The following is a 115,343-nucleotide window of genomic DNA, read 5'->3' as shown; positions in this document are numbered from 1 at the left end:
TGAGATGGATGAGAGATGATGCAATGATGACCAGTGCATTCATCAATGTCGGTCTGGTTCCGGACAGCGGACATATCTTTCATCTCACAAAATTGGCCGGACAGCAGAAAGCTCTGGAAATTTCTTTGTACTCACCCAGGCTGAGTGCCCGCGAATCAATGGATCTGGGACTTGTCGATGACGTTTTTGAAAAGGACATTTTTGATACAGAATGCTGTGCGAGAATAGACGATCTGCTCGGAAAGCCGTCCATTGCAATCGGACTGATCAAACAGCTGACAAAAAGGGTGGCGGATTCGGCGCTTTCGGAATTCATGGATATTGAAAGTGAATACCAGAGATTAAGCGGTCTGACCGAAGATCATCGTGAGGGCATGATGGCGTTCAAGGAAAAAAGAAAAGCGGAATTCAAAGGAAAATAGGAGGATACTTAAATGACGGAAGTGAAAGTGCAAAACGGCATCAGGAGAGAATTCTATGAACTTTTCATCAATGGTGAAAAGGTGGAGAGCAGTGACGGCGGCACGAAGGATATCATCAATCCGGCAACGGGCGAAGTCATCGCCAAAGTCGCCATGGCGACAGAGGAGGATGCAGAACGTGCCGTGACGGCGGCGAAGGATGTCTTTGAGAACAGCAAATGGAAAATCTACCCGACGTCCAAGCGGGCAAAGATCCTGAACAGGATTGCTTCAATCATGCGGGAAAGGTTCGAAGAACTTGTTGAGCTCGAAGTCCTGAACTCGGGTAAATCAATCAATGCGGCCATCGGACAGATCAGCCAGGCTGTTGAGGATTTCGAATATTATGCGGGTGCTGTCTATAATCACGGCGGCCAAACGAATGATGTGCCCGGCCAGTTCCATAACTATACCGAAAAAGAACCGGTCGGTGTATGTGCACAGATTGTACCGTGGAACTATCCGCTGATGATGGCTGCATGGAAAGTCGCACCTGCACTCGCTGCAGGATGCACCATTGTTTTAAAACCCGCATCATTGACACCGCTGACTGCACTGGTGCTGGGGGAAATCTGTCAGGAGGCAGGTGTCCCGGATGGTGTGATCAATATACTGCCGGGGAACGGCAGCAGGATCGGTGACTATCTCGTCGAACATCCCGAGGTTGATAAAGTCGCCTTCACCGGATCGACGGATACAGGCAAAGACATCATGTATAAAGCAAGCCGGACACTGAAGCGGCTGACACTGGAGCTCGGCGGCAAATCCCCGGCGCTCATTTTTGGTGATGCAGAGCTGGAAAATGCAGTGGCTTCATCCGTTTATGGCATCTATAACAATACGGGTCAATCCTGTGATGCGAGAAGCCGGATATATGTGGAAGACAGCATTTATGATACATTCGTCGAGCAATTCGTTGAAAAGACGAAGCAGATGAAAATGGGCGATCCCATGAGTAAAGAAACGCACATGGGCAGCCTGATTGATGGGAGTCAGCTGGAATCGGTTGAAGCATATATAGAAACCGCGAGACAGGAAGGGGCGACCATCGCATATGGCGGCAACCGTCTGATCATTGAAGGTTATGAAGGCGGGTTTTGGCTCCAACCAACAATCATCACTGACGTTACAGAAGACATGACAGTGGTCCGTGAGGAAATATTCGGTCCGGTGGTCGTCATCTCACGCTTCAGTGATGAAAAAGAGGCGGTCAGTCTGGCAAACAATACAATCTACGGTCTGGCATCAAGCATATATACAGAAGATACGAGGAAGGCAAAACGTGTGGCCGATAAGATCAGAGCGGGCATCGTCATGATCAACTGCCCATTTTCCGCATTCCCCGGCACTCCGTTCGGAGGATATAAACAATCCGGATTCGGCAGGGAACTTTCTGCAGAGACTCTTGATCTGTACAGTGAAACTAAAAGCATCATGTCGTATTTTGGCAGGAAACCGATCAATCCTTTCATGCTGTAGCCCGCAGAAGGAACGGGTCCTGATCCCATTCCTTCTCTTTATAACCGGAGGTGTAACCTTGCAGACCAATAGAATAACAGTCATCGGCGCCGGCGTAATGGGCAAAGGGATCGCATATGTTTCCTCTCTTGCCGGTTTCGATACAGTCATCATGGATGTTGATGAAAAGATGGCGGATAGAAGTTACGGGGATATAAAAAAACTTTTTGATAAAGGCGTCGGCCGGAACAAAATAAGCATGACCGACAGAGAAGATGCACTCGGCAGACTGAGGGTTTCCGTTTCCTACGAAGAGGCAATCAAGGATTGCGATCTTGTCATCGAGGCGGTTCCGGAAGTCGCCGAAATCAAGCGGGCGGTTCATGAAGCTGTTTCAGAAAAGGCAATGAGCCACACGATTTTCGCTTCAAACACAAGTACGATGAGTCCGACAGAAATTGCCTCCTACGGCAACAGACCTGAAAGTTCGATAGCAATGCATTTCTTCAATCCGGTGCACAGGATGCCGCTGGTCGAAATAGTGAGGGGGCTTGAGACGTCGGATGCCACTGTAACTGAAGTGGAGGCAGTTGCCAAAAAAATGGGGAAGGAGACAGTGGTGGTCAATGAATTCCCCGGCTTTGTGACTTCAAGAATGAGCTGCCTCATAGGGAATGAAGCTTTCCATATGCTCCAGGAGGGGCTGGGGACGCCCGCGGATATTGACAAAGCGGTCCGCCTGGGTCTGAACCATCCCATGGGACCGTTTGAACTGGTGGATCTTGTCGGACTGGACGCCCGGCTGAATAACATGAAAGAACTTCACAGCAAACTCGGAGAAAGGTTCCGGCCGGCCCCGCTTCTCGAGAAATACGTCAAAGCGGGACGGCTGGGTAAAAAATCCGGGAGAGGAATATATGATTACAGTGAATGACAAGGGAGGATTGAGACGGATGGAATACATCGAAACCGCACAGGAGGGAAATGTATACCGTATCCATTTCAACAGGGAGAGATATTTCAATGCATTCAATTATGGAATGCTCAGGGAACTTGAGCAGATCATTGAGGAAATAATGAATAGCGACAGTGTGAAAGTGGTTCTTTTTACAGCTGCCGGAAAAAAGGCGTTCTCCAGTGGGGCGGACCTGAAAGAACGCCTTGGACTCGATGAGAACGAAACAATGAGGAATGTCAGGCTCATCAGTTCCGTTTTCGACAAGATCAGCCGGCTTGATCCCGTCACAATCTGCAAAGTTGACGGTCTCGCTTTTGGCGGCGGGATGGAGCTGATCCTGGCATGTGATTTTGCAATCGCCGCCGATACTGCGCAACTCGGTCTGACCGAAGTGGGCTGGGGCATCATACCGGGAGGGGGAGGGACCCAAAGGCTTGCCGGGCTCGCCGGTGTGAATAAAGCCAGGGAAATGATATTGCTGTCTGAAAAAATCTCTGCAGCCGATGCTGAAAAATATGGTATCATCTATAGAATGGTAAAGGCGGGCGATCTGGATGAAGCCGTCGGGAATCTGATGGATATTCTGCTGTCACAGCCCAAAGTGGCGCTCCATGCAGCCAAACGCGCCATCAATGACAGCATGGAACACAGCGTTTCGGAAGGCGTACAGATTGAGCGCCTGCATTATTTGAAAACACTCAGAACATACGACAGAATGGAAGCGTTGAACAGTTTCGGTGAAAAGAGGAAACCAGCATTCAGGGATGAATGAAAAGGATAAGAGGTAGGATCATGGCAAAGACGCAATCTTTGATTTTTACTATATATGGCGATTATATACGCCATTACAACAACCGGATATGGGTAGGCAGCCTGATCAGACTGCTCGAGGCATTCGACCACAATCCCCAGTCGGTGAGGATGAGCCTCTCCCGCATGTCGAGGCAGGGATGGCTGTCGATTGACAAAGAGGGCAAAAAGAGTTTCTATACACTGACCGAAGCCGGGAAAAGCCGTCTGAACACTGCTGCCGGAAGAATATTCAATATCGGTAAGGAGAGGTGGGACGGGCGCTGGCTGATGGTGGTGCTGCAGAACAGGTTCGATGACGCAAGGCACAGACAGGCATTCATCAGGGAGCTGGAATGGCATGGTTTCGGACAGCTTTCCACGAATGTCTATATCACACCGAATAAGCTTCATGAAACCATGGACAGACTGTCTGTAAAATACAATCTGGAGGACAAGGTTGATATCTTTTCTGCTGAATATACAGCGGGGGAAAATTCACGTCTGATTCAGAGGGGCTGGAATATTGAAGAAATAAACGAAAGGTATGAAAGCTTCTTTGAAAAGTACAGCAGGGATTATGTGCTGGACAGACAGCTGATTGCGGAAGGAGGTCTGACTGACGCTGAATGCTTCATAAAAAGGGTCATGCTGACACACGAATACAGAAAATTTTTATTCATAGATCCAGGCTTCCCGGCGGAACTGCTTCCCGGGAGATGGCTCGGCCATCATGCCGGACAGCTGTTCAGCGACTATTATCAGCTCCTCGGCAGAGGCGCCATTGAATTTTTCGAGGGCGTGTTCAAGGCGGATAATGCATATGACTCCATGTTACCGGATGCTAGTGTACCGACGGATTCATATCTTGAAATGGAGGATTGAACATGATGAACATCATGGACGCGCTCGGACTCAGCATTCCCGTTGTGCAGGGCGGCATGGGGAACATACCGACAGGGCGCTTTGCTGCACTCATTTCCGAACAGGGCGGAGTCGGAACAGTCAGCTGCGGGACGCTCGCCCCCATTGAAGCGGAACAGCAGTTCAAGGAAGCGAGGAGGCTGACGGACCGCACGCTCGCAGTCAATGTCCCGATCTCCGTCAATGCCGCCCCGGAGGATATGATCAGGCTTGCCGCCCGGTACAATATGGATGTCATCACTCTTTCAGCAGGAAACCCGGCACCCTACATACCAGAGATCAGGGCGCTTGGCATGAAAGTAAATGTGATTGTCGGCACGGTTTCCCAGGCGAAAAAAGTGGCGGGCATGGATGTGGATATCATCACATGCGAGGGATACGAAGCCGCAGGGATAAATGCTTCCACCGAAGCCACGACGATGACGCTCATACCGCAGGTGAAAAAGGCCATCGACAAGCCGCTGATTGCTGCCGGCGGCATCGGGGATGGGAGAGGCATGCTTGCGGCAATGGCGCTGGGTGCGGATCTGGTGCAGCTCGGCACACGGCTGGTCGCCACCAGGGAGCATCCCGCCCACCATCACTACAAGGCAAAGATAATCGAAGCGGATGAGTCGTCGACAAAAATATACGGGAGGTCGGTCGGCAGACGCAGGAGGCTGCTTGAAAATGAATATTCCGAGAGCCTCCGAAAAGAAGAAGAGCGCGGCATTTCGCTCGGAACATACAAAGAAAATACAGATGAGGAAAAGCATCTGCTCGGTGCAGTAGAGGGGGATATGCACAACGGGTTCATAAACGGTGGACAGATTTCCGGCCTGATTGATGAGCTGCCCGGTGTTGCGGAACTGTTCAGTGCATTCAGGTCAGAATTTAATGACAGCCTCTCCAATATAAAGAAGCTATGAAAATTTTCATAGCTTCTTTTGCTTTATCGGATTGTGAAGGCATATCGTTTTTCATCGGTCATCCTGCCGTGTTCATACGTCCGCTCGATGAATTCCACATTATCGTCCTTATCGACAACAAGTACAGTGGAGCAGCGTGTCCCGTAATTTTCAGTGTCGATGAACAGTGATGAGAGCTGTGTTTCCAGTTCATTGGAAAGTCCGGTGTCCGGCAGATCTTCCACAGGCGCCGTATCACTGTCCTTCAGCAGCCTGAACAATGCCTCCACATCAATAACTTTGCCGGAAGTGATTGCTGAAAGCATATGCTTCCCTTTGACAACTTTTGGCCACGGCGTATCGAGGTGGTGGTTGCTAAGTCCGTGGACGCCGTCTCCGATCCTCTGAACTTCATTTTCATAATTGTTCAGATAATACAGTTCATCGGGAGAGCCGGCAATCAGGTTGAATCCAGAGTATTCCCCGGCTTCTGCTTTCAGGGAGGCGAGATATTTTTCGGCCGGATCTTCCGACTGCAAAAATCCGCTGACCAGCAAACCGCGTGTTTTAAGGTTGGTATTCAGGAGCTCGTCGCTGTTACGGATATTTGTAAGTGCTGCAATGCGGCCGTCCAATGTAATGCCGAGCCATGTTCCTGTACCGCGCAAATCCCTCCCGGCAAGGATATTCCCGTCGTCATCCCAGAATTTTGCAGGTTCGGTCGGGCGGTGATACTCCTCGTCCCGGTTGGCTGCCAGAACCAGCTTGTATTTTTCATGATCATTCAATTGAAAATTTATCAGACACATAGAATCAACCCCTTTAATCAATTCTTGGTTCCATTATATACTCCCGGGCGCCAGTGTTGAAATATTCGAACCGGACACAAAAAATCCCGGCTGCGGGCCGGGATCAGAGGTGAACCTAGAAAATGATATGTGCAATGACAGTGATGATGGGCAGTGTAATGACTGTTCTGAGAAGGAAGATGATGAACAGTTTCCCCAGGCCGACAGGAACTTTGGAACCGAGTATGACCCCGCCGACTTCGGAGAGATAGATGAGCTGTGTGATACTCAGAGCTCCGATGATGAAGCGCGTGATGTCTGCAGAAACCCCTTCAATCAGAATGGCAGGCAGGAACATGTCTGTGAAACCGATGAATAATGTTTCGGATGCAGCAACAGCTTCCGGTATGCCCATGATTTCAAGTACAGGGACAAACGGCGCGCCAAGCCATGTAAAGACCGGAGTGTACTCGGCCAGCATTGTACCGAGTGTACCGATTGCCATGACAATCGGCAGGACGGCAAACCACATGTCGCCGACTGTCTTTATGCCGTCTTTCAGGAAATCAACGAAGCCGTCAGCGGATTCGGCCCTGTCCAAGGCTTTCTTATAGCCCCACGAGAAAGGGTTGTGGCCTTTCGGAATCGTTTCGTCGACATCCTGACCCTCAGTATAATAATTATCTCCAATGAGAGAGAGGGGCGGAATCCTCGGCATTATGAACGCAGCAGCCAGTCCGGCGACCAGAACCGTCAGGTAGAAGGCGCCGAAGTAGTTCATAAGGCCGATCAGATCGAGGATGACGATTGTGAAAGTGATCGAAACGACTGAAAAAGTCGTTGCGATGACGGCTGCTTCACGTTCGGAATAAAAGCCTTCCTCATACTGCTTGCTGGTCAGGAGGACCCCCACGGTGCCGTCTCCCACCCATGAAGCAAGGTTGTCCACTGTTGAACGGCCGGGCAGTGTGAACAGCGGCCTCATGACTTTTGCAAAAATCGAGCCTACAAATTCCAGCAGCCCGTAGTTCAAAAGCAGCGGGAGCAGTATTCCTGCGAACAGGAATACTGCGAATAATGTAGGGAGCAGGTCATTGAGCAGCATGCCGCCGGTAATATCGGAATTGATGGCTTCCGGTCCGATCGTCATGATAGCCATGATTGAGAATACCGCGCCGACGATCCTCAGAATGACCCATACCGGATTTACAGTGAACAGATTGGCGAGAAACGCATTTTCCGGCCTGTATATCCAGCTGAAGATCAGGGTGAGCAGTGCGGATATGTTGATGATGATGACAACAATCAGGACGACCGTGTCATATCCAAGAGATTCATTAAGTAAGTTGGCAAGGAAAGCCACCGGAATGGTCGTTTCCCCGTCTACGCTGATCGGAAATATGAACATTAGAACACCGATCAGGGACGGTATTATGAATTTTAATAAAGTTGCAGTATTACGCATAAAACTTCCTCCCTTTGTTATAATTATACATACAGCACCCGACAAGTAAATACATAAAACATAGAAAACGTTTTCATACCCATAATCAGTTTATACGCAACGGTATTTTAATGCAAATATTAATTTTAAATGTATAAAAATTTAATCTGTTTTGAATAATCGGACTATATTGCTATCATTGGATCTGTAAAGGAGAGGATAGAATGAATGTCATCGACACGCACTGTGATGCCCTGTTGAAGCTGCAGGGTGACTACCGGGACAGTTTGCCTACAGGAGAAAGACTGCTCGATTACAGGAATGCAGACAACCTTGATACCAATGCCGGACGACTGAGGAAAGGGGATGTAAAAGTCCAATTCTTCGCGATTTTTATCGCTCCCGGCATCCCCGACAATGAAAAATGGCAGCATGCTCTTGAGCAGGTGGACTGTTTCTACAATGAAGTGATTGCACAGGAGGGCTTTGTCCATATCAGAAACTTCACTGAAATAAATGAATTGAAACCGGACCAGGTTGGCGCGGTACTTACATTGGAGGGTTCGGATGCTTTCGGCAACGACCTGGTGAAACTGAGGACCCTGATCCGCCTCGGAGTCATGTCACTCGGTCTTGTATGGAACAATGCCAACCTTGTCGCAGATGGTGTAGGGGAGAACCGCATGGCAGGACTGACGGATTTTGGCTATAAGGTCATTGAGTGCTGCAATAAACATGACGTGCTGATAGATGTCAGTCACCTGAATACTGCCGGTTTTACTGACATTATTGATAAGGCAGACCGGGTCTTCGCTTCCCACTCCAATTCGAGGGAGGTGTTCGATCATCCAAGGAACCTGTATGACAGCCAGGTCAGACAGATCATAGAAAAAGGCGGAATGATCAACATAGTATTCAACCCGCCCTTCATAAAAGAAGGTGATGTCTCCATTGAAGACCTGTTTCCCCATATAGACAGGATCATGGAGCTTGGCGGAAGTGACAATATCGGTATCGGGTCTGATTTCGACGGCATAGGTTCTTATGTAAACCGACTGCAGAATGCAGGCGATTTCCCGAATCTCACAGATGCCATCAATCAAAGATACGGCAGTGGTTTCACCGCAAAAATCACACACGGAAATTTCATCAATTCATACTGCTGAACACTGTTAAGACGCCTTCCGGGGGAAGGTGTCTTATTTTTTAGAAACATAATTTCTTGTGAATTATATTTTTTGTTTCACTTTTAATAAGGTGAATAATATAAACTGATGTGTACTTATTCACATAAAAGCGGTACAACATTGATGTGTCTGTTGATTTAATTGTGAAAGTAGTTTATAGTGTAAAAGTCGCTTAAATATAAAATTTCAAAAGTTTGGAGTGGATATTTATGGGATCTGTGAATGTGGCAGATCGTGGGAACGAATCACACGAGGATGATTATTCATTGGACAAGGTTCCTTACGGGGAACGCAAAATGGGTTGGTTCAGCATAACCAACATAACTTTCGGAATCGCAACAGCGATTTTTTATTTTCAGCTGGGAAGTGTCATGGCGCTTCAGTTCGGTGCTGTCAACGCGCTGATATCAGCCGGCTATGCCATCATAGTGGCAGGAATCATGGGCACCATCATCTCTTATCTGTCCGCAAGAAGCGGAATGAATGTCAACTTAATGTCGCGCGGAGGCGGATTTGGATACATAGGTGCCTCTCTGACATCACTTATCTACGCTTCCAATTTCATCATGTACTGTGCTTTCGAAGGTATGATACTGGTCTATGCAGTACATGAATTTTTTCCGATAATTCCGGTATGGCTGCTCATAGTCATCTTTGGTTCACTTGTAATTCCATTGAACTGGTTTGGCATAAAACAACTGGATAAGCTGCAGAAATGGTCACTGCCGATATTTTTTGCATTTCTGATTGCCGCAATTACAGTGGCGATCTTTACGACTTCTCTTTATGAAGGACGATTCTGGACTTACATGCCTGAAGGGGTGCAGGTCGGCGGTACGGCACTCCTGCTGTGCATCGGCATGCAGCACGGCATCATGGGACTGACTGCGCTTCTTGCAAGTGACTATGCCCGCTTCCTGAAGCCCGGGCATATCAGATTCGGCTCGGTTGCCATCGGATTCATTCCGCAGATTTTTTGTTACGGAGTCATGGGCGGTCTCGGCATCTGGTTTGGCGTCCGTCTTGCGGAGCCGAACCCGGGCGTATACATCGTCCAGCTGCTTGGTATCGGCGGTGCATTGTTTACGATGCTGACCCAGGTCCGCATCAATGTCACCAACATTTACAGCAGCTCACTGTCACTTTCCAATTTTTTTGAAAATGTCTGCCGGTTTACACCCGGCCGCAGATTCTGGATAGTAGTCGCGGGGCTCACGGCAATGATTCTGATGCTCGGCGGCATCGTTGATCATCTGGATACTGCTCTGACATTCCAGGGTGTCTTCCTGCTTGCGTGGGGTGCCGTACTGATTACTGATGCGCTTGTGGTCAAGATGTTGCTTAAGATAGGCCCTGCCTTCTATGAGGCACGCCAGGAAAATCTGTACAAATGGAATCCGGTGGGAGTGGTCTCACTAATTATAGCCAGCGGCCTCGGCACAGTGGCGGCACTCGGCTACATGGGGACATTCCTTGAAAGTACTGCTGCATTCTTTGCGTCAGCGCTGGCTGCGATACTGACCGTTCTGCTGGCAGTATTGACCAAGGGCAGGTATTACCTTAAGAATGAAGTCAATGACATCGATCCTGAAGACATATTATTTGAACGTAAGGAACAGAACGTAAATCCGGGCAGTGTCGGCGGACCGGCAACGGTAAACGCAGAAAGTCTGGAAAAATGATCTGTGGACAATCAGTGTAAAATGACTGGACTTATCATCACTGATGATGTATCATGATATAAGCAAATACGGACTTATGATTTTACAGACTTATATAAATGGATTGCCGACAGAAGAAGCTCAGGGCGCTTAGCGCCCTGAGCTTCTTTTATTCCGCGTTCAATTCTTCGTAGCCATCAAGCACTCTGTCATAGTCATTCTGTACCTTTTCCTCCTGGGATCTGACTGTGTCGAGTATTTCACCAGCCTCTTTTGTGAATTCATCATCGAAAGGGTTTCCGGCTATGAATGTCCTGTTGAATTTGCCGATGTTTCCGGTCAATCCATGCAGTGAGCCGATATACGCGAGCATATCTTCCTTGAGTGCTCTGTGTTCATCAGAGCTGACTTCGTAATTCTGTATTGTAGTTTCAAAATCTTCTATTGCAGGAATCATTTCTTCATAGATGATCCTGAGCTGTGTTTCACGGTCGTCGGATGCTTCGATTTCTTTGTAGTAGTCCTGGAAATCAGTTTCAATTTCGCTCTGGTTCCGCTCGAATGCACTGTACATCGCATCCAGTTCCTCCTGGTCCTGAGCCTGACAACCTGCTATGAGGAATCCTGCCAGAAGTATGGGAATCAATCTTTTCATTTTGCCACCTCATGCATATTTTATCATGTATGAGGTTTCCGGCCCAGCAGTCCGGCTCTCTGCTCAGCCGGATAACACATTATTTTTTGAAATGGAGTCAAAGATGAATAAAAAACTGTTAATTACATTTACTGTGGGTGTATTCCTGCTCGGTATGATGGAGCTCATCATATCAGGAATCCTTGAATTGATGAGTGACGACATTGGCATATCCCACGCCATGACAGGGCAGCTGATTACTGTATATGCAGTCAGTTTCGCTGTCTTCGGACCGCTGCTGGTAAAGGCGACGGAAAAGTTCAGGCCGAAACCTGTCATAATTGCCTCGCTTGTCGTCTTCATAATCGGCAATCTCATATTCGGGATGTCAAATACATTCATCATGCTTTCCCTCGGACGTGTCGTCACGGCGGTCGCCGCTGCGGTGTTCATCGTAAAGATAATGGATATGACAGTGCTGCTGTCACGTCCGGAAATCAGGGGGAAAATGATTGCACTTGTCTATATGGGATTCAGTGCAGCCAATGTCTTCGGAATTCCGATCGGGACACTGATCGGTCAGCAGTTCGGATGGCGCATCATTTTCTGGCTTGTAATCATCATCGCAATACTGGTGGGCATCGGCATCCTGTCGCTCGTGCCTGACAGGAAGGGTGAAGACCTCGGTGAGCCGGTGCCGGATAAGGTCCTTGATAAGAGGAACGTTTTCCTCTACATCGGTGTAACCATGGCGGTGCTGATCGGCAATTATATCGTCATCGGCTATATTTCGCCGCTTATGACATCCAACGGCTTTACGCTTGAAAGCGTCTCAGTTGCACTGCTCATTGCAGGAGCGGGAGGCATGACCGGAACTTACATCGGCGGTCTGCTCGTGGACAGGATCGGAAGTAAGCGGACCATCATCTATATGCTTATCCTGTTCATGATATCGATGGCGGTTCTGCCATTGCTGTATGGCACACCAATCCTTTTCTACATCAACCTGTTCCTGTGGAGCGTCTTCCAGTGGAGTACGAGCCCGTCGGTGCAGAGCGGACTGGTCGAGAATGTACAGGGTTCTGCAGCAATGGTGTTCAGCTGGAATATGTCAGGGCTTAATCTCGGCATAGGCATCGGAGCAGTCATCGGTGGAATCTATATCAGCAATTACGACATCAGTTTCGCTCCGTGGCTGAGTGTTTTCATCGTCGGCCTCGGGCTTTTGTCCGTATCATTTGTACGGGAGCATGAAGAAATAGTATAGTAGATGAAGTATTAATAACAATGACTGGGTGATTCATTTTGTTCATGAGACTGATTCTTACCATTGCACTCTCATTTTTCGTGATTTACGCCATAAACTTCTTTGACATTGCCTCGCTTGACTACAACATCAGGACTGTTGCTGCAACGGCCGTTGCAATCATAGTCCTCAGGCTGCTATACAGCGTGTTCACCAGATTCATGAAGGTATTCCTCTTCGTAGTGATATTCCTGCCGATCGTGGGTCTGATCATCTATTATATATACTCATATGTGACAGGGAACCCGGTTGAATTGTTCGATATCGGTTCCCTGATGGAAAGGGCTCAGTCATTTTGAGCCCTTTCTATATTTTATGAAAGTATTGGTGTATCATATTAATCAATGAAAACATCCAGGGAGGTTGGAAATGACACAGGATTATCTGCCAGTCGGCCAGTCGGAAAGAGTACATGAAATCGATTCGGTGAGAGGGTTTGCGCTCCTCGGTATTCTGATGATGAATGTCATGGCCTTTGCGGGACCGACGATCGAGGAACAGTTCACCGGCGAGAGGAGTGATATTTATACAGAGGGGGCGAATTCCTCCGTCATCATGTTCATCAATACTTTCGTCACCTCCAATTTCTATACGATGTTCTCATTCCTTTTCGGCCTGGGATTCTATATATTCCTTTCCCGTGCGGAAAAGAAACCGGGATCTGTTTCGCTGCTTTTCCTGAGGCGCATGGTGATGCTCCTTGCCTTCGGACTGTTTCATGCCATTTTCATCTGGTATGGGGACATACTGACCGTCTATGCCGTAAGCGGTATCATTCTGCTCATCTTCTATAAACTGAAACCGGCGGTCAATCTGGCAGTAAGCATTATCATACTGCTTCTTGGCACGGTGTTTACAGCCGCCATGGCACTGCTGCTCTTTGCAGCCGGAGGCGATGCCGGCGGGATGAGCGCCTATGATCCGGGGTTCAATATGGTCTCTTCCTTTCAGGAAGGCGGATACATGGATGTTCTGAACATGAACATATCTGTTTTCAGCATCATGACATCAAGCAACATTACGATGGTCCCCCTTGTGCTGGCGATGTTCCTGCTCGGACTTTCTGCAGGGCAGAAGCGCATATTCGAGAACCTGGCCGCCCACAGGAAGCTGCTGATATGGACAGCAGCGGCGGGCCTGGGCGCAGGGACACCCATCAAGATCCTTGTCGGTTACGGTTTTACCTATATGATGGATGATCCGGCGTGGTCTGTTTTGACGCTGCTCGCCTATACAGCCGGCGGGCCGCTGATGTCACTCGGCTATATCGCGCTCTTCATCCTTGTTGTGATGAAGTTCAAAAGAGTGACGAAACTGCTGCAGCCCGTGGGGCAGATGGCGCTGACCAACTACATCATGCAGAGCGTGCTGATGACGGGGCTGTTCTATGGCCTGAATCTGTTCAACAGGGTGGATGCCGTATGGTTCATCCCCGTTGTACTGGTCGTTTTCCTGATACAGATGGTTCTGAGCCATCTCTGGATGAAGGTCTTCAGATTCGGTCCGCTTGAATGGGTATGGAGGACTGTCACATACGGCACTGTCATGCCGATCAGGAAATAATAAAGGCCTTTCCCCTGCGGAGAGGCCTTTTTCAACGCTAATATAACAAACATTTCAAATATTTCAGGAAGATGTTATAATGATTTTGTAAGCGTTTACAAAGTAATAGGGGGAGAAATATGTTGAATCCTTTTGATGCAGAGGCGCAGTTTGAAGGAATTGGAAAACTTTACCCGGTTCTTCGCATCCTCGATGAGGAAGGGGAAATCGTCGATGACACCCTGTATCCCGACATCAGTGATGACGAACTTGTCGAACTTATGAAGCGGATGGTCTGGGGCAGGATATATGATACACGGGTGACCAATCTGAACAGGCAGGGGGTGCTTGGAAATTACGCGCCGAGCGGCGGACAGGAGGCAAGTCAGCTTGCGAGCCAGTTTGCTCTTGAACCGGAGGATTATCTGCTGCCGACATACCGGGACATCCCGCCCCTTGTGATGCACGGTCTGCCGCTTCATAAAGCCTTTCTCTGGTATAAGGGGCATGTGGAGGGTAATCTGTTTCCGGAAGGGCTGAATGCCATGCCGCCCCAGGTCATAATCGGTGCCCAGATTGTACAGGCGGCGGGGCTCGGACTGTCTTTCAAGTTGAGAAAGGAAAACCGTGTGGTCCTTACATATATAGGGGACGGGGGCTCTTCACAGGGTGATTTTTACGAAGGGTTGAACATGGCGGGAAGTTTTGATGCAAAGGCCATATTCATCGTCCAGAACAACGGCTTCGGAATATCCACTCCGCGCGAGGTGCAGACGCGGGCCGGCACCCTTGTTCAGAAGGCGGCTGCCGCCGGAGTATTCGGCATCCAGGTGGACGGCATGGATCCACTGGCGGTCTACAGTGCTGTGAAATTTGCAAGAAAATATGCAACAGAAGGATGCGGGCCGGTATTGATCGAAACACTCACATACAGATACGGACCGCATACCATGAGTGATGACCCGGCACGCTACCGGGATGATGAGGAACTGACGGCCTGGGAGAAGAAGGATCAGCTGATAAGGATGCGGAAATTCCTGCAGAAAAAAGGACTCTGGGATGACGGAATCGAGTCCCAGACAGAGGAACAGGTCCGCATTGAAATAAAAGAGGCACTTGAAAAAGTCAGGCAGACACCCGGGCAGACTGTGGATGGTTTCATTGATAATATGTATAGTGTGAAGCCTGAACTTTACAAGAGGCAGCAGGAAAGTCATGCGGGGAGGAGACATTCATGAGACAGCTAACCATTGTACAGGCGCTGAATGAAGCCCTTGCCATAAAGCTTGAGGAAGACGGGGACACACTGGTTTTTGGAGAGGATATCGGTAAAAATGGCGGAGTGTTCAGGGTGACCGACGGCCTGCAGGATAAATTTGGCGGAGATCGGGTATTTGATACACCGCTTGCTGAGAGCGGGATCTTGGGCATGGCCATCGGACTTGCAGAAAACAAGTTCAGACCGGTCCCGGAACTGCAGTTTTTCGGCTTCGTACTGGAGGCGATGGACTCGATCGCCGGACAGATGTCGAGATACAGATACCGCACCGGCGGTGCGAAGAACCTGCCGATTACAATCCGTGCACCGTTCGGGGGCGGTGTACATACACCAGAGCTGCATTCAGACAGTTTTGAGGGCATGGTTACACAGGTACCCGGGATAAGGGTGGTGGTTCCAAGCTCTCCGTATGATGCCAAAGGTCTTCTGATCTCATCAATCGAATCTGACGACCCGGTCCTGTTCCTCGAGCATCTGAAGCTTTACCGTTCTGTTAAAGAGGAGGTTCCAAAAGAAAAATATACTGTGCCGCTCGATAAAGCGAATATCGTCCGTGCCGGCGATGGAGTGACTGTCGTGGCATACGGCCAGATGGTGCACGAGGCGGTTTTGGCGGCAGAAAAAAGTGATGCTTCGGTTGAAGTCATCGATCTGCGCACCATTTCACCGATTGACATGGACACGATAGAAAAATCCGTCAAAAAGACCGGCAATGTGGTGGTGGTCCAGGAAGCACAGCGGTCATCCGGTGTAATGGGCAATCTTTTAGGGGAGATTGCCGAGCACTGCTTCATGTATCTGGATTCACCGCCAAAACGTGTTACACCTCCGGATACGGCTTTCGCTTTCGGGGCTGCGGAGAATATATGGATACCGGACAGCGTAAAAATTGAAGAGACAATCAGGGAAACTCTGGAGTTTTAGGAAGGGGTATGAAAATGGGGTATGAATTCAGACTGCCCGATATAGGGGAAGGGCTGACTGAGAGTGATATTACAGGCTGGCTCAAATCCGTGGGGGACCATGTGGAGGAAGATGAGCCGCTGCTTGAAATCCAGAATGATAAATCGGTGGTGGAAATCACATCGCCGGTCACTGGAATCGTTGAGGATATTAAGATAAAAAGCGGCACTGCCAAAGTCGGGGATGTTCTTGTGACAATCGATGACGGATCGGGTGAAACCCGGGCGGAACCGGAGGAGCCGGTGCGGGAACCAGCCGCAAAGACGGCTGGAAACAGCACTGAACCGGGTGGAGAGGAAAAAGCCGGGGCGGCTCTGGTGAACCCGAAATTCATTGTTGACGGCGTCGACATCAGGATGCTTGCAGTGCCGAGTGTCAGAAAATATGCGAAAACAAAAGGTGCCGAGCTGACAGAAGTGGAAGGCACGGGAAGAAAGGGGAGAATCACCAAAAAGGACATCGACCGCCACCTTGATTCCTCCGGCACTGATGCCGATAGACAGGGAGCTGCGGCTGAAGAAGAATTTTTCTGCAGGCATGAATCGCTTTCGCCGATGAGAAAAGCGATTTCGAATGCTCTTCTCGACAGCGTGTCCAAGGCGCCCCAGGTGACTGTTTTTGATGCCGTGGACGCCCGGGGGCTCATCGCCCACAGGGACCGCTTCAAAGGACAGGCTGCTGATAGGGGCGTCAGGCTGACATATACTGCTTATGCAGTTTTGGCGATGGCCTCGCTTTTGAAGCGGCACCCGGTACTCAATTCCGAAATCGATGACGGGACCGGAGACCTGCGGATCAAGGAGTTCTGCAACATAGGCGTGGCCGTCGATGCACCTTCGGGTCTGCTGGTGCCGAATATCAAACATGCGGACCGGATGAATCTGCTGGAAATCGCAGATGGAATTACGGATATGGGTGACAGGGCACGGGATGGGAAACTGACATCATATGATATGGAATACGGCTCCATCACGGTGACGAATACGGGACCCATGAGTTCATCGGGTGTCCATATGACGCCTCTGCTCAATTACCCGGAAGCGGCAATCCTCGGGCTCGGCCGCATACAGGATGAAGCGGTTGTGAACGGGGAGAAAGAAATAGAAGTGAGACCGGTGATGAAACTGTCCTTCACATTTGACCACAGGATCATCGACGGTGCGCATGCCACGCAAATAATCGAAGATTTGAAAGTGTTTCTGGCAGATCCGGAAACCATATTATTCGAGGGGTGACTACAATGGGAATCAGAGATATTGAGAAAATGGAAAAAATGGGGAATTTTGAAATCATGGAGAGGATTGCAGGTCACGAGCAGGTGCTGATCTGCAACCGTCCTGAAGTGGGGCTCAGGGCAATCATTTCCATCCACGATACGACTTTTGGGCCGGCGCTCGGCGGCACGCGCATGCAGATGTACAATTCGTTCGATGAGGCGCTGGACGATTCACTGAAGCTTTCCAGGGGGATGACCTACAAGTGCATCGGTGCGGATGTGGACTTCGGCGGCGGCAAAGGCGTGATCATCGGCAATCCGAAAACAGACAGGAAACCGGAACTGTTCAGGGCCTACGGCCAGATGGTGGATTCCCTCCATAAAAGATTCTATACCGGAACGGATATGGGAACAGAAATCAGGGACTTCACCCATGCATTCAAGGAAACCAGGCAGATCGCCGGAAAACCGCCAGAATTCCACGGTGGCGGCGACTCGAGCGAACCGACCGCACTGGGTGTAATATACGGCATTGAAGCGGCGAATAAAGAACTCTATGGAACTAGAGACATCGCTTCAAGAACCTATGCAGTCCAGGGACTCGGAAAAGTCGGTTTCAAAGTTGCGGAGCATCTGCTCGCACGTGGAGCGAAGATATTTGCCGCGGATATCAACAGGGATTCCGTGAAGGCAATTGCAGACCGTGCAGATGCTCTGGACGGTGAAGTTGAATTCGTTCCGCTGGAAGATATATACACGGTGGATGCAGATGTATTCGTCCCCTGTGCCATCGGTGGTGTCATCAATGATGAAACGCTCAAAGACTTCAGGATGCAGGCGATCGTCGGCAGTGCAAACAATGTTCTGGCATCCGATCCCCACGGTGAGATGGTGCATGAACGCGGTATACTGTACGCCCCTGATTATATCGTCAACAGCGGCGGTCTCATCCAGGTGGCGGACGAGCTGTACGGGGCGAATCCGGACCGTGTGATGGCCAAGACCAGGAGCATCGGCCACTCGCTTGAACGGATTTTCGACATTTCGAAGGAGAAGAACATCGGTACTTTCAGGGCGGCGGATGAGATGTGTGAACAGAAACTTGAACTCAGACGGAAGATGGACAGCATGTTTTCTGCAGGGGGGCGTCCAAAATGGGATTTTGACAATTAGACATTGCAGCACGATACAAAATATCCGATTTCATATATAATGGAACTGGATATTTTTATTTTAATTGTTCGGATGGGTAGGGATTACATGTCTAGGATTTTCATAATAGAAGATGATGAGAGCCTGTTCAGGGAACTGGAAAAGAGGCTCGCGGAGTGGGATTACAGCGTATTCGGCGTCACTGATTTCTCGAATGTGATGAATGATTTCATCAAGGGGGAACCGGATCTTGTGATCATAGACATCACACTTCCTAAATATGACGGCTTCTACTGGTGCCGGCGGATCAGGGATATTTCCAGTCTGCCCATAATCTTTCTGTCTTCCAGGGATCATCCGACGGATATGGTCATGAGCATGCAGATGGGCAGTGATGATTATATACAGAAGCCGTTCAATTTTGATGTGCTGGTGGCGAAAGTCCAGGCGCTGCTGAGACGGGTCTATCAGTATCAGAATCAGGACATGGATGTCGTGAAGTTCAGGGATGCTGTATTCGACTTCAGGAAACTGACAATCTCAAAAGGGGAGGAGCATGTAAGCCTGACAAAAAATGAATCCTTCATCCTCTCCATACTCATGAAGAGTCCGGGGCAGGTGGTGAAGCGTGAGTCCATCATTGAGCAGCTGTGGGATGATTCGAAATTTATAAGCGATAATACGCTGACAGTAAATGTCAACAGGATCCGGAAAAAGCTCGAGGACATGGGACTTGCTGATGCAATCATCACCAAAACTGGACTGGGTTATATGATCAGGGAGTGATTCTCATCTATATTAAACAGAAAATGCCTTGGATACTAACGTTCTGTCTCCTGAGTCTGTCGATCCTCGCACTCGGTCTGCTGGATACGGAAATACCGAATATATCATTGATATATATATCTGCCGTCAATCTTGTCATCTTTTCGATCTTTTTGGGTGTTGATTATTACAGAGGCAGAAAATACAGGAAAGAATTCAGGAGCCTGGAAAGAATCAGTGACATTGACAGTCTCCCGGCACCCGAGACCCCATACCAGAAGATTGCCGATGATAAGATGGAAAAATTCCTGAAAAACCACAATGAACTTCTTGAGAGGGAATCCGTGAAGACGAGGGAGAATCTGGATGAGATGACGAAGTGGATCCACGATATGAAAATGCCGATGACTACGATGAAGCTCATGATCGGTGATCTGAACGACTCCAAAAGGCAGGAAATTGAAGAGGAATGGCTGCGCCTTGATTCAATGCTGAATGAAATGCTCTACGACAGGAGGCTGTCAAACATCAGCAATGATCTGTATATCGAAAACGTCGAGGTGGAGCAGGTCATCACGGCCGCCTTGCGGAAGCTCCGGGTCCTGTGCATGGAAAAAGGAATCGGTTTCAACCTCCATCTTCATCAAGTTCATATGGAGACGGATCTCAAGTGGTTTTCATTCATCATCGATCAGTTTATCATGAACAGTGTTAAGTATTCGGAGAACAGTGATATCGACATTGAGAGCTTTCTGGAAGGGGGATGGCCGGTGCTTGTGATAAAAGACAGGGGCAGGGGCATAAGAGAACAGGATCTGCCGAGGATTTTTGAGGCAGGGTTCACATCCACAAGCGATCATGGGGACAGCCAGGCCACGGGGATGGGGTTGTATCTCGCCCGGGAAGCGGCGCGCGCGATGGACATCAGGCTGCATGTCGAATCTGTTTACGGAGAGGGGACTACAGTCACTATGACATTGCCTAAAAAGAACAAATTCCAGCATGTTTCAACCATGTGACGAAAGTGTCACATGGTTTTGTATTTATGTAACGAGAATCAAACGAAACTTTTGGATCTGAGTCGTATTATATAAATAGAAACAAATTAGAGACGGAGGGATCGTCATGATTCTTGAAACAAAAGATATTAAAAAAACATATGGCAACAGACTCAACAGGACTGAAGTATTAAAAGGAATCGACATGAGTATCGAAAAAGGGGAGTTTGTCTCGATAATGGGGGCATCGGGTTCCGGAAAGACCACGCTGCTGAATGTGCTCAGTTCCATCGACCGTGTGACCAGCGGTCACATCATTATAGAAGGTCAGGATATTACCGGCCTAAAAGATAAGAAACTGGCCAATTTCAGAAAGAATGATCTTGGCTTCATATTCCAGGAGTATAATCTGCTGAATACGCTGACGGTCAAAGAGAACATTCTTCTGCCGCTTTCCATAAGGAACATGAAAAAGCCGGAAGTTGAAAAACAGTTTGAACTTGTCGCGAGTGAACTCGGTATATATGATCTGCAGGATAAATACCCGGATGCAATTTCGGGCGGACAGATGCAGCGTACAAGTGCTGCACGTGCCTTCATCCACCAGCCCAAGATCATTTTTGCAGACGAGCCGACAGGTGCCCTGGATTCAAAGGCAGCGAGCAATCTGCTTGGGAAACTGCAGACTCTGAATGAGCTGAGCAATTCCACAATCATGATGGTTACACATGATGCCACAGCTGCAAGCTATTCCGGCCGTGTGATATTCCTGAAAGACGGTCTTGTGTATTCGACCCTACGACGTGGAGAGAGTTCCCAGGAAGACTTCTACAAGGAAATAATGAATACACAGAGCGTGCTGGGTGGTGTCGGCGTTGAGTCTTAACAGCATCATTCTGAAAAACTTTTTTAAGAATATGAGCAATTATACACTGTATATCTTTGCGCTCGTGTTCAGTGTCGCACTGTACTTCTCGTTCGTGTTGATGTCAAAAGATGAAAGTGCACAGAAAGAGCTCTCCTCCGGAACAATGATGACGACAGGATTCCTGGTCGGCTCGGTCCTTCTGGTGTTCATCATCGTCGCTTTCGTCATGTTTGCGAACGCTATCTTCCTGAAAAGACGCAACAGGGAACTTGCATTGTTCCAGCTGATCGGGCTGAGCAGGAATAAGATCTTCAGGATACTATTGCTGGAAAATGCGATGATCTACTTCGGCAGCCTGATCCTCGGCATCGGATTTGGTTTCCTTGTTTCAAGGATGCTTCTGATGATACTGCTTCGGGCGATGCAGATAGATCTGCCGGTTGGTTTGAGTTTTTCAATGGAAGCCGTTCTTCAGACGGCAGTGCTGTATATCGTCATATTCGCACTCCTCATGATACAGAACTTCGTCTTCCTGAAAAGGACGAGACTGATCAGGATGCTCAATTTGGATCGTACGAGTGAGTCGGGGAGCAAGAAAATTGGTGCTGGAACCGTGGTTTTCGGTATCATCGGACTGCTGATGATCATATCCGGCTACTGGCTTTCCACTAAGATCTTTGATTTTGGCCTGATCATCGTGCCGCTGCTGTTTGGCATCCTGTTTCTGACGATCATCGGGACATACATCACCTTCAAATTTTCAGTCGCCTTCATCTTCAATATGATCAGGAGGTCAAAGGGCGGTCATGTCAATGTGAATGACGTACTGTCACTGACCAGTATCATGTTCAAGATGAAATCCAATGCTTTCCTCCTGACACTGATCAGTGTGGTAAGCGCGCTCAGCATGGGGCTCATGTCCCTGTCCTACATCAGTTACTACTCGGTGGACCAGACGGTTGAATCCCAGACCCCCGAGGACTATATCTTCTATGAAGAAGAAGGTCTGCGCTACTCCGAAGAGATGCTTCAGGAAGAGGGAATCGGATACGAAATCGTCGAAAGGCCCCTGATTGAGTACGAAGTGAAAGATGAGGGCGCCATCGACATCGACCGGGATCAGGCGGATCAGACCGGACAGCAGGACATGAAGCTGAATGTGGTCAGTGATGAAAGCGTCGATGAGGTTGATGTGGGTGAGAACCAGACGGTGGTCACTGGTGTACAATCATTCCTTGAATCGGTTGTGACATTTGAAACAGGGGAGCCGCTTACATTCCACAGCGGCGATTATGAGCGTACACTGGAATTGACGAAAATTGAATCCGCAGCGGTTCTTCCGTCATTCATATCCTTTGGCATGCCGACTGTGATTGTGGATGAGGCAGTATATGAAAAGATGAATTCCCATTACACTCCAGATGAGGACTACCCAAAACCGGAAGTGATGTATGGACTGAATATTACTGGTGAAGACAGTATGGATATCCATAATATGATGGACATAGAGGATCATCCCGGCTTTGAATCGCAGATCAGACAGTACACGAGTCTGATGCAGACGACAGGCATGATGATGTTCATCATCGGTTTCGTCGGTTTTGCCTTCCTTCTCACATCCGGCTGTATACTGTATTTCAAGCAGATTGGTGAGAGTGAGGATGAGAAGGATAGCTACACCATCCTGAGGAAGCTCGGTTTTTCCGAAGATGAAATCATGAAAGGTCTTTCCATCAAGATGATCATCACATTCGGCATACCGCTGCTGATCGGTCTGCTGCACACATATTTTGCAGTCAAGGCGGGCTGGTTCCTCTTCGGAACCGCCATGTGGACACCGATGCTCACAGTGATGGGCGGGTACCTCGTCCTGTACTCCTTGTTTGGTGTCCTGTCACTTCTGAATTACAGAAAAGTGGTCAGAAGGAGTATGTAGAGAAAAACCTTTAATGCTTACTGCATTAAAGGTTTTTTGCTTTCTGCCAGTCGGCGTTTGTGAATTTCAGGTCTGTATCCAGTGTTCCTTTTATCTCTTTAAGTCCGGCCTGTCCACCCTCCAGCCAGCTCTTGAAATCGAACTCATTCAGTGTTGTGTTTTCACCGAGCCGGATGCCGGCGACAAGGTTTTCCTTGTCATAGAAGCTTGTGTGTATCGTTCCGGCCCAGCTTTTATAATTGTCCACAAAAAGGCCGTATCTGCGGTCTGTGAACAGCTCGATGAGCTCGGCCTTTGAAGGGTAGCCAGCACTCTCAAGTATCGTCAGGCGTTCAAGCGAGTCGGTCAGATATCTCCGGTTTTCTGTGTCGAGCATCTCATAATGGTTCGTACAGACGTTGGATTCCCTGAATGCGATGTCCCTGGCGGATGTTTCCGCGATGAATGAGTCATTGCCTTTGTCCTGGATGACATAGCTGAACCCGCCCCGGTGTGGGAGTTCTTTTAGAAGCTGCCTGGCATCATCGGCATTCCTGCACAATTCAAGTATGAATCTGCCGATGATGAAACATGTGAAGCCGTCAAAAGGCTGTTTCCGGTTCATGAAATTATAGCCCATCACAAGGCCGTGTTCATTCATGCCGTCCATCCTGCCCGTCACGCGGGAGGCCGGTCCGATATGAGCGAACCCCTGCGCCGGCTGGAACAGTTTGTACATGCCGTCGTATGTGTTCGGATGATAATCATAATTCCTGATGAAACTGTGTTCATCAAAGTAGACGCTGCACCCTGAATCCCTGGGCGATACTCTGTAGTGGGCCAGATTCAAAAGGACTTCCATGTCCGAAATCTCCAGTTCATCCTGCAGTCCCTGAAGTTCCTCCCATATGGCGGGTGCGAATTTCTGATAGAGGCTTTTCGTTTCCCCGTAGTCGAGGGAGAACTTCGGACGTCTTTTGATCCACTCATAGTTCCTGTTTGCCATATAGGGGGTCTCTTTAAGCTGCTGTGCCTGCAGGACGCCGTACTCATAATGGCCGCCCCTGAATTCCTGTATCCTTGAAACAATTGTCTGCATTTCACTGATTACTCCCAAATAAAGTTTTGAAAACCGCTTTCACAAAAACGGTTTATATATTTTAATTTATATCATCTTGACACAGGTGGTATTGCGTTGGTTACATTTTCTACCTGTCGACTGCAGGCTGGGTGGTGATGTTGAAATCATTGACTGCCCACTTTGAGTCTACGCATTCGATGTGGCTCAGGCTGCAGTTATCCAGTTTTGTTTCGAACATATGAATCTCCTCGCTGTAGAGGGCGAGTATGGATTTTATCGTCCGGGAATGGGCTGTCAAGAGAATATGCTTATCGGGGTATTTCCGTTCTATCTCATCGATTGCTTTTGCCACCCGGTTTGACAATGACTCAAAGGTCTCGGCGCCCGGGAAGATGCCGTCAGGATATTTTGCCTGGATGTCGTCTATGTGATGCCCTTCAAGCGGGCCGAAAGACTGCTCTTTCAGTTCGTCCATGGTCTCGATTTCAAGGCCGTGGTATTCATTGATTATCTCGGCAGTCCTGTACGCCCGCATGAGAGGGCTCGAGATGATGACATCGAAATGATAATCTTTCAATTTTTCACTGGCGCATTGCGCCTGGTATTCCCCCTCGTGATTAAGAGGGATGTCTGAGACACCCTGCAGTTTCCTCCGGGCATTATAATCCGTCAGCCCGTGCCTTACCAAACAAATTTTCGTCATGCTTTCACCTCATGGATATTTATATATACATCTTAACATGATGTGCAAACTTTAGGCGTTCGGGGGAAACTCTGATAAAATGGAAGGGAATACCGGAAGTACTTTATGAGGGAAGAGGGTTGATAATGGAGATTCGGGCGATTGAAATGAAGGATATTGAAAGTTTCTTGAATTTGCTGGCTTCACTGGATTCGTTCGGTTTCGGGGGATTCAGCGGAGATGAAGTTATGACCGTTTCAGACATGGAAAATCTGTTTTCAAATGTACTTCAGGATGCGAGGAAGCAGATTCTGGTTGCACTGGATGACGGGGAGATGAAAGGATATATGAGTCTTTTTGGCAACAATGTCGAGATGACGAAACACCGTGCGAACGTATCTCTCGGCATCAGGGAAGTGGCTGAGCAGGACCGTATCGGAAAAGAGCTGCTGAATGCAGGCATCGGATGGGCGGGGGACAATGGTATATACCGTCTTGAATTATCTCTGCCGGTCAACCGGACGCATCTGATTGAATTATACAGGACACTTGGATTTCTGACGGAAGGTGAGCGCATTGATTCACTCCTTATCGACGGTGAATATACCAATGAACTCTACCTTTACCGTCTGATCAACTGATGGAGGCAGGACTGCATGATATTACAAAGTTTCTATATAGGTGACAACCACGCGGAGGTTACTATGATGCTGGGCGAGAATCCGCTGCATCAGAAAGAGGGGCGGCCGGCGGTCGTCATATGCCCGGGCGGCAGCTATATGTATGTGTCTGACAGGGAGGCGGAGCCTGTCGCCTATGAATTTCTGGCAAAAGGGTACCATGTTTTCATACTGAGATACTCGACCATCGGTTCCGCCATCCGGAGGGAAGGCAGGAAGACCGACCGGGATGAACTGTATCAGATAGCATCATCCGTCGCAAAAGAGACCGTCCTCGGCTCCGAATTCCCGGGGCCTCTGACGGAGCTTGCAAAAACGATGACATTCATCAGGGAGAACTGCCATGAGTTCAATGTCAATCCGGACAGGATCGGTGTGGCGGGATTCTCAGCCGGCGGCCATCTTGCGGCAAGCCTCGGGGTCCACTGGAACAGTAACTGGCTGGAAGAGAAGGTCGGGGATGAACCGAGATGGTACCGTCCGGATTTCCAGGTGCTGGGATACCCGATCCTTGATTATCTGCTCAACAAGGAAATAGCTGATGCCCGCGGCATAGGGGATCCGCAGTACATGTCGGTCGCATCACGTATGGTATTCGGGAGCGAACCGGATGAAGATATGGTGCGGATGGCCGATCTCAAACAGCATGTTTCAAAGGATACGCCGCCAACCTTCATCTGGCATACAGTGGAGGACCAGCTCGTGTTCATCCAGAATTCACTGGATTTTGCCAAAGCGCTGGAGTCTCACCGCATCCCGTGGGAACTCCATACTTTCCAGCACGGCCAGCACGGATTGAGCCTGGCGACGGAAGTGACGGGAATCGCAGACGCGCGGGCGGCTGAATGGAAAAATCTCATGTTCAGCTGGCTGGATGCCAATATAAAGTAATGCACAATAAAAAGACGCTATCAATCAGCGTCTTTTATAGTTGATTTTAAATTGGGTGAAAGTCTCCGTATGACCCGGATATATAAACTGTACAAACTTGCTGCCTGCTGTCTGCTTCATTTCCTGATTTATATATGCAGCCTTGATGCTGTCTTTGACCCTGTCGCTACGGATGAATCTGAAATCCGTTTCGTTGTTCGTGCTGTCCTTAACCTTGACTATGATTGCCATATGCACCAACTCCTCATAAATAATATAGCCATTTAAAGTGAAATATAAACATCTTCAATATCCCGACTATCAAAATTTAAAAGGAAGTGTCACATGGAATTCAGAAACCTGGATATGAATGATCTGGAGGAGATAATCGCGCTCCAGAATGCTGTCTATGATTCATTGGAAGACAAGGAAGTGCTCGAGACGCTGACGAAGGAAGAATTTGCGGAAATAATAAGGCAGGGATATATCATCGGCGTCTTCAAGGGCGACGTGCTTGTTGCTACGCGCTCCATGTATATCCCGTCAGCAGACGAACCGGAACATCTTGCGGATGATGCGGGCATCAGTGATAAAAGCCGCGTCATCTATTCCGAAATCACCTTCATCGATCCCGCCTCAAGAGGGCAGGGCATGCAGACCGAAATGGGCAGGGAGCTGATCCGCCGGGTAAGGGAGTCCGGGGATTTCAATCATATAATGACTACAGTCATGCCGGGGAACATCCCGAGCCTGAAGGACAAATTCAGACTCGGTTTCAAAATAGTGAAGACGACATACAAATATGGCGGCAAAAAACGTCATGTCATGCAGCTCAATCTCTTTGATGCGCCCGTTCCAACCGGTGAGTCTGAGAATGTGCATTTCCAGGATACCGAATGGATGCTTGCCAACAGTGAAGTTTATATCGGTGACAATCTCGCGGGAGAGTATATCATTTATTATAAAAAATAATCATAGGATATGGAGGATTGCATGAGCAATCCTTCTTTATTTCCAGGATATTTTATATTACCACTTCATATAAATTGTGTTTTATCCGGATGGAAAGGGTAGTGAGGAGGGACAGATAAAATTAAGGAGGGACAGGACTTGATAGAACTGTGGGAAAGTGAATATACAAATATTGTCCAGATGACAGTTGATGGGAAGATGACAGAAGAAGATGTGGAAAGGGTTGAGACGTTCATCGACGGTCATTATGGAAATGAAGAGACATTGAATGCATTTGTAGATATAAAAAATCTTGGAGGCACCGATCTTTTAGGAATTGTAAAAGGGATGCTTGTGGATATTAAACATTGGAAACAATACGGAAAATTTGCCGTAGTCACCGATTCAGTATGGGTGGAAGGCGGCTCGACAGTCTCAGACCTTGCACCGGGTATTGAAGTGGAACAGTTTGACCGTGCACAGAAGGATCAGGCATGGGAGTGGTTAAAAAAGTAACGAAGCCAAATCAGGGTGAAGAATATAAGTTTGATGATATCCGGGACATAAAAATCTATGTCCCGGATATCTTTTATGTATAAATGAGTGCTTGAAAGCGAGAGGATATACTGTTCCCGCACAAGCTGATATAATGATACTGAAGAGAAAAGATGGAATGAAGAGGTGAGGATGATGGGGCACGATCATCATGACCACACGCATGGCGCCAACAAAAAAGTGCTTCTCCTGAGTTTCATACTCATTGCATCATTCATGGTCATTGAAGCAATCGGAGGGTGGCTTACGAACAGTCTCGCACTGCTTGCGGATGCAGGCCATATGTTCAGCGATGCAGTCTCGCTTGCGATTGCACTGGCAGCTTTCAAATTCGGGGAGAAAGTCGCCGATTACAGTAAGACATATGGATACAAGCGTTTTGAAATATTGGCTGCAGTGTTCAACGGTGTGACCCTGGTACTCATATCACTGTTCATCTTTTACGAGGCGGTACAGAGATTCATGTCACCGCCTGAGGTTGCTTCCGGCGGGATGCTGGCGATTGCCGTCATCGGCCTCTTGGTGAACATACTTGTTGCATGGATATTGATGCGCGGGGACACGGAACACAACCTGAACCTGAAAGCTGCCTTCCTGCATGTAATAGGGGATATGCTCGGTTCGGTCGGAGCCATCATTGCGGCAGTCTGCATCATGCTTTTCGGTTGGGGATTCATGGACCCTTTGGCCAGCATAATCGTTGCGGTACTCATACTCATCAGCGGCTGGAGGGTCACGAGGGAATCGCTTCATATCCTGATGGAGGGCGTGCCGAAGGATATAAATCTGGATAACATAGCAGAATCACTGAAAAGCATAGACAGGGTGGAAGGGATACACAGCCTTCATGTTTGGAGCATCACCAGCGGACAGAATGCAATGAGCCTCCATGCGGTTGTAAAAGGCGACCTGACCGTCCACGAATCACAGGCGATCATCAGTGACATAGATGAAAAAATGAAGGAAGAGGGAATCGGGCAGGTGACCATCCAAATTGAATGCAGGCATCACGGACACGATGAAAACATAGTATGCTGAACAGAAAAAGAGCCGTAAGGCTCTTTTTTTCTATAGCTCATCCAGCAGCCCCAGCTGCACTTTCAATTTTTCAATGGCCTTCTTATTCGACTTCTGCCTGATGAGCCCTTCAGCGGCACTGGAGAGTACACTGACAGTCGTGTTGTCGCCATCCCCGGTTATTTTCAGATGTGCCACCGCCGGATTCAGATCCTTGATTCCTGTGCCTATATAAAACAGATATTCATCATCCGGCAGGTCATGATGGTCTATGGGCACGGTAATCTCCCGGATCTTATCAAGAGTCACTTCCGACGGCGTATCCACTGTAAACTCCGTTTCAACCTGGTGCAACTTGACCAGGAAGTTAAATACTTTGCCGGTTCCGTGCTGCTGTTTCATGATTTCCGATATTATCTTCTTGTATGTCTCATCTGAAAGTTTCATCGAATTGCTCCCTTTATGTGCTGTCTAACATACATGTTAGCATAATGCTTTGCAACAATACAAAAAAGCCCTGATTCCAAAAGGATCAGAGCTTTTATAATTGAAAGCAGAGTTATTATCTTGAGTAGTACTCAACGATCAGCTGTTCGTTGATTTCAGCAGGAAGCTCGGAGCGCTCCGGCTGGCGTACGAATGTACCTTCAAGTTTTTCTTCATCGAAAGTCAGGTATTCAGGTACAAAGTTGTTGTACTCGATAGCTTCTTTGACGATGTCGAGGTTGCGTGATCTTTCACGAAGACCGATAACCTGTCCAGGTTTGAGCATGTAGGATGGGATGTCCACACGACCACCGTCCACTGTGATGTGACCGTGGTTTACAAGCTGGCGTGCCTGACGGCGTGTTCTTGCAAGGCCGAGTTGGTATACCACTGCATCGAGGCGGGAAGCGAGAAGGATCATGAAGTTCTCACCATGAACACCTTTCATTTTGCCTGAACGGTCGAAGATTGTGCGGAATTGACGTTCGTTGATTCCGTACATGTAACGCAGTTTTTGCTTCTCCTGAAGCTGCATGCCGTACTCTGACAATTTCCTTCTCTGAGTCGGACCGTGGTCACCGGGCGCGTAAGGACGGCGCTCCAGTTCTTTGCCGGTACCAGTCAGGGAAATGCCGAGACGACGGGATTTTTTCCAAATTGAACCTGTGAATCGAGCCATTTTGACTCCTCCTTAATGTGTTTAGTTTATGCAACAAACATCATAAGGGTGACAACCACTTACATGGGCATGCGATTTAAAGTGCCTTCGCCTAATAGCATCAGTTACACAGCACACCTCTTGAGGGGACCGCATACTGGCATGTAATAATTATCCGCTACTTAATCCGTTTATTTACACAATTAGTAATTCTACATCACCCTGCAGCATAAGTCAATGGATGATATGATTAAATGTGGTTTTTCAGTATATCCACGAATTCTGCGAGACCGGCACGGTCTTCTTCTGTGAACCGTTCGTATACAGGTGCATCGATATCGAGTACTCCGACTGGTTCACTGTCCTTATAGATCGGTACGACGATTTCCGATTTGCTGTTTGCATCACAGGCGATGTGCCCCGGGAATTCATTGACATCGTCGACGATGAATATATCGTTGCCCCTGAATGCAGTGCCGCAGACCCCTTTGCCGTTCTGTATGCGGACGCAGGCAGGAAGACCCTGGAAGGGGCCGAGTACGAGCTCATCCGTTTGTTCTTTATAGAGGTAGAAGCCGACCCAGTTTACATTATCCAGGAATTGATTGAGCAGGCTTGCGGCGTTGGACAGATTGGCAATCCGGTCCGCTTCGTCTTCGATCAGTCCTTTCAGCATCTGGTTAAGCTGTGTGTAGTCCTTGATTTCAACTGCCGTATACATTGCATCACCTTTATCCTTTTATAAATATTATTAAATTATACAATCTTTTGAAACCTGTTTCAATGTTTAGATTTTTTAATATAATAGAACACCGGAACTCAAGTATTAATGGTAATATATTGATAGTCGGAACTTTTATTTTTATACTTATCCCCCAGGAGACGGAAATTTTCGACTGATGTATGCTGGGAAAACGACCGGAATCATAAATTGGACCATTGAATTTAACAATTGATTTATATATTTAAATGTTTTTTGTTCCTGTCATTTAAGCTATAATTGAATATATGTATAGGAGGTAGCTGTATGTGGGTTTATGTTTTAATCGTGCTCATCCTTTTGGCGATAATAGGAATGGGTACGCTATTATACATGCGGAATATAAGAAAAGATGAAATTAACAGTCAGCAGTCCAGGCTCGAAGGTGTGAAAACACTGCCTTTCCAGGATACTCTGGTCAAAGTGAAGGACTACAATCTCCACGGTGAGGCACTGACTCTCTATAAAAAATGGCAGTCTGACTGGCAGAATGCATTGAACAGCTCCCTTACTGAAGCAGAAAAAGAACTGGACTCGGCATCGGAGGATATCGACCGATTCCGTTTTAGCGACGGGCGGGAAAAAGCAGGTTCTGTAAAAGAGACGCTCGATGGAGTGGAACAGCAGTATCAGGCGCTGACTTCTGAAATCGGCCAGCTGCTTGATTCCAATGAAGCCGGTGAGAGAAACTTCAATGAATCGGAAAAGCTGTACAGAGAAGCCAAAAGGGATGTTTTGGCAAACGGTCACAAGTTCGGCGACTCCCAGCCTTCGCTTGAGAAACTGATTGAGACGTATGAACCTGAACTTCAGGAATATGAACAGCTGGTGAATGCGGGAAACTATGTGACGGCGAACAAGCACATCAACGATGTCCATGAGGAACTTTCGATATTAAAAGAGAACATGGATGAAATCCCCCTGCTCATCAAGGATGTGCAGAAGGAACTCCCGCAGCAGTTCCAGGAGATCAGATTCGGCTGCCGTGATCTTAAAGCGGAGGGCTATGACCTTGAACACATCAAAGTCGAGGGCAAACTGTCCACGCTGAAAGGTAAGCTGAATCTCGTTGAACCGCTGATCACCCGGCTGGAGCTGGATGAGGCGAGGGCAATCCTCGACGATATCAATGCTCAGCTTGATGATATGCTTGAGCTTGTGGAGCATGAAGTCCGGTCAAAGACTACAGTCGATCACGAGCAGCATATCATTACTGATGATCTGTTTCATGCCAAGGATCTCAACTACACGCTCAGGACGGAAATCGACTATGTGAAAGAGCAGTTCCATATCAATGAATCCGACATCCATAAAGTCCAGAAATTCGAGCATGAAATCGAGAACCTCATCGATATCTACGATGAAATCACTACTGAAATGCGAAAAACGACGGCGAGATACAGTGAAGTGCTTGATAACCTGGAGTATATCAAAGAGAACATCGGTGCCATCAATGATGAACAGAAGCAGATACAGGAGTACCTGATCACCCTCCGTGAAGACGAAGCGGAAGCCAGGGAAAATGCACTCCTTGTCCAGGACAGGAAAGAGGACATATACAGGGGGCTGATGGGCTCAAACATGTCGAGCGTGCCTGAGAAGTTCCTGGTCATGAAAAATGAGCTTGACATCGATGTCAAGGAGATACACAAATACTTTGAGCGCCGGCCGCTGAATGTCCAGTATATAAAGGACAAGGTGAACCATACCGTACTGCTGCTCAACAAGTTCGACCAGGAGGCATATGAGATACTTCAGGAAGCACGGCTTACCGAACTTATGATCCAATACGGCAACAGATACCGCCGGGATGACCATGATTTCAACACGATGCTGAATGAAGCGGAACGCCTGTTCAAGGAGAACCGTTATAAACGTGCGCTCGAGATTGCGAAAAACGGGCTCGAAAAGGTTGAACCGGGTGCAGCGGCAAGGATTGAAAGAGAATTTGATAATGAATAGAGGGAAGCGGCTTGGGATATTTATATCCCAGGTCACTTTTACGTAAGGAGTGGCATTTTGATATACATGGACAACGCGGCAGCAACACGGCCGTTTGAGGAAGCCCTGGAAACATTTGAACAGGTGAACAGAAACTACTATTACAATACAGCAAGCATCCACCCGGAGGGCCGCAGGACAGGGCAGCTGCTTGAGGCGTCGAGGAAGCAGGTGCTCGAACTGCTCGGTCTCGGGGGGCACGGATGTGTGTTTACCTCAGGGGCAACAGAAAGCAATAACATCGCCATACAGGGGGTACTGAAGAATAAGAAACAGTTCGGCAGCACGGTCCTTGTCAGTGAGATCGAACATCCGAGTGTCATCAACGTCATTGAAGAGATGAAAAATGAAGGATTCGACGTCAAATACATCGGTACCAAAGAAAACGGACAAATTGATCTTGAAGATCTGGGGGAAAAGCTTGATAACGATGTCGTATTCGTCACCGTGATGGCTGTAAATAATATAACGGGAGTAATCCAGCCGGTGTCTGAAATTGCGAAAATACTGAAGAATTATCCCAAAGTGCATTTCCATGTGGATGCGACCCAGGCGATGGGCAAAGTGGATATGGATCTTGGCGGGGCTGACACTCTGAGCCTGAGTGCACATAAGTTCCATGGCCTGAAAGGCGCAGGGGCTCTGATTGTGAAACGGGAGGGTATCGTCCGTCCTGTCATGTACGGCGGCGGCCATGAATCGGGCATCAGAAGCGGCACTGTCAATCTGGGTGCGGTTGCGGCGATGGCAAAAGCCATGAGGATCGCAACAGAGAACAGAGAAGAGAATTACAGAAGGGTAGCCCGGTACAATGAACGCGTGAGGGATGCAGTTTCAGCTCTCCCTTCTGTGCACGTCCAGCCCGGAGGCGTCCCCCATATACTGAACCTCTCCTTTGAAGGTGCCATGGGGGAGGTTGTGGTGAATGCACTCGGCGCCCGCGGCATCATGGTGTCGACCACAAGTGCATGTGCCTCAAAACTTGCTGTATTGAATGAAACACTCGTGGCAATGGACAATACGGAGGCGATTGTGAAGGGCAGCATCCGGATTTCATTTTCAAGCTTTACAACAGATGAGGAAGCAGATATATTAATTGAAGCTCTTAAGGGAGTACACAAGGAAATAGGAGGTGTACTAAAATGAAATACGACCACATTTTAGTGAGATATGGTGAGCTGACCCTGAAGACGAAAAACAGGAAGATGTTCGTCAATGCAATCAGAAAGACGATGATCCGTGCCCTTGAAGGTCTTGACGTCAGAGTGAGGGCGAACAGGGACCGCGCTTACATCGAACTATTCGAAGCCGATCCATATGAAGTGATGGAGAGACTGAGGCATGTGACCGGCATCCTGAGCGTATCCCCGGTTGTGAAAATGGACAGGACTGAAGAGGCGATGAAAGAGACGGCTCTTAAGTTTGCCGCGGACTTCAAACCGGGAAGTTCGTTCAAGATAGAAGTCAAGCGTGCGGATAAGGCGTTTCACCTGAAAACATTCGATATCCAGGATATGCTTGGCGGACTGCTGCTCAAAAACACTGAGGATATCAGGGTCGATGTCAGGGAGCCCGACTATAAGGTCATGGTCGAAGTGCGCCTTGACGCCATCTATATGTACCATGATGTAATCAGCTGCGTCGGGGGCCTGCCGGCCGGCACGGGGGGCAGGGCACTCCTCATGCTTTCCGGCGGCATAGATTCCCCGGTGGCAGGTTTTGAAATCATGAAGAAAGGCGTGGAACTGGAAGCGATCCATTTCCATTCCCCGCCGTATACGAGCATGCAGGCGACGGATAAGGTCAAGCAGCTGATCGATATCATGTCAGAGCGCACCGGTGTGGATATCAGACTTCACATCATACCTTTCACCGAACTGCAGACCACTCTGTATGATAAGATTCCGGATAACATATCCATGACCTCAACGCGCCGTGTCATGTTGAGGCTTACGGAAAAACTGGCTGAAAAGATAGATGCCCAGGCAGTGGTAAACGGTGAGAACCTCGGTCAGGTTGCCTCCCAGACACTCACCAGCATGCATGCAATCAATGCAGTGACAAGCTTTCCCGTCCTGCGTCCGCTGCTGACGCTTGAAAAGAATGACATCGTCAAAAAAGCAAAAGAATATGATACGTATGAAACATCCATCATGCCGTTTGAAGACTGCTGTACGATATTCAAGCCGAAGGCGCCGAAGACAAGACCGGCGCTGGACAAGGTGCTCAAGTTCGAATCGAATGTCGATTTCGATCCGATGATCGACAGGGCGCTTGAAAATATAGAAATTTATGAACCGAATGCAAAAGAAGATTCTGATACGTTCGATTCGCTGCTGTAGGCCGAGCCATGGAATTTGAACTGTCAGTCCTGCTGCTGATCATTGTGCTCGGCTTCATAGCCGCCTTCATCGATGCCGTGGTGGGCGGGGGCGGCCTGATATCCATCCCGGCACTCCTCGCAACCGGCATGTCACCGGCAACTGCCCTCGGGACCAATAAACTCGCATCTGCATTCGGGTCGTTCACCAGTTCCATGAAATTCCTCAGATCGAGGAATGTGGACTTCAGAAGGATGATGAAACTGTTTCCTGTAAGTGTCCTCGTTTCCATAGCCGGCGCCTTCATCGCAGTGAGGCTGCCCGGTGAAGTTCTGAAGCCGCTGGTGCTGGTCATGCTGATCATCGTCCTTGTCTATACATTGTTCAAGAAGGACTGGGGTGCAATAGAAAAGGAAAATGTACCTTCAAAGCGCAAGGTTGTCATACTGATAGTATTTGTCATCCTCATCGGGTTCTATGACGGCTTCATGGGCGGCGGCACAGGGTCATTCCTTCTGTTCCTCATGCTTTTCACCGGCTTTGATTTCCTCAGGGCGGCGGGCAACGCCAAAGTGCTGAACTTCGGCAGCAACATCGGTGCGCTGCTGCTCTTCATCATGATGGGTGAAGTGAATTATACCTATGGACTGGCCATGGCGGCGAGCATGGTGCTTGGTTCATACGCCGGCGCCCATCTTGCAATCTCAAAGGGAGTGGGATATGTAAGGGCGCTGTTCATCATTGTCACCAGTATACTGATACTGAAAAATATATATGATTTTCTCTCATGAGATAAAAAAGAAGCTTCCTCTGGATTCAGAGGAAGTTTCTTTGTGCTTTATGCCAGAATGTATTGTCCTTCAGTTTCAGCGTCTTGATCAGTTTGTCACTGATCGACACCTCGACTTTTTCCGTATTGCGTACGCTTATCGCTTCGTTATCGAGTGACATGATCGGATAGTAATCCAGATTTTTGTCAATGAGCAGGGTCAGCGGTCTTTCCTTGTTCAGAAGGAAGCTCGTGCCGAGTGTCCTGTGGGTATTGTTGTTGACACTTGCAAGTTCCGTCACCTGCATCGCGTGGATGAGCGGATCAATGACCGAGCCGCCGAGTGATTTGTTGTAGCCTGTCGAGCCTGTCGGTGTGGCGACGAGAATGCCGTCCCCGTTAAACTGTTCGAACAGGAAATCATTGATGTAGACATCCATTTTGATGGTTTTGACAATGCTTGAGCGCAGTGTGAATTCATTGAGGCAGTAGCTTGGCTTATTGTCATTGATGCTGACTTCGAGAAGCGGATAATTGCGCACATCCAGATTATCCTGATCGATCGCCTCTTCGAGTGTTTTTATATCCCGGTAGTGGAAATCAACATAAAAATAGTTTGCATCATCTACGGCAATTCCAAGATAGACGCAGTCATCCCGGAAGTTGTTCTTCCTGACCGACTGAAGGAATTCGCCGTCACCGCCGATGGATGCGATGATATCTGCATCATCACTTGCTGCCACTTCTTCGATGCCGTGTCTTGAGAAAATATCAGACAGCTCATCGTGCACTTCCCTGGTCTCTTCGCCGTGCGGAGCAAAGAAATATACTGTCTTATAAATGTTGTTGTTCAAACCGTTCACTCCTAAATACTATTTGTCTAGCCTATCCTTTTCTGCCATCTAATCCTTTTATACCACAGATCGTGCCGGTTTAACAATTCAGCGACCCATCAGGGACACACGCGTATAACGGCTGCCGCAATTTTTCTGTTTTTTGAACGTGGGTGGCGTTACGTTATAATTTATCCGCTCTATGGTATCATTATAAATGAATGTACTACATAGGAAAGGACTGATTTTTTGAAACGTATCATAGCGGTTGTAATCGCACTGGCGCTTCTCGTGTTCGGTGTCGTGGCCTCTGTTTTCAACGCCATGTGGGCAAGCGACTGGGAAGATGTATTCAGTGAATTCTCAGGCGGTGAATTTCCGCCTTCAACTGTGATGGAAGAGGGTGATGCAGCAAACAGGATCGCAGTGGTCAATATTGAAGGCACCATCATGGATTCGGGGGAACAGCCGGGCATGTTCCAGTCACAGGGGTATAACCATACGCTTGTGATCGAATCGCTCAAGCAGATCCTCGATGATGACACGATAAAGGGAGTCATGCTCAATGTGAACTCACCGGGGGGCGGAGTCTACGAAAGTGCTGAAATCCATAAATATCTGCAGCAGATCAAAGAGGCCGGGAAGACGGTCTACAGCTCGATGGGAGGCATGGCAGCTTCCGGCGGATACTATGTTTCCGCGCCTGCTGATCAGATATTCGCTTCCAATGAGACGATGACCGGATCAATCGGTGTCATCATGCAGAGCATCAACTACAGCCAGCTGGCGGAGGATTTCGGAGTGGAATTCGAAACTTATGCGAGTGGTGACATGAAAGAGATGCTCGGCGGACACAGGGACCCCACCGAAGAGGAGACAGAGTACGTGCAGAGCATGGTCGATGACATGTATCAGGATTTTGTCGACGTAGTTGCTGAAGGCCGGGACATGAGCGACGAGGAAGTCAAGAACCTGGCCGACGGCCGCATCTATATGGGTGAAGACGCAATGGAGAATGGTCTCGTCGACCAGATGGGCTACTTTGAGGATGCCATGAGAGCATTGGAAGAGGAAATTGGCGGCAATCCACAGGTTATCGAATACGGCTATAACGGTCAGAATAACTTCTCATTAAGCTATAAAGCCAAAAGCCTGCTGTCTGACATAACAGGCAGAAGCGACATCGAAAAGATCGAATCTTTACTGGACAACAGACAGGGCATGACGCCTATGTATCTGTATGAGAAGTAGGGGGGATACAGATGGAACATACTACAAGGTACCAGCCCGGCGCCGGAAGTGAGACGCTTATGGACAAGCTTGATCACATGGTCACAGCCCACTTCTTCACCCGGCTGGTCAGCTACATCATTGATGTGGTCTTAATCTGGTCAGCTTCACAGATTCTCATCTACCCGGTGCTCGGCATGTTCGGTATCAAAGACTTGCATTTATGGCTGCCGATATTCAGTGTGGAAAATATCGCTTCAGGGCTGCTCTACTTCCTTTACTTCGTACTGATGACCTATTTCTTCCGCCAGACACTGGGGAAGATGATTACGGGCATCAGCGTAATCGACAAGGACGGCGGAGGACTCGGTTTCATGCAGGTGCTGTACCGGGAGCTTGTGGGACGGTATATCAATAATACGCTCGCCTATATACCCTACCTGATGATCATATTCACTAAAAACAAAATCGGTCTGCATGATTTCTTCGCAGACACCTATGTGGTGAAGAATGATTATCAGGGTTATAAAAATATGATTAAAGCGCGTATGTACAGGGAAACAGGTAACGGAGATAACAATTATCAGGAGGATGATCTACAAAATGGCTAAAGTAACATTCAAAGGTAACCCTATGACATTGATCGGTGACGAAGTGAAGGTCGGGGACCAGGCACCGGATTTTTCAGTTTTGGATACCGATCTCTCAGAAGTAAAGCTCAGCGACTATGATGGTAAGAAAAAGCTGATCAGTGTCATACCGTCAATTGATACAGGGGTATGCAGCACTCAGACCAAGACATTCAACGAAAGGGTTGCGGATGTTGATAACACAGCTGTACTGACGATCTCTAATGACCTTCCTTTTGCCCAGAAGAGATGGTCCGCGGATGAAGGATTGGACAATGCGGTGACTCTGAGTGACCATAAGGATCTTTCCTTTGGCAGGAACTACGGCGTCGTCATGGAGGAGCTCAGACTGCTCGCACGCAGCGTGTTCGTCATTGATGAGAACAACAAAGTCGTCTATGTGGAGTATGTGCCGGAAGGTACGGATCATCCGAATTATGACAAAGCGATTGAAGCATTGGAATCTATATAATATAATAGTATAATGATTTGTCTGGACTGTCCGAGCGGGGCAGTCCCTATTTTATGTTTAATGAGGGATCTAAATGGAATTATCACAGATGGAAAATGTTTATCATGCACTGATAGAAGAGTCGGACCGTCTGCTTGAGAGCAATCCGGATGCCACAAGGCTGGAGGCATTGGGAGAGGCGTTGATACGTGTCGAAAAGGACGGCTCCTACAGTGATCTGAGGAAAGCGTTCCAATTCGCCTACCTCTATCATGTAAAAGAAGAAAAGGTGCAGCCGAACCACCAGCTGACACCGGATGCAATCGGCTACTTCATATCCCACCTGCTGCAGCTGTTCAACAAGGACCCGATCAGACTGCTGGACGCAGGAAGCGGAACCGGCCACCTGTCGATGACAGTAAAGGAACAGATTGAGGACACTGAACTGTTCGGAGTGGAAGTGGATCCGCTGCTTGCCCAGATGAACGTGAACCTGTGCGATTATCTTGAAGTGCCGATGGATATATATCCGCAGAATATCATAGAACCCGTCAGGCTGCCGCAGGTGGATGCGGCGATCGGTGACCTCCCGGTCGGCTACTATCCGCTCGAGGTGGAGGGATTCACCACGGCGTTCAAGGATGAGCGGAGCTACGCGCATCTTCTCATGCTTGAGAGCGCAATGAGTTATGTTAAAGATGATGGTATAGGGGTGTTTGTAGTACCGTCGGATATGCTTGAAGAAAAAAACGAGACGATCAAAAAGTACCTTTCCGAATCGGCGACACTGTTGATGTTCCTGAATCTGCCGAATTCCATATTCAAAACAGAGAATCAGCGGAAATCGATCATTGTCCTTAAAAAGAAATTTTCACCTCTCAAGAACAATGAAGTATTGATCGGTGACATACCGGACTTCAAGAATGCCGGCCAGTTCAAACACTTTTTAGCCCAGACAGAATCATGGTATGATAGCTATGCTAATGACTATTAAGTTATCGGGAGGAAAACATGTCTAAAATAATTGCAATAAATGCGGGAAGTTCTTCGTTCAAGTTCCAGCTGTTCGAAATGCCCGCTGAGAAAGAGATAGCCAAGGGACTCGTAGAGAGAATCGGCTTGGATAATGGTATCTTCTCCATCACGGTGGATGGCGGGAAGAAGACGATAAATCAGGACTTTAAAAATCATGAGGAGGCAGTCAACCTCATGCTGGAAAAACTTGTTGAGAACGGCGTCATCAGAAGTATCAATGATATCGATGCCAGCGGACACCGTGTGGTACACGGCGGTGAAGTGTTCGACAGCTCCGTGCTGATCGATGACGAAGTCGTCAGGGAAATACAGAAACTGAGTGAACTTGCACCGCTGCACAACCCGGCGAACCTGATGGGCATCAATGCCTTCAGGGAACAGCTGCCGGATGTGCCGCATGTTGCGGTATTCGATACGTCATTCCACCAGACAATGCCGGAAAGCTCCTATCTCTACAGTCTGCCGTACAACTACTATGAAGACTACGGCATCCGTAAGTATGGATTCCACGGCACCAGCCACAAGTATGTCACCCAGAGAGCATCGGAACTGATGAACAGGCCGCTTGAAGAGCTCAGGATCATCAGCTGCCACCTCGGTAACGGTGCGAGCATCGCGGCTGTAAAAGGCGGCGAATCGATTGATACTTCCATGGGCTTCACGCCGCTTGCGGGAGTTACAATGGGGACCCGTTCAGGGAATATCGACCCGGCCCTGATCCCCTATATCATGGAAAAGACGGGTAAATCTGCTGTGGAAGTTCTGAATGTCCTGAACAAGGAATCGGGACTGCTTGGTGTGAGCGGATTTTCCAGTGATCTGCGCGATATCGAGAAAGAAGCGCAGAAAGGGAACGAAAGAGCAGAACTCGCACTGGAGGTTTTCGGTGAACGGATCCACAAATACATGGGCTCCTATGCGACACGCATGGGTGGACTGGATGCAATCATCTTCACGGCGGGAGTCGGGGAGAACTCCGATATCGTGCGTGCCAAAGTGCTGGAAGGGCTTGAATTCATGGGTGTCTATTTCGACCCGACATCCAACGATGTACGCGGACAGGAGAAATTCATCAATCATCCGTATTCACCGGTCAAGATCATCATCATTCCTACAAATGAAGAAGTGATGATTGCGCGCGATGTAATGGAGATCGCAGGACTCTGATCTAAAGCGAAAAAGCGGCCCCGGAGCTGATCCGGGGCCGCTTTTTATTTCCTCTGAGTTCAGTTATTGCTTGTTTTCATTCATGAACTCTTCAGTTGCCACAACCGGTTCGAAATCATCCGGAAGGTTTTCCGTTCTGACCACCAGTACATCGCAGGGAGCGTGGCGTACGATATTTTCGGAAACGGAACCGATGATGAACCTTTCGACTGCGTTAAGACCGGTCGCACCACAGGCAATCAGATCTGCGCCTGTCTTTTTGACCGCTTTTTTAGGTATGATATTTTTTGGAGAACCGTAGTCTATGATCTTAACGACATCTGTGACGCCTCTTTCCACAGCCAGCTCCTCATAGCCGTCCAGCAGTTTCTGTGCAAAATCGTTCGCCCGCTGCGAGATGGTCCTGTCATATGCCTCGACTGATGCAAATGACCGTGTGTCAATCACATTGATGACTGAAAGTGTGGAATCGTTACGCTTGGCAATTTCAATCGCCTTATGGAATGCCCACTCTGCCTCTCTCGATCCGTCTACTGCAATGAGGATGTTGTTGTACTTAAGCATTATTATTGCCCCTTTCGTGTGTGATATCGCTTTCTTTATACTATACCACGTTTTAAAAATTTATAACTTATGTGAACCAATTCTCATGACGGTTTTGTTAACTGTGTGTTACAATTGCTTCAATGAAGAAAGGAGATATTGCAATGATTATTGGTGTTCCAAAAGAAATCAAGAATAATGAAAGCCGTGTGGGGCTTACTCCGGCGGGCGTCCATGCTTTTGTAAAGGCAGGACACACGGTCAAAGTTGAAAAGAACGCGGGAGCCGGTTCATATTTTGATGACTCCGACTATGTTGATGCAGGCGCTGAAATCGCTGAAAACCCAGCTGCAGCATGGAATGCTGACATGGTGGTGAAAGTCAAGGAACCGCTTGCCGGGGAGTTTGGCTACTTTAAAGAGAACCTGATTTTATTTACTTATCTTCATCTTGCTCCAGAAACCGAATTAACGAAAGCGCTTTTAGAGAAAAACGTCGTATCGATTGCCTATGAAACGATCCAGGCCCCTGACGGCTCGCTGCCTCTGCTTTCACCTATGAGTGAAGTTGCGGGACGGATGGCAACACAGATCGGAGCAGAGTACCTGCAGAAGATCAACGGCGGAAAAGGTATCCTGCTGAGTGGTGTGCCGGGTGTTTCCCGCGGCAAAGTGACCATCATCGGCGGCGGCATGGCGGGTACGAACGCTGCTAAAATGGCAATCGGTCTCGGTGCCGATGTAACCATTCTGGACCTCAACCCGAAACGTCTCAGGGAACTGGATGATCTGTTCGGCGCCAGTGTGCAGACGCTCATGTCATCGCCTCTCAACATTGCACAGGCGGTGAAAGAAAGCGATTTAGTGATCGGTGCCGTCCTCATACCGGGGGCCAAAGCGCCGAAACTCGTTACGGAAGACATGATCAAATCGATGAACGCCGGCTCAGTGATTGTGGATATCGCAATCGATCAGGGTGGTATTTTCGAGACGACGGATAAAGTGACAACACACGATGATCCGATCTACGTGAAGCATGAAGTCGTCCATTACGCAGTCGCGAACATGCCGGGTGCAGTGCCGCGTACTTCCACGATAGCGCTCACCAACGCAACGATGAACTATGGACTCCAGATTGCCGATAAAGGATACAGGGAAGCTGCCAGGCAGAATCCTGTCCTGCTCGGCGGATTCAATACGTATGAAGGTCATGTGACATACAAGGCTGTAGCAGAAGCTCAGAACCTTGAATATACTGATATAGAAACACTGCTCTGATACATCAGGAATAGCCTCCGGAGGAAATTATCCGGAGGCTATTCCTATGGATTACGTCTGCCGATCGACAGCCACCGTATCGAAGGGGATGCTTCCTGTCAGCTCTTTCAGCTGGGATTCATCCTTGACAAGCGGGATGATGACAATCCGCTTTTTGGCATGGATCTTCAGTTTTGCCAAAGGCTGCAGGGCACTGAAGTCATCCATATCGATATCCCTCACATCATACATGATCCCTGATGCGTCATGATCGACGAGTTCATCCAAAAGACGGCTCTGAAGAAATGCCGGAACTTTGCTGAATGACGGCCCCACGATGAAATGACGTCCGCCGATGACTTTGGAAAGTTCGCGGACGAACGGCAGGTCCAGGTGGTGATGCCGGTCGGAAAAGACCTGGTCTGTAACAAATCCATCGGCATCCGCCATCAAGCGGGCGGACTCGATGATGATGTTTTTCAGCATGAAAGGGTTGGATTCATCCCAGTGGTTCAGTGATGCAAAGATCTCCGAACCGGGATGGAGTGCTTTTTTCATGCCGGGCAATACAGTGTTCGGAGTGCTGAAATCTTCCTTTGCAAGGATTTCAGATGTAAATCCTTCTGACAGATTGTGGTTTCTCTGAATGGTTTTCACATGATTCACCTCACAGGAAATTGTACCATATCATGCATGATTACCGTGTCCTGCGGGTAGTGTTAATATATATCATCATAATGGAAAGGGAGTATTTTCATAATGAAACTCAGCTATCATGGACATTCAATCATCGCTTTGGAGAACAATGGCTCCAAAGTGCTCGTCGATCCATTCATAAACGGAAATGAACTTACCGACCTCGATGCAGATAAAGTCGAAGCCGACTATATTGTCCTCACCCACGGGCATAACGACCATGTCGGGGATACGGTGGACATCGCAAAACGCAATAATGCAACAGTCATTGCGCCGGTGGAGCTTGCGGACTATATCGGCAGCAAGGATATCGAAGTTGCGGCGATGAATATCGGCGGCAGAAATGAATTCGAATTCGGCTCCGTCAAATTCGTACATGCTTTCCACAGTTCGAGCTATACTTTCGATGATGGTTCCGGTCTGGTCTATACAGGGATGCCGACCGGCATCATCCTCGAGGCGGGGGATAAGAAAATCTACCACGCCGGGGATACGGGGATTTTCGGTGACATGAAGCTCCTCTCGGAACTGAATGGGCCGTTTGATGTATTCTTTGTGCCGATCGGCGACAATTTCACAATGGGAATCGATGATGCGGTGTATGCGACCGATAATCTGGTGAAACCGGGGACAGCCGTCCCGGTCCATTACAATACATTCCCGCCAATCAGGCAGGACCCGCAGGAATTCAAAGACAAACTGTCCACCGACTGCCAGGTGTTGACAGCCGGTGATGAAGTCAGATTTTAGAATGCAGATATGTTTATAGAATAAGGGACACTCGCTGTGTCCCTTATTTTTAATGTATAATGGACTCAAGGTGATCAAATGTCAAAACATGATGAAATACTCGAATATATACATGCATTGCCGGAAGGCGCTAAAATTTCAGTGAGGCAGATATCCGCGAACCTGGATGTCTCGGACGGCACCAGCTACCGGGCGATAAAATCCGCCGAAAAGGAAGGGCTCGTCAAAACAATAGAAAGAGTGGGGACGATCCGCGTTGCGCCGAGAGAATCCGCCGGGGAGGGCAATCTCACATTTCAGCAGGTGAACCGCGTCATCCAGGGCACTATCCTCGCCGGCAGGAAAGGGATGGCACACGAAATCACCCGCTTCATCATCGGTGCGATGCGTACAGAAGCGCTCGAGACATATCTCGAAGAGGGGGCCCTCCTCATTGTGGGCAACCGTGAGGATGCCCAGTGGCGTGCCATGGATAACCGTTCAGGAATACTCATAACCGGGGGGTTCGGCCCCGCTGCAGGAATCATGGAAAAAGCGGAATCACTCGGCCTCCCTGTCATTTCGACCAGTGCCGATACATTTTCTGTGGCTTCCGTCATACAGCGGGAACTCTACAGCAGATCCCTTATGAGCAATGTCGTCACAGCGGACGATCTGGTTGTAAGGCAGGAGAAGTATGTATATGACCTCAAAACCGCTGATGCGCGCGGATATATCCCGGCGGACAAGATGACTGTCCTGGTGGAAGGGGAGAGGTATCTCGGCACCATCCGCTCTTCAGACATCCCTTCAGTGGATAAAGAACGTTACAGCGAATGGCTGCAGCAGAATATCGAAGTGCTGCCGTCGGGCACACTCCAGACACTCAGGCAGGTGATGAGCTGGCACCAGCTCAATATAGTGCCTGTAGTCGACAGAGAGCGCCGGTTTCTGGGTGTTGTGCACAGGCGTGATGTGTTCAGGGAGTTCGAGCCGAGAAAGCTCAGCACGGGCATGTCGTCGGAAGAAGTAATCGACCGGGAAATCCGTATAGACGAAAACAGGGTCCGCATGAAAGTCATGCCTTTTATGACGGATGAATATGGAAGCATCACCCAATCAGCTTTCATGAGGCTCGTCGAACGGCTGACAGCAGTAGTGCTGAAGAGCCGGGGCATTCACAGCTACCACATAGATTCATTGAACCTTGTAAATGTGAAGCTCGTACAGCTCAACCAGGAAATTGTCCTGGAAGGCAATATCATCGACCTCGGCGACCAGTTTCTCCGCCTTGAAGTCGAGACCTCCTCTGAAGGGAATGTATTATCCAAGGCCATGCTGATGATCCAGCATTACAGCGATCATAAAAAATAGACAAGTGGATTTCCACTTGTCTATTTGCCGCTTTGACGCTGTTTGCGTTCAAATTCCTCCCAGGCTTCCTCTTCAATGGGGAGGTTGCCTTTGAAATACTTCCTGGCAGCATTGAAATGCCAGATGTTATACGCACCCAATATAATGAATAACGCGCCGATTATATAGGAAACAGCTGTATGGAACTGGATGATGGTATTCAGCCCGAAAGCGAGGATGAGCAGACCGAGCCAGATCCTTGATATGCTGTTAAAATGTGCAGATTGAACATCACGTCTGCTCCTGATCTGCCTTACTTTGAAAAGCAGGAACAAGAAAAGGCTGGCCAGCAGCAGGGTAACCAGAACAGATACCGATATTTGATATAACATTTCCATCTGATACAACTCCATTCCACATTGTAGTATAATTTATAATGCTTACCAAGTAAATATTTGGAGAGGGAGAATCACAATTGTTCACAGAATATATAAAACAGTTTTCACAACTAAAAGCACATTACAGGGAAGTGCTCAACCTGATCAACGAGTATGACGAAATCATCATCATGCGGCATAAACGCCCCGACCCCGATGCCCTGGGCTCCCAGCTCGGGCTGAAGGCGGTACTGAAAGCGATTTTTCCGAATAAATCCGTCGCGGCGCTCGGAGAGGAGGAGGCCTCCCTCAATTACCTGGGGAGGATGGATCCGGTGACCACGCTCCGCAACCCGCTGCTGATCGTACTGGATACTGCCAACAGGGACCGTATAGACGGGGATCTGTCCGTGGGGGAAAAAGTGATCAAGATCGACCATCATCCGGATCATGATCCATACGGTGACATCAATATAGTGGAGACGGGTGTGTCCTCGACGTCCGAACTCATCTATCTGCTCACTGCACTGTGGGGATTCGACAATGACTACATCAATGATGAGTCGGCAAGATTGCTGTTTGCCGGCATAGTGGGGGATACGGGCAGGTTTCTATTCAGTAATACGAGCAGCATGACCCACCGGATCGCTTCGGAACTGAAGACGTTCGATTTTGATGCTGCACAGGATATGCAGCTCATGAATGTGCAATCCCTAAATCAGTTCAGGTTCAAAGGATATCTCATCGATAACTTTGAAATCACCGACAAAGGTGTGCTGTCAGTATGGGTGCCGAAATCCGTACTCAGGAAATATGACCTGACCAGCAATGAAGCGAGCATGAGCGTCAACATGTACCGGGAGATTGAAGAAGCGAAGATCTGGTTCATGGCGGTGGAGGAGGAAGACGAGATTCGCGTGCGTCTCCGCTCCAAGGACACGGTGATAAACGATGTTGCAGAACAGTTTGGAGGCGGGGGCCACCCGTTTGCCAGCGGTGCGAGCCTCAAGACAGGTGAAAGTATCCCTGATATGATAAGCGCCCTTGATGCCAAGCTTTAGAAAGGAGCACAGTTGTCCATGATCAATTTGAACGTACACAGCTGTTTTGATTTTTTAAACAGCAGCATCAGAATTGATGAACTTTTAAAAAAGGTTTCCGACGATGGGCAGCATGCTGTTGCTCTGACGGATTTCAACCGGATGCACGGTGTTTACAGCTTTTTGCAGAAAGCACCCGGATACGATGTGAAACCGCTCGCGGGCATGGAGATAAAAGTTGCGGACGGGCTTGACGGCATACCGCTGATACTGATTGCAAAGAACGACCGCGGTTACCGGGAGCTCATAAGGCTGTCGGCAATGCTGTCCTATAAGTCGATTGAACATACTCCGCCCGGATTTCTTGCGGACAATATAAAAGAATGCGTCGCTGTAGCGACGGATGACGCCGGAGTGGCAATTCTGGACGCCATGAATACTGCTGAAAGCGATAAATACCAGTCCCATACTGTAGGCGGTGACGCCTATACCAGAGTATATGCCGAAGCCTCCCGCTACCTTTCTCCATCGGGATTGCCGGCACTCACGGTTTTAAATGCAATCCGTGACAATGTAAAGCTTGACCCCGGGGAAATCAGTGAGCGGACAGGAACGGCTTTCGTCAAAACCCATCAGGACCTGACGGAGGACGAGCGTTCCTGTCTGGAACACAACAGGCAGATTGCACAAAAATGCAATGTCTCAGTCCCAAAAACAGAGAATGTCCTGCCCGTGTTCCCGCATCCTGACAACCACGACTCGAAGGAATACCTCTGGCAGCTTCTTATGGACAGGCTGCCCGCAGTGGCCGGGGACCAGCCAGAATACAGGGAACGCCTCGAATATGAATACGGCATCATCATCGAGATGGGATATGAGGATTATTTCCTGATCGTGCAGGATGCGGTGAATTACGCCAAGGATGCCGGTATCTATGTCGGTCCCGGGCGGGGCTCCTCGAGTGCCAGCCTCGTATCATATCTTCTGAACATTACAGAAATAGATCCGCTCAGATACAACCTGCTTTTCGAACGTTTCCTCAATCCCGAACGTGTGACGATGCCTGATATAGACATCGATTTCGAAGATACACGGCGGGATGAGATTGTCGATTATCTCATAGATAAATACGGCACGATGAACGTCGCGCACATCATTACCTACGGTACTCTCAGTGCCAAGATGGCGGCGCGGGACGTCGGGCGTGTCCTCGGATTTACAGATGAAGAGCTGAAACTTGTTTCAGGCATCATCCCTGATGGTCCGGGTGTGACACTTGAAAAAGCTTTTTCATCGGATAATTTCCGCGCGCTTATGGAGGCCGACGGCAAGTACAGGATTTTCAGGGACATATGCATGAAGATCGAAGGGCTGCCGAGGCATTCCTCGACACATGCGGCGGGTGTGCTGCTGAGTGAAAGTCATCTGACAGACGTCGTACCTGTCATCTTCTCGGACGAGCATACCCTGAGCCAGTGGACGATGACGGAAGTGGAGTCGGCGGGACTGCTTAAAATTGATGTGCTCGGTCTCAGGAATTTGTCATTGATCAGGTACATGGTCAATAAAATCCGGCAGACGGAACCGGGTTTCGATATGAAGAGTATTCCGCTCGATGAACCGGACGTCTACCGTCTTCTCGCCAGGGGGACCACTCTCGGCATATTCCAGCTCGAATCAGACGGCATACGCAAAGTCATCCAGGATGTGAATCCCAAAGGCTTCCTGGACCTGGCTGCTGTCATCGCGCTGTACAGGCCCGGCCCGATGAAGGAAATCCCGCATTTCATAGAAGGGAAGGAGAACCCGGGCGGAGTGTCGTACCCGCACCCTGACCTCGCTGAGATACTGGAGGAGACGTATGGTGTCATAGTATACCAGGAGCAGATCATGCAGATTGCCGCTAAAATAGCCGGCTATTCATACGCAGAGGCGGATATACTCAGACGGGCGATGAGCAAGAAGGACAGGGCGACGCTTGAGAAGGAGCGTTCCCATTTCGAACAGGGTGCTGCTTCCAGGGGCTATGGAGCTGAGCTCGGACAGTTCATTTTCAATCTGATCATGGAATTTGCCGACTATGGTTTTGTAAAGAGCCATGCGATTGCATACAGCCGCATTTCCTATATACTGGCGTATATAAAGACAAAATATCCCGAGATTTTTTATGCCGTCATTCTGACGCACCATTTCGGCAATGATGTGAAGATGAAGCAGGTGACTGATGAAATCAGGCAGCTGCGGATAGATATCCTGCCCCCTGACATCAACCGCTCAGCCTGGATGAATACGGCCGGGGACGGTATCAGACTCGGGCTTGGAATGATCGGCGGGATTACGTTCCGCACGGCCGAAGCCATAATAGACGAGCGGAAGAACGGACCTTTCAAAGATCTCTATGACCTGAAAACACGCGTGGAGACAGTCAATCTGAACAAAAAGATGCTGCGGCAGCTGATTATCTCAGGAGCTCTGGACAGTTTCCGGGAGAACAGGAAAACGATGCTCCAGTCCCTTTCCATGGTGGAGAGTATAAACGCTGAAGAGTATTCACATGATTCTTTCCTGAGCACGCTGGGTTTCAGTGTGAAAAAGGAGTACCAGTACGCCGATGAGATGGATCCTCTGGAAATGCTCGAAGGGGAGAAGGAAGTATTCGGTTTCTACATCTCGGAGCATCCGGTCAAGATCATGCACAGGGATATGCAGTACATTCCTTTTACACTGCTTCATCACGCCAGGCGGCGGGGCGATTATCTGCTGTTCTATGAGAACGTGAAAGTGATCAGGACCAAAAAAGGGCAGAACATGGCATTCGCAAGTGTTTCCGACGGTTTCCGCGAGATGGAGGCGGTCATTTTCCCGAAAGTCTACTTCAACATCCATGGCAGGCTGTCTGAGAAGATGCTGGTGACCTCCGGCAGGATAGAAGAGAGGAAAGGGCAGAAACAGCTCATCATAGACGATGCCGCTTCTCCTGAAGTCTTCGAGAAGGAATATTTGAAATCAGCCGGGAAGGTATTCATAAGGCATGCGGGCAAGTACGATTTCAGCAAAATTCTCGGCAATGCGGGAATTCCTGTGCTGGACTTCTTGAACCGTGAAGAGATCGGCAGGGTGAAGCTGCAGGATCTGCCGGTGCTGATATCTATGCTGGATAAAGAGGATATACGTATTTTAAGATAATTTGTTGTCACACAATATCGATAATGTTAATATGAAAAGTGGTATGACCACTCAGAGAAAGGGAGATCAATTTGTCGCTAAGAGATGATGCACTACACATGCACAAGCAGAAGCAAGGAAAACTATCAGTAAATTCCAAGGTGGAGATCAAAGACAGGGAGGCACTCAGCCTGGCCTATTCCCCGGGTGTTGCCGAGCCGTGCAAAGAGATTTATGAGGACGAACGCACAGTCTTCGACTATACGATTAAAAGCAACACAGTCGGTGTGGTGACGGACGGGTCCGCAGTACTCGGACTCGGCAATATCGGTGCGAAGGCGAGCCTGCCTGTAATGGAAGGCAAAAGTGCGCTTTTCAAAAATTTTGCCGGTGTGGATTCTTTCCCGATAGCGCTTGAGACGAACGACGTGGATGAGATCGTCAACACGGTCAAACTGATGACTCCCATTTTCGGGGGAATCAATCTGGAGGATATTTCTGCACCGAGATGTTTCGAAATTGAGGAGAGACTGAGCCGCGAGACGGATATCCCGGTTTTCCATGACGATCAGCACGGCACTGCAATCGTGACTTTGAGTGGTCTTATGAACGCGCTGAAGCTGACGGATCGTTCCCTGAATAAGATCAAGGTCGTCCTGAACGGCGCCGGGGCTGCCGGAGTGGCAATTGTCAATCTGCTGTACAGCTTCGGTGTAAAAGAGATGATCATGTGTGATTCAAGAGGTGCAATCTATGAAGGCCGTCCGGACGGCATGAATCCGGTCAAGGAAAAAATCGCGCAGTTCACAAATCAGGATCAGGTTGAAGGCGGGCTGGAAGATGTGATCCAGGATGCCGATGTATTCATCGGGGTTTCCATCGAAGGTGCATTGACCGAGGAAATGGTCAGGACGATGGCAGAGGATCCGATCATCTTCGCCATGGCGAACCCGAATCCTGAAATCATGCCTGATACGGCAAAAGCTGCAGGCGCAAGCATCATAGGTACGGGCCGCAGTGATTTCCCGAACCAGATCAACAATGTACTCGCCTTCCCGGGCATATTCAGAGGTGCACTGGATGTGCGTGCAACACATATCAATGATGAAATGAAAAAAGCGGCTGTCGTTGCGATTGCCGACCTGATTTCTGAAGACGAACTGAGGGCCGATTATGTCATCCCGGATGCATTCAACAAGGAAGTCGCTCCCAACGTTGCAAAAGCAGTGGCAAAAGCGGCTATGGAAAGCGGAGTCAGCCGTATCAAAGTGGACCCGGAAGAGGTCTACCAGAATGCGCTAAAACTAACGCAGTAATTACGGGGGGACTATGGAAGAAAGAACGGGTTTGGAACATATCGTAGAACAGATTCACAACCTGGTGGAAGCTGAAAATATCCAGGTGGGCGAAAAGCTCCCGAGTGAGAGGTATCTGAAGGATAAGCTGAATGTCAGCCGGCAGAGTGTCAGAGAGGCACTCAGGGCCCTTGAACTGCTTGGCATCATCTATGTACGCCGCGGTGAAGGCACTTTTCTCGCCGACATAGACAACCATCAATTATTCCAATTGATCGGCAAGTACCTCATCAGAACAAAAAGACAGCAGGATGAAATCATAGAGATCAAAGAAATGATTGAAAATCATGTCAGGGCAAAGCATGGCGATAGAGACATGTCTGTCTATGATGATGACAATCAAATATTAAAAAAAATTCACGTTTTGCTCGATAAATATTCACGAGCCTTCAATTCGTAATAGAAACAAGGGGTTAAGTATGCTAAAAGACTTGTTTTCCAAGCTGAATAAAAAAGTAAATGAAACCAACTCGAATGACGGTACATTCGAAAACAGCGCTTCAATCATGACCAAATGCCCGAACTGTAAAAAGATCCTTTATTCGAAAGAACTCTATAAAAGGCTGAATGTCTGTACTAACTGCAACCACCACCTGCCGATAACAAGCGTTGAACGCATGGAGGCGCTGATGGATGAGGGCACGGTTACAGTACTTTTTGAAGAAGTGACATCCGCCAATCCTCTTGAATTCCCGAATTATGGATCGAAACTTGAAAAGGACCGGCAGAAGACCGGCCTGAATGAAGCGGTGGTCTGTGCGGAAGGTGAAATAGATGGTACGCGGACGGTTGTCGCCGTCATGGATTCGCGGTTCAGAATGGGAAGCATGGGTTCTGCTGTCGGCGAAAAGCTTGCCAGATCATTCAACTACGCCACTGACAGAGGGCTGCCGGTCATCGTTTTCACAGCGAGCGGCGGGGCCCGCATGCAGGAAGGCATCGTCTCCCTGATGCAGATGGCCAAAGTGAGTGTGGCGATTGAAAAACACAGCCAGGCGGGACTTTTATACATTGCCTATATGACGAACCCCACAACAGGCGGTGTGTCGGCAAGCTTCGCTTCAGTCGGGGATATCAATCTTGCTGAAACAGGTGCCCTCATCGGTTTTGCGGGCAGACGCGTCATCGAGGAGACCATCAAGGAAAAACTGCCCGACGATTTCCAGACGGCGGAATTCCTGCTTAAACACGGACAGCTTGACAGGGTTGTCGACCGTAATGATATGAAAGACTATCTCGGAAAAATACTCAGAATGCATAGCGGGGTGTAGTCATGGCGTTCGAATTTGAGAAACCCATACAGGAACTTGAAGAGAAAATCGGGGAACTGGAAAAGTATGCAGCGAAAAACAAGCTGGATCTGACGAAGGAAATCAGTTTTCTTGAAAAGAAGGTAACGGACAAGAAGAACGAAATATACAATAACCTGACGCCGTGGCAGCGTGTCGAGATTGCGAGATATATAAACCGCCCGACGACGCTTGAATACATCGATGCAATGTTTGATGACTTCATCGAATTTTTCGGAGACCGGGTATACAGTGATGACGCGGCGATTGTTGGCGGCATCGCGACTTATAAAGGCACGCCGGTCACAATCATCGGTCATCAGCGCGGACGTGATACAAAAGGTAACATAAAGCGCAATTTCGGCATGGCGCATCCGGACGGCTACAGAAAAGCCCTGAGACTCATGAAGCAGGCGGATAAATTCAACCGTCCGGTCATCTGTTTCATCGATACAAAAGGTGCTTATCCCGGCAGAGCGGCCGAAGAACGCGGCCAGAGTGAATCCATTGCACGCAACCTTGTTGAAATGGCCGGCCTGAAAGTACCCGTCATCAGCGTGGTGATAGGTGAAGGCGGCTCGGGCGGTGCTTTGGCGCTCGGTGTCTGCAACCGGCTCCTGATGCTTGAAAATGCCACGTATTCAGTGATTTCCCCTGAAGGGGCGGCGAGTATCCTTTTCAAAGATGCTTCCTTGAAGGAGATAGCGGCAGAATCACTCAAAATCACTGCAGGTGACCTGAGGGAGCTGGGCATTGCAGATGAAGTGATCGCAGAACCCCAGGGCGGTGCGCACAATGACAAGGATGCCGTATACGAGGCGCTCGATGGAGTTCTTTGGAAACATCTGGGAGAACTGTCACAGATGGACCGGGATGCCCTCATGGAAGACCGTTATCAGAAATATATGGATATTGGCGTTTACGAAGAACAGTCTTAATGGCGGCTGTTCTTTTTTATGTGTAAAACGGTTTCAGAGCGGCAATACTTGGCTAAGGTATACTGATATGCTATTTTTAGTTTAAGACAATCATTCAACGGAGGTTACCCCATGAAAAAAATTGCAGTATTGACCAGCGGCGGAGATGCGCCGGGTATGAATGCAGCTTTTCGGGCTGTAGTACGTAAGAGCATCTATGAGGGTATAGAAGTATATGGTGTTTACCAGGGCTATCAGGGCCTTGTAAATGATAATATCAAAAAGCTTGAACTTGGAGATGTCGGGGACATCATCCAACGAGGCGGCACAAAGCTCTATTCTGCGAGATGTCCTGAATTCATCGAGCCCCATGTGCGGCAAAAAGGCATCGATAACCTGAAAAATCGGGGCATAGATTCACTCATCGTCATCGGCGGCGACGGTTCATACAGAGGGGCCCAGAGACTGGATGAGGAGGGCATCAGCACAATCGGTGTGCCGGGCACGATTGATAATGATATCAACGGCACTGATTATACAATCGGTTTTGACACTGCGCTCAACACAATCGTTGATGCGGTGGACAGGATCAGGGACACTGCAACCAGTCATGAGCGTACCTTCATCATTGAAGTGATGGGGCGCGATGCGGGCGATCTCGCCCTTTGGGCAGGGGTTGCCGGCGGTGCCGAGACAATTCTCATCCCTGAGGCGCCGTCAGATATAAAAGTGGTCGCAGAACGTATTGAAACCGGCATGGAACGGGGTAAGAAACATTCCATCATCATCGTGGCGGAAGGTGTAATGAGCGCTTCCGAATGCGGTGAAGAGCTCCGCAAGTACATCAATGTTGATACGCGCGAAAGTGTACTCGGGCATATGCAACGCGGCGGAAAACCGACCGGCACCGACAGGGTGCTCGCTTCAAGGCTGGGTGCTTTTGCCGTTGAGCTGCTGCTCGAAGGTGTAAGCGGTCATGCTGTGGGCATCGAAAACAACAGCCTGTCGAAAACCAGTTTCGACCAGGTATTCGAAGAACACCATAAGATCGATGAAAGATTATACAGACTCTCTCAGGAGCTATCTATTTAGGAGGAAATCATAAATGCGCAATACAAAGATCGTATGTACCATCGGCCCGGCTTCCGAACACCCGGAGATGCTTGAAAAACTGATTGAAGCAGGCATGAACGTGGCACGTCTCAATTTCTCCCACGGAGATCACGAGGAACACCGTTCGCGCATTAAAAATATCAGGAAAACTGCAGATAAACTCGGTAGGACAGTGGCAATACTGCTTGATACAAAAGGACCTGAAATACGCACACACAGTATGGAAGGCGGAGCGGTGGAACTTGAAAAAGGCCAGGAAATCATCGTCACGATGGAGGAGGTCACGGGCGACAGCGAAAAGTTCTCCATCACATATCCGGGACTTATCGATGATGTGGATACCGAAGACCGCATCCTTCTGGATGACGGTCTTGTGGAACTCAAAATAGAAAATATCCAGCATGACAAAGGTGAAATCCACTGCCGCGTATTGAACGACGGTGTCCTTAAAAATAAAAAAGGTGTCAATGTTCCCGGTGTATCCGTGAAGCTTCCGGGTATCACCGACAAAGACCGTGAGGATATCATTTTCGGCATAGATGAGGATATCGATTTCATTGCGGCGAGTTTCATCCGTACTAACAGCGATGTACTTGAAATCCGTGAACTGCTCGAGGAAAGATCAGCAGAATCCATCAAGATCATCCCGAAAATAGAGAACCAGGAAGGGATCGACAATATCGACGGCATACTTGAGATCTCCGACGGCCTCATGGTCGCCCGCGGAGACATGGGTGTCGAGATTCCGCCTGAATCTGTGCCGATGGTTCAGAAGGAACTCATCAAAAAATGTAATCTGATGGGCAAGCCGGTGATTACTGCCACACAGATGCTGGATTCCATGCAGCATAATCCGAGGTGTACGCGCGCTGAGGCGAGTGACGTGGCCAACGCGATATATGACGGCACGGATGCTGTCATGCTCAGCGGTGAAACAGCAGCGGGTGATTATCCGCTTGAATCTGTACAGACGATGGCAAGCATCGCTTTATCAGCGGAAGATGCACAGGATTATAAGAAGCTGTTGTCCGAGCGGACGAAATCACTGCAGACGAATATGGTTACAGCAATCGGTGTCTCGGTTGCCCATACGGCATTGAATCTCCAGTGTAAGGCGATAGTCGCAGCGACAGAATCCGGCCATACGGCAAGGATGATTTCCAAATACCGTCCGCATGCCGACATCGTTGCCGTCACACCGCATGATCAGGTTGCCCGTCAGCTCCAGCTCGTCTGGGGTGTCCATCCTGTGCTGAAAGAGGGCAGAAGGGATACGGATGCGCTCCTGAACACTTCAGTATCAGCTGCCCTCGAAGAAGGTTTTGCAACATACGGGGATCTGCTGATCATCACGGCGGGTGTCCCTGCAGGTGAAGCGGGCACGACGAACCTGATGAAGCTCCATATTGTGGGTGATGTACTCATCCGTGCGCAGGGCATCGGGCGCAGAAGCACTGTGGCTGAAGCAGTCGTCCTCGGTTCCGCTTCCGAGATCAGCGAAAAGGATATAGAAGGCAAGATTGTTGTCACACAGTCTGTGGAACCGGAGATGACTGAGCATCTTGAAAGAGCTGCCGGAATCGTAACGGTTGAAGGCGGGCTGACTTCACATGGCGCAATCGTCGGATTGAACCTGGATCTGCCGACTATCGTCGGAGCATCCGATGCCTTCGACATATTGGAGGACGGTATGGTCATTACGCTGGATGCGGAACAGAACTGCATATTCAGCGGCCATGCAAATGTATTGTAGTATGAACACCGTCACTTAGTGACACAGGCCCCGGAAACTGTGATACAGTCTGGTTTCCGGGGCTTTCATATGCACTTTTTATTGTTGTGGAGATTGCAGGGTGCCGGTATAATGATGTTGAGGTGGCTTAAATGAAAAGGATATTATTATTTGCAATGCTGTCGGCGGTCCTTACTGCCTGCGGCAGCGGGGGTGATTCCGGCCAGGGAGAAAACACCCGAGAGGATGCCCAAAATACATCCGAAGAAACTGAAGAGCAGGGGCAGACAGAAGAATCCGGAGAAGGTCAGCAGCCGGAAGCTGACGCATCTGAAATCATAGATCAGGCGATTGCTGAATGGGGCGAAGCCTCCAGTTACGAAGCGAGACAGACTTTCACCATTTCCTCCGGGAATACGCAGAACGTCGTCCGTACAATAACAACTCAGAGTGAGCAGAACGAAGTGAAAGTCGAAGTCGATAACGGCAGTGAAGTGGACGCCCACTACGTCATAGACGGTGATCATTTCACGTATGAAGACGGCAGCATCAATGAAGAGGGTGCAGGTGTGGATATGAACGGCAGCACCTATGGTGAAATCGTCCAGAACCTGGAGGGTTTCAAAGAAGGCGAGGCCACACAGACGGAGGAGGGATATGAAATCCAGCTTCCGGTCGACTCGTCTGAAGATGTTTCCGGTTTTGTTGACCAGGAAGTGCTGGATACATTGGATGGTGCCGAAAGCATGAACGGCCAGATTACAGTGACGCTGAATGGCGAGTATCAATATACCGGCGGTAAAATGACGTTTACATTAGAGGATGAGGGCAGTGAAATCAATATGATATCCAACCTGGAATACACGCGGATCGGTGAAATTGATGTCCTTGAAAAACCGAAAAACATGTAGATTATTAGCATTCCATATTCATTTATGGAGTGCTTTTTTATTTCATGAAAACTCTATTTTAATTATTCATAAAATTGACATAATTTAAACAAAGAAATAAAATGAAGATATAAAAGGGGGTTATACAATGAAAGAAATTGACTATGAGAAGATTGCCCATCAGCAGGAATTCAAGGATCTGCTCAGTAAGCGGAACCGATTCATCTTGCCGATCAGCGTTTTCTTCATTATCGCGACACTGCTTTTTCCGGTGCTTACCGGCTATACGACCATTCTCAATAATGAAGCATTCGGTAATATTTCATGGGCGTGGATTTATGCATTGCTGCTTTTCATCATGGTCTGGACGCTTGTCACAATCTATATGAGGCGGGCGAAGGTCTTTGACAGGGAAGCGGACGAAATCATCAGGAAGTATCGGGAAGGGGAACTGTAATGAGTGCAACTGTGATCGTCATGTTTTTAGTGTTTGTAGGAGCGACTCTTGTCATCACATATTTTGCTTCCAAAAGGACGAATTCAACAAAGGATTTCTATACAGCAGGCGGAGGGCTGACGGGCTGGCAGAACGGACTGGCAATTTCAGGGGATTACCTTTCTGCAGCTTCGTTTCTCGGCATCGCGGGAGCGATCGCCCTATGGGGGTTTGACGGCTTTTTCTACAGTGTCGGATACTTAACGGCCTATCTGGTCGTATTGTATATTGTTGCAGAACCACTGCGTAACCTGGGTAAATATACAGTGGCTGATATGATTGCGGCACGTTTCGAACTAAAGAAGGTGCGCGCATTTGCCGCACTGTCATCCATCACCATTGTAATTTTCTATATGCTTGCCCAGCTCGTCGGGGCTGGGGCGCTTATCCAGCTGCTTTTCGGAATACCGTATACTGTATCGGTAATCATTGTCGGTATCATGATGACAATCTATGTACTTTTTGGCGGAATGACGGCAACAAGCTGGGTCCAGATGGTGAAAGCCGTGCTGTTGATGATCGGGACGGTAATCATTTCGTTTTTAGTGCTGCTCCATTTCAACTTCAACATCTTCAGCATGTTTGGTGAGATGAAGAATATTACTGCACCGGAATTCAAAGGGGAATTTTTAAATCCCGGTTCGCAGGGGGTTTCCCCCCTCAATAACATATCCCTCATGATCGCGCTCCTGTTCGGAACGGCGGGACTGCCGCACATCCTTATGAGGTTCTTCACTGTAAAAGATGCCAAAACAGCCAGAAGTTCAGTCATGTGGGCGACATGGATCATCGGCATATTCTATATACTGACGATCTTCCTCGGTTTTGGGGCGGCGGCACTCCTTTCAAGGGAGGAAATCATCGCAGCCAACCCGGCGGGTAATATGGCAGCACCTCTGCTGGCTGAGCGGCTCGGAGGAGACCTCCTGATGTCCTTCGTAGCTGCTGTGGCATTCGCGACCATCCTTGCTGTCGTGGCGGGCCTCGTCCTGTCCGGGGCGAGTGCATTTGCACATGATATTTATGGCCAGGTCATCAAAAAAGGGGAAATTTCGGAGCAGCAGCAGATGCTTGCCGCCAAAATTGCGGCGTTCAGTGTCAGTGTGCTCTCCATCATCCTGGCCATCTTTGCGCAGAACCAGAACGTCGCGTTCCTGGTGTCACTGGCTTTCTGTGTGGCGGCAAGTGCAAACCTTCCGGTGATAGTATTTACGATCTTCTGGAAGCGCTTCAATACCGCGGGGGCGATCACTGGTATATTGACCGGCCTTTTTGCCGCATTGATCCTTGTGATTCTGGGGCCGAACGTCATGGACCCCTCAGGTGCGGCATTCATAGAGATGTCACCGGTATTCCCGCTTGATAATCCGGCCATCATTTCTGTGCCAGCCGGCTTCCTCGGGGCTTTCCTCGGGACTTTCCTCAGAAAGCAGGAATCTGTGGAGAAATACAGGGAAGTGCAGGTCAAAGCTGCCACCGGCATCTCCACATCGGATGTTTCCCATTGATATAAGGTTAACTTATAACTTTCGATAAGTTAATTAACGCACGCTTATACTAAGCACAAATCTTCAAAGATTTGTGCTTTTCCCTTTATTGAAGCGGTTTCAAGGCTTTCAACGCTTACTTTTTCACAATCTCTGCAAAAATTTGATTTGTTCACAAAGTTCTTGAATTTGCTATAATGGTATAGAGGCCAATAGGCTGTATCTTTAATTGATTAAAGGAGAATCTATATGTCTGAGAAAAAAGGATTAGAAGGTGTCGTGGCGCTTGAATCACGCATCAGTTCCATCATCGGTTCACAGTTGACATACTGTGGATATGAGATAGACGATCTTGCAGAGAATGCAATGTTCGAGGAAGTGGTATTCCTGCTCTGGAATGACAGGCTTCCAAATCAATCTGAATTGGATGATTTCCGTGACAAGCTCTTCGGATATATGACGCTTGATCCTAAAATCCACAGTCATTTCGAAGCGTACAGCACTGATGCTGTGCATCCGATGACGGCAATCAGGACTGCTGTATCCTATCTGGCTCACTTCGATGAGCTGACCGAGGAGATGAATGAAGAGGCAAATCATGAAAAAGCGATTAAGATCCAGGCGCAAATTGCTTCTTTAGTTGCCGCTTTTGCCAGGACAAGGAACGGAAAAGAAATTCTGAATCCCAAAAAAGAATACAGCTATGCTGCCAACTTCCTGTATATGCTGAACGGGAAAGAGCCCAATGATATTGAAGTTGAAGCGATGAACAAGGCGCTTGTACTTCATGCGGACCATGAGCTGAACGCTTCCACATTCACAGCACGCGTCTGTGTTGCGACACTGTCCGATGTCTACTCCGGGGTTACAGCAGCGATCGGAGCACTTAAGGGACCTCTGCACGGCGGAGCCAATGAACGTGTAATGGCCATGCTGTCTGAAATCGACTCTGTCGATGCGGTTGAAGGCTACCTTCAGGAGAAGTTCGACAACAAAGAGAAGATCATGGGAATGGGCCACCGTGTCTACAAGGAAGGCGACCCGCGTGCAAAATACCTGAGGGACATGTCCGAGAAACTGACTGAACAGCGCGGAGAACCTGAACTTTATGAAAAATCGGCTAAAATTGCTGAAATTGTGGAGAGGGAAAAAGGGCTTCTGCCGAACGTGGATTTCTTCAGCGCGTCCGTATACCACTCACTCGGCATCGACCACGATCTCTTTACACCGATATTCACAATGAGCCGCATGTCCGGATGGCTCGCTCATATTCTTGAGCAATATGCAGATAACAGGCTGATCCGTCCGAGAGCGGAATATGTCGGCCAGACCGGCAAGAAATATGAACCGATCGAGAACAGATAGACAATATACAAAATCATGGAGGTATTTGAATTATGGCAAGCTCAAAAATCACTACTGATAACGGTGTACTGAATGTACCTGATAACCCTGTCATTCCATTCATAGAAGGGGACGGCATCGGTCCTGACATATGGAGTGCTGCAAGCAAAGTGCTCGATGCAGCTGTGGAAAAAGCATACAACGGCGAAAAGAAAATCGAATGGAAAGAAGTGCTTGCGGGACAGAAGGCATTCGACAAAACCGGCGAATGGCTCCCTAAGGAAACACTTGAAACAATCGATGAATACCTGCTCGCGATCAAAGGTCCTCTGACTACGCCTATCGGCGGCGGCATCCGTTCGCTGAACGTGGCACTCAGACAGGAACTTGACCTGTTCACGTGCCTGCGTCCGGTAAGATACTTTGAAGGTGTGCCTTCACCGATCAAGCGTCCTGAAGATACTGACATGGTAATCTTCCGTGAAAATACAGAAGATATCTACGCAGGCATCGAGTTCCAGGAAGGTACAGACGAAGTCAGGAAAGTGATCGATTTCCTTCAGAATGAAATGGGCGCTAAAAATATCCGTTTCCCTGAAACTTCCGGCATCGGAATCAAACCGGTTTCCAAAGAGGGCACTGAACGTCTTGTGCGTTCTGCAATCAACTATGCCATCGACAACAACCGTCCTTCAGTAACACTTGTCCACAAGGGCAATATCATGAAATTTACAGAAGGTGCATTCAAAGCATGGGGCTACGACCTTGCTGAACGCGAATTCGGGGATAAAGTCTTCACTTGGAAGGAATACGACAAGATCGTGGAGGAAAAAGGCAGGGAAGAAGCCGATAAAGTCCAGTCAGAGGCTGAAGCCGCAGGCAAGATCATCATCAAGGATGCAATTGCCGACATCTTCCTCCAGCAGATTCTGACACGTCCGAAAGACTTCGGAGTCGTCGCTACCATGAACCTGAACGGAGACTACATCTCCGATGCACTTGCTGCGCAAGTCGGTGGAATCGGCATTGCACCGGGGGCGAACATCAACTATGAGACAGGCCATGCGATTTTCGAGGCGACACACGGAACTGCACCGAAATACGCCGGTCTGGATAAAGTGAACCCTTCATCTGTCGTTCTTTCAGGTGTACTGATGCTTGAGCACATCGGCTGGCAGGAAGCGGCTGACCTCGTTACAAAAGCGATGGAGAAGACGATTGCTTCCCAGGTCGTCACATATGACTTTGCAAGGCTCATGGACAATTCCAAAGAAGTGAAATGCTCAGAATTCGGAGATGAACTCATCAAAAATATGTAATTCACTTTGTTTACAAAGGAAGTGTACAGATGGAAAGAAGGAAAATATCTGTAATCGGCGCCGGTTTCACCGGTGCCACTACAGCTTTTATCGCTGCGGCAAAGGAGCTCGGTGATATTGTTCTTGTAGACATTCCACAATCTGAAAGCCCGACGAAAGGGAAGGCTCTGGATATGATGGAAGCGACGCCTGTGCTGGGGGTGGATGCAGAAATCACCGGTACGAGCAACTACGAGGACACTAGTGGTTCCGATATTGTCATAATCACAGCCGGAATTGCACGCAAGCCCGGTATGAGCCGTGATGACCTCGTCAAGACGAATCAGAAAGTCATGGCTGCTGTAACACGTGATATTGTGAAACATTCCCCGGACTGTACCATCATCGTCCTGACAAATCCGGTGGACGCGATGACTTATACAGTGTATAAAGAATCCGGACTGCCGAAACACAGGGTCATCGGTCAATCCGGAGTGCTTGATACAGCGCGTTTCAGAACATTCGTGGCCGAGGAATTGAACCTTTCGGTCAAGGATGTGCAGGGCTTCGTCCTGGGCGGACATGGGGATGACATGGTGCCGCTGATCCGTTATTCGAGCGTTGGGGGCGTGCCTCTTACAGAACTGCTGGATCAGGAGAAGATAGACAGCATCATTGAACGCACGCGCAAAGGCGGCGCTGAAATAGTGAATCTTCTCGGCAGCGGATCGGCCTATTATGCGCCTGCGGCAGCCCTCGTACAGATGGCGGAAGCCATTTTGAAAGATCAGAAACGCGTCCTGCCTTCCATCGCCTATCTTGAAGGCGAATACGGATATGACGGCCTCTATCTCGGAGTGCCGACAGTGCTCGGTGAAGCCGGCATAGAAAAGATCATCGAACTAGAATTGACCGATGATGAAAGAAAACAACTTGATAAATCGAGAGACTCAGTGATTAATGTAATGAATGTTCTAAAATAATCTTTGAAAAAAGTGAATTGGAATATTATACTGAAAAAAGTCACCTTGATGGTGACTTTTTCATTTGTTTTAATGGGAGGAATATTTTGAAAATGGAAAATGGTAAAAAGAATCATGGTTTTTTTCAGAAGTTCCTGGACTTTGTGGAGTGGCTTGGCAATAAACTTCCACATCCGGTAACTTTATTCGCAATACTCGCAATATTGACACTCGTTGCATCTGCAATCTTTTCAATGAGTGGAGTCACTGTCGAACATCCCGGGGAGGATAATGAGACAGTCGCAGTCACAAATCTTCTGAATGCAGAAGGAATCAGCTACATATTCGAGAGCATGACGGATAATTTCATCAACTTTGCACCGCTTGGTGTTGTGCTTGTCACGATGCTCGGTATCGGGGTTGCTGAGAGATCCGGCCTGATCGGTGCAGTGCTGAAAGGGTTTGTACTTTCAATCCCTAAAAGCCTGATTACTGGGGGACTCGTTTTCGCCGGTATCATGTCATCTGTTGCGTCAGATGCAGGTTATGTCGTGCTGCCGCCGCTTGGTGCACTGCTGTACCTGGCACTTGGAAGGCATCCGCTTGCCGGTCTTGCTGCGGCATTCGCAGGGGTTTCCGGCGGCTTCTCAGCCAACCTGCTGTTAAGCGGTACAGATGTAATGCTGATGGAACTGTCCGCTGCAGGGGCAGCTGTCATCGATCCTGCATATGCAGAATCGATGAACGTTGCCTTCAACTGGTACTTCATCGCCACAAGTGTTTTCCTGCTGACGCTGGTCGGCTGGTTCGTATCTGATAAGATTGTCGAGCCGCGTCTCGGTGCATTCAAGCTGGATGAGAACGATGAAAATAATACTCTTGCCGATGCAGAGGAAATCCAGACACTTCGTCCGATCGAAAAGAAAGGCATGGTCTGGGCAGGTGTTTCCATCGTAGTCAGCCTTATTCTCGCTTCACTTCTGGTCGTGCTTCCGAACTCGCCGATGCGCGGTCCGGATGAAGCAGGGAACTACATGGATACGATCATCCAGTCACCGTTCATGAGTTCTCTTGTACCGATTATCGCAATTCTCTTCCTCATACCGGGGATTGTCTACGGAATGGTGACGAAGAGCATCAAGAATGATAAAGATGTTGCGAATCAGATGTCCGACACAATGGCTTCCATGGGAATGTTCATCGTTCTGGCGTTTGCAGCCGGCCAGTTCGTAGCATACTTCACAGAGTCGAACCTTGGTATCGTCATCGGTGTATATGGTGCGCAGATCCTGGACAGCCTGCAGCTGACAGGTATACCTCTCATCATCGGATTCATGCTGGTGACAGCGTTCATCAACCTGTTCATCGGCAGTGCGAGTGCGAAATGGGCATTGATGGCACCGATTTTCGTGCCGATACTGATGCAGCTCGGATATTCACCGGAACTTACGACAATGGCCTACCGTGTTGCTGATTCCAGTACGAATATCATTACACCGCTGATGACGTATTTCGCGATCATCATCGCCTTTGCACAGAAATACGACAAGAACATCGGTATCGGAACGCTGATATCAGTAATGCTTCCGTACTCCATATGCTTCTTCATATTCTGGATGATTATGCTTGTCATTTGGACACTGCTTGGACTTCCGCTCGGTCCGGATTCACCAATACACTATCCAGGTTAACAAAAAGGCACAGCTTTGGCTGTGTCTTTTTCAATGGATTAATACAGGGGGCAAATGTATAATCCATATATGAGGAGCAATGAAATTTTTGAACGGATTCTAAAAGAAAGTAGGCATTTTCCATGAAAAAACTAATTCTGATAGACGGCAACAGCGTAGCTTTCAGGGCATTTTACGGACTGCCGCTGCTCAGTAACCAGAGCGGCCTGCACACGAATGCGATCTTCGGCTACGCGCGCCTCCTTGAAAAAATCATCAAAGATGAGGAACCCACGCACTTCCTTGTGGCTTTCGATGCCGGCAAATCCACATTCAGGCATAAGCAGTACAAGGAGTATAAGGGCGGACGCCAGAAAATGCCGCCGGAGCTCGGCGAGCAGCTTGCCCCGATCCGCCGCCTGATTGATGCATACGGTATTAAAAGATATGAAATCGAGGAGTTTGAAGCGGATGATATCATCGGCACGCTGAGCCGTCAGGCGGATGCCGATGAGGATTTCAAAACAATCATCATCACGGGTGATAAGGATCTTACGCAGCTCGCGAGCGATAACACGGTCATCTATTATACTAAAAAAGGAATTTCAGACATCGATCTCTACAATCCGGATTTCATCAAAGAACAGTACGGGCTCAAGCCGCTTCAGATCATTGATCTGAAAGGTCTTATGGGCGACAAGTCCGATAATATTCCAGGTGTTCCGGGTGTAGGGGAAAAGACTGCCCTGAAACTGCTTGCTGAATATGGGACAGTTGAAAATGTACTTGAAAATGTTGAAGAAATCGGAGGAAAGAAGCTGAAGGCGAACTTGACAGATTACAGGGATGAAGCCCTGATGAGCAAGGAGCTCGCTACTATACACAGGGAAGTGCCTTTTGACTTCACTCTGGAAGATCTGGCGTTTTCGGATGACAGTGAGGAAGAGAAGTATCAGCTGTTCAAAGAGCTGGAATTTGAATCCCTGCTTGGTGACATGGAGGCGAATGAGGCCGAAGACAAAATTGTATTCGATGATGTGCTTGTGGAAACCATCGATGAACTGGGCGGGGAAGTATCCCTGCACCTGGAGGTGAATGCGGCCAATTATCTGTTCACTCCGCCTGAATACCTCGCAGCCACTGACGGGGAAAGGACTTTCATTACCCGCACGGAAGATATTGAAGCTGATCAGCTGGAAGCTTTCCTCGCCACAAGGAAAAGCATCAACGTATACGATCTGAAACGTCAGACAGGCCTTTTCAGGCAGCTTGGTGTCACCTTCAATGACTTCACCTCGGATGTCATGCTTGCGAGCTTCCTGTTGGATCCATCACGGAAAATCCTTGACGTCGCCGAAACTGCCGGACAGTTTGATATCTCAATCGACAGCGATGACTTCCATTACGGCAAAGGGAAAAAAGCCAAAAATCCGGCGCATGAGGAACGGGTGGAGTTCCTAAACTCCAAAGTGATGGCAGTCCATGTGCTGAAGGATAAGGTAATCCAGGCACTGAGGGAGGACGAAATGTATGATTTATGGAAAGACCTCGAAATCCCGCTCTCAAAAGTGCTTGCAGAAATGGAAATCAGAGGGATTACCGTCGATGCCTCAAGACTCGTTGAGATGGAAACGGAAATACAGGAGCGGCTGGATGAAATAGAGGCAAAAATCCACGGGTTCGCCGGCGGGGAGTTCAATATAAACTCACCGAAGCAGCTCGGAGTGGTACTATTTGAAAAATTGGAGCTTCCTGTCATCAAAAAGACGAAAACAGGCTATTCCACAGCAGTGGATGTGCTGGAGCAGCTTCAGGACAAACATGAAATCATCCAGTATCTGCTGGATTACCGTACGCTCTCAAAGCTGCAGTCGACTTATGTCATCGGGCTGCAGGGGGAGGTGAAGGATGACGGCAGGATCCATACGCGTTTCAACCAGACACTTGCCCAGACGGGGCGTCTGTCTTCGGTTGAACCGAATCTGCAGAATATCCCGATCCGCATTGAAGAGGGGCGGCGGATCCGGAAAGCCTTTGTACCGAAGGACGGCAACCATGTGCTTCTCGGACTTGATTATTCACAGATCGAACTCAGGGTGCTTGCACACATTACACAGGATGAAACGATGATCAATGCCTTCACTTCAAATACCGACATCCACACGAAGACGGCGATGGAGGTGTTCGGGGTTGAAAAAGAGGATGTGACTTCTCTTATGAGGCGGAATGCCAAGGCGGTCAACTTCGGAATCGTCTATGGCATCAGTGACTATGGACTGAGCCAGAACCTTGGTATAACAAGAAAAGAAGCCAAGAAATTCATAGACAATTATCTCGATTCATTCCCTGAGGTCAAGGCATTCATGCACTCGATTGTGCAGGACGCCAAAAGGGACGGCTATGTCAAGACGATGATGAACAGAAGAAGATATATACCGGATATCCACAGCCGGAACTTCAATGCCAGGAGCTTTGCAGAGCGCACAGCAATGAACTCGCCGATACAGGGGAGTGCTGCAGACATCATCAAGCTTGCGATGGTGGAATACGCAAATTCAAAAGAGGCGCAGGAATTCGATGCTGAACTGCTTCTGCAGATCCACGATGAACTGATCTTCGATGTTCCAAAAGATCAGGTGGAGGATTTTATCCCCGTCATCAGAAGAATCATGGAGCAGGCGATGGAGATGAGCGTGCCGCTTGAAGTGGAATACGGATACGGTACAGATTGGTATGAAGTGAAGTAGGTGAAAATATGCCGGAACTGCCGGAAGTTGAATTGGTCAAAAGAGAACTTTCACGAAATGTGGAAGGCAGAACAATAGAGAATATCGAATTATCGGATTATGTTTACAAAGGTCATGGATCAGGGCGCCGGACAATCATCAAGCAGGAGCTTCCAGAGTTCAGGGAATCCCTGCCGGGTGCCGTCATACTCAAAGTCGGGAGAAGGGGGAAATACCTCTTCTTCGTTTTGGAAAAATCCGGGGAAATATTTCATATGATCGGCCATCTGGGAATGTCCGGTGCGTTTTTCATAACAGACTCGCTTGAAGAAATAGAGAATGCGAGTTACAGAAAGCACTGGCATGTACTGTTCGCTCTCGACGACGGACGTCTCCTCTCATATTGTGACATCAGGAGATTCGGTGAGATGAGCATCATAGGCAGACTCGCTGACTTTGCCCCTTTCAGTCGCATGGCTCCTGAATATACCGCGCCGGAAAGCCTGCCCCATTTTCTGGAAAAGGCAAGAGAGGGGGCAAATGCCAAAAAAACCATAAAAGCGGTCATCATGGACAGTTCTGTCATCCCCGGTGTCGGTAATATCTATGCTTCAGAGGCTTTATTCGCCTCGGGGATACTGCCGACTAAAAAGGCAGGCAGTCTGTCTGTAAAACGCCTTGCTGAACTGCATGAAGAGATTGTCCGCGTATTTGAAATCTCCCTCCGGAGCGGAGGGTCGACCATTTCGGATTACAGGGGCGTCTCGGGACAGAGCGGAAGCATGCAGGATCGTTTCAAAATATATCAGAAAAAAAAATGCGCATGCTGCGGCGGCGACGTGAAGACAAAAGTGATTGCAACGCGTAATACGTTCTACTGCACAAAATGCCAGAGGTGATAATATGAACAGCATCATTGGACTTACCGGCGGGATCGCCAGCGGGAAATCGACGGCATCGGCCTATATAGAAGACAGGGGATATCCCGTGCTCGACGCGGATAAATTCTCGAGGAAGGCGACCGCCAAGGGCGGACCGTCATACCCGGGAATAATCGAAGCATTCGGGGAGGATATCCTGGCACCGGACGGTGAAATAGACCGTCAGAAGCTCGGTTCGATCATCTTCAGTGATCCGCGCAGGCGCAAAGTGCTGAACGGACTCGTCCATCCGGAAATACGCAGGATGATGAATGAGGAAAGGGACAGGCTTCTAAAGGAAAATCATGTATTCCTCGATATCCCCCTTCTTTTTGAAAACGGGCTGGACGATCAATGTGACATAACATTGACGGTATATGTCGACGAATCGACCCAGAAGTCGAGATTGATGGAGCGGAACGGTCTGAGCGGGGCGGAAGCAGAGAGCAGGATCGGCAGCCAGATGCCATTATCCGAGAAGAGGGACCGGAGTGACCATGTCCTTGACAACAGCGGTTCCCGGGAAAACCTCTATGAACAGATAGAACAATTCCTGGCTAAAATTGAAAAGTGACTATAATTTCACAATTTCTGCTTTAAACTGTCTCCTAATGTGTTATACTAAATAAAAATAAGTATAGCATTAAGGGGCGATTGTCATGAAAAAAATTGCAATTAATGGTTTGGGTAGAATTGGAAGAATGGTTTTCCGCATTGCTGCAGAATCTGAAGAGCTTGATCTCGTGGCTGTGAACGCGAGTTATCCGGCTGAGACGCTTGCGCATATCATCAATTATGATACGACACACGGCAGATGGTCCAAACGCGTTGAGCCTGCGGATGACAAGCTGATCGTAGACGGCAGGGAAATTCTTATCACCCGCGAAAGGAATCCGGAAAATCTCCCGTGGGGAGACCTCGGCATAGACCTTGTAATCGAAGCGACAGGCGCTTTCAACCATGGTGACAAAGCGGATGCCCATGTCAGGGCGGGCGCAAAGAAAGTTCTGCTTACAGGACCATCCAAAGGCGGAGATGTCCAGACGATTGTCCTCGGGGTAAATGACCGGGAACTCGATGCCGGAAAGTATGATATTTTCTCCAATGCTTCATGCACAACGAACTGTCTCGCGCCGGTGGCAAAAATCCTTAACGATGAATACGGGATTACAAACGGTTTGATGACGACCGTCCATGCGTATACTAATGACCAGAAGAACATTGACAACCCGCATAAGGATCTGAGGAGAGCACGTTCATGCGGCGACAATATCATCCCTACATCCACAGGTGCAGCCAAGGCCCTGGGTGAAGTGATGCCGGAGCTCAAAGGCAAACTTCATGGTCTCGCGCTCCGTGTGCCGGTTTCCAACGTTTCACTTGTAGACCTCGTTGTCGACCTGGATAAGGATGTGACAAAAGAGGAGGTCAATGCGACTTTTGCAAGGTATGCAGACGGTGAGATGAACGGCATACTGGGTGTCTCCGGCGACCCGCTCGTATCCAGCGACTTCAATACCGACAGCAGGAGTTCCATCATCGACAGTTCGCTCACCATGGTAATGGATGACAACAAAGTCAAAGTGCTTGCCTGGTATGATAATGAGTGGGGCTACTCCACGCGTGTCGTTGACCTTGCAAAAGAAATCCTGTCAAAATCCCTTGTCAGCAACGCCTGATCATATTGTAATTTTTAAGAAGGAACTTCGGTTTCTTCTTTTTTTTCTTATGTTATATTATAATGAAGTATCGAACCCCGAACCATGAGGTGATTATATGAAATGTCCAACATGCAGACATCCCAGTTCCAAAGTGATCGATTCGCGGCATACCGATGAATTCTCCGCCATCAGAAGACGCAGGGAATGTGAAAACTGCGGATTCCGCTTCACAACTTTTGAACGGATGGAGCTCTCCCCGCTCGTTGTTGTAAAAAAAGATGGCACAAGAGAAGTTTTCAGCCGTGAAAAAGTTATGGACGGTCTGCTCAGAGCATGTGAGAAACGTCCGATTCCATACGAAGAACTGGAGAAGAGAACAGGGAATATAGAAGCTGCCCTCAGGAACCTGAACAAACCTGAAATCACCTCCAATGAAATCGGCGAGTCTGTCATGAATGAGCTGATTACACTCGACCAGGTTGCCTACGTGCGCTTTGCCTCTGTGTATAAAGAATTCAAAGATATAGATCAGCTGATGGATACGCTGAAACACCTTGCCAAAGGCAGTGATGATGATGAACTTCAATGACCGGCTGAAACCGAACACGGAATTTATAATATACAGGCCGACGAGGCTTTGTACACATCATCTGGATGTGATCAATGAACTTTACCTGCCCCTCATCAATGCGGAAGCGTCGATGGTCTATATATATATGAATGAATCGGCATCCCATTATGAACCGCTTGCTGTACGCTTCCACAGAGAAATCATGGACGAGTTCGGCATGGCGCTGTCAAAGTTTTCAGGTGAACTGGAAAAGCTCGAAGCAATCGGACTCATCAGGACTTTTGTATCCAATGAAGACCACGATGACCTGTTCATCTATGAAGTGCTGCTGCCGCTTTCCCCCGAGGCGTTTTTCAAAGATCCCATGCTGAGCCTGTATTTATACAATACGGTCGGCCCGGATGCCTACAGGAAGAAAAAGGAGAGGCTCATCTATCCTGCCATGCCGGAAAATATTTCCGAAGTGACGCGCAAATTCACAGAGGTGTTCACTTCCGGCAGTGCGGAGGGCTTCAGTGTGCCGCAGGAAAGCTTCCGTAAAGAAAATCATTCCTTCGGACCGAATATGGATCTTGACGACTTTGATTTCGATGTCCTCTACACACATCTCAAGGGGACAAAAATCGACAGGGCATTCTTCACCAAAGAGGTGCGCATGCTGATTGTCAAATTGAGTGCACTCTTTAGTCTGAACGCCTATGATGTGAAGCAGATACTGCTGTCGTCAACGACCCAGTATGCGGGTATTGACAAAGAGCAGCTGAAATACGAAGCGAGAAGGTATTATCAGAAAGAGAATGGCAGCCGGCTGCCGAAACTCCGCAAAGGAGATGAACCTCCGGAGAATGAGGGGGGCGGCTCCTCCTACATTGACAGCCTGGAAAACATCAATCCGCTGGACCGGCTGAATGACATCAGGGGCTTCAGCCCGAGTGAGCAGGATCTCAAGCTGGTCACGGACATCATCGCAAAAACCGCACTGCCGAACGGCGTGATCAACCTGCTGCTCGAATACGTCTACCAGCAGAAGCAGGGGGACCTGAATTACCCGTATACCATGAAGATTGCCAAAGACTGGGAACAAAAGGGCATCATGTCGGCAAAAGACGCCTACCAGTCCATCATGGACTTCAGACAGCAGAAGAAAAACGCCTCCCAGCGGGCGGCGCAGAAATACAGTTACAGGGAACGGCAGGGTGAACGCCGGCCGTCCTGGATGAGCGGCGGGCAACAGAAGGAAAACCGTAAACATAAAACTGACAGCAAAGAGAAAACAGAGGATCAGACGCCGCAGAAAACGGCCAAAGATGATCCGGAGCTTCAAAAAATGATAGAGGAATTCAGAAAATCCAGGTGATTCAAATGGAACCCATTAACCAGTTCTTAAAAAACTCAAAAAAGATAAAAGAGAATAATGACAAGCTGTATGAAGAGCTCATCCGCCATCCGAGAATCATCGAGCTCATCGAAAACAGCGATGTCGAAATTACGCGCACAATGATCCGCAATGACATGCTGCAACTGAAACGCTACACCGAGCAGTCGCTGGCATGTGAAAAATGCGGTTCCCTCGCAAACTGCATCAACCATCCGGAAGGTTATGTGCCGTCCATAGACGTGCGGGGCGGACGGATCCACATCATCTATTCTGTATGCCCGAATAAGAAGAAAGAGGATGCTTTCCGGGAACGTGAACGCATGATAGAATCCTATCACGTGCCGAAAGATGTGAAGGATGCCACCTTTGACACCGTTTTTCTCGACCCCGACTCCAACCGCCAGGAGGTCATCCGGAAGGCGATATCCAGTAGCCAGGCGATCAGTGCAGGCGCGGATGCAAAAGGACTTTATATACACGGGAGTTTCGGCATAGGAAAATCCTACCTGCTCGGGTGCATCGCCAATGAGCTGAAGGAGAAATCCATCTCATCCATGATCGTCTATGTGCCGGAAATCATCCGTGACCTGAAAGCCGGCTTCAAGGACGGCACGACAGACGAAAAGTTCAATACCATCAAAAATGCACAGGTGCTGATGCTTGATGACCTCGGCGCGGAGGATGTCACACCATGGGTGAGGGATGAAGTGATGACCGGCATACTGCATTACAGGATGGTCGAGGGGCTGCCGACTTTCATCAGCTCCAACTATTCAATGGACGACCTCGAGTACAGATACAGCCGTACGAAAGAGAACGGGGTGGAGGAGACGAAGGCGATGCGGATGCTTGAGCGCATCAGATCGCTGTGCGAGGAAGTGCAGCTCCATGGCAAAAACTACAGGAATTAGCTGACGCTTGAAAACGGAAAATGAATCGAGTATAATAAAATTATAATTTCATTAGTTAAATCCAAGGACAATACCGTATCCAAGTCTCATTTAAGAGAATGCATGATTTGCTGAGACATGCATATAAGACCGCTATGGTTACTACCTTGCTGCATGCCGGTTAATACCCGGCCGGATCCGGACCGTTATATCCGGCTGAAGGCGGGAGCAATCCCGTGAATCAGGGTGGTACCGCGGTAAAAACCGCCCCTCTATACACAGAGGGGCGGTTTTTCATTTTCAGGATCCAGTAAAAGAGAGGAAGAGTGGAATGAGCGAGATTAAGATCAGTTTCCCTGATGGGAATGTAAAAGAATTCGACCGCGGCGTCACTGCCGAAGAGATTGCGCAGTCAATCAGTCCGGGGCTCCGCAAAGCGGCTGTGGCCGCCAAGGTCGACGGACAGATGTACGATCTCAGAAGGCCGATCGAAACAGACAGTGAACTCGAGCTTCTGACCAACAAGAGCGAAGAGGGGCTTGAAGTCCTCAGGCATTCGACCGCCCATCTGATGGCGCAGGCACTGAAACGTCTCTACGGCGACGTCAAGTTTGGTGTCGGGCCGGTCATAGAGGAAGGTTTCTACTACGATTTTGATATGGACGAAAAGATCTCATCTGACGATTTCCCGAAAATTGAAAAAGAGATGCAGAAAATCGTTGATGAAAATGTTGAAATTACACGTCATGAAATTTCAAGGGAAGAAGCGAAGGAATTTTTCAAGGATGACGAGTATAAACTCGAACTGATCGATGCGATTCCGGAAGGCGAGATGGTCACCGTCTACTCCCAGGGGGAATTCACCGATCTCTGCCGCGGAGTCCACGTACCGTCGACTTCCAAGATCAAAACGTTCAAACTCCTCAGCACAGCGGGCGCGTACTGGCGCGGGGACAGCGACAACAAGATGCTGCAGCGCATCTACGGCACAGCTTTCTTCGACAAGAAGGATCTGAAGGCGTATATGAATATCCTTGAAGAACGCAAAGAGCGTGATCACCGCCGCATCGGCAAGGACATGCAACTGTTCCAGAACAACCAGCTTGTAGGCGCCGGCCTGCCGCTGTGGCTGCCGAACGGCGCCACAATCAGGCGGGAGATAGAACGCTACATCGTTGATAAAGAGGTTTCGATGGGCTATGACCACGTGTATACGCCGATCATGGCCAATGTCGATCTGTACAAGACGAGCGGGCACTGGGAACATTATCAGGAAGATATGTTTCCGACAATGGACATGGACGGCGAGGAGCTGGTCCTCCGTCCGATGAACTGTCCGCATCACATGATGATCTACAAATCCGACAAACACTCGTACCGTGAACTGCCGATCCGCATTGCTGAACTCGGCATGATGCACCGCTATGAAGCGAGCGGGGCGGTCAGCGGTCTGCAGCGTGTACGCGGAATGACACTGAATGATGCCCACGTCTTCGTCCGTCCGGATCAGATCAAGGAGGAATTCAAACGGGTCGTCCAGCTGATCATAGACGTATATGAGGACTTCGGATTCGAAAATTACTCATTCCGTCTGAGCTACCGTGATCCGGAAGACACTGAAAAGTACTTTGATGATGATCCGATGTGGGAGAAAGCTGAATCCATGCTCAAAGAAGCGGTTGACGAAATGGACCTCAAGTACACTGAAGCGGAAGGGGAAGCTGCCTTCTACGGTCCGAAACTGGATGTCCAGGTTCAGACTGCTCTCGGCAAGGAAGAGACACTCTCGACTGTGCAGCTAGACTTCCTGCTGCCTGAACGTTTTGATCTGACTTATGTCGGCAGTGACGGTGAACTGCACCGTCCGGTGGTCATCCACCGCGGTGTCGTCTCTACCATGGAACGCTTTGTCGCATTCCTCACTGAGGAATATAAGGGAGCATTCCCGCTGTGGCTGGCACCCCAACAGGTGGAAATCATCCCGGTCAACCTGGACCTTCATTATGAATATGCGAGGAGCATCCAGGATGAACTGAAAAGCCAGGGGATCCGGATCAGCATTGACGAACGGAATGAAAAGCTCGGCTATAAGATACGCGAAGCACAGATGCGGAAAGTCCCGTATCAGGTGGTCATCGGTGACAAGGAGATAGAGGAGGGCCAGGTCAACGTGCGTAAATACGGCGAACAGGACCAGAACTCCTATGACAGGGAGGATTTCGTCTGGAAACTGGTTGATGAAATCCGGTTGAAAAAATAGCGTTGACAGATTCCTGAAGTTAGTGTAATATATTAAGAGTTGATAAGAACGGACAAGAAGAAGCGACCCGCTTCTCACCCGCAAGCGCACCAATGCAGCGAACGGGTTAGTACAGAAGAGATGTGCAGGCAGAGATGTCTGTTCGTCTTCATGTCGGATGGCGGGCGCATAATGTGCCCGCCTTTTTTGTTCGTCTTCAAACTTTATGGAGGTGTCAAAGATAGCAAAGGATCAGACATTTATCAATGATAGAATCCGCGCCAAAGAAGTCAGGCTGATTGGACAGGATGGTTCCCAGCTCGGAATCAAGCCGAAGAAGGAAGCCCAGGAGATGGCGGACCGTGTCGAACAGGACCTCGTGCTTGTTGCACCGAACGCCAAGCCGCCAGTTGCCCGCATCATGGACTACGGCAAGTACAAGTACGAACAGCAGCGTAAAGAGAAAGAAGCGCGCAAGAAGCAGAAGGTCATCAACGTCAAGGAAATCAGGCTTTCCCCGACCATTGAAGACCATGACTTCAACACGAAGCTTAAGAATGCGAAAAAATTCCTTTCCAAAGAGGACAAGGTCAAAGTTTCCATCCGTTTCCGCGGCCGTGCAATCACACACAAAGATATCGGACGCAAAGTATTGGAACGTTTCGCAGATGAGCTTTCCGAAGTCGCTACTGTAGAACAGAGGCCCAAGATGGAAGGCCGTTCAATGTTCCTCGTAGTTGCACCAATCATCGACAAAAATCAATAAACCGGAGGTTGAATCCCATGCCAAAAATGAAAACCCACAGAGGATATGCTAAACGCGTAAAGCGTACAGGAACTGGTAAATTCAAACGCAACAGAGCGTTCACATCCCACCTGTTTGCAAACAAATCCACTAAACAGAAACGTCAATTGAGAAAAGCGACACTCGTATCAAAAGGCGACCAGAAGCGTCTTAAACAACTACTATCAAACATGAAATAATCGACTGAACAAGGAGGACCAATCATGGCTCGAGTTAAAAATGGACTGACGTCCCGTAAAAGACGTAAAAAGGTATTGAAACAGGCAAAAGGATATTTCGGTGCGAAGAGTACTCTTTACAGAACTGCCAAACAACAGGTGACAAAATCCGGACAGTACGCTTACCGCGACCGCCGCAACACTAAGCGTGAATTCCGCAGACTCTGGATTTCACGTATCAATGCAGCTGCACGTCAAAACGACATCAGCTACAGCCGTCTGATGAACGGACTTAAAACTGCAGGCATCGACATCAACAGAAAAATGCTCTCAGAGATTGCAATTTCCGATGAGAAAGCATTTGCCGAGCTTGCAACACAGGCTAAAAGCGCACTGGAAAAATAATGATATATATGAAAAATGCCCCTTGCCGGTTTGACCTGGCAAGGGGCATTTTTTCATCATATCCTGTTCTGCAGTTTGCCGAGCAGGTCCTCGGAATATTCAAAATAGCATTCCTTCTGGTGCTTTTTCACTTCCTCGGCGGATTGCGGCAGAATGTCGAGCCTGATGAGCTTTTCGCCCTTGTCAAAGAAAGGAAGGGTCTGATCTGCATAGTCGTCCGTCAGCAGGTTATAGATTTCTTCAGCTTCTTTTTCATCTTCGAAAGTATTGCGTTTAACGACGGTCTGTTCTCCGGATTCTTCCACTCTGGATAATTCTATATCTATCATTGCCATGCCTCCTAGGATAACTTTTGTTACTGCTATAATAGAATAATATCAGCTTATTGCAAACATTTATACCAATATGGTTTTTATTACGGGAACTGAAATAATTTATGATAGAATGAAAGTATCTTAAAACGAAGGATAGGAGACTGATTATGGACAAACAATTGACGATGATGAAAAGTCTGACTGATGCTCACGGAATTTCAGGTTTTGAGTATGATGTCAAAAAAGTGATGGAAGAATATCTTGAACCTGTCAGTGACGAACTGGTCAATGATAATCTGGGCGGCCTGTTCGGCAAACGCAATGCCAAAAGTGGATCCCGCACGCTGCTGATAGGCGGGCATCTTGATGAAATCGGCTTCATGGTGACGCAGATCGACGACAGTGGGTTCCTGAAGTTCACACCGGTCGGCGGATGGTGGAACCAGGTGATGCTGTCCCAGCGCATGAATGTGATTACCGACAAAGGTGTGCTCACGGGCGTCATCGGTTCCAAACCGCCGCATGTCCTGAGTGCGGAAGCCCGCAAAAAGCCGGTGGACATGAAAGAGATGTTCATCGATATCGGTGTGGCATCCAAAGAGGAAGCTGAAGCAGCCGGTGTAAAACCGGGTGATCAGATTACACCGCATTGTGATTTTACAGAAATGGCGAACAAAGACTATCTGCTGGCGAAGGCGTGGGACAACAGGTTCGGCTGCAGCCTGGCAATCGAAGTGCTTGAGCAGATCAGAGATGAGGATGTGGACATCAACGTTGTGAGCGGCGCGACGGTGCAGGAGGAAGTCGGCCTGCGCGGTGCGAAAGTCGCTGCGAATAAGATCAAGCCGGATCTGGCGATTGCAGTTGATGTCGGCATCTCCTGGGACACGCCGGGCATGAGTGAGAAGGACGGCACGGGCAAGATGGGCGACGGTCCGCTGGTACTGCTGCTCGACGGCTCCAACATCGGGCATGTCGGCTTCCGCCGCCACATTGAGAAAGTGGCGAAGGACAAGGGCATCCCCGTACAGTGGTCGGCAATCACCGGCGGCGGTACGGATTCCGGTGCATTCCATGTATCGAACGAGGGTGTGCCTTCAGTGTCGATCGGTGTGCCACTCAGGTACATGCATTCTAATGTGTCCATCCTCAACAGGCAGGATTACAACAACGCAGTCAGACTGGTGACGGAAATTGTCAGGTCGCTCGATGACAGCAAGGTGGAAGAGATCATTTGGTAGACAGGGAAATCATTACATCAAAAGAAAACCGCAAGGTCAGGGACCTGCGGAAGCTCCATAAAAAGAAATACCGCAGCCGGACCGGCCGTTTCCTGGCAGAAGGGGAGCACCTGGTCGAAGAGGCGGTAAAACACGGCCAGACAATCCATTCAGTGATATTGCATGAAGCTTATGAGCATGCACACCTTGACCTCGGAGATCTGGAGCTGATGTTTGTAAGCGGCGACGTCATGAGGTCACTTTCACAGCTCGAAACACCGCCGGGCATCGTCGCCCAGGTGTCGTATGTCCCGCCGGCGTCCTCCGGCCAGAGGGTCCTGACCCTCGACAATGTCCAGGATCCCGGAAACCTCGGCACGCTGATCCGCACTGCTGATGCATTCGGTTTCGACAGGGTTTTGCTGTCGCCGGATACTGCCGATCCTTTCAGTGAAAAAGTGCTCAGAAGCGCGCAGGGAAGCACCTTCCATGTCGGAATTGAAATCAGGGAGGCGGCAACGGCCGCGAAAGCATTCGAAGGCACTGTCCTCGCCACCGCTCTGATTGATGCGGAACCGCTTGATGGCATAGGGACTCCGGACGGCCCGCTCATGCTCATACTGGGCAATGAAGGCAGCGGCGTAGGCAGCGATGTCATTGACGCCGCCGACAGAAGAGTGAGGATCGGAATGAGCGGGAAGAGCGAGAGTCTGAACGTCGGCATCGCCGGCGGAATACTCATGCATCATTTCCAAGCTTGATTTTTCGGTGCTTTGATTTATAATTACTTTATAAGACCAATAAACAGCTTCAGCCTGAAGCCGGACATAAATGGTCCAGAATTCCGTATCAGGGAGTGCCGTACACAGACTGCAATGGGGCACACGGAGGGGACCAGGGTTCACCTGGCTGATTGAAGCGAGGGTGAATCCCTTATATTCGTGAAGTGTCTGTGCCTTTGTGTGCAGAAAATCAGGTGGTACCGCGGAAAACTCCGTCCTTGTGTTAGAGGACGGGGTTTTTATTATTTTACGAGGAGTTGGAAAGATGGATACGAGCGGAATTTCAGAAATTCAGAACGCATTCGATGATGCAGTGAAAACAGTTGCGGATAAGAAATCCCTGCAGGATTTGAAAATCGAATACTTAGGTAAAAAGGGGAAAGTGACAGGCCTGATGAAGGAGATGAAGAACCTTTCAAATGAAGACCGCCCGGCATACGGCGCCGCCGTCAATGAAGTGCGTTCGCATATCACTTCGGTGATCGAAGAGAAGGAGACGGCGCTTGCAAACGAAGCGCTCGAGGCCAGGCTCAAAGAGGAAACGATCGATGTTTCGCTTCCCGGCCGGACTTTCAGACTGGGCAGCCCCCATCCGCTGAGCCGTACGATAGAGGATATCGAGGACTTCTTCATCGGCCTCGGCTACGAGATTGCCGAAGGCTATGAAGTTGAAACGGACTATTTCAACTTCGAGGCGCTCAATCTGCCAAAGTCCCACCCGGCAAGGGATATGCAGGACAGCTTCTATTTTTCCGAGGATATCCTGCTCCGTACGCATACTTCCCCTGTACAGGCCCGTACGATGCAGGCGAGGAAAGGGCAGGGGCCGGTCAAGGTCATCTGCCCCGGGAAAGTGTACAGAAGGGACAGTGACGATGCGACCCACAGCCATCAGTTCACCCAGATCGAGGGGCTGGTGGTCGACAGGAATATCCATATGAGCGATTTGAAGGGTACGCTCGAACTGTTCGCCAAGGAAATGTTCGGCCCGGACCGGGAAATCCGGCTGCGTCCAAGCTACTTCCCGTTCACGGAACCGAGTGTCGAAGTGGATATTTCATGCTTCAAATGCAAAGGCGCGGGCTGTAACGTATGCAAGCGCTCGGGCTGGATAGAAATCCTCGGCTCCGGCATGGTGCACCCGAATGTACTTGAGATGGCCGGATTCGATCCGGATGAATATTCAGGTTTTGCATTCGGCATGGGACCGGACAGGATCGCGATGCTCAAGTACGGCATCGAGGATATCAGGAATTTCTACACCAATGATCTGAGATTCATCAATCAGTTCAAAGCAATGGAAGATGGAGGGGACCAAAGTGAAAGTATCTAAAGAATGGCTGAATGAGTGGATACCGGTCGATGTTTCCATCGATGAGCTGTCCGAGAAGATTACGCGCGGCGGCATCGAAGTGGATGAAGTGATCGACTATACGGAAGGCATAAAAAACCTTGTGGTCGGCTATGTCGAATCCGTGGAGGAGCATCCCGAGGCAGACCGGCTGAAAGTATGCCGGGTGAACACCGGTGAAGAGACCAGTCAGATCGTATGCGGGGCACCGAATGTCAGGGCGGACTCATATGTGATCGTCAGCAAAGTCGGCGGCAGGCTACCCGGCGGCATAAAGATCAAGCGTGCAAAGCTGCGCGGCCAGGTGTCTGAAGGGATGATCTGTTCCCTTGAGGAACTCGGCATTCCGGAGGACTATGTGCCGAAGGAATACCAGGATGGCATCTTCATCTTCAACCGGGATCAGAATATCGGTACGGATGCCCTCTCTGCACTGTATCTCGATGATCAGGTGATGGACTTCGATCTGACGCCAAACCGTAAGGATGCGCTCAGCATGGCGGGTGCAGCCTATGAAACCCGTGCGCTTTTCGGCGGGGAGGTCTCCCGCCCCGGGAGTCCTTTGACAGAGCATGCGGATAACGGCGACGGTGCATTCAGCATCAAAAATGAAGATGCGGACGCAGTGCCATATTACGGCGCCCGTCTCGTCAAAAATGTAGAAATAAAACCGGCGCCTGTGTGGATGCAGATCCGCCTGATCAAGGCGGGTATCCGTCCGATCAACAACGTGGTCGATATTTCAAACTATGTGCTGCTTGAATTCGGGCAGCCGCTCCACATGTTCGACCGTGATAAGATCGGCTCTGATGGCATAGTGACGCGGTTTGCTTCGCAGGATGAAAAGATGACGACGCTGGACGGCAAAGAACGCAGCCTCATGGACAGCGACATCGTGATTACGAACGGCAGAGAACCCATCGCCCTTGCCGGCGTGATGGGCGGGGCTTTCTCCGAGGTCACGGAAAGCACAACCAATGTCCTCATCGAGTCCGCACTTTTCAATCCCGTATCCATCAGAAAGACCAGTAACCGGCTGAACCTGCGCAGTGAAGCATCCGCGCGTTTTGAAAAAGGCGTTTCCCATGAGTTCGTACCCGAAGCGCTGGACCGTGCGGCCTACCTCCTTGAAAAATATGCCGGCGGCAGAGTTATCGGCGGAGTGGTGTCCGACGGTGAACTGGATCTTGAGGACAGTGAAATCACGGTAACGGCAGAGTTCATAAACAGCCGGCTCGGCATGGAGCTTTCTGTTGCGGAAATCGCAGAGTCATTATCCAGGCTCGGGCTTGAGGCAAAAACCGATGGTGGAAGCTTAAGCATTTCAGTCCCTTCAAGGCGGGATGATCTGAAGATCCGTGAAGACATCACTGAGGAAGTTGCAAGGATCTACGGCTATGATGCACTGCCGTCCTCCCTTCCGGAATATTCCGTGATCACGCCGGGCAAACTTACGGACGAACAGAAGAAAGTCCGCATCATCCGGCACCAGCTTGAGGCGCTCGGTCTGTCCCAGGCGATCAACTATGCACTGACCAGCAGGGAGAAGTCGAAACAGTTCACTGACCGGACGGAAGGACTTGAACTCCTGATGCCGATGAGTGAAGATCACGCCGTTTTAAGGAACAGCATGATTCCGCATCTGATAGACAATGCGGTGTACAATGCGAACCGCCAGCAGAAGGATGTCCAGCTGTATGAATTGGGCAGGGTCTTCGTCTCCAGGGGAGAGGGGAACCAGCCGGAGGAAATTGAAATGCTCGGCGGCATCCTGACCGGAGAGATGAACCGTACCGACTGGCTCGGCGCAAGCGTGCCGGCGGACTTCTATGCCGCCAAAGGCATCGCGGACAGCCTTTTTGAAAAACTCGGTCTGGCTGATAACATCAGCTACCGCCAGACGGAGGGGTATGAAGAAATGCATCCGGGACGGACGGCCGATATACATCTGGGCGGAGAAAAGATCGGTTTTGCAGGCGAACTGCATCCGAAGTTTGCAGAAGACAATGACCTCAACAGGACGGCGGTATTCGAAATCAATATCGACCGGCTGCTGGATGTGAAAAACGGTATCATCGTCTACGAACAGCTTTCAAAATACCCTACAATCACGCGCGATGTTGCACTGATTGTGGAACGCTCGGTGACGGCGGACGAACTGATTCAGACGGTAAGGACGGCTGCCAGTAAATATCTCGAGGATGTCTTTGTGTTCGACGTCTATGAAGGGGATAACGTTGCAGAAGGCATGAAATCCCTTGCCCTCCGTCTCACTTATCTCAATAAAGAGCAGACGCTGACCGATGAAGAGATCGAAGCGGTGCACACACCTGTACTGAAAGCGCTGGAAGAGAACGGCGCTGAAATCAGATAAAAGTAAAACCAGATGCTTCTGCATCTGGTTTTATTAGTCTAGCTGTATTTTTTATCCAGCAGCTCTCTGACCTTCTCCCTGGATTTGAAGTGTTTCTTTGAAATGGAGTCGACGAACGCCATTCCGCGCCGTTCGGCAAGTTCTGCCGCAAAGAGGTCCGTCTTTTTGCTTGCCCCCCGCGGCACATCACGCTTCAGTGAACGGTTGAGATTGGCCATCTGCTCGAGGTATCTGCTGCGTGCGAGAATGCTGGCGCAGGCGACGGCGATGGATTTTGATTCGGCTTTCGTCTCCTGATGGATCAGATCCGGGCGGAACGGATCCGGCACGTATTTGCGGTAGGCATTTTCTGTTGTGAACTGGTCGATGACAATTGCCTCGAGATCATCCGGCTGTTCCATTTTCTCATGGACTTTCTGTATGCAGTGATCATGGAGCACCGCCTTCAGCTTTACGATATTCCAGCCTTCATCGATCTTTTTATTGTAGGAGGGGTTGTCAAGGACGACGAGTGAGTAGGGCACGATATGGATGATTTCCCGTGCAAGGCGGTCCACCGTACCGTTTGAAAGGTTTTTGGAGTCCTTCACTCCGAGCTCTCTGAGCAGAGCGATTTTGTCTTTCGGCACATAGGCGGCACAAACCGTCATCGGGCCGAAATAGTCGCCGACTCCGGCTTCATCGCTTCCTATTGCATTCATAGTGTCATAGTTCATTGTCATCTTTCCTTTTGAGAATGTAGTTGCTTTCCTTCATTAATGATTGTAACACGGCATTTTTTGATTTCATCAATTTTTATAGTATTATTAAATTGATGGAGACTATGTGTTATTATACATTTATATTAATATGAGGTCCTGTGTCCCCCGGATCTGCAGGTTCAGGGCGAAGGGTGGCAGGATGGCATCAGTAAAGCTTTTTATGTTAAATTGTATATAACATTTATCAGTGAAACTTTGTATAGGAGGCAATGTCAAATGGCAGAATACAAAAATCGCATTGCTGTTGATATTTATGACCAGCAGTATACGTTGGTGGGGGCGGAGAACCCCGAACACATGAGATATGTGGCAAGGCTCGTGGACGAGAAGATCAGGGAGATCGGTGTCAGGAATGCGGGGCTTGATACAACAAGGAAAGCAGTTCTGGCGGCAGTGAACGTAATGGATGACTACGTGAAGCTTCAGGAAAAATACGATTCTGCAATCCGGGAACTGGAACAAAAGGGTAATTGATGCTATGTCGATAATAATTTTCATACTTCTATTGATCGGCATGGTCATCGGCTACAGAAGGGGCGTCATTCTGCAGCTCCTGCATCTTGTCGGGACCATCTCCGCGATCATCATATCTGCCATGAACTACGAAACATTGTCTGCAAGGTTCGATATGATCATGCCCTATCCGTCAACAGCACAGTCGGTTCATAATCCGCTGCTGCCGGACCTTGCCAACGCTGAATATGCATTTTATGATATGACTGCGTTCTTCATCATTTTCGTAGTGTCCAAAATTCTGATCCAGCTGGTTGTCAGTGCATTTGACTATCTGCAGCAGATCAGTGTTTTCGGCAATGTGGGAGAAATCGCCGGTCTGGTGCTCGGTCTTATCGAGATGATCTATATTCTGACTGTGATCATCTTCATGCTTGCAATCATCCCGCTTGAATTCATCCAGAATGCGATCGGTGATTCCTGGCTTGCAACATTCATAATGGAACATACATTCATACTATCTGATAAATTTATAGATTGGTTATAACAGAGTCATAGTGATATGGCTCTTTTTTTGGAGGCTGTCATGACTAAAAAAGACATAATTGTATTACTTGAAACAATTGCGACCTATATGGAACTCTCCCTTGAGAACCCGTTCAAGGTATCTGCGTACAGAAAAGCTGCAGCAGCCATCGAGACAGACGGGCGGTCGCTTGCGGAAATAGAAGACTTCTCGGCGATCAAAGGCATCGGCAAAGGGGTCAATGAAGTCATAGTGGAATACAGGAACGCGGGGAGGTCCACTGTCCTTGACGACTTGAAGTCTTCAGTGCCCGAGGGTCTCGTGAGAATGTTGAAAATACCGACACTCGGTCCGAAGAAGATTGCAAAAATCCACAAGGAACTCGGCATCACAAGCATGGAGGAACTGAAAGAGGCGTGTGAGAACAAAGAGGTGAGCGCCCTGTCAGGATTCGGTGCGAAAACCGAAGAGAATATATCAAAAGCCATCGATGAACTCCTCACCCGTCCGGAACGCTATCCGATTGAACGGATCATTTCTTTCCGGACGGCGGTCGAGGATGTACTGGATGATATGGAGACGGTCAGGAAATATGATGTGGCCGGCAGCGGCAGACGCTTCAAGGAGACGAGCCGCGACCTCGACTATATAATAGAAGTCACTGATGTTGCAGAGTTTACAGAAAAGTTCCTTGAATCACCGTTCATCAAAGATACAGTGGCACAGGGTGAAAAGAAACTGTCCGTCACCATAGAGAATGATATGGACGAAATCAATGTGGATTTCCGCTTTGTCACAGCGGATGAATACTTTACGACGCTCCACCACTTCACCGGGTCGAAAGACCACAATGTGAAGATGCGCCAGATTGCCAAATCACGCGGTGAGAAGATCAGCGAGTACGGCGTGGAAACGGATGGCGGATTGAAGACATTCGACTCGGAAGCGGCATTCTTCGATCATTTCGGCCTGCCGTACATCCCCCCTGCGATGCGGGAGACAGGTGAAGAGACGGAGGTTGATGTATCAGGCATCGTGTCGATGGACGATATAAGAGGCGATCTCCATATGCATACGGTGTACAGCGACGGAGCATTTTCGGTGCGCGAAATGATAGAGGCCTGCATTGCAAAGGGTTATGAATATATGATCATAACGGATCATTCCAAGAGCCTCCGTGTTGCAAACGGCCTGTATGAAAACAGGGTGTACAGGCAGATCGAGGAGATAAAAGGCCTAAGGGATGAATATCCCGAAATTGATATATACACCGGAACCGAAATGGACATATTGAAAGACGGCACCCTGGACTATCCGGATGATCTGCTCGCAGAACTGGACTATGTCATCGCCGCCATCCATTCCAGTTTCTCCCAGACGGAAGATGAAATCATGCACAGATTGAGGAGCGCATGCGAGAACCCCCACGTCCGTCATATCGCACATCCGACAGGAAGGCTGATCGGCCGGAGGGCAGGCTACCCGGTCAATGTGCCTGAACTGATCAGCATGGCAAAAGACACGGGCACTGTCCTCGAAGTGAATGCGAATCCGAGAAGGCTCGACCTGTCGTCTGACGTCATCAGACATTCGGGGCTGAAACTCACAGTCAATACGGACGCCCATCATACGGCTCATCTCGAGTTCATGAACTATGGTGTGGCGGCTCTGCAAAAAGGGCTGATCCAAAAAGAGGATGTCATCAATACGTTTTCAAGAGACGCGTTCAGGAAGTTTGTGAATAAAGGAAAATAGAGGTTTTAAAATGAATGATAGAACGATAAATTCACTGGAGTTTGATAAGATACTGACCCAGCTGTCTGCACACGCTGAAAGTGAGAAGACGAAAGAGCGGATTACACCTGCAATCATTTCCACGGAGCTTGCAGAAGTTGAGCAGATGATCAGCGAAGTGGATGATGCTTCCACGATGCTGAGGTATAGAAATATTGAACTTGGCGGCATAACGGATATAAAGCAGCATGTCAGACGTGCTGAAATCGGCAGTATGCTCGGCGTACCGGAACTCAATCATATCCGCACTATGCTGAACCGGAAAAATATGCTGACGAAGGTATTTGATGAGTTTGAGGAGGATGAAGTGGAGCTGTCCCATATACCGGTCTACATCACCGGCCTCCCGGACATCCATTTCCTGTATCGTCGGATCACTGAGACGGTCGATGATTCCCGCGTGCTGGATCATGCATCCGAAACCCTCCTCAGAGTCAGGTCGAGAATCAATGCCGAGGAAGGGAAGATCCGGGAACGGCTGAACGAAATCATCCGCGGGGGCAATCAGAAGAAACTGTCCGACAGCATCATCACGATGCGCAACAACCGGTACGTCGTGCCTGTCAAAGTCGAACACCAGGGTGACTTCAACGGCATCGTCCACGATATTTCAGCAAGCGGACAGACTGTCTATATGGAACCGATGGCTGTTGTGCAGATGACCAACCAGATACAGACCCTTAAAGATGAAGAGGAAACGGAAGTCGAGCGCATCCTGTACCAGCTGACGGCGGAAACCGCTGAAGTGGCTTCAGAACTCACCATGACCGATGACGCGCTCCATCATATCGATATGGTATTCGCAAAGGCGAAGTACGGTTCCGTATTGGGCGGCACGAAGCCGGAGGTCATGGCGGAGGGAGGCATCTATCTTCCCGCAGCATTCCACCCGCTCATTCCGGCGGAGGTTTCCGTGAAGAATGACATTGTCATGGACGGGGAGACGCGGGCTGTCATCATCACCGGCCCCAACACGGGCGGTAAGACGGTGACCATCAAAACGATCGGCCTCAGCGCCCTCATGGCACAGTCTGGCATACCGGTGCCCGCGAGGGACGGCAGCCGGCTCCGCATATTCTCGAAAATCTACAGTGACATCGGAGACGAGCAGTCCATCGAGCAGTCACTGTCGACGTTCTCAAGCCATATGACCAACATCACCGGAATACTGGATGAGACGGATCGAGACAGCCTGGTCCTGCTCGATGAACTCGGTGCGGGCACGGATCCCGAAGAGGGGGCGGCCCTTGCCATAAGCATACTGGAATATCTGTTATCAAGAAGTGCCACCATCGTCGCAACCACCCACTATCCGCAATTGAAATCATTCAGTTATACACGCGATGATGTCATAAACGCGAGTGTGGAATTCGATGTCAATACACTGTCGCCGACGTACAGGCTGCTGATGGGCATTCCCGGCAAATCGAACGCATTCGAAATATCGAATAAACTCGGACTGAACCCTGATGTCATCTCCCGTGCCCGGGAACTTGCCGGACGCGATTCACAGGAAGTGAACGACATGATCTCAGCACTTGAGAAGCATACGAGAAACGCGCGGGACAATGAACAGGAGACAGAAGAGCTTCTCAGGGAATCGAAAGCGGTGCATAAGGACCTCAGGAATTATATGGACGATTTCGAAGCCTATAAGGATAAGCTCAGGAAAAATGCACGGGAAGCGGCCAACCGCATCGTCAAAGAAAGTGAAATCCGGGCAGAGGAGGTCATCCGCACGCTCGAAGACATGAAGAGCCGGGGTGCCCGGGACATTCAGGAACATGAAATCATAGAACAGAAGAAGGCGCTCACAGACAGCTATCATCAGGAGGAGATCAGGCGCAAGGAACGCGCGGCTGAAAAAGAAAAGATCCAGGCGGGCGACGAGGTGGATGTGCTCTCATATGGACAAAAAGGTGAAGTCCTTGCTGTGGAAGGTGAGGAAGCCACTGTGCAGATGGGAATCATCAAGATGAAAGTCGGACTCGATGAGCTGAAGAAGCGCAAAAAGCAGAAACAGGAACGCCCGGTTGCAAGGCGGATAGGAAAGTCACCCGTCAAAAGGGAGCTTGATCTCCGCGGGGAAAGATATGAGGAAGCTCTGAACAGACTGGACAGATATCTGGACCAGGTCCTTCTATCCAACTATAATGAAGTGGAAATCATTCATGGCAAAGGGACCGGCGCACTCCAAAAAGGGGTGCAGCAGTTCCTCAGGACCCATCCCAAAGTCAAATCGTTCAGAGGCGGCATGCCGAACGAAGGCGGCTTTGGTGTGACGGTAGTTGAAATGAAGTAGGTGATTGCGTGGATAATTTCGATATGTATAAACTGGCGAAAGTGCTGATTGGAGCAGGGATTGTAATGTTTCTCGGCGGCATAATGTATCTGTTCCTTTTCGCTTAAGCAATTCCATTGAGCCCTTTTGCAACATCATGCTATAATGAGAAACATAATCGACAAAATGGAGGTAAGTGCAATGGCTATATATGAAGTGAATGATCAGAATTTCAAAGATGAAGTAGGCAGCGGCCTTAAATTGGTAGACTTCTGGGCGCCTTGGTGCGGACCATGCAAGATGATTGCTCCTGTACTTGAAGAGGTGGCAACTGATGTCGAAGGCAAGGCGGACATCGCAAAATTGAATGTTGATGATAACCAGGCGACTGCGAGTGAATACGAGGTCATGAGCATTCCGACACTCATCCTGTTCAAGGACGGACAGCCGGTTGATAAAGTTGTCGGCTTCCAGCCGAAAGAACAGCTTGTTGCATTGATCGACAAGCATGCATAAGCAGTGATATGCCGCCGGATAGGCGGCTTTTTTTATTAAGAAGGAATATGAGGGATGAATATGGAGGATCTTAAACTAAAATTGTCAGCGCTGCCGACAGAGCCCGGCTGCTACCTCATGAAAGACAGGCACGGCATAGTGATATATGTGGGGAAGGCGAAAAACCTCCGCAACCGTGTGAAGTCCTATTTTTCCGGCGCCCATGATGAAAAGACGATGAGACTGGTGGCGGAAATCACCGATTTCGATTTCATCGTGACCAGCTCCGAAGTGGAGTCGCTCCTGCTTGAGCTCAATCTGATCAAAAAACATTATCCGAGATACAACATACTTCTGAAGGATGACAAAAGTTACCCTTTCATAAAGATAACGAAGGAAGAGCATCCGCGGCTCATTGTCACACGGACGGTGAAGCCGAAGACTGGAACATATTTCGGCCCCTATCCGAATGCATACAGCGCCCACGAGACGAAAAAGCTTCTGGACAGGATATATCCGCTCAGAAAATGTAATACGATGCCTGACAAGCTTTGCCTCTATTATCACATCGGACAGTGTCTCGGGCCCTGTGTATATGGTGTGACCCAGGCGCAGTACAAAGAGATGATCGACGGCATCACCCGGTTTCTGAACGGGGATACAAAACAGATTGTGGGAGAGCTCAAAGAGAAGATGCAAAAGGCGTCGGAGGATCTTGAATTTGAAAAGGCGAAGGAGTACCGTGATCTGATCGGGCATATCGACGCCACAATGGATAAGCAGAAGATGATGTCCAAGGATATGACAGCGCGCGACTGCTTCGGATTCAGTATGTCGAAGGGGTGGATGGCAATCTCGGTGCTGCTCGTCAGAAACGGCAATCTGATTGAGAAGAAAGCGGAGATGTTTCCGATCCAGGATGATGTCCAGGAGGAATTCTACCGCTATATTGCACAGTTCTATGATTTGAAATCCAACCTCCTCCCCAAAGAGGTGCATATCACAGGCGGCCTGGACCGGGAAATCATAGATGACTATCTGCCGGTTGATGTAGTACAGCCGAAGCGGGGCCAGAAGAAGGAAATGGTGGAGCTTGCCAACAAGAACGCCGAAATTGCACTGAAGAACAAATTTGAAATCATAGAGAAGGATGAAGCACGGACGATTGGCGCGATAGAAAGTCTCGGCGGGATACTGAACATCGAGACGCCGATCCGGATTGAAGCTTTCGACAACTCCAACATCCAGGGAGTGGATCCGGTAAGTGTCATGGTGTCATTCATAGACGGCAAACCGAGCAAGAAGGACTACCGGAAATACAAGATCAGGACGGTCGAAGGCCCGGATGACTATGCTTCCATGGCTGAGGCGGTCAGAAGGAGATACACGCGTGTGCTGAAAGAGCACCTGCCGCTGCCTGATCTGATCATCGTCGACGGCGGGATCGGCCATATGAATACCGTGAAATCGGTCCTCATGGACGAGCTGTCGCTCGATATCCCGGTTGCGGGGCTTGCCAAAAACGAGAAGCACAAGACGGCCGAGCTTCTTTACGGTGATGCTGCCGAAATTGTGCCGATGAAGAAGAATTCCCAGGAATTCTACCTGCTCCAGAGGATACAGGATGAAGTCCACAGGTTTGCCATCAGTTTCCACAGAAATACAAGAAGCAAAACATCGGTCACTTCTGTACTTGATGGCATCGAGGGTGTCGGTCCCAGGCGCAAGCAGAAGCTTCTGAGCCACTTCGGCTCCATCAGACGGATGAAAGAGAAAGATGTCGGTTCATTTACAGAAATCGGGATCCCCGCTCCGATAGCGGAAAGGATACTGGAAAAACTCAGATCATGAGGATGCGTTTTCATTTTTTGACAATTACTGTTTAAAATTAAACAATTCTTGCCCCTAACATGTCATGTCTCCTTGATTTATATATATGCGAGGAGTAAAATGAGATTGTGAAACCATCTATAATGGATAGTTAGGGGGGAATTCGAGTGTCAAAACAAGATTCAAGTTTTGCTGTAAGACGTCTTCATTCTTTGCTGGGAGTAATTCCACTGGGTGTATTCCTCATTCAGCACTTGCTGGTCAACCACAGTGCAACAAGGAGTGAAGAGGCGTTCAACACAGCGGCAGGTTTCATGGCCAATCTGCCATTTGTTATTTTTCTGGAGATTTTCATAATTTACATTCCGATTCTATTCCATGGTATATACGGCATCTACATTGCGTTCACTGCCAAGTATAACATCGGAGGAAAAGGCTACGGCTGGCATAGTACATACAGAAACTGGATGTTCCTGCTTCAGAGGATAAGCGGCGTCATCGCCTTTATTTTCATTGCCATCCACGTCTACCAGACACGTGTACAGGTCTTCTTCGGAGCTGATCTGGACTTTGATCTGATGCATCAGATTGTGGTCAATCCGCTATGGCTTGTGTTCTACATCATCGGTATCATAGCGACTGTATACCATTTTGCCAACGGTCTGTGGGCGTTCATGATCACATGGGGCTTTACACAGTCAGACAGGTCCCAGCGCATCATGAGCTATGTATCCATGGCAGTTTTCGTAGTGGTCAGCTTCATCGGTGTGCAGGCTATACTGGCATTTATCTAATTAAGGAGTGGAAATAATGGCTAATGATAAAATCATCGTTGTCGGAGGCGGTCTTGCCGGACTGATGGCAACGATAAAGGCAGCTGAGACAGGCGCGGAAGTCGATCTATTCTCAATTGTGCCTGTAAAACGTTCTCACTCTGTATGCGCTCAAGGTGGGATCAACGGTGCGGTGAACACGAAAGGTGAGGGTGACTCACCTGCAATTCACTTTGATGATACGGTCTACGGCGGTGACTTCCTTGCCAATCAGCCGCCGGTCAAGGCGATGACGGAAGCAGCGCCTAAGATCATACATCTGCTCGACCGCATGGGTGTCATGTTCAACAGGACACCGGAGGGACTGCTTGATTTCAGACGTTTCGGCGGAACGCTGCACCACAGAACGGCATTCGCCGGTGCGACAACCGGACAGCAGCTTCTGTACGCCCTGGATGAGCAGGTCAGAAGTTATGAAGTCGACGGTCTCGTCAACAAATATGAAGGATGGGAATTCCTCGGTGCCGTCATCGATGATGAAGGCCGTGCACGCGGAATCACAGCACAGGAAATCACATCCTCCGAAATCAGAACATTCAAATCAGATGCTGTCATCATGGCAACCGGCGGCCCCGGCATCATCTTCGGCAAGTCCACAAACTCAATGATCAATACCGGTTCTGCCGCATCCGTCGTGTACCAGCAGGGCGCTGTCTATGCCAACGGTGAGTTCATACAGATCCATCCGACGGCAATACCGGGCGATGATAAGCTCAGACTGATGAGTGAGTCGGCTCGTGGTGAAGGCGGACGTATCTGGACTTATAAAGACGGTAAACCATGGTACTTCCTCGAGGAGAAATACCCGGATTACGGCAACCTCGTTCCAAGGGACGTTGCCACGCGTGAGATTTTTGATGTCTGTGTGAATCAGAAACTCGGCATCAACGGCGAGAACATGGTATACCTCGACCTGTCCCATAAAGACCCTCATGAACTGGATGTCAAACTTGGCGGAATCATCGAAATCTATGAAAAATTCACAGGTGACGATCCACGCAAAGTTCCGATGAAAATCTTCCCGGCAGTGCACTATTCAATGGGCGGCCTTTGGGTGGATTACGATCAGATGACTTCAGTTCCCGGTCTGTTTGCTGCCGGTGAATGTGATTATTCACAGCACGGAGGCAACAGGCTCGGTGCAAACTCACTGCTGTCGGCAATCTACGGCGGACACGTTGCAGGACCGAATGCGATCGAATATGTAAGGGCGCTGGATAAATCATACGAAGACATCGATGAGACCGTCTATGAGAAACACCGTGACACAGAGCAGGAAAAATTCGATAACATACTGTCCATGGACGGCGAGGAAAATGCCTACGTCATCCATAAGGAGCTCGGTGAAATCATGACAGACAATGTCACTGTTGTCCGCCATAACGACAAGCTTCTTGAAACGGACAAACGGATTGTCGAACTCATGGAAAGATATAAGCGCATTAACATCAACGATACGAAAAAATGGAGTAACCAGGCGGCATTCTTCACCCGTCAGCTTTGGAATATGCTCGTATTGGCCCGTGTTATTACGATTGGTGCGTATAACAGAAATGAATCCCGCGGCGCACACTATAAACCGGAATTCCCTGAACGTAATGACGACGAATGGCTCAAGACGACAATGGCACATTTCGAAGGTGCAGACCAGGCGCCGCGCTTCGACTATCAGGATGTTGATGTCAGTCTGATACCGCCGCGTAAGCGCGACTACTCCAAAAAGAGTGAAGGGAGTGGCAAGAAATAATGAGTGAGAAAACAATTACTTTTAAGATAAAACGCCAGGAAAATCAGGAGACCCAGAGTTATTGGGAAGAGTTTGAACTCCCGTACCGCGAGAACATGAACGTCATCAGCGGTCTTATGGAGATACAGAGGAACCCGGTGAACTCTAAAGGACAGAAGACAACGCCGGTAACATGGGATATGAACTGCCTTGAAGAAGTCTGTGGCGCATGCTCCATGGTCATCAACGGCAATGCGAGACAATCATGTACGGCACTTGTCGACCAGCTGGATCAGCCGATCAGGCTTGAACCGATGTCCACATTTCCGGTAGTCAAAGACCTCCAGGTCGACCGTTCATTCATGTTCGACAGCCTGAAACGCGTCAAAGCATGGGTTCCGATCGACGGCACATATGATCTTGGTCCGGGGCCAAGGATGCCTGAGAAGAAACGTCAGACGGCGTATGAACTTTCCAAGTGCATGACTTGCGGTGTATGTCTGGAAGTGTGTCCGAATGTCAATGACAGCTCAAAATTCATGGGTGCAGCAGCCGTCAGCCAGGTAAGGCTGTTCAACCTGCATCCGACGGGCAGCATGAACAAGAACGAACGTCTCGATGCTCTTATGGGCGTCGGCGGTGTGGCCGAGTGCGGCATGGCACAGAACTGTGTCCAGGCATGCCCGAAAGGCATTCCGCTCACGACTTCAATCGCATCGATGCAGAGGGAAGCAACCTTCCACATGTTCAAGTCCTTCTTCGGAAGCGACCACGAAGTGGAATAACATGATTACTGAGATAGGGAGAGCGCCGCTCTTCCTATTTTTTTATTTCAGTTTACGTTATAATGAAGGAAATATGAGATAAGGAATGAAGCGCATGAGTGATAAGGATTCAATCATTTCGATAGAAAAGTCCATCAGGTACATATCAGCCCATGTGAAGAGCCACGGCCGTGAAATCCTGAAGACCTACGAGCTTTCCCCGCTCCAGTTTGTGGCGCTGCAATGGGCCGGTGACAAAGAAGGGATTACCATAGGTGAACTTTCGAGCAGGTTGTATCTTGCCCATTCCACGACGACTGATATAGTGGATAAGCTCGAAAACGGCGGCTTTGTAAGGCGGCAGAAGTATGAAAAAGATAAGCGCATCGTACTTGTGCTCATGGAGGACAAGGGGCGCGAGGTCATCAATGAAGTGATTGACAAGCGCATCTCCTATATCTCCGATATCACCGACCATCTTTCCACGGAGGAGAAAACGATGCTGCCGGGTATCCTCGAGTCCATACTCCATGAAAGTGAACAGAGGAACAATGGATAAGCCGATCGGGGTGATGGATTCAGGAGTCGGGGGACTGACCGTGGCCAAGGAAATAATGAGGCAGCTGCCGGATGAACAGATTATCTATTTCGGCGACCTCAGAAGATGTCCATACGGAGACCGTCCGCTCGAAGAGGTCAGGCAGTATACAGTTGAAGTTGCCGATCATCTTGTCTCGCGCGGCGTCAAGATGATCGTCGTGGCATGCAACACTGCTACAGCCGCAGCGCTTTCAGACCTTGAAGACAGATACGATATACCTGTCATCGGAGTGATCAATCCGGGGGCAAGAAGCGCGATCCAGAGCAGCAATAATCAGGATGTCATCGTGCTTGCGACAAATGCCACCGTGAATTCAGGAGCATACAGGGATGCAATCCATCACATTAATGGAGGGTTCAGGGTGACGAGCCTTGCCTGTCCGAAATTTGTGCCGATAGTGGAAGAACTCAGATACAAGGATAAAGTTGTCGTCAGGGTGGCGCTCCATCAGACTTTAAAAGGGCTGCTCGGGACATCCGCCGACACCGTCATACTGGGATGCACTCATTACCCTCTGCTTGCCGGTGAAATACGCGACTTTTTCGGCGGCAGGAAAAATGTCATCGACTCCGGCTATGAGACGGCGCGGGAAGTCAGTTCCATCATGACATACAGCAGGTCCCATGCCGCGCCGGGAAACAGGAAGACTCATGTGATGATCGTCAACGGGGACAGCAGCCGTTTCGAATATATACTGGGCGACTGGATTCCGTTCATAGATTACAAAATAGAAGAAATTGATCTGGAGGCATATTGATATGGTCAAAATAGTCATAGCCAGCGGCAATCAGGGGAAGATAAACGATTTCAGGGCAATTTTTCCGGATGATGAGATCGTAGGGATCAAAGAACTGATTCCGGAATTTGAAGTGGAGGAGACCGAAGATACGTTCAAGGGGAACGCCGTGCTCAAAGCGGAGGCTGCGAGAGATGCGCTCGGCATGCCCGTCATCAGTGATGACTCCGGACTCAGCGTGGATGCACTGGATGGTGCGCCGGGAGTTTATTCGGCGAGGTATGCAGGAGTTGATGCGACTGATGTGGAAAATAATGAGAAGCTTCTGGGGGCGCTTGGGGACGCACATGACCGCACGGCACATTTCACTTCGGTCATTGCGCTCGCAATCCCCGGCAGGGAAACCCGCACATACACGGGTGAGCTCCATGGCCGGATTCTCGAATCCCCTGCCGGTGAAGGCGGCTTCGGATACGATCCGCTGTTTGAGACGGACGACGGACAGAAACTTGGCATGATTACTCCTTCTGAAAAAGGGGAAATAAGTCATAGGAGAAATGCACTGGACCGCCTGCGGGAAGATACCGGGGTGTTCGATGTGCTAGTACGCCATGAGAGGAAGGATTCCAATTAGAATATTAATTATCAGTGACAATCATGGGGAACAGGGGATTTCATATGACGCCTACGGCAGGAATGCCGGGGAGCTGAATGTCCATCTCGGAGACAGCGAATTCCATTATGATGATACGGAGATGAGCCATTTCAACCGTGTAAAAGGGAATGTGGACGGCGATACCAGATACCCCGTCGAAGAGTACAATGATGAATCAAAGGCATTCTACACGCACGGGCATTTTTACGACATTAAGAAAACGAGGCAGATACTTGCTGAGCGCGCCCGTGAATACGGCGCAAAATACGCCTTCTATGGCCATTCACATATCGCAAAAGCCGAAAACGTCGATGGTATCTACTGCATCAACCCGGGAAGCATTTCCGAGTCGAAGGGCCAGTGGCCGGAATCCTATGCAGTGCTCGATACAGAGAATGATATCGTGAGCTTCTATGACAGGAGCCATCAGATACTGGAGGAAGTCAGCCTCACAAAACTGTAAGCTGGGACGGCGGGTCTCAGCTTTTTATACAATGAGACTCAAAAGAATGAGGACAGTGAGTATGAGCAGGGTGAAACTGTACAGGTTCTTCCGGAGCAGTCCGCCGGCCACCGCCAGGACGATGACGACGAAGAGGGCAGAAGCGCCGCCGACCAGGACGGCCGGCATCATATCAAAGCCCGTATAGCGGTCTGCCAGGTAAAGGATCGCAAGTATGGTGAAAAATGTCGCGGTAAACTGTTTCATGAACACCCTCATTTCCTTTGGAGAGTAGGAGGTACAGTATGAATATACTTTATTTTGACGATAAATGCATCGTCTGCAATGGATTTGCCAAATTCATATCACGCATCGACAGGAAAGATGCAGTCAGGTTCGCCTCCGTGGATGAACTGAAAGAAGTCATGCCGAAGGGCTTCGATACTGTCGCGTACTATTCGGATGATCTGTACATCCATTCAGATGCTGTTATAGAAGTCGTTGCCGATGCGAGCGGAATCAGTGCCGTCAGACTGTCAAAAATCATGCCCGCCTGCCTCAGGACCGCAATATACAAGTGGGTCGCCCGCAACAGGCACAGGTTCACAGGCAACAAAACATGCACCACCGACCAGATTGACAGTGAAGTTAAAAAGAAAATGATTTCATCATAGAGGACAGTGATCACATGACGATTATAAAGATAGATGAGGACATAGAACTCGGAATAGTGCAGATGGAAGAACGCTTCAAACTGTTCGAGACAGTGGATAAGAACAGGCACCATCTGAGGAAATGGCTGCCGTGGGTCGACCATTCGACCAGCCCCGACTCCTATATCACAGTCATCCAGGCCTGGCAGGAGAATATCGACAGAGGCACCGGTCTCGAGGTCGCCATCTACTACAGGGGGGAACTCTGCGGCATGACCGGGTACAATATGATGGCACCCGGACAGGGGAGGGCGCAGATCGGCTACTGGATCTCAAAAGATGCTGAAGGCAAGGGCATTGTTAAACGGGCCGTCAAAGGTCTCATAGATTACGGATTCGACAGACTCGGTCTCAACCGCGTTGAAATAATATGTGGCGATAAAAATTACAGGTCCAGAGCCATCCCGGAAGCCTTCGGCTTCGCACAGGAGGCAGTGATGGCTGAATACGAATTCCTCTATGACCACTATCACGACTGCATCCTGTACAGGATGCTCAAAAAAGACTGGGTGACAGGCAACAAATGATGAAACCATACTTAATGGGTGTAATAAAACATCATAAAGTTTCAAAATAGGTTTGACTTTGGACGTTGAAATTGATTATAATTGTAAATGTCCGAATTAAGTCCTGGTAGCTCAGCAGGATAGAGCAATGGCCTTCTAAGCCATCGGTCGGGGGTTCGAATCCCTCCCAGGACGCTAGAGATGAAAACCCCTGCGGGGGTTTTTGTTTTATTAATCCGATGTCCCAGTAGCTCAGCAGGATAGAGCGACAGCCTCCTAAGCTGTAGGTCAGGGGTTCGACTCCCTTCTGGGACGCTTAAGTCCAAATACGATATTCATTAAAACTCTGTAACCCGCGTGGTTATGGGGTTTTTATTTTTGTCTTCATTGAATAAGGGGTATTAAAAGAGTATTGTTTGGTCAATATTCGGTCAATATACTACATACCCCCAGGAGTATCAGGGTTTTATCGTTATCTTCCTGATAATGATCTTTTAATAAATGACTATATACACTCGTAGTGATGCTTATGTTTTTATGGCCTAGTCGTTGACTAATGTAATAAATAGATACATCATGCGCTAGGATATAGCTGCAGTGTGTATGTCTGAGTGAATGAAGGGTTTTTAGTCGTATCGATACTCAAAACCCGCAGCGCACGTTTAAATGTCTTTTCAACGGCATGGTGAGATATATTAAAAATCGATTCATGTGGATTAATAGTAAATTGACTTAAAACAGCTTTTATATGATTCATGTCGTCTTTGTGTATTTCAATGGTCCGCTCTGATGTGTCTGTTTTCGTTCCCATGAGGTGCACTTTATTATCATTGAGTTGATAATATTTTAAGGAATTAATTTCACTGAATGAGAGCGTAAAATAGTTTGTGTAAATGAATAAATAGAAAAAGGGCGTCCTTTTCTTGTAAGATTAAGTTACCACACCAAATCCAAGAAAAGAGGACGACCCCTATGGATCATTTTACATCAGATATTATTCAAGCTCTAGTAAAAAAAGACGATGTCACAGAAATCTTCCGCAGCCATTCTATTCCAAGTTCCTCACCGTCTCCCATCACTTCCCATACCCATTGGATGAGGAAAATGTGGAGTTTCCAGCTGCCCAGACAGAGGATGATACAATCAACAATTATTTCGTCACAGCACATTATGCTGACCAGGCGCTGGAGGAATTCTTCAATTACTTGAAGTCAAGCGGCTTATATGAGGATTCGATCATCGTCATGTATGGTGACCATTATGGCATTTCCGATATGAGAAACCCGGAATTGGCACCTTTAGTGGGTGAAGATCCGGAGGAATGGAATCAATACCATGACACTCAAATGCAAAGAGTGCCGCTCATCATGCATGTTCCCGGGGTTGGAAATGGTGAAGTGTCCGACACATACAGTGGTCAGGTGGACATGCTTCCAACCTTAATGCATCTACTGGGCATGGAAACAGATGGCTATCTATTCATGGGTCAGGATATTTTATCAGAAGAACACGATAATACCGTCCCACTCAGAAATGGACGTGTAGTGACGCCGGAATATACTTTCTTTGAACAGGAAATCTATGATACAGAGTCAGGGGAGGCACTGCAGGATCAATTTACCGGAGAAGAATTAGAAGAACTTTATCGCTATAGAGACGAAGCGAGAGAAGAATTAAGCCATTCCAACGAAATTCTGATGAAAGATCTACTGCGTTTCTATAACCCTGAACCTCTGGATGGGTTAAAAGAAATCGATTATCTATATCGTGATCAATTGGATATCCTCGAAGAGCACCCAAGGAAAGAAACGAGCCTGATTGAACAATATTATGGAGAATCGAGCATGGAACTATATGAAACGGATGCACCAGAGCTGGAAGAATCAGAAAGAGATCCATCATATGGCGGTTCTAATCCGCCTGGTAGGCCGGAATGAACCAGATCAAAATTGAAATAAGAATATTGAAGCATAAAAGACAATATATTCATCTTTAAAAGATCCCTTCAGAAAAGTATGGACTGGACCCAGTCAAGTAGGCAGTTAGAAAAAGAAGCGGTTATGGTTGGCACAGCTCAGATGAGCTGTGCCATTTTTAATGTGATGCGTTCTTTGTTGAAGAATGTGATGAATCGGTCGATATCGCGCTTCAATGCATCGAACGTCTGATACCTTTTGAAACATTGAAAGAAGTCAAAATTAAAAATTTCAAAAAAAGACTTGGTTACATGATTCAAACGTCTTTAGGGAAGGATAGGAATAATTACAGTTATTTCTATTATTTCCAATACAGCTTATAAAAGGAGTGTAGGTTATGTATTTGATGCATCGTATCAGTCATGAAAATAGCGCTTCAGTAAGGTTGCTTAAAGAAGACAATTTGCTTCCTATCGGTTGGTCTATGTTGAAAGGCGAGAAAGCCGAGAGAGTCTTAAGAAATGCAAAAGAAATGGAACAACATGAATTTAGAGACGATTTCGTAGAGTTGGGTAATGAAATCAACAGTAGTTGGTTGACTGCAAGGAGAAGCAATTACCTGTACAGGTTTTTGAAGTTGGATAAAGGAGATAGGGTGCTGATTCCGAAATCTGATGAGCTCGATCTTTGTGAAGTGACCGGGTCCCCTTACGCCTACGATAATCCGGAAGGTATAGATATAGGATTTGTAGTCCCGGTTAGAATGATCAGTACGGGAATAAGCAGGCATCGATATGTCCCAGCTGATTTAGCGTCCAAGTTGAAATATAGAGGAACTAACCTATATCTTAATGATAGGGATATAGATACAATAGAGAAGATGATTATAAAACATGGAAATAAAGTCCCGGTCTATGACTTCACTCCTACAAGAGAAAGTATCGTAAAGAAAATTCATGACTATCTCACTCAATTAAATGATCAGCATTTTGAAGAGTTAATTAAAGCCTACATGGTATCCATTGGTGCAGATGTTACTGTCATACCACCTAAAAATTCGAACTCCCAAAAGAACAGTAGCATCGCAGATGTAGATGTAAAGGCAGCTTTCACTACTTTAGATATAGTTATATATGTACAGGCCAAGAGGCATACTGGCAAGTCTGATGACACGGGAATCAGACAACTGCTTGCCTATAAATATGAAGAAGACGATAGATTCGAACATCTGGAACCTTTCAAATGGTTCATCACTACAGGTGAATTCGATAAAAATACAGCGGACATTCCACAGGATGAGCAAGGGGAAAGAATAAGGGTGATTCAAGACACAGAATTTGCCTCCATGTTGGTTGATTCGGGATTTGTGTTCAAAGATGATATATTCAATAAAGGTTGAATAAAACAATGTTGCCAATTGGATTTTAGGAACATAAATAAAAGCTTTGGAATCATCATTTGATGATTCCAAAGCTTTTTCTATTGAATAATTCTATTCTTCAACTTGATCTCTTCCTCATACATAGCTCTTTCAAATGCATTGAAGTCTTTTTCCTGGCTAGGGATAGCGATACCTGATTTAACCACCATAATATTGGGTTCTCTGATATTGGTATGTTTTACACCAGATAATAATGACAATGAATTTTCTCCTGTTTTATTCATATTCTCTTGGAAAGGGTAGATGAAATATCCTTCATCGGCCTCAAATCGATGCATATAGGCAATAATTTGCAAGTAATCACGCCCCCGTATGTTATTGATGGGTTTATACTTTGTATCAGCAATCTTTCTATTCAATGTATCTTTGCTTATAAAGTCGGGATAGATGAGTCCGTTCGCGGCATTGAATAAATAATGTCTGCCAATGCCTTTTGTATTTTGTGGATGGATAAATCGATCGTCTATAAGAGTATTAACGTACTCTTCAAATAACCAGGCACCATCAAACAGGATACCGTATATTTCATCATTCGTGTTTTTCTTAAAATAATTTGATTCCGCCCTCAGTATGGCGATACACAACCTTTGCAGAGCCTGATATTCGAAGTAGTAACCATGCCTCACTGGTCTGCGTATGTTCAGGTGGATTGTCTTGGCCAGATGGATGGAGGCAAAGTGGGTCGAATTTTCTTCAATGACATGTATATTTTCTTTTGTGATGTCATTCATATATAGGACTTTCCTCAAACTTTTCCTTCTCTTTATAAACTCTATAGTATATCTGATCAGATGAATAACATGATTTTCGTAACTGAACTCACGAGTGTTGTAGGCTATATTACCGAGGAAAGGAACATTTTTCTTCAAATGTCTTTTGAAATCTATAGTCCCTTTTACATTAGTATCATTGTGATGCTGTACCTTATATTCTTTATATAGGCCTTTCTTCATCGCATTATTTAAAAGCTTAGGAAACAGGGGAATCAACAATTCCAAAAAGCTGCTCTGATGTTCCATGTTCACTTCAGTATTGATCACATTCATATTCAGTACTTTTTTAAGCATATAATAAAAGAAATAGTCATTATCTACATCAAATCTAGAACCTATGAACAGGCGTTCATCTTTATAACCGATGCTGCCCATCACATTCGTAGTTCTTATACGTTCACTGTTTGCCATCATTAGAAAGTGTGAAGCATCAAGATCATCGATGTCACTTAATTTAGGTGGGAACAGGAACAGGTTGGAAGTCTCCAGATCTTCAATGTTTTTATTCGCAATTCTGCCTATGAAATCATCGCTGATTGTGACATCATCTATAGCGGTCACTGTGTTGTCTTTAGTCTTCATAGTCAATCTCCTGATGGAGCCCATCATATGCAGCCTTTAAATCCGAGAGTATGCTTGCTTCATCAAAGAACCCCCGTACATACTCTTCCAGCAAAGGTTCGAGGTAATCCTGCCATAATAATTCAAAATCATTATCTATATCATTCAATTTCAGGAAGTAGCTGGGGCCGATATGATAATGACTATTCAGTCCCTCGACTTCAGATATCGCATTGTTCAACCTGATCAGGCGAGTGGCGGCACCATCATAATCATCAATTTGACCTGAGAGTATTCCGAGTTGGCTTCCGGCTGTCACTTCAATGAACCTGAAGCGACGGCGCATCGCAAAGTCAAAACTTTCGACACTGCGGTCTATATCATTCATCGTTCCAATGATGTAGACATTATCCGGCACATAAAGTACTTTATTCACATCGTTGATGGGGGAATATTGCGTTTTGACCGCACCTTTTTTCCCTCGGTATCCAGGGTCTATGGCGAAGAACAGCTCACCGAAAATTTTAGAGATTTCACCCCGGTTGATTTCATCGATGATGAAGACGAACTTTTCTCCTGTGTGCTGTCTGGAAGCTGCTCTGGTTACGAAATTCTTAAAGATTCCTGGAATGATCTCGTAGCGCATTTCACCGGTCTCTTCATCAATGGTTGGCCGAAAGCCTTCAACAAAATCAGTGTAGTCATAACTCGGGTGGAATTGGATGAATTCTATATTGTTCTGAGGGACCTCATCCAGATGCTCAAAACTTTTAACCCTCCCGGCACTGACAACTTCGGCGGCAATGTTTCTGGCGAGATAGGTCTTTCCTGTACCGGGAGCACCTCTTAATATTATATTTTTTGAAGAGACGAGTTTACCTGCATATTCAGAAAGCTCAGCCTCTTCAAGCGGTACTTCAGTCGTAGTCCCTGTATCCCTTCCAACTTCACTATATTTATTGTGTGAAATCCAGGCGTGATAAGACAACTCAGGGAAGCTTTTAAATTTATAATTGCCGCTTTTCATGGAAGACTGTGCAGTTTTAATCATCGCAATATACTCTGTGGCCGAAGGTACTTTGTTTATGGGAACAAATCTGTTTATGAAGTCTGAGTCCATATTTTTGTCTATGGATATGAACTCTCTATTTCTCGCATCCAAATTGATGAACGCCTTGGGGCGAATCCAGTAAAGTCCCATGGTCAATTTCCATTTAACATATTTTTGGTTAATGGCCGTATCAAATCGTTTGATGAATTCCCTTTTACTTTCTTCTGTATCATTATCCGCATAATCCAATGCAGCATTGAAGACACTCCATAAGTTATCTATATCATATTCATCCCTGTCACCTATGAAACCATAGAATGTTGCTTTCATATTATTCACTACAGGAATACCATCAAAAGTTTCTGGTACAGATGCAGTGACGGAAAACTCTTCTTTTAATTCCTGGATGATTTTGATTCGATTTTCATCTTTAATTCCTTTGTTGAAAAAGGCAAAAATGGTAAATGGGTCGATATCGATGGCGTTATAATCTTTCTCCATTTTTGGTAGGGTCATCCCGCTCTTGTTGTAGGCATCAGTCACTTTTTCAATCAGTTTTGTTCTGTCGCTGGAGTAGGGGCGAAGCTTATCAGCAAATTCCTGATAGAAATCGATCCAGCCAAACTGGTTATCAAATTTGGCCTCCTGCTGGGATGATACATACTCCTGAAACTGTTCTTCATTATAAAACTGGTTTTTCCAGTATTCGTCATATAAAAAGATGGTGTAGTCCTGTTCCACATCATTTAAGGTGAAATCAATCAAATGATTGCTTAAGTAATAATCTGTGTCCAACTTCCAGATCGCAACCCTCGAGGTGTAGAAGTACCATTCCTTCATGGTTGAACGATGATCCCTGATCCATTCGATTCTGATGGTATGTCCATCTTCGAGATTCTCTTTCACCACTCCTACAGCTTTAATCCTCATAACGGATGCGGACTTATTGTTAGGGTTATAGAAAGGCAGGTCATTTTTGCGGGTGTAGGTGGACTTGAGGATAAGATAGTCCCCCTCTTTCATCTGATCATAATACGTCCGCATCAATTGATACTGATCATTATCTTCCTGGTCTACCCATCCAAGACGCCATTCATTATTTTCGACAAAATCATTTGTGTAATCCTTGCCATCAATTACAGTGCCTGCGAAGAAAAAATTTGTATCCTTATAATCATTCATTGGAAGTTTCCCCCTTATATACCATATTGCTATTTTCTACATAATATCACACCGAAATGGATCCAGTACTCCTCAATTGAAAACGCTTTATTATATATTTTGGCTGCTTCTTTTCAATGAAATTTTGATTTCTCTATTCCGAACCGTGATTTATAATAACGGTTCAAGTTAAAAGAGTATGGCTTATTAAATTCAATAAGCATGTTCTTTTACCCCCTACATCTATAGTATAATGGTAGCAACTTCCAATAGATAAGAATGGGGGAATGACATATGAGTTACGAAAGAGAGGATGCTCTTGAGGCGAAGGTCATGAAGCGTCTTGAGGGTATTGGATATGGACGGGTGCCGATCAGAAGCAACGAGGCATTGGAACAGAACTTCAGGGATATCCTGAACAGGCGTCATGCGAAGCTGAAGGCGGAGCCGCTCTCCGACAAGGAGTTCAGCCGCCTGATGACGCAGATCAACAATAAAAGTGTATTCGACAGTTCGAAGGTTTTTTAGACTAATTTGTACTACAGGGTGATTGAACATAAATAATTCATAGCTTGAAAAATTTCAAATATGCTATGATTTTCTTTAAATCAATTCGGATATATTTTCTAAGGAATTGTTATAATGTTAAATTTTAGTTTTTCATTAAAAACTTTTAAGGATTTGAAGACTATGACAAAATGTAATCAATATTTTTATAGAGGAGTAGAGGTAGAAGTTCTAGAAACAGATATCGAATTCGATTTAGTATTAGTGAAAATTTTGCCAAATAAAAAGGTAGATTATATTAGCAAGAAATTATTAACTTTAATACCAACTAAAGAAAATTTCATATCAATTCGATTACTAAGAGAGGAAAGATAATGGTAATAAACTGGTTAGATTATAAGTTAGATGGCAACCGATGGGAGACGTTATGTTTAGATATTTGTCGAATAATCTATAAAGAGGAATATTTTCATGAAGTTCCTGCCCATTATAAGGGAGATGGAGGTATTGAAGGATTTACTAAATCTAAATTGGGGGTTGTAATTCAGTGCTACTGTCCTGATGACCCTAACCTAGACCATAATAAATTGTATGAATCACAAAGAGATAAAGTGACAAAAGATATACAAAAAATAATTGATAATCATGGTATTTTAAAAAAAATTGGAGTCGCAAAAATAACAAGATGGATTTTCATGGTTCCGGAATATAAAGATAAAAGAATATTAGAACACTGCCAAAATAAACAGAGAATGATATTAAAAGCAAAAGAAAACAATCCAAAAGATCTTGAGTATATCAGTGAAGATTTTCAAGTGCACATAAAAGTCGCTGCTGATTTCAAAACAGAAATAGCAAGGCTAATCAGAACAGAAATAACCGATGTGAAATTAGATATTCCCGAATTAGAAGAGGAGTCGATAAACTGGGAAACTTTAGATTCTGAAAAATCAAAAAACGTTTCAAGAAAAATGAAAGCTATTTCTTCAACAACAGAAGAAAACCCTGAAAGAAGTAGGAAATTAATTGATTATCATATTAAAAGATATATTTTTGGGAAGACTACTCTAGAGAAACTTTCTAATGAATATCCAGATATATGGAATGATGTAATGAAGATTGAGCGTGTCTTTAAAAATAAAGTGAAGGAAAAAACTCTCTTGTCTTATAATCATGAGATGAATTTAAAAACTTACAACGCTCTTTCAGATGAATTTGAAGAGTCATTAAACGTTGAGCTAAAGTATTTAACAACCGAGACCTCAATGATGTTAGCTCAATCTATTATAAGCAGTTGGCTAGCAGATTGCCATATGGAATTTTACTAAAGGAGCATAATAGATGGATATTAACCCAAATATTCTAGGAATCAGGTTTTTGCAAAAAAAAGAAGCTGTTCCATATCATAATAGGTTGACATATAAAACGACAATTTTGTTATTAATTTTATTAAAATGTTGTAGAGGCAAAGGCTGTTCAATATCTAAATTTCAAATAATAATGAATCATTTACATTCTACAAAGAGTCAGGAAGAGTTAATTGAATTTATAAGAACAGAGCAAACATTTATCTATTTAAGGTATGATTCTACTGTAATAAAAGCACTTGAATATATGAAATACGATGGGTTAATAGAAACTCAAAGAAATGGTAGTTTTAGAATAACTGACAAAGGAAAAAAGATAGCGGAAAATATTTGGAGAGATAAAGAGATTTTTCTTTTCGAGAAAAAATTCTTTACGGAACTAGGAGGGTCGTTAACAGAAAAGTTGGTAAAAAATATTACTAGTAATTTATTTAGTGTTTAGATTGGAGGCAAACATGAATATAAACAGATTAACTATAAAAATAACTACAGAAAAAGAACCATTTATCTTTGATGAAAAATTTCAAAATGGTTTAAATATAATAGCAAGTGAAATGAACACCTCAGGTAAAAGTTCCATTATATCTGGAATTATGTATTGTTTAGGAATGGAAGAAATTATAGGTGGAAGAGGCTCTAAAGTATTAAGTGCGGCGTATAATAACAAAATTAGAGATACTGATGGTAAAATATTTAATGTTATGAAAGCTGATATTTTCTTGGAAATCAGTAATGGTAGAAACATCGTTACTATTCTCCGAACGGTTAATGATTTGACGAGAAATGATAATCTCATGACTGTAATATATGGTAAGTATGAGGACAGGCTTAATTTAAAGGTGAAAAGAGAAGACTTTTTTGTACATGATTCAAATTCAGCAAAAGGAAAATTTGGTTTCTTTCATTTTCTAGAAGATTTTATGGGATTAGAATTACCTGATGTATTAGGTTACGATGGGAAAGAGAAAAAATTATATATTCAAAATGTTTTTGCAGCAATAATGATTGAGCAAAAAAGAGGCTGGAGCGATATATTGTCCAGAGCTCCGAACTTTGGGATAAAGGAACCGAAAAAAAAGACAATAGAATATATCCTAAATATGGATTCTATCGAATTATCTAAGAATAAAACCGAAATAAACGATAAAATAAAAGAGAATAAAATGAGATGGCAAGAATTATATCTAGAAACAAACGCATATCTAAAAAATTTAGAGTTAAGATTGGTCGGTGTAACAAAAGAATTGAATTTTATAGAAAAAGATCAAGTTGAGATTATTTCTGATGAAAATTCTTTGAGTTTAAAAAAAAGTATAGATATTACGGAAGCAGAATTAAAGGATATTGCTGTAAATAAATACAAAACTACTAATGATAATAAAAATTTGAATGAAGAGTTATTACAAGTTATGGATGATATCAGCGATTATAAGTTTAAAGCAGAAGACTTAATTAATCAAAAAAACAAGGAACTTACAGAAATTTCTGGCTTAGAAGAAGGGTTGGAAAACTTAAGTAATGATATTCAGAACAATATAGATATTAGAAAAATAGCTAATTATGGATCAGAAAAAGGGTCAAAAATATACGAAGGAGTATGTCCGACGTGTGGTCAAAAATTAGAAGATACATTACTTAATAGTCAATATCATACTGAAATAATGACGCCTGAAGAAAACATAAAGCATTTAAAAAACCAAAAAATTTTATTTGAATCAATAATTTCTCAAAAAAAAGACATAATTGATGATATTAACCACAAAGTACAAAAATATTCCCAAAAAACAAAAAAACTAAATGCTTTAGCTGTGGCTATTAAAGAAGATTTATACAAATTAAATGATGAATATAATGAGCATGTTATATTGAAAAAAATAAGGTTAGAACAAAAGGTAGATAAATTAAAAGAGGCGCAAGCAAAACTAGTGAGTATTCAAAATGACTTCACTAACATTTCTGAGGATTATAAAAGGTTAAAAAAGAAGTTAAGCAAATTGACCAAAGATGATTACTCTCAAAAAGATTATAAAAAAATCGATAGTTTAAAAAATAAATTCGTGGTCAATCTTAAAAAATTCGGTTACAGGAGTATGGAGCCTGAAGAAAACATTGGTATATCTTATCAAACATTATTGCCTGAGATTATGGGTTATGATTTGAAGTTTGATTCTTCAGCTAGTGATCATATAAGAGGCATTTGGGCTTATACGATTGCATTACAAGAAGTTTCTGCAGAGTATGGAGGTACCCATCCAAATTTTATTATGTTCGATGAGCCTAATCAGCATAGTATAGTAGAAAAAGATATGAGGGCATTTCTATCCAAAGTGAAATCTTTGAATAATAATGTACAAACTATAATTGGTTTTACCATAAAGGATACTGACTCTAAAAGTATAATAGAAAATTTAAGCGCTGTAGATAAAATCATTAAAATTGATAAACTTGCTTTTAAAAAAGATACTAGAGAATTAGATTAATTCATAAATGGAGGCCTATAATATATTTTATCGAAATAAGGGATGCAGTTCTTTAGTAACATATTCACACATTTATATTTTCTACTGAGTGAATAAGATTAATGTTTTTTGAAATATGAGTTCTTCTCACTCTGCCTGATGGGATGTTTTCTACTTTAAAGTAGGGTTCAAGGTGTCCAGTAATCGAACAAGGGTCCTTCTTGACCAAAAACAGGATCATATTTCGACATCGGAACATTCTTTATATTCTTCACCTTTTTAGGCCGCTCTTCAGGTTCTCCATAGCACATATCAAAACTGATACCTCCGGGGTAGGCACCGTAATTCGCATAATCGTCACTTGCTTCTATCTTCTTATGACCATAGCCGGCAGGAAGGATGATGACATCGCCCTTTGACCGCAAGCACTTCATGGGTGTTGCTGTGGTAGTGGTGGAAAGGGTGGACGGAGCCGAGCCACTCTCCGGACCAGTCATTGGAATTCAGAATCGCGGAGATGTCATTCCCATCTTCAAATACACTCTTATAGATCAGCAAGGGGAAGTCGGGGTGGTTGGGTATCTTGCCGTCATCTTCGACCTTTATTGGAATGATTTCAATATCTTCAGCACGTTTCATCTTCATCCCTCCATATATTGATTATTATACTTTTACCGCTTCTGACCGAAAATAACCATTACATTTAAAGTCTACAAAAAAGGAGCAGATTGCTCTGCTCCAATAGATTCAACATATGGGAGTCTCCACAGTGGTGGAGGCTCCTCTTATTTTTCAGTCCATCTCATAATACGCGCTGAACCGGTCGAGCTCCTCGATGGTCGTGATGTCATGGGGGAGCAGGGGCACGCGGATGAGGTTCTGATCTGTGAAGGTGTCTTCAATCTCCTTCAAATACCGCTGTTCATGCTCCCGCCGCTGGGCGAGGAAGGTGCCGTCGGCTTCATCGGGCAGCACCTTATTGATGATGAGCGTCTTTACATGCAGGTGATACTTGTCGAGGAGGCCCACGGCCTTCCTGGTTTCAAGTATCGGCAGCCTTTCGGGATTCAGGACGAAGATGAATCCCGTCTTTCCGGACTCGAGCATAATCTCCCGTGCCTGTGAGAAGCGGTTCTGCCGGGTGAGGAGGACATCGTAGATCGGGTCCTCAACCGGTTCCCCGTCGTTCAGGAGCTGGGTGTAGTTCTTATTCGTCTTCTGCCGCTTCTTCAGCAGCCCCTCGACCCAAACCCCCATCAGCTCCGGTAATGTTAAGAGCCTTATGGTATGGCCGGTAGGGGCGGTGTCGAAGACGAGGTGGTCGTATTCGCCTTCCTCCTCGAGGATGATGGAGACGAGCTTGTCGAACAGCGCCGATTCATCCGCACCGGGTGAGGCCTGGGCGGTATCGAGCTGGCGGTTGACCTCCTCGATCATGCTGGACTGGACGGTGCCCTTGATGTTCTCCTTCACCGAGTCGATGTACTTCTTCGTCTCATGCTCCGGGTCGATCTCGAGCGCATGGAGGTTATCTGCAATCTGTACCGTCTCCCCGCCGATGTCACGCGAGAAGATATGCCCGAGGTTATGGGCCGGGTCGGTCGAGACGAGCAGCGTCTTCTTCCCTGATTTTGCGAGTTGCCATGCGATGGCGGCAGCGGACGTAGATTTTCCTACGCCTCCCTTGCCACCGATGAACAGAATCTTCTTTGTATGAATGCTCATGGATATGCTCCTTTAGTGTAGTCAGCAGCAGCGGATGCCGGTCAGCTGCGACTTGTCCATCCCCATGCGGAGATGCCAGTCGTGGAAGTCCTCGATGATGTGCGGGTACAGTTCCAGCGTGTAATAGTAGACCGGATTCGGTATGCCGATCATCTCGGAGTAGAGGAGCAGCAGGAAAAGGTCATCCTGGTCCCTCAGCTCCCTGGCCACTTCCGTACGGTGCGGCATTTCGAGCACTTCCTCGTAGTACCGGATCAGCTTCTTGATATTGTCGAGCATGGGTTATCCCTCCTTACTCGTCATTGCGATGCTTCGCGAGTTCATCATCGAACTTGCCGGTGAGCGCCTGGATGGCTGTGATGACGATCCAAATGGCGAAGACGAAGATGATGGCACCGAGTACAAACAGCAGCAGGTTCGAGCCGTCGGCGTACCATGCCCATTCGAAGAATACCTGGACGAACATGGCATAAAGCGTCATGAACATCAGGAAGATCATAGGGATGAGCGTGACGGCGTAGTTGATGCCTTGGCGCTTCAGCCAGATGGAGATCAGCAGCAGACTGATGCCCGCAAGCAGCTGGTTCGATGTACCGAACAGCGGCCAGATGAGATAGCCGCCGGAGCCGAATCCGTTCGGCCCTTCCGGAATCAGGACAAGTGCCGCGGTGGAAACGACAGCGATTGTCGTCGCGACATGCTTCTTTGTGAGTGACGGCACCTTATATTCACTGCCGATCTCGGCGATGATATAGCGCATGAGGCGGACAGATGTATCGAGCGTCGTTGCGACAGCCGTCGGGATGCCGAGGCCGCCGGCAAGAATCGCAGCCCCTTCGACGAAGTTGCCGAGCCCGCTCGCATTGGCGTCATTGAAGCTCGAGTACGTGGCGGCGAAGTCGTCCACACTGCTGAACAGTGTCACAACGGCGATGATGGAGATGAGTGCGAGTATCCCTTCGCCGACGGCACCGAAGTAGCCGACGAAACGGGCATCCGTCTCCTTATCGAGCTGCTTGGATGATGTACCCGAGGAGACGAGTCCGTGGAAGCCGGAAATCGCGCCGCAGGCCACCGTGATGAAGAGCAGTGGCAGCCAGGATGTGTCCGCATCGGCGTTCGTCGCCGGCGCATTGATCGTCGGATTCGTCAGCAGCAGGCCGCCGTAGAGGATGAGCAGTCCGACGGTCAGCTGGTGGGAGTTGATGAAATCCCTCGGCTGGAGCAGTTTCCATACCGGCAGGGTCGATGCGATATAGACATAGATGAGCAGGATGATGATCCAGACCATGAAGGCCGTCGATACGGCGCCGAGGCCGAACAGTCCGGCAGCGCCTTCACCGCCCATATAGGACACGAGGTCAATCTGCAGCCAGGACACTTCCGCCGTAATGACGGCGAAGAAGTACATGACCGCAAGCGCAATCAGTGACGGGACGAGCATCTTCATGTTCTTCTTGTATGCTGCGTACCCGATCCATATCGCGAGCGGAATCTGGATGAAGACGGGCAGGACGCTTGCCGGGTATGTAATGAACAGGTTAGCGATGACCCAGGCGAATACCGCATTGATCATCAGCACGAGTGTCAAGATGATGAACAGGAACAGGATCTTGCCGCGCCGGCCGATGAACTTCTCTGCGATCGTACCGATCGACTGGCCTTTATTCCTGACGGATATTGCGAGCGTGCCGAAGTCATGGACACCGGCGGCGAATACGGTCCCGAGGATGACCCACAGGAAGGCCGGCAGCCAGCCCCAGTAGACGGCGATGGCAGGACCGAGGATCGGTGCCGCCCCCGCAACGGATGTGAAGTGGTGGCCCCAGAGGACGAATTTGTTCGTAGGCACGAAGTCGACGCCGTCCTTGTACTTGTGGGCGGGCGTCATGTAGTTGGGATCGAGCCGGTAGATGCGTTCCGCGATGAACTTGGAGTAGTAGCGGTAGCCCAGCACGAAGACACCGAGCCCGATGATTGCGACGAGTATGGCATTCATAGAAGTTACTCCTTCTTGTATCAGATTTACATATAAGTTTACCGAATGTTCTGATAATTATAAATGTGAAAAAGCGCAATGAAGCCTTTCGTGGAGGGAAAGAAACAAAAATGCCACCGGGCGGATACCCGGTGGCACATGATCATATTGGAGTTGTCTCTACTTCTTCCTCGGCTTGTCAAACCCGTAGGCCCCTCCGTCCTTATGGACAATATCATCTTCCCAGGGCAGTCTATACTCTCCGTTCTGCAGGTCCTGCATATAGGTGTACGGCGCATCGGTGATGCCGCCTTCGACGGCGACATAGCCGCGGTGTCCGAGCTGATACATGTTGTTCTCGACGGCCCAGTCCGTCCGCGCCTCCCGGACGAGGTCCGGTCTGACTTCCCCGGTGATGATCTCATCCGGGCGGTTGCTGCCTTCGACCATCGGCACCCCGTCGAAGTTGACGATCATGCCTTCGCCCATGGAATCGTTCGTGCCGTCGGTGCCGCACATGGCGACCGATGCGGTATAGGCGAGGTTACAGAAGGCGTTCGACTGGTTCGTGATCCGCCAGGAGTGACGGATCGGCGCAGTGTATCCTGCCGTCCTCAGGATGATGTCAGCACCTTTATACGCCAGCTCACGACTGACTTCCGGGAACATGCCGTCGTGGCAGATCGCGAGTCCAAGTGTACTGCCGTTCGGCCCTTCACATACCGGCAGCCCGACATCTCCCGGCTCCCAAGGTTCAACGGGCACCCATGGATGCAGCTTCCGGTAGTTCAGTTTGATTTCTCCCTTGTTGTCGATGATCAGTCCGGTGTTGTATGGATTACCGTCCGGGTTATACTCCATGATGGAGAAGCAGCCCCAGATGTCATTCTCCCTGCACACATCCTTGAATGCCTCGACTTCAGGGCCATCCACATCACACATGATCTCCTTGTCCATGCTCATGGAGAGGCCATGCAGCATATATTCCGGAAAGACCACCAGGTCGATCGGTGCAGCAAACCGCTTCGCCTTCCTGACCATTTCACAAACCTTCTCCGTCTGCTGTGTGAGGTCCGCCTTCGTTTCAGTCACCGGCCAGCTGCAGCTGTACAAGTCCGATGACCACACCATTCTGTGATTTGTTCAGTCCACCAAGTCCGCTCATTTCATTCATCCTCCTAATATATATTTTCATACGAAATATGTTACGCTTATTATATTAGAAAATTCTGTAATTTAAAAGCAGTCAAAATTTGAGGGGGATATATATATGACAGTCTGGTTGTTCAGAGCAGGGAAGAATGGAGAGTACGAAAATAAATTTTTAGAGGATAATAGAATATACTTAACATGGGATAGGCTCAATTTTAATTTGAAAAGTATCGAATCTAAGGAATTATTAGTAGAGAAATTAATGGAACACTATGATATTGAGAAAAAGAAAACGGCTATAAATTGGGCATCACAAATATGGCCAATGGCTCGTAAAATTGATATTGGTGATTATATTGCATTACCGTCCAAATTGAATCGGACTATCCACATAGGGGTTGTGAAAAGCCAGTACATTTATGATGAAAATTTGGAAAACCCTTATTTTCATTATCGCGAAATAGATTGGATTAAGGAAGATATTCCTCGTGAGAGGTTTGATCAAGACATCTTATATTCTCTCGGCGCTTTTATGACGGTTTGCAAAATACAGAGAAACAATGCTGAAGAAAGAATAAAAGAAATGAAGAATAATGGATGGCAGGTTCCAAAAAACAAAAGAACAGTTCAATTAGTAGATGAGAGTGAAGAACCAGCATCTATAGATATAGAAGAGTTTATTTATGATCAGATTTCAGAGAGAATTATAAGAAAGTTCAAGGGATCTAAGATGGAAACATTAATAGAAGAGATATTAAAAGCACAAGGTTTTACTACATTTAAAAGTCCAGAAGGTTCAGATCATGGTGTAGATATACTGGCTTCTTCAGATTTACTAGGATTCGGTTCTCCTCGTATCTGTGCTCAAGTTAAAACAGAAGATTCACCGTTAGATAGACCTACGTTAGACCAATTAGTTGGAACAATGAGTAACTTCAATGCAGATTATGGTCTCCTCGTATCTTGGAGTGGTTTTAAATCTTCTGTTACTAGGGAAGTGCCTAAACATTTCTTCAAAGTAAGACTATGGGACTCCAAAACCATTATCCAACAAATATTTGAACACTACGATAACCTTAGTGACGATATAAAAAACGAAATTCCAATAAAGCGAGTATGGATGTTGGATAAGGAGATAGAAGAATAACTAAATATATTGAACAATTATATAAAGGACACGAGAAAATAATTTTAGTAGTTATGGAATTCAAAGAGAGCGTAAAATAGTTTGTGTAAATGAATAAATAGAAAAAGGGCGT

113 protein-coding genes and 2 tRNA genes (1 of these 115 running past the window's edge) are annotated in these 115,343 nt (G+C 47.8%); 90 read left to right on the top strand and 25 right to left on the bottom strand.

All coding sequences use genetic code 11. The features are described from left to right. The 6 genes in view from WN59_RS02925 to WN59_RS02900 are tightly spaced (at most 58 nt apart) and all read left to right on the top strand, a layout consistent with a single transcriptional unit that may run on beyond the window. A protein-coding gene (locus WN59_RS02925; protein ID WP_046512278.1) for an enoyl-CoA hydratase/isomerase family protein crosses the window boundary here: on the top strand, positions 1-422 show its 3' portion. 352 nt of this gene lie to the left of the window's left edge; the window shows 422 of its 774 coding nt (coding positions 353-774); the start codon falls outside the window, past its left edge; it ends in the stop codon at positions 420-422. Between the two features lie 12 nt (positions 423-434). Beyond that, positions 435-1,940 carry an aldehyde dehydrogenase family protein gene (locus WN59_RS02920; protein ID WP_046512275.1) on the top strand — a complete coding sequence of 502 codons (1,506 nt, stop codon included), beginning with the start codon at positions 435-437 and terminating at the stop codon, positions 1,938-1,940. 58 nt (positions 1,941-1,998) lie between these two features. Next, a complete protein-coding gene (locus WN59_RS02915; protein WP_082099094.1) occupies positions 1,999-2,853 on the top strand; it encodes a 3-hydroxyacyl-CoA dehydrogenase in 855 nt (284 codons plus the stop codon). Next, positions 2,837-3,649 carry an enoyl-CoA hydratase-related protein gene (locus WN59_RS02910; RefSeq protein WP_052747242.1) on the top strand — a complete coding sequence of 271 codons (813 nt, stop codon included), beginning with the start codon at positions 2,837-2,839 and terminating at the stop codon, positions 3,647-3,649. Before WN59_RS02915 ends, WN59_RS02910 begins: the two co-directional genes overlap by 17 nt. 20 nt (positions 3,650-3,669) lie before the next feature. Then, a complete protein-coding gene (locus WN59_RS02905) occupies positions 3,670-4,551 on the top strand; it encodes a PaaX family transcriptional regulator (RefSeq protein ID WP_046512272.1) in 882 nt (293 codons plus the stop codon). A 2-nt stretch (positions 4,552-4,553) separates the two neighbouring features. Further along, a complete protein-coding gene (locus WN59_RS02900; protein WP_046512268.1) occupies positions 4,554-5,498 on the top strand; it encodes an NAD(P)H-dependent flavin oxidoreductase in 945 nt (314 codons plus the stop codon). A 23-nt stretch (positions 5,499-5,521) separates the two neighbouring features. Here WN59_RS02900 and WN59_RS02895 read toward each other — a convergent pair whose 3' ends face one another. Both WN59_RS02895 and WN59_RS02890 read right to left on the bottom strand, forming a co-directional pair. Then, entirely contained in the window at positions 5,522-6,286 is a 765-nt protein-coding gene (locus WN59_RS02895; protein WP_046512267.1) for an NRDE family protein, read from the bottom strand. Between the two features lie 115 nt (positions 6,287-6,401). After that, positions 6,402-7,730 (bottom strand): YjiH family protein, encoded by a 1,329-nt coding sequence (locus tag WN59_RS02890; RefSeq protein WP_046512265.1) that lies wholly within the window; start codon positions 7,728-7,730, stop codon positions 6,402-6,404. A 203-nt stretch (positions 7,731-7,933) separates the two neighbouring features. On the opposite strand from WN59_RS02890, the gene WN59_RS02885 reads away from it, so the two are divergent. Together WN59_RS02885 and WN59_RS02880 are read left to right on the top strand one after the other, a co-directional pair. Beyond that, positions 7,934-8,875 carry a dipeptidase gene (locus WN59_RS02885; protein WP_046512262.1) on the top strand — a complete coding sequence of 314 codons (942 nt, stop codon included), beginning with the start codon at positions 7,934-7,936 and terminating at the stop codon, positions 8,873-8,875. 230 nt (positions 8,876-9,105) lie between these two features. After that, entirely contained in the window at positions 9,106-10,578 is a 1,473-nt protein-coding gene (locus WN59_RS02880) for a purine-cytosine permease family protein (protein WP_046512260.1), read from the top strand. Between the two features lie 148 nt (positions 10,579-10,726). Here WN59_RS02880 and WN59_RS02875 read toward each other — a convergent pair whose 3' ends face one another. Continuing rightward, the gene (locus WN59_RS02875) at positions 10,727-11,212 is read right to left on the bottom strand and encodes a hypothetical protein (protein WP_046512255.1); all 486 of its coding nucleotides are present in this window, start codon (positions 11,210-11,212) and stop codon (positions 10,727-10,729) included. A 103-nt stretch (positions 11,213-11,315) separates the two neighbouring features. Between WN59_RS02875 and WN59_RS02870 the strand changes: the two genes are divergently transcribed. The 11 genes from WN59_RS02870 (at position 11,316) to WN59_RS02820 (ending at position 23,216) form a co-directional block, all read left to right on the top strand. Further along, positions 11,316-12,458 (top strand): MFS transporter, encoded by a 1,143-nt coding sequence (locus WN59_RS02870; protein ID WP_046512252.1) that lies wholly within the window; start codon positions 11,316-11,318, stop codon positions 12,456-12,458. A 44-nt stretch (positions 12,459-12,502) separates the two neighbouring features. Next, entirely contained in the window at positions 12,503-12,796 is a 294-nt protein-coding gene (locus tag WN59_RS02865) for a hypothetical protein (protein WP_231577076.1), read from the top strand. Between the two features lie 70 nt (positions 12,797-12,866). Next, positions 12,867-14,060, top strand: a complete 1,194-nt coding sequence (locus tag WN59_RS02860; protein ID WP_046512244.1) for a DUF418 domain-containing protein — start codon at positions 12,867-12,869, stop codon at positions 14,058-14,060. A 119-nt stretch (positions 14,061-14,179) separates the two neighbouring features. Further along, positions 14,180-15,277, top strand: a complete 1,098-nt coding sequence (gene pdhA, locus WN59_RS02855) for a pyruvate dehydrogenase (acetyl-transferring) E1 component subunit alpha (RefSeq protein WP_046512240.1) — start codon at positions 14,180-14,182, stop codon at positions 15,275-15,277. Beyond that, complete coding sequence (locus WN59_RS02850) at positions 15,274-16,242, top strand: alpha-ketoacid dehydrogenase subunit beta (protein WP_046512236.1); 969 nt, start codon at positions 15,274-15,276, stop codon at positions 16,240-16,242. Before pdhA ends, WN59_RS02850 begins: the two co-directional genes overlap by 4 nt. Before the next feature lie 14 nt (positions 16,243-16,256). Next, entirely contained in the window at positions 16,257-17,516 is a 1,260-nt protein-coding gene (locus WN59_RS02845; RefSeq protein ID WP_046512232.1) for a dihydrolipoamide acetyltransferase family protein, read from the top strand. Positions 17,517-17,521: 5 nt separating this feature from the next. Continuing rightward, positions 17,522-18,670 carry a Leu/Phe/Val dehydrogenase gene (locus WN59_RS02840; protein WP_046512228.1) on the top strand — a complete coding sequence of 383 codons (1,149 nt, stop codon included), beginning with the start codon at positions 17,522-17,524 and terminating at the stop codon, positions 18,668-18,670. A gap of 87 nt (positions 18,671-18,757) precedes the next feature. Next, a complete protein-coding gene (locus WN59_RS02835; RefSeq protein WP_046512223.1) occupies positions 18,758-19,435 on the top strand; it encodes a response regulator transcription factor in 678 nt (225 codons plus the stop codon). A 23-nt stretch (positions 19,436-19,458) separates the two neighbouring features. Further along, positions 19,459-20,433 carry a sensor histidine kinase gene (locus tag WN59_RS02830; protein WP_231577074.1) on the top strand — a complete coding sequence of 325 codons (975 nt, stop codon included), beginning with the start codon at positions 19,459-19,461 and terminating at the stop codon, positions 20,431-20,433. 106 nt (positions 20,434-20,539) lie between these two features. Then, a complete protein-coding gene (locus WN59_RS02825; RefSeq protein ID WP_046512215.1) occupies positions 20,540-21,298 on the top strand; it encodes an ABC transporter ATP-binding protein in 759 nt (252 codons plus the stop codon). Beyond that, positions 21,288-23,216 (top strand): FtsX-like permease family protein, encoded by a 1,929-nt coding sequence (locus tag WN59_RS02820; RefSeq protein ID WP_046512212.1) that lies wholly within the window; start codon positions 21,288-21,290, stop codon positions 23,214-23,216. Before WN59_RS02825 ends, WN59_RS02820 begins: the two co-directional genes overlap by 11 nt. Before the next feature lie 25 nt (positions 23,217-23,241). On the opposite strand, the gene WN59_RS02815 is transcribed toward WN59_RS02820, so the two are convergent. After that, on the bottom strand, positions 23,242-24,294 hold the full coding sequence (locus tag WN59_RS02815; protein WP_046512208.1) for a C45 family autoproteolytic acyltransferase/hydolase: 1,053 nt from the start codon (positions 24,292-24,294) through the stop codon (positions 23,242-23,244). A gap of 109 nt (positions 24,295-24,403) precedes the next feature. Continuing rightward, positions 24,404-24,979: a histidine phosphatase family protein gene (locus tag WN59_RS02810; protein WP_046512204.1), complete on the bottom strand. Its 576-nt coding sequence runs from the start codon at positions 24,977-24,979 to the stop codon at positions 24,404-24,406. A gap of 125 nt (positions 24,980-25,104) precedes the next feature. Between WN59_RS02810 and WN59_RS02805 the strand changes: the two genes are divergently transcribed. Beyond that, entirely contained in the window at positions 25,105-25,599 is a 495-nt protein-coding gene (locus tag WN59_RS02805; protein WP_231577073.1) for a GNAT family N-acetyltransferase, read from the top strand. A gap of 15 nt (positions 25,600-25,614) precedes the next feature. Then, positions 25,615-26,529, top strand: a complete 915-nt coding sequence (locus WN59_RS02800) for an alpha/beta hydrolase (protein WP_082099092.1) — start codon at positions 25,615-25,617, stop codon at positions 26,527-26,529. Positions 26,530-26,553: 24 nt separating this feature from the next. On the opposite strand, the gene WN59_RS02795 is transcribed toward WN59_RS02800, so the two are convergent. Next, entirely contained in the window at positions 26,554-26,760 is a 207-nt protein-coding gene (locus tag WN59_RS02795) for a hypothetical protein (RefSeq protein WP_046512200.1), read from the bottom strand. A gap of 93 nt (positions 26,761-26,853) precedes the next feature. Between WN59_RS02795 and WN59_RS02790 the strand changes: the two genes are divergently transcribed. From WN59_RS02790 to WN59_RS02780, 3 genes are all read left to right on the top strand, one after another. Then, positions 26,854-27,480 (top strand): GNAT family N-acetyltransferase, encoded by a 627-nt coding sequence (locus WN59_RS02790; RefSeq protein WP_046512197.1) that lies wholly within the window; start codon positions 26,854-26,856, stop codon positions 27,478-27,480. A 138-nt stretch (positions 27,481-27,618) separates the two neighbouring features. Continuing rightward, entirely contained in the window at positions 27,619-27,975 is a 357-nt protein-coding gene (locus WN59_RS02785) for a SpoIIAA family protein (RefSeq protein ID WP_046512192.1), read from the top strand. A gap of 174 nt (positions 27,976-28,149) precedes the next feature. Then, a complete protein-coding gene (locus WN59_RS02780) occupies positions 28,150-29,052 on the top strand; it encodes a cation diffusion facilitator family transporter (protein WP_046512189.1) in 903 nt (300 codons plus the stop codon). 30 nt (positions 29,053-29,082) lie between these two features. On the opposite strand, the gene WN59_RS02775 is transcribed toward WN59_RS02780, so the two are convergent. The 3 genes from WN59_RS02775 to WN59_RS02765 form a co-directional block, all read right to left on the bottom strand. After that, a complete protein-coding gene (locus WN59_RS02775; protein WP_046512186.1) occupies positions 29,083-29,478 on the bottom strand; it encodes a hypothetical protein in 396 nt (131 codons plus the stop codon). A gap of 115 nt (positions 29,479-29,593) precedes the next feature. Further along, a complete protein-coding gene (gene rpsD, locus WN59_RS02770) occupies positions 29,594-30,196 on the bottom strand; it encodes a 30S ribosomal protein S4 (protein ID WP_046512181.1) in 603 nt (200 codons plus the stop codon). Between the two features lie 229 nt (positions 30,197-30,425). Next, positions 30,426-30,896 (bottom strand): GAF domain-containing protein, encoded by a 471-nt coding sequence (locus tag WN59_RS02765; protein ID WP_046512177.1) that lies wholly within the window; start codon positions 30,894-30,896, stop codon positions 30,426-30,428. Between the two features lie 306 nt (positions 30,897-31,202). Between WN59_RS02765 and WN59_RS02760 the strand changes: the two genes are divergently transcribed. From WN59_RS02760 to WN59_RS02745, 4 genes are all read left to right on the top strand, one after another. After that, complete coding sequence (locus tag WN59_RS02760) at positions 31,203-32,897, top strand: septation ring formation regulator EzrA (protein ID WP_046512175.1); 1,695 nt, start codon at positions 31,203-31,205, stop codon at positions 32,895-32,897. Positions 32,898-32,963: 66 nt separating this feature from the next. Next, positions 32,964-34,082 carry a cysteine desulfurase family protein gene (locus tag WN59_RS02755; protein ID WP_231577086.1) on the top strand — a complete coding sequence of 373 codons (1,119 nt, stop codon included), beginning with the start codon at positions 32,964-32,966 and terminating at the stop codon, positions 34,080-34,082. After that, positions 34,079-35,278 carry a tRNA uracil 4-sulfurtransferase ThiI gene (thiI, locus tag WN59_RS02750; protein ID WP_046512168.1) on the top strand — a complete coding sequence of 400 codons (1,200 nt, stop codon included), beginning with the start codon at positions 34,079-34,081 and terminating at the stop codon, positions 35,276-35,278. Before WN59_RS02755 ends, thiI begins: the two co-directional genes overlap by 4 nt. Before the next feature lie 8 nt (positions 35,279-35,286). Then, positions 35,287-36,048 (top strand): TSUP family transporter, encoded by a 762-nt coding sequence (locus WN59_RS02745; RefSeq protein ID WP_046512165.1) that lies wholly within the window; start codon positions 35,287-35,289, stop codon positions 36,046-36,048. A gap of 25 nt (positions 36,049-36,073) precedes the next feature. On the opposite strand, the gene WN59_RS02740 is transcribed toward WN59_RS02745, so the two are convergent. Continuing rightward, positions 36,074-36,880 carry an NAD kinase gene (locus tag WN59_RS02740; RefSeq protein WP_046512162.1) on the bottom strand — a complete coding sequence of 269 codons (807 nt, stop codon included), beginning with the start codon at positions 36,878-36,880 and terminating at the stop codon, positions 36,074-36,076. A 228-nt stretch (positions 36,881-37,108) separates the two neighbouring features. Here WN59_RS02740 and sppA point away from each other — a divergent pair, with 228 nt between their 5' ends. The 5 genes from sppA (at position 37,109) to WN59_RS02715 (ending at position 41,371) form a co-directional block, all read left to right on the top strand. Continuing rightward, positions 37,109-38,110: a signal peptide peptidase SppA gene (sppA, locus tag WN59_RS02735; protein WP_046512158.1), complete on the top strand. Its 1,002-nt coding sequence runs from the start codon at positions 37,109-37,111 to the stop codon at positions 38,108-38,110. 11 nt (positions 38,111-38,121) lie between these two features. After that, positions 38,122-38,700: an RDD family protein gene (locus tag WN59_RS02730; protein ID WP_046512154.1), complete on the top strand. Its 579-nt coding sequence runs from the start codon at positions 38,122-38,124 to the stop codon at positions 38,698-38,700. After that, positions 38,693-39,190 (top strand): thiol peroxidase, encoded by a 498-nt coding sequence (gene tpx / locus WN59_RS02725; RefSeq protein ID WP_046512151.1) that lies wholly within the window; start codon positions 38,693-38,695, stop codon positions 39,188-39,190. Before WN59_RS02730 ends, tpx begins: the two co-directional genes overlap by 8 nt. A gap of 73 nt (positions 39,191-39,263) precedes the next feature. Further along, entirely contained in the window at positions 39,264-40,163 is a 900-nt protein-coding gene (locus WN59_RS02720) for a class I SAM-dependent methyltransferase (protein WP_046512148.1), read from the top strand. Between the two features lie 17 nt (positions 40,164-40,180). After that, positions 40,181-41,371 carry an acetate kinase gene (locus tag WN59_RS02715; protein ID WP_046512144.1) on the top strand — a complete coding sequence of 397 codons (1,191 nt, stop codon included), beginning with the start codon at positions 40,181-40,183 and terminating at the stop codon, positions 41,369-41,371. A gap of 63 nt (positions 41,372-41,434) precedes the next feature. Here the strand turns inward: WN59_RS02715 and WN59_RS02710 are convergent, their stop codons facing one another. After that, positions 41,435-41,935, bottom strand: coding sequence for a universal stress protein (locus WN59_RS02710; protein ID WP_017549101.1), 501 nt, complete (start codon positions 41,933-41,935; stop codon positions 41,435-41,437). 143 nt (positions 41,936-42,078) lie between these two features. Between WN59_RS02710 and ald the strand changes: the two genes are divergently transcribed. Then, positions 42,079-43,191 carry an alanine dehydrogenase gene (gene ald / locus WN59_RS02705; protein ID WP_046512141.1) on the top strand — a complete coding sequence of 371 codons (1,113 nt, stop codon included), beginning with the start codon at positions 42,079-42,081 and terminating at the stop codon, positions 43,189-43,191. Positions 43,192-43,242: 51 nt separating this feature from the next. Here the strand turns inward: ald and WN59_RS02700 are convergent, their stop codons facing one another. Next, positions 43,243-43,827 carry a hypothetical protein gene (locus WN59_RS02700; protein ID WP_046512138.1) on the bottom strand — a complete coding sequence of 195 codons (585 nt, stop codon included), beginning with the start codon at positions 43,825-43,827 and terminating at the stop codon, positions 43,243-43,245. A gap of 102 nt (positions 43,828-43,929) precedes the next feature. Between WN59_RS02700 and WN59_RS02695 the strand changes: the two genes are divergently transcribed. Both WN59_RS02695 and WN59_RS02690 read left to right on the top strand, forming a co-directional pair. After that, complete coding sequence (locus WN59_RS02695; protein WP_046512134.1) at positions 43,930-44,616, top strand: metal-dependent hydrolase; 687 nt, start codon at positions 43,930-43,932, stop codon at positions 44,614-44,616. Between the two features lie 78 nt (positions 44,617-44,694). Further along, the gene (locus WN59_RS02690; protein WP_046512130.1) at positions 44,695-45,969 is read left to right on the top strand and encodes a DRTGG domain-containing protein; all 1,275 of its coding nucleotides are present in this window, start codon (positions 44,695-44,697) and stop codon (positions 45,967-45,969) included. Positions 45,970-45,989: 20 nt separating this feature from the next. On the opposite strand, the gene WN59_RS02685 is transcribed toward WN59_RS02690, so the two are convergent. Then, positions 45,990-46,346: a YtpI family protein gene (locus tag WN59_RS02685; RefSeq protein ID WP_046512127.1), complete on the bottom strand. Its 357-nt coding sequence runs from the start codon at positions 46,344-46,346 to the stop codon at positions 45,990-45,992. 77 nt (positions 46,347-46,423) lie between these two features. On the opposite strand from WN59_RS02685, the gene WN59_RS02680 reads away from it, so the two are divergent. The 26 genes from WN59_RS02680 to rplT all read left to right on the top strand — a co-directional run bounded on the left by WN59_RS02680 (position 46,424) and on the right by rplT (position 76,836). Further along, complete coding sequence (locus WN59_RS02680) at positions 46,424-47,386, top strand: DHH family phosphoesterase (protein ID WP_052747238.1); 963 nt, start codon at positions 46,424-46,426, stop codon at positions 47,384-47,386. Between the two features lie 18 nt (positions 47,387-47,404). Next, a complete protein-coding gene (locus tag WN59_RS02675; RefSeq protein ID WP_046512124.1) occupies positions 47,405-50,551 on the top strand; it encodes a DNA polymerase III subunit alpha in 3,147 nt (1,048 codons plus the stop codon). Between the two features lie 71 nt (positions 50,552-50,622). Continuing rightward, complete coding sequence (locus WN59_RS02670) at positions 50,623-51,846, top strand: NAD(P)-dependent malic enzyme (RefSeq protein ID WP_046512121.1); 1,224 nt, start codon at positions 50,623-50,625, stop codon at positions 51,844-51,846. 13 nt (positions 51,847-51,859) lie between these two features. Then, the gene (locus WN59_RS02665) at positions 51,860-52,285 is read left to right on the top strand and encodes a FadR/GntR family transcriptional regulator (RefSeq protein ID WP_046512117.1); all 426 of its coding nucleotides are present in this window, start codon (positions 51,860-51,862) and stop codon (positions 52,283-52,285) included. Between the two features lie 19 nt (positions 52,286-52,304). Next, positions 52,305-53,156 (top strand): acetyl-CoA carboxylase, carboxyltransferase subunit beta, encoded by an 852-nt coding sequence (accD, locus tag WN59_RS02660; protein WP_046512112.1) that lies wholly within the window; start codon positions 52,305-52,307, stop codon positions 53,154-53,156. Between the two features lie 2 nt (positions 53,157-53,158). Next, entirely contained in the window at positions 53,159-54,112 is a 954-nt protein-coding gene (locus tag WN59_RS02655) for an acetyl-CoA carboxylase carboxyltransferase subunit alpha (protein WP_046512108.1), read from the top strand. Positions 54,113-54,223: 111 nt separating this feature from the next. Next, positions 54,224-55,183: a 6-phosphofructokinase gene (gene pfkA, locus WN59_RS02650; RefSeq protein ID WP_046512105.1), complete on the top strand. Its 960-nt coding sequence runs from the start codon at positions 54,224-54,226 to the stop codon at positions 55,181-55,183. Between the two features lie 13 nt (positions 55,184-55,196). Continuing rightward, positions 55,197-56,957, top strand: coding sequence for a pyruvate kinase (gene pyk, locus WN59_RS02645; protein ID WP_046512099.1), 1,761 nt, complete (start codon positions 55,197-55,199; stop codon positions 56,955-56,957). Positions 56,958-57,088: 131 nt separating this feature from the next. Next, positions 57,089-57,847, top strand: a complete 759-nt coding sequence (locus WN59_RS02640) for a hypothetical protein (protein ID WP_046512095.1) — start codon at positions 57,089-57,091, stop codon at positions 57,845-57,847. A gap of 127 nt (positions 57,848-57,974) precedes the next feature. Next, complete coding sequence (locus WN59_RS02635; protein WP_046512091.1) at positions 57,975-58,283, top strand: DUF485 domain-containing protein; 309 nt, start codon at positions 57,975-57,977, stop codon at positions 58,281-58,283. Continuing rightward, positions 58,283-59,830: a solute symporter family protein gene (locus WN59_RS02630; protein WP_046512088.1), complete on the top strand. Its 1,548-nt coding sequence runs from the start codon at positions 58,283-58,285 to the stop codon at positions 59,828-59,830. Before WN59_RS02635 ends, WN59_RS02630 begins: the two co-directional genes overlap by 1 nt. Before the next feature lie 228 nt (positions 59,831-60,058). Next, positions 60,059-61,174 carry a citrate synthase gene (locus WN59_RS02625; RefSeq protein WP_046512084.1) on the top strand — a complete coding sequence of 372 codons (1,116 nt, stop codon included), beginning with the start codon at positions 60,059-60,061 and terminating at the stop codon, positions 61,172-61,174. Between the two features lie 32 nt (positions 61,175-61,206). Beyond that, positions 61,207-62,472, top strand: coding sequence for an NADP-dependent isocitrate dehydrogenase (gene icd / locus WN59_RS02620; RefSeq protein WP_017549083.1), 1,266 nt, complete (start codon positions 61,207-61,209; stop codon positions 62,470-62,472). A gap of 29 nt (positions 62,473-62,501) precedes the next feature. Next, on the top strand, positions 62,502-63,434 hold the full coding sequence (mdh, locus tag WN59_RS02615) for a malate dehydrogenase (RefSeq protein ID WP_046512081.1): 933 nt from the start codon (positions 62,502-62,504) through the stop codon (positions 63,432-63,434). 92 nt (positions 63,435-63,526) lie between these two features. Then, positions 63,527-65,104 carry an AbgT family transporter gene (locus tag WN59_RS02610; protein WP_046512821.1) on the top strand — a complete coding sequence of 526 codons (1,578 nt, stop codon included), beginning with the start codon at positions 63,527-63,529 and terminating at the stop codon, positions 65,102-65,104. 122 nt (positions 65,105-65,226) lie between these two features. After that, entirely contained in the window at positions 65,227-67,830 is a 2,604-nt protein-coding gene (polA, locus tag WN59_RS02605) for a DNA polymerase I (protein ID WP_046512076.1), read from the top strand. 8 nt (positions 67,831-67,838) lie between these two features. Continuing rightward, positions 67,839-68,708: a bifunctional DNA-formamidopyrimidine glycosylase/DNA-(apurinic or apyrimidinic site) lyase gene (mutM, locus tag WN59_RS02600; RefSeq protein ID WP_046512074.1), complete on the top strand. Its 870-nt coding sequence runs from the start codon at positions 67,839-67,841 to the stop codon at positions 68,706-68,708. Between the two features lie 4 nt (positions 68,709-68,712). Then, positions 68,713-69,303 carry a dephospho-CoA kinase gene (coaE, locus tag WN59_RS02595; RefSeq protein ID WP_046512070.1) on the top strand — a complete coding sequence of 197 codons (591 nt, stop codon included), beginning with the start codon at positions 68,713-68,715 and terminating at the stop codon, positions 69,301-69,303. 85 nt (positions 69,304-69,388) lie between these two features. Further along, a complete protein-coding gene (locus WN59_RS02590) occupies positions 69,389-70,408 on the top strand; it encodes a glyceraldehyde-3-phosphate dehydrogenase (RefSeq protein ID WP_046512067.1) in 1,020 nt (339 codons plus the stop codon). Positions 70,409-70,505: 97 nt separating this feature from the next. Next, the gene (nrdR, locus tag WN59_RS02585) at positions 70,506-70,979 is read left to right on the top strand and encodes a transcriptional regulator NrdR (protein WP_046512064.1); all 474 of its coding nucleotides are present in this window, start codon (positions 70,506-70,508) and stop codon (positions 70,977-70,979) included. After that, positions 70,963-72,318 (top strand): replication initiation and membrane attachment family protein, encoded by a 1,356-nt coding sequence (locus WN59_RS02580; protein WP_231577069.1) that lies wholly within the window; start codon positions 70,963-70,965, stop codon positions 72,316-72,318. The genes nrdR and WN59_RS02580 overlap by 17 nt, the downstream gene beginning before the upstream one ends. A 5-nt stretch (positions 72,319-72,323) precedes the next feature. Further along, complete coding sequence (gene dnaI, locus WN59_RS02575; RefSeq protein ID WP_046512057.1) at positions 72,324-73,250, top strand: primosomal protein DnaI; 927 nt, start codon at positions 72,324-72,326, stop codon at positions 73,248-73,250. Positions 73,251-73,560: 310 nt separating this feature from the next. Then, positions 73,561-75,489: a threonine--tRNA ligase gene (thrS, locus tag WN59_RS02570; RefSeq protein WP_046512054.1), complete on the top strand. Its 1,929-nt coding sequence runs from the start codon at positions 73,561-73,563 to the stop codon at positions 75,487-75,489. A gap of 211 nt (positions 75,490-75,700) precedes the next feature. Beyond that, a complete protein-coding gene (infC, locus tag WN59_RS02565) occupies positions 75,701-76,234 on the top strand; it encodes a translation initiation factor IF-3 (RefSeq protein ID WP_046512818.1) in 534 nt (177 codons plus the stop codon). Between the two features lie 17 nt (positions 76,235-76,251). After that, the gene (gene rpmI / locus WN59_RS02560; RefSeq protein WP_017549071.1) at positions 76,252-76,452 is read left to right on the top strand and encodes a 50S ribosomal protein L35; all 201 of its coding nucleotides are present in this window, start codon (positions 76,252-76,254) and stop codon (positions 76,450-76,452) included. A gap of 24 nt (positions 76,453-76,476) precedes the next feature. Continuing rightward, positions 76,477-76,836 (top strand): 50S ribosomal protein L20, encoded by a 360-nt coding sequence (rplT, locus tag WN59_RS02555; protein ID WP_046512050.1) that lies wholly within the window; start codon positions 76,477-76,479, stop codon positions 76,834-76,836. A gap of 56 nt (positions 76,837-76,892) precedes the next feature. On the opposite strand, the gene WN59_RS02550 is transcribed toward rplT, so the two are convergent. Beyond that, positions 76,893-77,165 (bottom strand): hypothetical protein, encoded by a 273-nt coding sequence (locus tag WN59_RS02550; RefSeq protein ID WP_046512047.1) that lies wholly within the window; start codon positions 77,163-77,165, stop codon positions 76,893-76,895. 152 nt (positions 77,166-77,317) lie between these two features. Here WN59_RS02550 and WN59_RS02545 point away from each other — a divergent pair, with 152 nt between their 5' ends. From WN59_RS02545 to pheT, 4 genes are all read left to right on the top strand, one after another. Then, positions 77,318-78,391 (top strand): M42 family metallopeptidase, encoded by a 1,074-nt coding sequence (locus WN59_RS02545; protein ID WP_046512045.1) that lies wholly within the window; start codon positions 77,318-77,320, stop codon positions 78,389-78,391. Continuing rightward, positions 78,385-79,131, top strand: a complete 747-nt coding sequence (locus WN59_RS02540) for a TrmH family RNA methyltransferase (RefSeq protein WP_052747237.1) — start codon at positions 78,385-78,387, stop codon at positions 79,129-79,131. The genes WN59_RS02545 and WN59_RS02540 overlap by 7 nt, the downstream gene beginning before the upstream one ends. A gap of 286 nt (positions 79,132-79,417) precedes the next feature. After that, complete coding sequence (pheS, locus tag WN59_RS02535) at positions 79,418-80,485, top strand: phenylalanine--tRNA ligase subunit alpha (RefSeq protein ID WP_046512042.1); 1,068 nt, start codon at positions 79,418-79,420, stop codon at positions 80,483-80,485. Continuing rightward, complete coding sequence (gene pheT, locus WN59_RS02530) at positions 80,472-82,877, top strand: phenylalanine--tRNA ligase subunit beta (protein WP_046512039.1); 2,406 nt, start codon at positions 80,472-80,474, stop codon at positions 82,875-82,877. The genes pheS and pheT overlap by 14 nt, the downstream gene beginning before the upstream one ends. Before the next feature lie 38 nt (positions 82,878-82,915). Here the strand turns inward: pheT and rnhC are convergent, their stop codons facing one another. Continuing rightward, positions 82,916-83,593, bottom strand: a complete 678-nt coding sequence (gene rnhC / locus WN59_RS02525; RefSeq protein WP_046512037.1) for a ribonuclease HIII — start codon at positions 83,591-83,593, stop codon at positions 82,916-82,918. Between the two features lie 261 nt (positions 83,594-83,854). On the opposite strand from rnhC, the gene zapA reads away from it, so the two are divergent. From zapA to WN59_RS02460, 13 genes are all read left to right on the top strand, one after another. After that, entirely contained in the window at positions 83,855-84,112 is a 258-nt protein-coding gene (gene zapA, locus WN59_RS02520) for a cell division protein ZapA (RefSeq protein ID WP_046512034.1), read from the top strand. A 4-nt stretch (positions 84,113-84,116) separates the two neighbouring features. Further along, positions 84,117-84,638: a CvpA family protein gene (locus WN59_RS02515; RefSeq protein WP_046512031.1), complete on the top strand. Its 522-nt coding sequence runs from the start codon at positions 84,117-84,119 to the stop codon at positions 84,636-84,638. Between the two features lie 39 nt (positions 84,639-84,677). Beyond that, positions 84,678-86,372 carry a DNA polymerase/3'-5' exonuclease PolX gene (polX, locus tag WN59_RS02510; RefSeq protein WP_046512028.1) on the top strand — a complete coding sequence of 565 codons (1,695 nt, stop codon included), beginning with the start codon at positions 84,678-84,680 and terminating at the stop codon, positions 86,370-86,372. 10 nt (positions 86,373-86,382) lie between these two features. Next, entirely contained in the window at positions 86,383-88,713 is a 2,331-nt protein-coding gene (locus WN59_RS02505; RefSeq protein WP_046512023.1) for an endonuclease MutS2, read from the top strand. Positions 88,714-88,893: 180 nt separating this feature from the next. After that, positions 88,894-89,208 carry a thioredoxin gene (trxA, locus tag WN59_RS02500; protein ID WP_017549058.1) on the top strand — a complete coding sequence of 105 codons (315 nt, stop codon included), beginning with the start codon at positions 88,894-88,896 and terminating at the stop codon, positions 89,206-89,208. A gap of 60 nt (positions 89,209-89,268) precedes the next feature. Next, positions 89,269-91,038 (top strand): excinuclease ABC subunit UvrC, encoded by a 1,770-nt coding sequence (gene uvrC / locus WN59_RS02495; protein ID WP_046512812.1) that lies wholly within the window; start codon positions 89,269-89,271, stop codon positions 91,036-91,038. A 146-nt stretch (positions 91,039-91,184) separates the two neighbouring features. Continuing rightward, positions 91,185-91,811: a succinate dehydrogenase cytochrome b558 subunit gene (locus WN59_RS02490; protein ID WP_046512020.1), complete on the top strand. Its 627-nt coding sequence runs from the start codon at positions 91,185-91,187 to the stop codon at positions 91,809-91,811. 16 nt (positions 91,812-91,827) lie between these two features. Further along, entirely contained in the window at positions 91,828-93,597 is a 1,770-nt protein-coding gene (gene sdhA, locus WN59_RS02485) for a succinate dehydrogenase flavoprotein subunit (RefSeq protein WP_046512019.1), read from the top strand. Next, entirely contained in the window at positions 93,597-94,361 is a 765-nt protein-coding gene (gene sdhB, locus WN59_RS02480) for a succinate dehydrogenase iron-sulfur subunit (protein WP_046512015.1), read from the top strand. The genes sdhA and sdhB overlap by 1 nt, the downstream gene beginning before the upstream one ends. Positions 94,362-94,455: 94 nt before the next feature. Then, positions 94,456-94,899, top strand: coding sequence for a MarR family winged helix-turn-helix transcriptional regulator (locus WN59_RS02475; RefSeq protein WP_046512008.1), 444 nt, complete (start codon positions 94,456-94,458; stop codon positions 94,897-94,899). Further along, complete coding sequence (gene racE / locus WN59_RS02470; RefSeq protein ID WP_046512007.1) at positions 94,892-95,698, top strand: glutamate racemase; 807 nt, start codon at positions 94,892-94,894, stop codon at positions 95,696-95,698. Before WN59_RS02475 ends, racE begins: the two co-directional genes overlap by 8 nt. Position 95,699: 1 nt before the next feature. Next, positions 95,700-96,311, top strand: coding sequence for an RdgB/HAM1 family non-canonical purine NTP pyrophosphatase (rdgB, locus tag WN59_RS02465; RefSeq protein ID WP_046512004.1), 612 nt, complete (start codon positions 95,700-95,702; stop codon positions 96,309-96,311). Continuing rightward, complete coding sequence (locus WN59_RS02460) at positions 96,289-96,795, top strand: YfcE family phosphodiesterase (protein ID WP_046512001.1); 507 nt, start codon at positions 96,289-96,291, stop codon at positions 96,793-96,795. Before rdgB ends, WN59_RS02460 begins: the two co-directional genes overlap by 23 nt. 24 nt (positions 96,796-96,819) lie before the next feature. Here the strand turns inward: WN59_RS02460 and WN59_RS02455 are convergent, their stop codons facing one another. Beyond that, a complete protein-coding gene (locus WN59_RS02455) occupies positions 96,820-97,041 on the bottom strand; it encodes a hypothetical protein (RefSeq protein ID WP_046511999.1) in 222 nt (73 codons plus the stop codon). Between the two features lie 38 nt (positions 97,042-97,079). Between WN59_RS02455 and WN59_RS02450 the strand changes: the two genes are divergently transcribed. From WN59_RS02450 to WN59_RS02435, 4 genes are all read left to right on the top strand, one after another. Beyond that, the gene (locus tag WN59_RS02450) at positions 97,080-97,448 is read left to right on the top strand and encodes a thiol-disulfide oxidoreductase DCC family protein (protein ID WP_046511996.1); all 369 of its coding nucleotides are present in this window, start codon (positions 97,080-97,082) and stop codon (positions 97,446-97,448) included. Between the two features lie 14 nt (positions 97,449-97,462). Further along, on the top strand, positions 97,463-98,014 hold the full coding sequence (locus tag WN59_RS02445; protein WP_046511993.1) for a GNAT family N-acetyltransferase: 552 nt from the start codon (positions 97,463-97,465) through the stop codon (positions 98,012-98,014). Between the two features lie 100 nt (positions 98,015-98,114). Next, positions 98,115-98,188 (top strand) — tRNA-Arg (locus WN59_RS02440). A gap of 46 nt (positions 98,189-98,234) precedes the next feature. Further along, a tRNA-Arg gene (locus tag WN59_RS02435) sits at positions 98,235-98,308 on the top strand. A 105-nt stretch (positions 98,309-98,413) separates the two neighbouring features. Here the strand turns inward: WN59_RS02435 and WN59_RS13790 are convergent. Continuing rightward, positions 98,414-98,629 carry a tyrosine-type recombinase/integrase gene (locus tag WN59_RS13790; protein ID WP_408005385.1) on the bottom strand — a complete coding sequence of 72 codons (216 nt, stop codon included), beginning with the start codon at positions 98,627-98,629 and terminating at the stop codon, positions 98,414-98,416. A gap of 455 nt (positions 98,630-99,084) precedes the next feature. Between WN59_RS13790 and WN59_RS02430 the strand changes: the two genes are divergently transcribed. Beyond that, complete coding sequence (locus WN59_RS02430; protein WP_456238777.1) at positions 99,085-99,930, top strand: LTA synthase family protein; 846 nt, start codon at positions 99,085-99,087, stop codon at positions 99,928-99,930. A gap of 137 nt (positions 99,931-100,067) precedes the next feature. Here WN59_RS02430 and WN59_RS13930 read toward each other — a convergent pair whose 3' ends face one another. Further along, the gene (locus tag WN59_RS13930) at positions 100,068-100,229 is read right to left on the bottom strand and encodes an IS3 family transposase (protein WP_156172375.1); all 162 of its coding nucleotides are present in this window, start codon (positions 100,227-100,229) and stop codon (positions 100,068-100,070) included. 77 nt (positions 100,230-100,306) lie between these two features. On the opposite strand from WN59_RS13930, the gene WN59_RS02425 reads away from it, so the two are divergent. Next, entirely contained in the window at positions 100,307-101,308 is a 1,002-nt protein-coding gene (locus tag WN59_RS02425; protein ID WP_046511990.1) for a restriction endonuclease, read from the top strand. An 80-nt stretch (positions 101,309-101,388) separates the two neighbouring features. Here WN59_RS02425 and WN59_RS02420 read toward each other — a convergent pair whose 3' ends face one another. Further along, positions 101,389-102,705: a 5-methylcytosine restriction system specificity protein McrC gene (locus WN59_RS02420; protein WP_052747234.1), complete on the bottom strand. Its 1,317-nt coding sequence runs from the start codon at positions 102,703-102,705 to the stop codon at positions 101,389-101,391. Further along, positions 102,695-104,917, bottom strand: coding sequence for an McrB family protein (locus tag WN59_RS13460; protein WP_052747231.1), 2,223 nt, complete (start codon positions 104,915-104,917; stop codon positions 102,695-102,697). Before WN59_RS13460 ends, WN59_RS02420 begins: the two co-directional genes overlap by 11 nt. Positions 104,918-105,190: 273 nt before the next feature. On the opposite strand from WN59_RS13460, the gene WN59_RS02410 reads away from it, so the two are divergent. From WN59_RS02410 to WN59_RS02390, 4 genes are all read left to right on the top strand, one after another. Beyond that, positions 105,191-105,424: a hypothetical protein gene (locus WN59_RS02410; RefSeq protein ID WP_052747230.1), complete on the top strand. Its 234-nt coding sequence runs from the start codon at positions 105,191-105,193 to the stop codon at positions 105,422-105,424. Between the two features lie 353 nt (positions 105,425-105,777). Beyond that, positions 105,778-106,731 carry a hypothetical protein gene (locus WN59_RS02400; protein ID WP_046511984.1) on the top strand — a complete coding sequence of 318 codons (954 nt, stop codon included), beginning with the start codon at positions 105,778-105,780 and terminating at the stop codon, positions 106,729-106,731. 13 nt (positions 106,732-106,744) lie between these two features. After that, on the top strand, positions 106,745-107,212 hold the full coding sequence (locus WN59_RS02395; RefSeq protein ID WP_046511981.1) for a helix-turn-helix domain-containing protein: 468 nt from the start codon (positions 106,745-106,747) through the stop codon (positions 107,210-107,212). Positions 107,213-107,225: 13 nt separating this feature from the next. Then, the gene (locus tag WN59_RS02390) at positions 107,226-109,250 is read left to right on the top strand and encodes a coiled-coil domain-containing protein (RefSeq protein WP_046511978.1); all 2,025 of its coding nucleotides are present in this window, start codon (positions 107,226-107,228) and stop codon (positions 109,248-109,250) included. A gap of 354 nt (positions 109,251-109,604) precedes the next feature. Here WN59_RS02390 and WN59_RS13915 read toward each other — a convergent pair whose 3' ends face one another. From WN59_RS13915 to WN59_RS02365, 5 genes are all read right to left on the bottom strand, one after another. Beyond that, positions 109,605-109,868 (bottom strand): hypothetical protein, encoded by a 264-nt coding sequence (locus WN59_RS13915; RefSeq protein ID WP_052747228.1) that lies wholly within the window; start codon positions 109,866-109,868, stop codon positions 109,605-109,607. Positions 109,869-110,021: 153 nt separating this feature from the next. Further along, positions 110,022-110,954 (bottom strand): ArsA family ATPase, encoded by a 933-nt coding sequence (locus WN59_RS02380; RefSeq protein ID WP_046511975.1) that lies wholly within the window; start codon positions 110,952-110,954, stop codon positions 110,022-110,024. Positions 110,955-110,975: 21 nt separating this feature from the next. After that, positions 110,976-111,233, bottom strand: a complete 258-nt coding sequence (locus tag WN59_RS02375) for a cory-CC-star protein (RefSeq protein WP_046511971.1) — start codon at positions 111,231-111,233, stop codon at positions 110,976-110,978. A 13-nt stretch (positions 111,234-111,246) separates the two neighbouring features. Beyond that, positions 111,247-112,953 carry a carbon starvation CstA family protein gene (locus WN59_RS02370; RefSeq protein ID WP_046511968.1) on the bottom strand — a complete coding sequence of 569 codons (1,707 nt, stop codon included), beginning with the start codon at positions 112,951-112,953 and terminating at the stop codon, positions 111,247-111,249. Between the two features lie 159 nt (positions 112,954-113,112). Beyond that, the gene (locus WN59_RS02365; protein ID WP_231577066.1) at positions 113,113-113,973 is read right to left on the bottom strand and encodes a formamidase; all 861 of its coding nucleotides are present in this window, start codon (positions 113,971-113,973) and stop codon (positions 113,113-113,115) included. Positions 113,974-114,202: 229 nt separating this feature from the next. On the opposite strand from WN59_RS02365, the gene WN59_RS02360 reads away from it, so the two are divergent. Beyond that, positions 114,203-115,231, top strand: coding sequence for a restriction endonuclease (locus tag WN59_RS02360; protein WP_046511965.1), 1,029 nt, complete (start codon positions 114,203-114,205; stop codon positions 115,229-115,231). Positions 115,232-115,343 lie beyond the last annotated feature (112 nt).

The sequence above is a fragment of the Salinicoccus sediminis genome, from assembly GCF_000986795.1.
Taxonomy (GTDB): domain Bacteria; phylum Bacillota; class Bacilli; order Staphylococcales; family Salinicoccaceae; genus Salinicoccus; species Salinicoccus sediminis.
The sequence above is the reverse complement of the archived record's forward strand: the minus strand, read 5'-3'. Positions and strand labels throughout refer to the sequence as shown.

Excerpts from the sequence above, each read along its gene's own strand:
- WN59_RS02920 (WP_046512275.1), top strand. The coding sequence starts at position 435 with ATGACGGAAGTGAAAGTGCAAAACGGCATCAGGAGAGAATTCTATGAA.
- WN59_RS02910 (WP_052747242.1), top strand. The coding sequence starts at position 2,837 with ATGATTACAGTGAATGACAAGGGAGGATTGAGACGGATGGAATACATC.
- WN59_RS02905 (WP_046512272.1), top strand. The coding sequence starts at position 3,670 with ATGGCAAAGACGCAATCTTTGATTTTTACTATATATGGCGATTATATA.
- WN59_RS02900 (WP_046512268.1), top strand. The coding sequence starts at position 4,554 with ATGATGAACATCATGGACGCGCTCGGACTCAGCATTCCCGTTGTGCAG.
- WN59_RS02895 (WP_046512267.1), bottom strand. The coding sequence starts at position 6,286 with ATGTGTCTGATAAATTTTCAATTGAATGATCATGAAAAATACAAGCTG.
- WN59_RS02890 (WP_046512265.1), bottom strand. The coding sequence starts at position 7,730 with ATGCGTAATACTGCAACTTTATTAAAATTCATAATACCGTCCCTGATC.
- WN59_RS02885 (WP_046512262.1), top strand. The coding sequence starts at position 7,934 with ATGAATGTCATCGACACGCACTGTGATGCCCTGTTGAAGCTGCAGGGT.
- WN59_RS02880 (WP_046512260.1), top strand. The coding sequence starts at position 9,106 with ATGGGATCTGTGAATGTGGCAGATCGTGGGAACGAATCACACGAGGAT.
- WN59_RS02875 (WP_046512255.1), bottom strand. The coding sequence starts at position 11,212 with ATGAAAAGATTGATTCCCATACTTCTGGCAGGATTCCTCATAGCAGGT.
- WN59_RS02870 (WP_046512252.1), top strand. The coding sequence starts at position 11,316 with ATGAATAAAAAACTGTTAATTACATTTACTGTGGGTGTATTCCTGCTC.
- WN59_RS02865 (WP_231577076.1), top strand. The coding sequence starts at position 12,503 with ATGAGACTGATTCTTACCATTGCACTCTCATTTTTCGTGATTTACGCC.
- WN59_RS02860 (WP_046512244.1), top strand. The coding sequence starts at position 12,867 with ATGACACAGGATTATCTGCCAGTCGGCCAGTCGGAAAGAGTACATGAA.
- pdhA (WP_046512240.1), top strand. The coding sequence starts at position 14,180 with ATGTTGAATCCTTTTGATGCAGAGGCGCAGTTTGAAGGAATTGGAAAA.
- WN59_RS02850 (WP_046512236.1), top strand. The coding sequence starts at position 15,274 with ATGAGACAGCTAACCATTGTACAGGCGCTGAATGAAGCCCTTGCCATA.
- WN59_RS02845 (WP_046512232.1), top strand. The coding sequence starts at position 16,257 with ATGGGGTATGAATTCAGACTGCCCGATATAGGGGAAGGGCTGACTGAG.
- WN59_RS02840 (WP_046512228.1), top strand. The coding sequence starts at position 17,522 with ATGGGAATCAGAGATATTGAGAAAATGGAAAAAATGGGGAATTTTGAA.
- WN59_RS02835 (WP_046512223.1), top strand. The coding sequence starts at position 18,758 with ATGTCTAGGATTTTCATAATAGAAGATGATGAGAGCCTGTTCAGGGAA.
- WN59_RS02830 (WP_231577074.1), top strand. The coding sequence starts at position 19,459 with ATGCCTTGGATACTAACGTTCTGTCTCCTGAGTCTGTCGATCCTCGCA.
- WN59_RS02825 (WP_046512215.1), top strand. The coding sequence starts at position 20,540 with ATGATTCTTGAAACAAAAGATATTAAAAAAACATATGGCAACAGACTC.
- WN59_RS02815 (WP_046512208.1), bottom strand. The coding sequence starts at position 24,294 with ATGCAGACAATTGTTTCAAGGATACAGGAATTCAGGGGCGGCCATTAT.
- WN59_RS02810 (WP_046512204.1), bottom strand. The coding sequence starts at position 24,979 with ATGACGAAAATTTGTTTGGTAAGGCACGGGCTGACGGATTATAATGCC.
- WN59_RS02805 (WP_231577073.1), top strand. The coding sequence starts at position 25,105 with ATGGAGATTCGGGCGATTGAAATGAAGGATATTGAAAGTTTCTTGAAT.
- WN59_RS02800 (WP_082099092.1), top strand. The coding sequence starts at position 25,615 with ATGATATTACAAAGTTTCTATATAGGTGACAACCACGCGGAGGTTACT.
- WN59_RS02795 (WP_046512200.1), bottom strand. The coding sequence starts at position 26,760 with ATGGCAATCATAGTCAAGGTTAAGGACAGCACGAACAACGAAACGGAT.
- WN59_RS02790 (WP_046512197.1), top strand. The coding sequence starts at position 26,854 with ATGGAATTCAGAAACCTGGATATGAATGATCTGGAGGAGATAATCGCG.
- WN59_RS02780 (WP_046512189.1), top strand. The coding sequence starts at position 28,150 with ATGGGGCACGATCATCATGACCACACGCATGGCGCCAACAAAAAAGTG.
- WN59_RS02775 (WP_046512186.1), bottom strand. The coding sequence starts at position 29,478 with ATGAAACTTTCAGATGAGACATACAAGAAGATAATATCGGAAATCATG.
- rpsD (WP_046512181.1), bottom strand. The coding sequence starts at position 30,196 with ATGGCTCGATTCACAGGTTCAATTTGGAAAAAATCCCGTCGTCTCGGC.
- WN59_RS02765 (WP_046512177.1), bottom strand. The coding sequence starts at position 30,896 with ATGTATACGGCAGTTGAAATCAAGGACTACACACAGCTTAACCAGATG.
- WN59_RS02760 (WP_046512175.1), top strand. The coding sequence starts at position 31,203 with ATGTGGGTTTATGTTTTAATCGTGCTCATCCTTTTGGCGATAATAGGA.
- WN59_RS02755 (WP_231577086.1), top strand. The coding sequence starts at position 32,964 with ATGGACAACGCGGCAGCAACACGGCCGTTTGAGGAAGCCCTGGAAACA.
- thiI (WP_046512168.1), top strand. The coding sequence starts at position 34,079 with ATGAAATACGACCACATTTTAGTGAGATATGGTGAGCTGACCCTGAAG.
- WN59_RS02745 (WP_046512165.1), top strand. The coding sequence starts at position 35,287 with ATGGAATTTGAACTGTCAGTCCTGCTGCTGATCATTGTGCTCGGCTTC.
- WN59_RS02730 (WP_046512154.1), top strand. The coding sequence starts at position 38,122 with ATGGAACATACTACAAGGTACCAGCCCGGCGCCGGAAGTGAGACGCTT.
- tpx (WP_046512151.1), top strand. The coding sequence starts at position 38,693 with ATGGCTAAAGTAACATTCAAAGGTAACCCTATGACATTGATCGGTGAC.
- WN59_RS02720 (WP_046512148.1), top strand. The coding sequence starts at position 39,264 with ATGGAATTATCACAGATGGAAAATGTTTATCATGCACTGATAGAAGAG.
- WN59_RS02715 (WP_046512144.1), top strand. The coding sequence starts at position 40,181 with ATGTCTAAAATAATTGCAATAAATGCGGGAAGTTCTTCGTTCAAGTTC.
- WN59_RS02710 (WP_017549101.1), bottom strand. The coding sequence starts at position 41,935 with ATGCTTAAGTACAACAACATCCTCATTGCAGTAGACGGATCGAGAGAG.
- ald (WP_046512141.1), top strand. The coding sequence starts at position 42,079 with ATGATTATTGGTGTTCCAAAAGAAATCAAGAATAATGAAAGCCGTGTG.
- WN59_RS02695 (WP_046512134.1), top strand. The coding sequence starts at position 43,930 with ATGAAACTCAGCTATCATGGACATTCAATCATCGCTTTGGAGAACAAT.
- WN59_RS02690 (WP_046512130.1), top strand. The coding sequence starts at position 44,695 with ATGTCAAAACATGATGAAATACTCGAATATATACATGCATTGCCGGAA.
- WN59_RS02685 (WP_046512127.1), bottom strand. The coding sequence starts at position 46,346 with ATGGAAATGTTATATCAAATATCGGTATCTGTTCTGGTTACCCTGCTG.
- WN59_RS02675 (WP_046512124.1), top strand. The coding sequence starts at position 47,405 with ATGATCAATTTGAACGTACACAGCTGTTTTGATTTTTTAAACAGCAGC.
- WN59_RS02665 (WP_046512117.1), top strand. The coding sequence starts at position 51,860 with ATGGAAGAAAGAACGGGTTTGGAACATATCGTAGAACAGATTCACAAC.
- accD (WP_046512112.1), top strand. The coding sequence starts at position 52,305 with ATGCTAAAAGACTTGTTTTCCAAGCTGAATAAAAAAGTAAATGAAACC.
- WN59_RS02655 (WP_046512108.1), top strand. The coding sequence starts at position 53,159 with ATGGCGTTCGAATTTGAGAAACCCATACAGGAACTTGAAGAGAAAATC.
- pfkA (WP_046512105.1), top strand. The coding sequence starts at position 54,224 with ATGAAAAAAATTGCAGTATTGACCAGCGGCGGAGATGCGCCGGGTATG.
- pyk (WP_046512099.1), top strand. The coding sequence starts at position 55,197 with ATGCGCAATACAAAGATCGTATGTACCATCGGCCCGGCTTCCGAACAC.
- WN59_RS02640 (WP_046512095.1), top strand. The coding sequence starts at position 57,089 with ATGAAAAGGATATTATTATTTGCAATGCTGTCGGCGGTCCTTACTGCC.
- WN59_RS02635 (WP_046512091.1), top strand. The coding sequence starts at position 57,975 with ATGAAAGAAATTGACTATGAGAAGATTGCCCATCAGCAGGAATTCAAG.
- WN59_RS02630 (WP_046512088.1), top strand. The coding sequence starts at position 58,283 with ATGAGTGCAACTGTGATCGTCATGTTTTTAGTGTTTGTAGGAGCGACT.
- WN59_RS02625 (WP_046512084.1), top strand. The coding sequence starts at position 60,059 with ATGTCTGAGAAAAAAGGATTAGAAGGTGTCGTGGCGCTTGAATCACGC.
- icd (WP_017549083.1), top strand. The coding sequence starts at position 61,207 with ATGGCAAGCTCAAAAATCACTACTGATAACGGTGTACTGAATGTACCT.
- mdh (WP_046512081.1), top strand. The coding sequence starts at position 62,502 with ATGGAAAGAAGGAAAATATCTGTAATCGGCGCCGGTTTCACCGGTGCC.
- WN59_RS02610 (WP_046512821.1), top strand. The coding sequence starts at position 63,527 with ATGGAAAATGGTAAAAAGAATCATGGTTTTTTTCAGAAGTTCCTGGAC.
- polA (WP_046512076.1), top strand. The coding sequence starts at position 65,227 with ATGAAAAAACTAATTCTGATAGACGGCAACAGCGTAGCTTTCAGGGCA.
- mutM (WP_046512074.1), top strand. The coding sequence starts at position 67,839 with ATGCCGGAACTGCCGGAAGTTGAATTGGTCAAAAGAGAACTTTCACGA.
- coaE (WP_046512070.1), top strand. The coding sequence starts at position 68,713 with ATGAACAGCATCATTGGACTTACCGGCGGGATCGCCAGCGGGAAATCG.
- WN59_RS02590 (WP_046512067.1), top strand. The coding sequence starts at position 69,389 with ATGAAAAAAATTGCAATTAATGGTTTGGGTAGAATTGGAAGAATGGTT.
- nrdR (WP_046512064.1), top strand. The coding sequence starts at position 70,506 with ATGAAATGTCCAACATGCAGACATCCCAGTTCCAAAGTGATCGATTCG.
- WN59_RS02580 (WP_231577069.1), top strand. The coding sequence starts at position 70,963 with ATGATGAACTTCAATGACCGGCTGAAACCGAACACGGAATTTATAATA.
- dnaI (WP_046512057.1), top strand. The coding sequence starts at position 72,324 with ATGGAACCCATTAACCAGTTCTTAAAAAACTCAAAAAAGATAAAAGAG.
- thrS (WP_046512054.1), top strand. The coding sequence starts at position 73,561 with ATGAGCGAGATTAAGATCAGTTTCCCTGATGGGAATGTAAAAGAATTC.
- rpmI (WP_017549071.1), top strand. The coding sequence starts at position 76,252 with ATGCCAAAAATGAAAACCCACAGAGGATATGCTAAACGCGTAAAGCGT.
- rplT (WP_046512050.1), top strand. The coding sequence starts at position 76,477 with ATGGCTCGAGTTAAAAATGGACTGACGTCCCGTAAAAGACGTAAAAAG.
- WN59_RS02550 (WP_046512047.1), bottom strand. The coding sequence starts at position 77,165 with ATGATAGATATAGAATTATCCAGAGTGGAAGAATCCGGAGAACAGACC.
- WN59_RS02545 (WP_046512045.1), top strand. The coding sequence starts at position 77,318 with ATGGACAAACAATTGACGATGATGAAAAGTCTGACTGATGCTCACGGA.
- pheS (WP_046512042.1), top strand. The coding sequence starts at position 79,418 with ATGGATACGAGCGGAATTTCAGAAATTCAGAACGCATTCGATGATGCA.
- rnhC (WP_046512037.1), bottom strand. The coding sequence starts at position 83,593 with ATGAACTATGACACTATGAATGCAATAGGAAGCGATGAAGCCGGAGTC.
- zapA (WP_046512034.1), top strand. The coding sequence starts at position 83,855 with ATGGCAGAATACAAAAATCGCATTGCTGTTGATATTTATGACCAGCAG.
- WN59_RS02515 (WP_046512031.1), top strand. The coding sequence starts at position 84,117 with ATGTCGATAATAATTTTCATACTTCTATTGATCGGCATGGTCATCGGC.
- polX (WP_046512028.1), top strand. The coding sequence starts at position 84,678 with ATGACTAAAAAAGACATAATTGTATTACTTGAAACAATTGCGACCTAT.
- WN59_RS02505 (WP_046512023.1), top strand. The coding sequence starts at position 86,383 with ATGAATGATAGAACGATAAATTCACTGGAGTTTGATAAGATACTGACC.
- trxA (WP_017549058.1), top strand. The coding sequence starts at position 88,894 with ATGGCTATATATGAAGTGAATGATCAGAATTTCAAAGATGAAGTAGGC.
- uvrC (WP_046512812.1), top strand. The coding sequence starts at position 89,269 with ATGGAGGATCTTAAACTAAAATTGTCAGCGCTGCCGACAGAGCCCGGC.
- sdhA (WP_046512019.1), top strand. The coding sequence starts at position 91,828 with ATGGCTAATGATAAAATCATCGTTGTCGGAGGCGGTCTTGCCGGACTG.
- sdhB (WP_046512015.1), top strand. The coding sequence starts at position 93,597 with ATGAGTGAGAAAACAATTACTTTTAAGATAAAACGCCAGGAAAATCAG.
- WN59_RS02475 (WP_046512008.1), top strand. The coding sequence starts at position 94,456 with ATGAGTGATAAGGATTCAATCATTTCGATAGAAAAGTCCATCAGGTAC.
- racE (WP_046512007.1), top strand. The coding sequence starts at position 94,892 with ATGGATAAGCCGATCGGGGTGATGGATTCAGGAGTCGGGGGACTGACC.
- rdgB (WP_046512004.1), top strand. The coding sequence starts at position 95,700 with ATGGTCAAAATAGTCATAGCCAGCGGCAATCAGGGGAAGATAAACGAT.
- WN59_RS02460 (WP_046512001.1), top strand. The coding sequence starts at position 96,289 with ATGAGAGGAAGGATTCCAATTAGAATATTAATTATCAGTGACAATCAT.
- WN59_RS02455 (WP_046511999.1), bottom strand. The coding sequence starts at position 97,041 with ATGAAACAGTTTACCGCGACATTTTTCACCATACTTGCGATCCTTTAC.
- WN59_RS02450 (WP_046511996.1), top strand. The coding sequence starts at position 97,080 with ATGAATATACTTTATTTTGACGATAAATGCATCGTCTGCAATGGATTT.
- WN59_RS02445 (WP_046511993.1), top strand. The coding sequence starts at position 97,463 with ATGACGATTATAAAGATAGATGAGGACATAGAACTCGGAATAGTGCAG.
- WN59_RS02425 (WP_046511990.1), top strand. The coding sequence starts at position 100,307 with ATGTATTTGATGCATCGTATCAGTCATGAAAATAGCGCTTCAGTAAGG.
- WN59_RS02420 (WP_052747234.1), bottom strand. The coding sequence starts at position 102,705 with ATGAAGACTAAAGACAACACAGTGACCGCTATAGATGATGTCACAATC.
- WN59_RS13460 (WP_052747231.1), bottom strand. The coding sequence starts at position 104,917 with ATGAATGATTATAAGGATACAAATTTTTTCTTCGCAGGCACTGTAATT.
- WN59_RS02410 (WP_052747230.1), top strand. The coding sequence starts at position 105,191 with ATGAGTTACGAAAGAGAGGATGCTCTTGAGGCGAAGGTCATGAAGCGT.
- WN59_RS02400 (WP_046511984.1), top strand. The coding sequence starts at position 105,778 with ATGGTAATAAACTGGTTAGATTATAAGTTAGATGGCAACCGATGGGAG.
- WN59_RS02395 (WP_046511981.1), top strand. The coding sequence starts at position 106,745 with ATGGATATTAACCCAAATATTCTAGGAATCAGGTTTTTGCAAAAAAAA.
- WN59_RS02390 (WP_046511978.1), top strand. The coding sequence starts at position 107,226 with ATGAATATAAACAGATTAACTATAAAAATAACTACAGAAAAAGAACCA.
- WN59_RS13915 (WP_052747228.1), bottom strand. The coding sequence starts at position 109,868 with ATGAAACGTGCTGAAGATATTGAAATCATTCCAATAAAGGTCGAAGAT.
- WN59_RS02380 (WP_046511975.1), bottom strand. The coding sequence starts at position 110,954 with ATGAGCATTCATACAAAGAAGATTCTGTTCATCGGTGGCAAGGGAGGC.
- WN59_RS02375 (WP_046511971.1), bottom strand. The coding sequence starts at position 111,233 with ATGCTCGACAATATCAAGAAGCTGATCCGGTACTACGAGGAAGTGCTC.
- WN59_RS02370 (WP_046511968.1), bottom strand. The coding sequence starts at position 112,953 with ATGAATGCCATACTCGTCGCAATCATCGGGCTCGGTGTCTTCGTGCTG.
- WN59_RS02365 (WP_231577066.1), bottom strand. The coding sequence starts at position 113,973 with ATGGTCAGGAAGGCGAAGCGGTTTGCTGCACCGATCGACCTGGTGGTC.
- WN59_RS02360 (WP_046511965.1), top strand. The coding sequence starts at position 114,203 with ATGACAGTCTGGTTGTTCAGAGCAGGGAAGAATGGAGAGTACGAAAAT.